At 61.3% G+C, this 115,343-nt stretch carries 94 protein-coding genes, 4 pseudogenes and 1 riboswitch (2 of these 99 running past the window's edge); of the genes and pseudogenes, 59 read left to right on the forward strand and 39 right to left on the reverse strand.

Translation table 11 applies throughout. The features are described from left to right. On the forward strand, positions 1 to 26 hold the final stretch of the coding sequence (locus V5B59_RS15555; RefSeq protein WP_169069918.1) for an NUDIX hydrolase. It extends 643 nt beyond the left edge of the window; the window shows 26 of its 669 coding nt (coding positions 644-669); its start codon lies beyond the left edge, outside the window; it ends in the stop codon at positions 24 to 26. A gap of 21 nt (positions 27 to 47) precedes the next feature. Here the strand turns inward: V5B59_RS15555 and V5B59_RS15560 are convergent, their stop codons facing one another. Further along, complete coding sequence (locus V5B59_RS15560) at positions 48 to 3,068, reverse strand: ankyrin repeat domain-containing protein (protein WP_169069917.1); 3,021 nt, start codon at positions 3,066 to 3,068, stop codon at positions 48 to 50. Positions 3,069 to 3,324: 256 nt separating this feature from the next. Between V5B59_RS15560 and V5B59_RS15565 the strand changes: the two genes are divergently transcribed. The 4 genes and pseudogenes from V5B59_RS15565 (at position 3,325) to V5B59_RS15575 (ending at position 6,500) form a co-directional block, all read left to right on the forward strand. Next, on the forward strand, positions 3,325 to 4,284 hold the full coding sequence (locus V5B59_RS15565) for an exopolyphosphatase (RefSeq protein ID WP_169069916.1): 960 nt from the start codon (positions 3,325 to 3,327) through the stop codon (positions 4,282 to 4,284). Next, a pseudogene (locus tag V5B59_RS26260) lies at positions 4,212 to 4,679 on the forward strand (hypothetical protein); the annotation flags it as partial. The gene V5B59_RS15565 and the pseudogene V5B59_RS26260, both read left to right, overlap by 73 nt. 25 nt (positions 4,680 to 4,704) lie before the next feature. Continuing rightward, complete coding sequence (locus V5B59_RS26265; RefSeq protein ID WP_169069915.1) at positions 4,705 to 5,055, forward strand: formylglycine-generating enzyme family protein; 351 nt, start codon at positions 4,705 to 4,707, stop codon at positions 5,053 to 5,055. A 188-nt stretch (positions 5,056 to 5,243) separates the two neighbouring features. Then, a complete protein-coding gene (locus V5B59_RS15575) occupies positions 5,244 to 6,500 on the forward strand; it encodes an IS4 family transposase (protein ID WP_332352021.1) in 1,257 nt (418 codons plus the stop codon). 190 nt (positions 6,501 to 6,690) lie between these two features. On the opposite strand, the gene V5B59_RS15580 is transcribed toward V5B59_RS15575, so the two are convergent. From V5B59_RS15580 to V5B59_RS15595, 4 genes are all read right to left on the reverse strand, one after another. Then, on the reverse strand, positions 6,691 to 7,065 hold the full coding sequence (locus V5B59_RS15580; protein WP_169070768.1) for a toll/interleukin-1 receptor domain-containing protein: 375 nt from the start codon (positions 7,063 to 7,065) through the stop codon (positions 6,691 to 6,693). 10 nt (positions 7,066 to 7,075) lie between these two features. Continuing rightward, on the reverse strand, positions 7,076 to 7,402 hold the full coding sequence (locus V5B59_RS15585) for a hypothetical protein (RefSeq protein ID WP_034917904.1): 327 nt from the start codon (positions 7,400 to 7,402) through the stop codon (positions 7,076 to 7,078). Between the two features lie 43 nt (positions 7,403 to 7,445). Then, a complete protein-coding gene (locus V5B59_RS26270; RefSeq protein ID WP_169070767.1) occupies positions 7,446 to 7,616 on the reverse strand; it encodes a hypothetical protein in 171 nt (56 codons plus the stop codon). Positions 7,617 to 7,768: 152 nt separating this feature from the next. Further along, the gene (locus tag V5B59_RS15595) at positions 7,769 to 8,323 is read right to left on the reverse strand and encodes an NADPH-dependent FMN reductase (protein ID WP_034917897.1); all 555 of its coding nucleotides are present in this window, start codon (positions 8,321 to 8,323) and stop codon (positions 7,769 to 7,771) included. 256 nt (positions 8,324 to 8,579) lie between these two features. On the opposite strand from V5B59_RS15595, the gene V5B59_RS15600 reads away from it, so the two are divergent. Next, positions 8,580 to 8,705: a hypothetical protein gene (locus V5B59_RS15600; protein WP_256435991.1), complete on the forward strand. Its 126-nt coding sequence runs from the start codon at positions 8,580 to 8,582 to the stop codon at positions 8,703 to 8,705. 33 nt (positions 8,706 to 8,738) lie between these two features. Here V5B59_RS15600 and V5B59_RS15605 read toward each other — a convergent pair whose 3' ends face one another. Then, entirely contained in the window at positions 8,739 to 8,879 is a 141-nt protein-coding gene (locus V5B59_RS15605; RefSeq protein ID WP_169070766.1) for a hypothetical protein, read from the reverse strand. 62 nt (positions 8,880 to 8,941) lie between these two features. Further along, positions 8,942 to 9,214: a hypothetical protein gene (locus V5B59_RS15610; protein ID WP_169070765.1), complete on the reverse strand. Its 273-nt coding sequence runs from the start codon at positions 9,212 to 9,214 to the stop codon at positions 8,942 to 8,944. A gap of 302 nt (positions 9,215 to 9,516) precedes the next feature. Between V5B59_RS15610 and V5B59_RS15615 the strand changes: the two genes are divergently transcribed. From V5B59_RS15615 to V5B59_RS15625, 3 genes are read left to right on the forward strand one after another with little or no spacing between them, the layout of a single operon-like run. Then, on the forward strand, positions 9,517 to 11,133 hold the full coding sequence (locus V5B59_RS15615) for an IS1634 family transposase (RefSeq protein ID WP_332351692.1): 1,617 nt from the start codon (positions 9,517 to 9,519) through the stop codon (positions 11,131 to 11,133). A gap of 57 nt (positions 11,134 to 11,190) precedes the next feature. After that, positions 11,191 to 12,258: an alkene reductase gene (locus V5B59_RS15620; protein WP_308240106.1), complete on the forward strand. Its 1,068-nt coding sequence runs from the start codon at positions 11,191 to 11,193 to the stop codon at positions 12,256 to 12,258. Positions 12,259 to 12,269: 11 nt separating this feature from the next. After that, positions 12,270 to 12,590, forward strand: coding sequence for a cupin domain-containing protein (locus V5B59_RS15625; protein ID WP_034917892.1), 321 nt, complete (start codon positions 12,270 to 12,272; stop codon positions 12,588 to 12,590). Between the two features lie 43 nt (positions 12,591 to 12,633). Here the strand turns inward: V5B59_RS15625 and V5B59_RS15630 are convergent, their stop codons facing one another. Together V5B59_RS15630 and V5B59_RS15635 are read right to left on the reverse strand one after the other, a co-directional pair. Beyond that, complete coding sequence (locus V5B59_RS15630; protein ID WP_332352023.1) at positions 12,634 to 14,196, reverse strand: NAD(P)-binding protein; 1,563 nt, start codon at positions 14,194 to 14,196, stop codon at positions 12,634 to 12,636. An 81-nt stretch (positions 14,197 to 14,277) separates the two neighbouring features. Continuing rightward, a pseudogene (locus V5B59_RS15635) lies at positions 14,278 to 15,775 on the reverse strand (polyamine aminopropyltransferase). Between the two features lie 268 nt (positions 15,776 to 16,043). Between V5B59_RS15635 and ydiK the strand changes: the two are divergent. The 3 genes from ydiK (at position 16,044) to V5B59_RS15650 (ending at position 18,465) form a co-directional block, all read left to right on the forward strand. Beyond that, on the forward strand, positions 16,044 to 17,117 hold the full coding sequence (gene ydiK, locus V5B59_RS15640; protein ID WP_169070371.1) for an AI-2E family transporter YdiK: 1,074 nt from the start codon (positions 16,044 to 16,046) through the stop codon (positions 17,115 to 17,117). A 107-nt stretch (positions 17,118 to 17,224) separates the two neighbouring features. Next, on the forward strand, positions 17,225 to 17,833 hold the full coding sequence (locus V5B59_RS15645; RefSeq protein ID WP_169070370.1) for a riboflavin synthase: 609 nt from the start codon (positions 17,225 to 17,227) through the stop codon (positions 17,831 to 17,833). 137 nt (positions 17,834 to 17,970) lie between these two features. Next, positions 17,971 to 18,465 carry a DUF6398 domain-containing protein gene (locus V5B59_RS15650; protein WP_169070369.1) on the forward strand — a complete coding sequence of 165 codons (495 nt, stop codon included), beginning with the start codon at positions 17,971 to 17,973 and terminating at the stop codon, positions 18,463 to 18,465. A gap of 59 nt (positions 18,466 to 18,524) precedes the next feature. Here the strand turns inward: V5B59_RS15650 and tsaD are convergent, their stop codons facing one another. Further along, complete coding sequence (tsaD, locus tag V5B59_RS15655) at positions 18,525 to 19,544, reverse strand: tRNA (adenosine(37)-N6)-threonylcarbamoyltransferase complex transferase subunit TsaD (protein ID WP_034908344.1); 1,020 nt, start codon at positions 19,542 to 19,544, stop codon at positions 18,525 to 18,527. Positions 19,545 to 19,609: 65 nt separating this feature from the next. Here tsaD and V5B59_RS15660 point away from each other — a divergent pair, with 65 nt between their 5' ends. Together V5B59_RS15660 and V5B59_RS15665 are read left to right on the forward strand one after the other, a co-directional pair. Next, positions 19,610 to 21,691 (forward strand): molybdopterin-containing oxidoreductase family protein, encoded by a 2,082-nt coding sequence (locus V5B59_RS15660; RefSeq protein WP_169070368.1) that lies wholly within the window; start codon positions 19,610 to 19,612, stop codon positions 21,689 to 21,691. A gap of 157 nt (positions 21,692 to 21,848) precedes the next feature. Continuing rightward, complete coding sequence (locus tag V5B59_RS15665; RefSeq protein ID WP_169070367.1) at positions 21,849 to 22,862, forward strand: zinc-dependent alcohol dehydrogenase family protein; 1,014 nt, start codon at positions 21,849 to 21,851, stop codon at positions 22,860 to 22,862. 39 nt (positions 22,863 to 22,901) lie between these two features. On the opposite strand, the gene arsJ is transcribed toward V5B59_RS15665, so the two are convergent. Together arsJ and V5B59_RS15675 are read right to left on the reverse strand one after the other, a co-directional pair. Then, positions 22,902 to 24,200 (reverse strand): organoarsenical effux MFS transporter ArsJ, encoded by a 1,299-nt coding sequence (gene arsJ, locus V5B59_RS15670; protein WP_169070366.1) that lies wholly within the window; start codon positions 24,198 to 24,200, stop codon positions 22,902 to 22,904. A gap of 90 nt (positions 24,201 to 24,290) precedes the next feature. Beyond that, on the reverse strand, positions 24,291 to 25,301 hold the full coding sequence (locus tag V5B59_RS15675; protein WP_169070365.1) for an ArsJ-associated glyceraldehyde-3-phosphate dehydrogenase: 1,011 nt from the start codon (positions 25,299 to 25,301) through the stop codon (positions 24,291 to 24,293). Positions 25,302 to 25,323: 22 nt separating this feature from the next. Here V5B59_RS15675 and V5B59_RS15680 point away from each other — a divergent pair, with 22 nt between their 5' ends. Beyond that, positions 25,324 to 26,049, forward strand: coding sequence for a phosphatase domain-containing putative toxin (locus tag V5B59_RS15680; protein WP_248594828.1), 726 nt, complete (start codon positions 25,324 to 25,326; stop codon positions 26,047 to 26,049). 15 nt (positions 26,050 to 26,064) lie between these two features. Here V5B59_RS15680 and V5B59_RS15685 read toward each other — a convergent pair whose 3' ends face one another. From V5B59_RS15685 to V5B59_RS15695, 3 genes are all read right to left on the reverse strand, one after another. Further along, entirely contained in the window at positions 26,065 to 27,297 is a 1,233-nt protein-coding gene (locus V5B59_RS15685; protein ID WP_169070364.1) for a glycosyltransferase family 4 protein, read from the reverse strand. Positions 27,298 to 27,363: 66 nt separating this feature from the next. Further along, positions 27,364 to 28,152, reverse strand: a complete 789-nt coding sequence (locus V5B59_RS15690) for a SapC family protein (RefSeq protein WP_169070363.1) — start codon at positions 28,150 to 28,152, stop codon at positions 27,364 to 27,366. Positions 28,153 to 28,272: 120 nt separating this feature from the next. Then, positions 28,273 to 29,379, reverse strand: a complete 1,107-nt coding sequence (locus V5B59_RS15695) for an EAL domain-containing protein (protein WP_169070362.1) — start codon at positions 29,377 to 29,379, stop codon at positions 28,273 to 28,275. A gap of 261 nt (positions 29,380 to 29,640) precedes the next feature. Next, a riboswitch (cyclic di-GMP riboswitch) is annotated at positions 29,641 to 29,727 on the forward strand. A gap of 153 nt (positions 29,728 to 29,880) precedes the next feature. On the opposite strand from V5B59_RS15695, the gene V5B59_RS15700 reads away from it, so the two are divergent. From V5B59_RS15700 to V5B59_RS15740, 9 genes are all read left to right on the forward strand, one after another. Then, a complete protein-coding gene (locus V5B59_RS15700) occupies positions 29,881 to 31,062 on the forward strand; it encodes a methyl-accepting chemotaxis protein (RefSeq protein WP_169070361.1) in 1,182 nt (393 codons plus the stop codon). Between the two features lie 21 nt (positions 31,063 to 31,083). Further along, a complete protein-coding gene (locus tag V5B59_RS15705) occupies positions 31,084 to 31,452 on the forward strand; it encodes a response regulator (RefSeq protein ID WP_034951132.1) in 369 nt (122 codons plus the stop codon). A gap of 7 nt (positions 31,453 to 31,459) precedes the next feature. After that, positions 31,460 to 31,789, forward strand: coding sequence for an STAS domain-containing protein (locus tag V5B59_RS15710; RefSeq protein WP_034914195.1), 330 nt, complete (start codon positions 31,460 to 31,462; stop codon positions 31,787 to 31,789). 41 nt (positions 31,790 to 31,830) lie between these two features. Further along, entirely contained in the window at positions 31,831 to 33,951 is a 2,121-nt protein-coding gene (locus V5B59_RS15715; RefSeq protein ID WP_169070377.1) for a chemotaxis protein CheA, read from the forward strand. A gap of 90 nt (positions 33,952 to 34,041) precedes the next feature. Further along, positions 34,042 to 35,922 carry a methyl-accepting chemotaxis protein gene (locus tag V5B59_RS15720; RefSeq protein ID WP_169070360.1) on the forward strand — a complete coding sequence of 627 codons (1,881 nt, stop codon included), beginning with the start codon at positions 34,042 to 34,044 and terminating at the stop codon, positions 35,920 to 35,922. 10 nt (positions 35,923 to 35,932) lie between these two features. Beyond that, positions 35,933 to 36,469 (forward strand): chemotaxis protein CheW, encoded by a 537-nt coding sequence (locus V5B59_RS15725; RefSeq protein ID WP_169070359.1) that lies wholly within the window; start codon positions 35,933 to 35,935, stop codon positions 36,467 to 36,469. 25 nt (positions 36,470 to 36,494) lie between these two features. Beyond that, positions 36,495 to 37,568 (forward strand): protein-glutamate methylesterase/protein-glutamine glutaminase, encoded by a 1,074-nt coding sequence (locus tag V5B59_RS15730; protein ID WP_034914200.1) that lies wholly within the window; start codon positions 36,495 to 36,497, stop codon positions 37,566 to 37,568. 55 nt (positions 37,569 to 37,623) lie between these two features. Further along, positions 37,624 to 38,901: a pseudouridine synthase gene (locus V5B59_RS15735; protein WP_169070358.1), complete on the forward strand. Its 1,278-nt coding sequence runs from the start codon at positions 37,624 to 37,626 to the stop codon at positions 38,899 to 38,901. Positions 38,902 to 38,916: 15 nt separating this feature from the next. After that, entirely contained in the window at positions 38,917 to 39,819 is a 903-nt protein-coding gene (locus V5B59_RS15740; RefSeq protein WP_169070357.1) for an HDOD domain-containing protein, read from the forward strand. A gap of 25 nt (positions 39,820 to 39,844) precedes the next feature. Here V5B59_RS15740 and V5B59_RS15745 read toward each other — a convergent pair whose 3' ends face one another. Further along, on the reverse strand, positions 39,845 to 40,156 hold the full coding sequence (locus V5B59_RS15745; RefSeq protein WP_034914206.1) for a DUF3579 domain-containing protein: 312 nt from the start codon (positions 40,154 to 40,156) through the stop codon (positions 39,845 to 39,847). Positions 40,157 to 40,426: 270 nt separating this feature from the next. On the opposite strand from V5B59_RS15745, the gene V5B59_RS15750 reads away from it, so the two are divergent. Then, complete coding sequence (locus V5B59_RS15750) at positions 40,427 to 42,628, forward strand: discoidin domain-containing protein (protein ID WP_169070356.1); 2,202 nt, start codon at positions 40,427 to 40,429, stop codon at positions 42,626 to 42,628. 81 nt (positions 42,629 to 42,709) lie between these two features. Continuing rightward, positions 42,710 to 46,138 (forward strand): glycosyltransferase, encoded by a 3,429-nt coding sequence (locus V5B59_RS15755; protein WP_308240104.1) that lies wholly within the window; start codon positions 42,710 to 42,712, stop codon positions 46,136 to 46,138. A gap of 12 nt (positions 46,139 to 46,150) precedes the next feature. On the opposite strand, the gene V5B59_RS15760 is transcribed toward V5B59_RS15755, so the two are convergent. Beyond that, on the reverse strand, positions 46,151 to 47,008 hold the full coding sequence (locus V5B59_RS15760) for a DMT family transporter (protein WP_169070354.1): 858 nt from the start codon (positions 47,006 to 47,008) through the stop codon (positions 46,151 to 46,153). Positions 47,009 to 47,190: 182 nt separating this feature from the next. On the opposite strand from V5B59_RS15760, the gene V5B59_RS15765 reads away from it, so the two are divergent. Together V5B59_RS15765 and V5B59_RS15770 are read left to right on the forward strand one after the other, a co-directional pair. After that, positions 47,191 to 48,384: an ABC transporter substrate-binding protein gene (locus V5B59_RS15765; protein WP_308240103.1), complete on the forward strand. Its 1,194-nt coding sequence runs from the start codon at positions 47,191 to 47,193 to the stop codon at positions 48,382 to 48,384. An 18-nt stretch (positions 48,385 to 48,402) separates the two neighbouring features. Then, the gene (locus V5B59_RS15770) at positions 48,403 to 52,002 is read left to right on the forward strand and encodes a PAS domain S-box protein (protein ID WP_332352024.1); all 3,600 of its coding nucleotides are present in this window, start codon (positions 48,403 to 48,405) and stop codon (positions 52,000 to 52,002) included. 18 nt (positions 52,003 to 52,020) lie between these two features. Here V5B59_RS15770 and V5B59_RS15775 read toward each other — a convergent pair whose 3' ends face one another. After that, positions 52,021 to 53,172, reverse strand: a complete 1,152-nt coding sequence (locus V5B59_RS15775) for an HlyD family secretion protein (protein ID WP_169070350.1) — start codon at positions 53,170 to 53,172, stop codon at positions 52,021 to 52,023. A 242-nt stretch (positions 53,173 to 53,414) separates the two neighbouring features. Between V5B59_RS15775 and V5B59_RS15780 the strand changes: the two are divergent. From V5B59_RS15780 to V5B59_RS15810, 7 genes and pseudogenes are all read left to right on the forward strand, one after another. Next, positions 53,415 to 54,572: pseudogene (locus V5B59_RS15780) on the forward strand (FAD-dependent oxidoreductase); the annotation flags it as partial. Between the two features lie 141 nt (positions 54,573 to 54,713). Then, positions 54,714 to 57,317, forward strand: coding sequence for an ATP-binding protein (locus tag V5B59_RS15785; protein ID WP_169070348.1), 2,604 nt, complete (start codon positions 54,714 to 54,716; stop codon positions 57,315 to 57,317). Beyond that, complete coding sequence (locus V5B59_RS15790; protein ID WP_169070347.1) at positions 57,318 to 58,748, forward strand: sigma-54-dependent transcriptional regulator; 1,431 nt, start codon at positions 57,318 to 57,320, stop codon at positions 58,746 to 58,748. Between the two features lie 583 nt (positions 58,749 to 59,331). Next, on the forward strand, positions 59,332 to 60,372 hold the full coding sequence (locus V5B59_RS15795) for an inorganic phosphate transporter (RefSeq protein WP_169070346.1): 1,041 nt from the start codon (positions 59,332 to 59,334) through the stop codon (positions 60,370 to 60,372). A gap of 2 nt (positions 60,373 to 60,374) precedes the next feature. After that, on the forward strand, positions 60,375 to 61,031 hold the full coding sequence (locus V5B59_RS15800; RefSeq protein ID WP_169070345.1) for a DUF47 domain-containing protein: 657 nt from the start codon (positions 60,375 to 60,377) through the stop codon (positions 61,029 to 61,031). 289 nt (positions 61,032 to 61,320) lie between these two features. Beyond that, a complete protein-coding gene (locus V5B59_RS15805; protein ID WP_169070344.1) occupies positions 61,321 to 62,367 on the forward strand; it encodes an inorganic phosphate transporter in 1,047 nt (348 codons plus the stop codon). A gap of 11 nt (positions 62,368 to 62,378) precedes the next feature. Continuing rightward, positions 62,379 to 63,038: a DUF47 domain-containing protein gene (locus tag V5B59_RS15810; protein WP_332352025.1), complete on the forward strand. Its 660-nt coding sequence runs from the start codon at positions 62,379 to 62,381 to the stop codon at positions 63,036 to 63,038. Between the two features lie 174 nt (positions 63,039 to 63,212). Here V5B59_RS15810 and V5B59_RS15815 read toward each other — a convergent pair whose 3' ends face one another. After that, positions 63,213 to 64,703 carry a CHAD domain-containing protein gene (locus V5B59_RS15815; RefSeq protein WP_169070342.1) on the reverse strand — a complete coding sequence of 497 codons (1,491 nt, stop codon included), beginning with the start codon at positions 64,701 to 64,703 and terminating at the stop codon, positions 63,213 to 63,215. A gap of 810 nt (positions 64,704 to 65,513) precedes the next feature. Here V5B59_RS15815 and V5B59_RS15820 point away from each other — a divergent pair. The 7 genes from V5B59_RS15820 to tilS all read left to right on the forward strand — a co-directional run bounded on the left by V5B59_RS15820 (position 65,514) and on the right by tilS (position 73,406). Further along, positions 65,514 to 66,230: a hypothetical protein gene (locus V5B59_RS15820; protein ID WP_169070341.1), complete on the forward strand. Its 717-nt coding sequence runs from the start codon at positions 65,514 to 65,516 to the stop codon at positions 66,228 to 66,230. A 103-nt stretch (positions 66,231 to 66,333) separates the two neighbouring features. Continuing rightward, positions 66,334 to 67,050, forward strand: coding sequence for a hypothetical protein (locus V5B59_RS15825; RefSeq protein WP_308240102.1), 717 nt, complete (start codon positions 66,334 to 66,336; stop codon positions 67,048 to 67,050). 254 nt (positions 67,051 to 67,304) lie between these two features. Continuing rightward, positions 67,305 to 69,521 (forward strand): SulP family inorganic anion transporter, encoded by a 2,217-nt coding sequence (locus V5B59_RS15830; RefSeq protein WP_211203379.1) that lies wholly within the window; start codon positions 67,305 to 67,307, stop codon positions 69,519 to 69,521. Between the two features lie 192 nt (positions 69,522 to 69,713). Then, positions 69,714 to 70,223: a universal stress protein gene (locus V5B59_RS15835; RefSeq protein ID WP_169070340.1), complete on the forward strand. Its 510-nt coding sequence runs from the start codon at positions 69,714 to 69,716 to the stop codon at positions 70,221 to 70,223. Between the two features lie 132 nt (positions 70,224 to 70,355). After that, positions 70,356 to 70,973, forward strand: a complete 618-nt coding sequence (locus tag V5B59_RS15840) for a DNA-3-methyladenine glycosylase family protein (RefSeq protein WP_169070339.1) — start codon at positions 70,356 to 70,358, stop codon at positions 70,971 to 70,973. A gap of 89 nt (positions 70,974 to 71,062) precedes the next feature. Further along, positions 71,063 to 72,031 carry an acetyl-CoA carboxylase carboxyltransferase subunit alpha gene (locus V5B59_RS15845; RefSeq protein ID WP_169070338.1) on the forward strand — a complete coding sequence of 323 codons (969 nt, stop codon included), beginning with the start codon at positions 71,063 to 71,065 and terminating at the stop codon, positions 72,029 to 72,031. A gap of 67 nt (positions 72,032 to 72,098) precedes the next feature. Continuing rightward, positions 72,099 to 73,406, forward strand: a complete 1,308-nt coding sequence (gene tilS, locus V5B59_RS15850; protein ID WP_332352026.1) for a tRNA lysidine(34) synthetase TilS — start codon at positions 72,099 to 72,101, stop codon at positions 73,404 to 73,406. Positions 73,407 to 73,430: 24 nt separating this feature from the next. Here tilS and V5B59_RS15855 read toward each other — a convergent pair whose 3' ends face one another. From V5B59_RS15855 to V5B59_RS15870, 4 genes are all read right to left on the reverse strand, one after another. Further along, positions 73,431 to 74,030, reverse strand: coding sequence for a response regulator transcription factor (locus V5B59_RS15855; protein WP_169070336.1), 600 nt, complete (start codon positions 74,028 to 74,030; stop codon positions 73,431 to 73,433). Further along, on the reverse strand, positions 74,027 to 74,932 hold the full coding sequence (locus V5B59_RS15860) for a PAS domain-containing sensor histidine kinase (RefSeq protein WP_332352027.1): 906 nt from the start codon (positions 74,930 to 74,932) through the stop codon (positions 74,027 to 74,029). Before V5B59_RS15860 ends, V5B59_RS15855 begins: the two co-directional genes overlap by 4 nt. After that, positions 74,933 to 76,468 carry a DUF6399 domain-containing protein gene (locus V5B59_RS15865; RefSeq protein ID WP_332351228.1) on the reverse strand — a complete coding sequence of 512 codons (1,536 nt, stop codon included), beginning with the start codon at positions 76,466 to 76,468 and terminating at the stop codon, positions 74,933 to 74,935. 160 nt (positions 76,469 to 76,628) lie between these two features. Next, positions 76,629 to 77,771 carry a PAS domain S-box protein gene (locus tag V5B59_RS15870; protein WP_332352028.1) on the reverse strand — a complete coding sequence of 381 codons (1,143 nt, stop codon included), beginning with the start codon at positions 77,769 to 77,771 and terminating at the stop codon, positions 76,629 to 76,631. Between the two features lie 91 nt (positions 77,772 to 77,862). Between V5B59_RS15870 and rplU the strand changes: the two genes are divergently transcribed. The 6 genes from rplU (at position 77,863) to V5B59_RS15900 (ending at position 82,387) form a co-directional block, all read left to right on the forward strand. Next, entirely contained in the window at positions 77,863 to 78,198 is a 336-nt protein-coding gene (gene rplU, locus V5B59_RS15875) for a 50S ribosomal protein L21 (RefSeq protein WP_288131809.1), read from the forward strand. Positions 78,199 to 78,217: 19 nt separating this feature from the next. Further along, the gene (gene rpmA / locus V5B59_RS15880; RefSeq protein WP_169070334.1) at positions 78,218 to 78,481 is read left to right on the forward strand and encodes a 50S ribosomal protein L27; all 264 of its coding nucleotides are present in this window, start codon (positions 78,218 to 78,220) and stop codon (positions 78,479 to 78,481) included. Positions 78,482 to 78,575: 94 nt separating this feature from the next. Then, positions 78,576 to 79,676, forward strand: coding sequence for an Obg family GTPase CgtA (cgtA, locus tag V5B59_RS15885; RefSeq protein ID WP_034909231.1), 1,101 nt, complete (start codon positions 78,576 to 78,578; stop codon positions 79,674 to 79,676). A 1-nt stretch (position 79,677) separates the two neighbouring features. Then, positions 79,678 to 80,796: a glutamate 5-kinase gene (gene proB / locus V5B59_RS15890; RefSeq protein WP_169070333.1), complete on the forward strand. Its 1,119-nt coding sequence runs from the start codon at positions 79,678 to 79,680 to the stop codon at positions 80,794 to 80,796. A gap of 118 nt (positions 80,797 to 80,914) precedes the next feature. Next, positions 80,915 to 81,598 (forward strand): class I SAM-dependent methyltransferase, encoded by a 684-nt coding sequence (locus tag V5B59_RS15895; RefSeq protein ID WP_169070374.1) that lies wholly within the window; start codon positions 80,915 to 80,917, stop codon positions 81,596 to 81,598. 39 nt (positions 81,599 to 81,637) lie between these two features. Beyond that, complete coding sequence (locus V5B59_RS15900; protein WP_169070332.1) at positions 81,638 to 82,387, forward strand: lipopolysaccharide kinase InaA family protein; 750 nt, start codon at positions 81,638 to 81,640, stop codon at positions 82,385 to 82,387. Between the two features lie 15 nt (positions 82,388 to 82,402). Here V5B59_RS15900 and V5B59_RS15905 read toward each other — a convergent pair. The 5 genes and pseudogenes from V5B59_RS15905 to V5B59_RS15925 all read right to left on the reverse strand — a co-directional run bounded on the left by V5B59_RS15905 (position 82,403) and on the right by V5B59_RS15925 (position 86,197). After that, positions 82,403 to 83,223 (reverse strand): annotated as a pseudogene (locus V5B59_RS15905) (MFS transporter). 16 nt (positions 83,224 to 83,239) lie between these two features. Next, the gene (locus V5B59_RS15910) at positions 83,240 to 83,593 is read right to left on the reverse strand and encodes a DUF190 domain-containing protein (RefSeq protein WP_034919762.1); all 354 of its coding nucleotides are present in this window, start codon (positions 83,591 to 83,593) and stop codon (positions 83,240 to 83,242) included. 261 nt (positions 83,594 to 83,854) lie between these two features. Continuing rightward, complete coding sequence (gene crcB, locus V5B59_RS15915; protein ID WP_169070331.1) at positions 83,855 to 84,241, reverse strand: fluoride efflux transporter CrcB; 387 nt, start codon at positions 84,239 to 84,241, stop codon at positions 83,855 to 83,857. A 46-nt stretch (positions 84,242 to 84,287) separates the two neighbouring features. Continuing rightward, positions 84,288 to 85,157 (reverse strand): PEP-CTERM sorting domain-containing protein, encoded by an 870-nt coding sequence (locus V5B59_RS15920; RefSeq protein WP_169070330.1) that lies wholly within the window; start codon positions 85,155 to 85,157, stop codon positions 84,288 to 84,290. Positions 85,158 to 85,492: 335 nt separating this feature from the next. Next, complete coding sequence (locus tag V5B59_RS15925; protein WP_332352199.1) at positions 85,493 to 86,197, reverse strand: 3',5'-cyclic-nucleotide phosphodiesterase; 705 nt, start codon at positions 86,195 to 86,197, stop codon at positions 85,493 to 85,495. Here V5B59_RS15925 and V5B59_RS15930 point away from each other — a divergent pair. Beyond that, on the forward strand, positions 86,114 to 86,365 hold the full coding sequence (locus V5B59_RS15930) for a hypothetical protein (protein WP_332352212.1): 252 nt from the start codon (positions 86,114 to 86,116) through the stop codon (positions 86,363 to 86,365). The genes V5B59_RS15925 and V5B59_RS15930 overlap by 84 nt on opposite strands. Here V5B59_RS15930 and V5B59_RS15935 read toward each other — a convergent pair. The 9 genes from V5B59_RS15935 to glnE all read right to left on the reverse strand — a co-directional run bounded on the left by V5B59_RS15935 (position 86,355) and on the right by glnE (position 99,000). Continuing rightward, complete coding sequence (locus V5B59_RS15935) at positions 86,355 to 87,038, reverse strand: FHA domain-containing protein (RefSeq protein WP_034915265.1); 684 nt, start codon at positions 87,036 to 87,038, stop codon at positions 86,355 to 86,357. The two genes, V5B59_RS15930 and V5B59_RS15935, sit on opposite strands and share 11 nt — an antisense overlap. A gap of 14 nt (positions 87,039 to 87,052) precedes the next feature. After that, positions 87,053 to 87,895, reverse strand: coding sequence for a Stp1/IreP family PP2C-type Ser/Thr phosphatase (locus V5B59_RS15940; protein ID WP_288131820.1), 843 nt, complete (start codon positions 87,893 to 87,895; stop codon positions 87,053 to 87,055). A 64-nt stretch (positions 87,896 to 87,959) separates the two neighbouring features. Then, complete coding sequence (locus V5B59_RS15945) at positions 87,960 to 88,937, reverse strand: ornithine cyclodeaminase family protein (RefSeq protein ID WP_332352029.1); 978 nt, start codon at positions 88,935 to 88,937, stop codon at positions 87,960 to 87,962. Beyond that, positions 88,924 to 90,459, reverse strand: a complete 1,536-nt coding sequence (locus V5B59_RS15950) for a DUF6399 domain-containing protein (protein ID WP_332351228.1) — start codon at positions 90,457 to 90,459, stop codon at positions 88,924 to 88,926. The genes V5B59_RS15945 and V5B59_RS15950 overlap by 14 nt, the downstream gene beginning before the upstream one ends. Before the next feature lie 387 nt (positions 90,460 to 90,846). Further along, a complete protein-coding gene (gene sucD / locus V5B59_RS15955) occupies positions 90,847 to 91,740 on the reverse strand; it encodes a succinate--CoA ligase subunit alpha (protein ID WP_169070328.1) in 894 nt (297 codons plus the stop codon). Between the two features lie 9 nt (positions 91,741 to 91,749). After that, positions 91,750 to 92,910: an ADP-forming succinate--CoA ligase subunit beta gene (sucC, locus tag V5B59_RS15960; RefSeq protein WP_169070327.1), complete on the reverse strand. Its 1,161-nt coding sequence runs from the start codon at positions 92,908 to 92,910 to the stop codon at positions 91,750 to 91,752. A gap of 57 nt (positions 92,911 to 92,967) precedes the next feature. Then, positions 92,968 to 93,519, reverse strand: coding sequence for a DUF2889 domain-containing protein (locus tag V5B59_RS15965; RefSeq protein ID WP_169070326.1), 552 nt, complete (start codon positions 93,517 to 93,519; stop codon positions 92,968 to 92,970). A 530-nt stretch (positions 93,520 to 94,049) separates the two neighbouring features. Beyond that, positions 94,050 to 95,987 (reverse strand): flagellar assembly protein A, encoded by a 1,938-nt coding sequence (locus tag V5B59_RS15970; protein ID WP_332352030.1) that lies wholly within the window; start codon positions 95,985 to 95,987, stop codon positions 94,050 to 94,052. Between the two features lie 271 nt (positions 95,988 to 96,258). Then, complete coding sequence (glnE, locus tag V5B59_RS15975; RefSeq protein ID WP_169070323.1) at positions 96,259 to 99,000, reverse strand: bifunctional [glutamate--ammonia ligase]-adenylyl-L-tyrosine phosphorylase/[glutamate--ammonia-ligase] adenylyltransferase; 2,742 nt, start codon at positions 98,998 to 99,000, stop codon at positions 96,259 to 96,261. Between glnE and V5B59_RS15980 the strand changes: the two genes are divergently transcribed. From V5B59_RS15980 to V5B59_RS16020, 9 genes are all read left to right on the forward strand, one after another. After that, a complete protein-coding gene (locus tag V5B59_RS15980; protein ID WP_169070322.1) occupies positions 98,990 to 103,105 on the forward strand; it encodes a YhdP family protein in 4,116 nt (1,371 codons plus the stop codon). The two genes, glnE and V5B59_RS15980, sit on opposite strands and share 11 nt — an antisense overlap. Then, positions 103,102 to 103,947, forward strand: coding sequence for a carbon-nitrogen hydrolase family protein (locus V5B59_RS15985; RefSeq protein ID WP_211203378.1), 846 nt, complete (start codon positions 103,102 to 103,104; stop codon positions 103,945 to 103,947). Before V5B59_RS15980 ends, V5B59_RS15985 begins: the two co-directional genes overlap by 4 nt. Positions 103,948 to 103,981: 34 nt before the next feature. Then, positions 103,982 to 105,430, forward strand: a complete 1,449-nt coding sequence (gene tldD, locus V5B59_RS15990; protein ID WP_169070321.1) for a metalloprotease TldD — start codon at positions 103,982 to 103,984, stop codon at positions 105,428 to 105,430. Between the two features lie 148 nt (positions 105,431 to 105,578). Next, positions 105,579 to 106,220 (forward strand): hypothetical protein, encoded by a 642-nt coding sequence (locus tag V5B59_RS15995; RefSeq protein WP_169070320.1) that lies wholly within the window; start codon positions 105,579 to 105,581, stop codon positions 106,218 to 106,220. A gap of 192 nt (positions 106,221 to 106,412) precedes the next feature. Further along, positions 106,413 to 108,152: a type I secretion system permease/ATPase gene (locus tag V5B59_RS16000; protein ID WP_332352031.1), complete on the forward strand. Its 1,740-nt coding sequence runs from the start codon at positions 106,413 to 106,415 to the stop codon at positions 108,150 to 108,152. Between the two features lie 46 nt (positions 108,153 to 108,198). Then, entirely contained in the window at positions 108,199 to 109,926 is a 1,728-nt protein-coding gene (locus V5B59_RS16005) for a type I secretion system permease/ATPase (protein ID WP_034919930.1), read from the forward strand. A 37-nt stretch (positions 109,927 to 109,963) separates the two neighbouring features. Then, on the forward strand, positions 109,964 to 111,313 hold the full coding sequence (locus V5B59_RS16010; protein ID WP_034919932.1) for an HlyD family type I secretion periplasmic adaptor subunit: 1,350 nt from the start codon (positions 109,964 to 109,966) through the stop codon (positions 111,311 to 111,313). Positions 111,314 to 111,315: 2 nt separating this feature from the next. Next, positions 111,316 to 112,641, forward strand: a complete 1,326-nt coding sequence (locus V5B59_RS16015) for a TolC family outer membrane protein (RefSeq protein WP_169070318.1) — start codon at positions 111,316 to 111,318, stop codon at positions 112,639 to 112,641. Between the two features lie 10 nt (positions 112,642 to 112,651). Further along, positions 112,652 to 113,623, forward strand: coding sequence for a glycosyltransferase family 2 protein (locus V5B59_RS16020; RefSeq protein ID WP_332352032.1), 972 nt, complete (start codon positions 112,652 to 112,654; stop codon positions 113,621 to 113,623). A 3-nt stretch (positions 113,624 to 113,626) separates the two neighbouring features. Here the strand turns inward: V5B59_RS16020 and V5B59_RS16025 are convergent, their stop codons facing one another. Next, positions 113,627 to 114,268, reverse strand: coding sequence for a toluene tolerance protein (locus tag V5B59_RS16025; protein ID WP_332352033.1), 642 nt, complete (start codon positions 114,266 to 114,268; stop codon positions 113,627 to 113,629). Positions 114,269 to 114,481: 213 nt separating this feature from the next. Here V5B59_RS16025 and pyrF point away from each other — a divergent pair, with 213 nt between their 5' ends. Further along, positions 114,482 to 115,291 carry an orotidine-5'-phosphate decarboxylase gene (gene pyrF / locus V5B59_RS16030; protein WP_034919915.1) on the forward strand — a complete coding sequence of 270 codons (810 nt, stop codon included), beginning with the start codon at positions 114,482 to 114,484 and terminating at the stop codon, positions 115,289 to 115,291. On the opposite strand, the gene gyrB is transcribed toward pyrF, so the two are convergent. Continuing rightward, a protein-coding gene (gene gyrB, locus V5B59_RS16035; RefSeq protein WP_034919917.1) for a DNA topoisomerase (ATP-hydrolyzing) subunit B crosses the window boundary here: on the reverse strand, positions 115,292 to 115,343 show its 3' portion. Its footprint extends 2,417 nt past the window's final position; 52 of the gene's 2,469 nt are visible here — the last part of the coding sequence; the start codon falls outside the window, past its right edge; the stop codon is at positions 115,292 to 115,294.

The raw sequence follows: 115,343 nt of genomic DNA on the forward strand, positions 1-115,343 counted from the left end.
GGAAAGCTGCGCGGAGTGGCCAGTGAAGCGCCCGTTCGCCGGCGAAATCAACGTTTCTTGCGTTCCTCCATCTCCCGCAGCAGACGTTCGACTTCAAGACGCCTGCTCTCTTTCGTTCCCCAACTCAAATTCGGTTGCGCAGCGCCGGCCCGAGCTGCCTGCAGGCGTTCCCTGAACGCCTTTAATTCAGCCTGGCGAGCCTGCTCCAAAGCCACGGCGCGCTCGGTGGCGATGGGTACGCTGCGTTTTTGCAGGCCGCCCAGAGTGAGATAGTGGTCGATGGCCTCCGGGAGCTGCTCCCATCCAGAAAACTTCCGGCTCTCCGTCCGGGAAAACTCGCTGATCAGCGGCAAATTGAGCGCCGTATAGATCGGCGTCCACCGCTCTTCGTCCCCCTGCCTCTGCCGTACCGCGAGTTTGGGATTGAACTGATACCAGCCCTGCGCGACGCGCATGAACAAGGCCCGGTTGTAGGCGTAATCGCGCTGGATTTCGTTGCGGGCAAGCACTCCGGAAAGATGCTGGCGTTTGTTCCGTTCGGGACGCACGATGTTGGCCGGCAGGTGCTGCCAGGCGCCGAGAATCGCCTGCGTATCGAAAGCACCGTTGGCGCGACGCTGCCAGTGGGTAAAGCGTGACTTGAACAGCACCCACAGCGTCTGAAAAATGAAGTATTCGGACAGATGCCGGTCGATGCGCACCAGTCGATCACCGGTATTGACGTCGATGCTCGCCGGCGCCAGCAGTTCGTAGAGTGCGGCCAGCGGACCGCTGGCAAACTTGGCATCGCGGAAAGCTTCGCGCAAGGCCCAATGCAGGGCATTGTAGCCATAGTGATCGACGGTCTCGCGGTTGGCGCCGCGTTCGAGCAGGGCTTCCGCCAAGGCGACGTTGCCGGCGACGGCCGCAGCCATCAATGGCGTCTGGTTCATCGGCAGGCGATGGTCGATGCCGTACTGCTCGCATTGCCTGAGAATGTCCTTGAAATGGTTGGCGAAGTAAGGGACGTAGGTCTTGCGGCCGAAGGTCGCGCGTTGCTGCGCAAAATTTTTCGCCGGCTCGAATCTGGCCTCGCTGACCAGCCATTCGGCCAGTTGCGGCTCATCATGACAAGTCGCGTATTCGTAGAGTTGCTGCTTCATCTTCGAGCCAGGCGTCTGTTCGCGAAACACCTTGACCAACAGTTCGATGACCTTGGTTTCGTTGAATACCGGCCAGGGTACCGGCGTCTGCTTCAGAATCGTGCGACGGATCGCTTCGGCCTGTTCCTGCTTGCCTTGCAGTTCCAGCTTGCGCGCTTCCTTCTGCCAGTCTTCGAGGGTCGATTGTCTGGCCTCGACCTTGACCTGGCCGGGGCTCAGGTCGAGCAGTGCGAAGAGCGGATGTGCGGTGTCCGACTCGATGACGTAGATGTTCCGGATGGCGCGCGTCAGCGCCACATAGAGAGCATTGACAAAGAATTTGTAGACTTCCAGCGACTTGTCGCTCTTGTCCTTTGCCCGCCGGTAGTCCAGGGTCTCAACGGCCAGATCGGCCCGGGCAACGCCCTCGACGATCTCGCTGAACTCGGCGCGATGATCGGAAATGAAACGGTAGAGGATGATGTTCTCGTATTCGAGGCCCTTGGCTTCATGAATCGAGAACAGCAGCGGCGTCGCGAAGTGCCTTCTCGCTTCCACCTTGTCTTCGTCGCGCATCACCAGCACGGCGAACTGGGTAGACTGGCGAATTTTCTGGTCGAGTTCGCGCTTTGTGACGTCCTTGTCGGGCATCAGCGCAACCTGTCCGGTGTCGCCGCCCACCGCCTGAACCAGGAAGTTGCTCTCGCGGTCAATCGAGCCAAAGCGCCTTTGCTTGATTTTCAGCAACTGGTTGGCGACCCGCGTGGCCTCCAGACCGTTGCGGAAATTGGCCGTGAGCACGTGCAGCTCCTGCCGCTCGGCCAGCTTGGGGTCTTTCCAGAACAGGCTCTTGACCTGACTCCAGGAAAAGAAGTTGGGATGGACGATCTGGTTGGAATCGCCGCAGAGCAGAAAATTGCCAGGCTTCCGCAAGGTCTTGAGGACCAGCGCCAGTTGCACGGTGGTGATGTCCTGCACCTCGTCGATGACCACGAAGTCGTAGCGTGGCGCGGCCAGCCGTTGCCAGTCCTGGGCGACAAGATTCAGGTCGTAGAGTTTCGCCTCGGCGAGCCAGTCGCGATATTTCTCGAACAGATCGTAGAGTTTGTCGCGCAACTCGACGGGGAAGATCGACTGACGTATGCCGAGCGCCAGGTAGTCGTCGCGTGCGAGAACGCCGCTGGCACCGGCTGCCAGCACGCCGCGAATTTCTTCAAAGACCTGATGGCCGTCGAATTCCTTGAAGGCCTGCCGCAGCCGCCCGAACCAGCCGGCAAAGTCGCGCCAGCCGGCTTCCCGGCCCGGCGGAACCCGGATCGATTCGACAAACTCGCGGTACGAGAGGAACACCGCTTCCTGACCGGCGTGCTCGAAGCCGTTTGCGTAATAGAGATCGCGGGCGCTCTGCGCGAGGTAGGCGGAGTGGGTGACGTAGAGCACCTCGCCTTCTGCGTGCTTGAGCTTTTCCAGGGTCAGCGCGGTCTTGCCGCTACCGGCGCAGCCGACGACGATCAGCGGCGCTGGCCGGCGGTAGATGGCCTCCTGCGTGTCATCGAAGGAGATCGGCTTGTCGAGCAGGTGAATCGTCGTACGCTCCGGGTGCAGGTAACGTACCGGCTGTGCTTCCCTGATCGCTTCATCAACGCCAATCTCCGGAATCTTTTCGTCGTCGATCGCCGCGCCGCGCAGAAAGCGCGACTTGTCGTAATCATGATTACTGATCACTTCCAGCATCAGTGCGCAGGTTTCGTCAGCGTGGCGAATCAGGGTGAACAACAGCCGGTCGGCGTCATCGAGCCTGGCCCGGTAAAACTTGCCATGGCTGAGATTGGCCAGCTTCTTGACCTGTGCGGCACGAAAGTCGTTGCGTGTGATGGCCTCCACCACCTTGCGATAGCTGGCCTTGACGCGAGACGTGTCGAGGCCGGTGTATTCGAGAATTTTCACTGTGATTTGCCCGGATGATCTGGATCGGTCTTGCTTGGTGGGAAGGCTGGAGGCCGGGTAAACGCCTGACGGGCCCTGCAGAGTATCCCGCAGCAGCGATTTTAACCGTTCCTGCATGGCGAGTGCGGCCGAACTGCCTGCCGCAAGATGGTGGATACGATTGACCGCGGTCGATGAGGAAACATATACTCTTGATGCTGCAGTTGCATATTCCATCCTTGATAGCAAATTCCCAAGAACGAAATGAGGCGCTTTCATGCATCCGAATGTCCAGAAGCTTGCCGGCAAGAAATACCGTCTGATCACCCGCAGTGACTTTGATGGTCTCGTATGCGGAATGCTCCTGACCGACCTCGAGTTGATCGATGAGATCAAGTTCGTTCATCCCAAAGACATGCAGGATGGACTGATCGAGGTCAATGAGCGGGATATCACCACCAACCTGCCGTATGTGAAGACTTGTGCGCTTGCTTTCGATCATCATGAAAGCGAGTTGATTCGCAACCAGGAAGCCATGGATGCCAGGAATTACATCATCGATGGCCATGCTCCATCGGCTGCGCGCGTGGTCTATGACTGGCTGGGCGGTTCCGGGACCTTTCCGGAAATCGACCACGGGATGATGCTTGCGGTAGACAAGGCGGATTCAGCCCAGTTTACCCAGGACGATGTACTCCATCCGGACGGCTGGGAACTGCTATCCTTTCTGATGGATGCGCGCACGGGACTCGGACGCTTCCGGGATTTTCGCATCAGCAATTATCAGTTGATGATGCTGTTGATCGATTATTGCAAGACGCATCCCATTGATGAAATCCTCGAGCAAGCCGATGTGCAGGAGCGCGTGACGCTTTTTCGCGAGCAGGAGGGACTCTTCAAGGATCAGATCAGTCGCTGTACGACGGTACACCAGAACCTGGCGATCCTGGATTTGCGAAACGAAGAGACGATTTACGCAGGCAACCGCTTCGTCATTTATGCCATGTACCCGCAGACCAACATCAGCATCCATGTGCTCTGGGGCCTTAAAAAGCAGAATGTGGTTTTTGCCACCGGAAAATCCATTTTTGACCGTAGCTCCAGAACCGACATTGGCGCACTGATGTTGCAGTACGGCGGAGGCGGGCACAGCGCTGCCGGGACATGCCAGATTCCCGTGGAAAAGGCCGACGAGGTTCAGCAGGAACTGATTGCCCGAATCAATGCGGATGGTTGAAGTGGCCGAGGTCAGCGGCTGCACCACTCCGGATCAGGGCGCCATGTAGCCACCCAGTCCGGTCATGCCGCCGTTTGCTGGTCAGCATCGGGGCAGGCAGCGCACGCTGCTGCACAGCCGGTGCGTCCTCGTCGGCGAACCCTCACCCCGGCGAAGAACCGGGCGTCGCCGACTCGCCGGGTTGCGGCAAGTCCACCCTGCTGCGGCGCTTGCAGCTTGATGATACCCGCCAATGTTTTGCTGAGGGAAGCGACAGGGTTTCGCTCTTCGTATCGCTCGGCGAGTATCCGCTCGACAGGGATCCGGCCAGGAATGCGCCGCGCCCGCTCGACTGGCTGCAGGCGCAGTGGCATCGGCAGACGCCGTGTCTGCCCGACCTGGAAGTGCTGCTGGGCGAGCGCCGCGTCCTGTTGCTGCTCGATGCGCTCAACGAAATGCCGCACCGCGACGTGGACGACTTTCGCGAGCGGATCGAGCAATGGCACCGCTTCCTGCGCGACGACTTCCCGCCCGGCAAGCGAGGTCGAGTGGGAGGCGGCCGCGCGTGGCCGGGCCGGGCGGTGCTACGCCTGGGAAGGCGACTTCGACCCTGCTCATTTCAACAGTTTCGAAAGCCACGTGCGCGGCACGACGCCGGTGGGTGTGTTTCCCGTTGGAGACACCCCGCAAGGTATCGCGGACATGAGCGGCAATGTGTGGGAGTGGACCGGCAGCCTCTACCGGCCCTATCCCTATCACGCCGAAGACGGCCGAGAATCCGGAGGATGGTGATGGCCCGCGCGTGGTGCGCGGCGGCGCGTGGGACTACGACCGTATCAACGCGCGTTGTGCTTGCCGCGACCCCTCCCATCCCAATCCTCCCAACTTAGGACGAAAGCATAATTCATCGAAGATCTCTTTGTCCGCGTAGTTCATATACCATAGCGTCTCTCCAACAAGCTGATCAGAAGAGAGAACTGATGCCATCACTGACCCTGAAGTATTCAAATGTAATTAATGCACTCGCCCGCTATCTGTCCTCCCAGGACCTGATGGAGAAATCCCGTCTCGATCCCCGGCATTTCACCCGCGACCGCAAGCTCACCTTCCCCGTGATCCTGAGCTTTCTGCTCTCGGGTGTACAGGGCGCCGTCCAGTCGGAGTTGAATACGTTCTTTGCCGACCTCCGGAATCGGGCGGAGTCGATCCGGAAAGTGAGCGCACAAGCGTTTTCCGCCGCGCGCTACAAGATCAGTTCGCGGGTCTTCGACGAGGTGAACCGGGAGTTGATCGCCCACGTGGAGAAGGAGATATCGATTCCTCGATGGCAGGGGCTGCGGGTGGTTGCCGGCGATGGCACGACGGTTCAGCTGACGATGCGGAAGAAGGGGATACGTTCGATCGTCAGTGGCGTGGCGTTCGGCCTTTACTTGCCGGGAATCGAACGGTTTCTCAGCTTCAAGTTGCAGATGGGCAGTGGTAACGAACGACAGATGCTCTTCGAATCGATTGATGAGCTGTGCCCGCAGGATCTGCTGCTCCTTGACCGGGGCTTTCCCTGCCGGTGGCTGCCCGCAGTCCTCATCGCGCGCCCCATTCATTTCTGTATCCGTTGCGATCTTTCCCGTGGATTCAAGGTGGTGCGTGAATTCCTGCGCTCCGGCGAAAGCGAACGGGTGGTCACGCTGCGCGCACCGAACCGGCGTGATGCCGAAGACTACGACTGCCCGTGGACGTCCACGACGGTTCGCCTGGTGCGGGTAGTGACCCCAAATGGGCGGATTCATGGGGTGATGACCTCTCTATTGGATGCGATCGCTTTTCCCACTGCCGCTTTCGCGGGGCTCTATCATTCTCGCTGGAGAATTGAGGAGGCTTTCAAACGGATCAAGCATCGCCTCGGCCTCGAGCACACTTCCGGCCTGTCCTGGCACGCCGCCAATCAGGACTTTGGGGCCAAGGTGAGCTTCGACAACCTCAATGCCCTGGCCGCCTATGTCGCGACTGATGCCCACCTCGACCCCGACTCCCCCTACAGAATCAACCGTACCCAGGCGATCCAAAAGATCAAGGAAAAAGTCGGCCGCTGGCTGCTGGCCGGCGCGGCTACTACCCGCCAACTCAAATCCCTGATGAAAGAGATCGCCAGGGACCTGCAGAAGCTCGTCCCCGAGCGAACGAATCCCCATCACCCTCAACCCAAACCTCATCTCTCTCATGCGTACAAACCCGCATGACTATGTGCTAAGTTGCGAGGATTGCCTCCCATCCCGGCGTCCGCTACTGCCTTCTCGGCTTTCGGGTGTGGTGTGTCTCCCCCATCATTTGAACCGTTGGCCACCGGCACACTGCTCTCTGTTCTGGTTTGCTGGTTCTCTGAAGCGCCGCGCAGCGGCGCCCTGCTCTACGTGAACGACTTTGCCCTGTTCAGCGACAGCAAGCGCGAGAGATAGGCTTGCCGCGCTTCCTTGCCTGCAGGTACTCCAACCGCACCCAGTCGTTGGCATTGGCGTTGGCGGCCGTCGATACCAGGTTGACGAAGGCATGGGCGCGCTCGATGCCGTCGGCAATCGCCGCCAGCCATATCTCGCCGCCGGGGATGTCGCTGGTATCGAGCCAGCAGGCGTGGCCGGCGTGCTGCAGGTCGGCGACCAGACGATCGGCGATCTGCCGGTCGCTACGCGAGTAGCTGATGAAGACCACCGGATCACGCGCACTGGCCTGGCGGACGAGCAGGGGCGGGACACCGGGAGGGGATGCGGCTGCAGAGGCAGGGGCGGTGGCTCGTTCGATGATGGTCATTCGCGCCTCATCAACCGAGGATCCGGATTTTCAGGCGTTCGATGAAACCGAGGCTCTTCCACCAGGTCTCGCCGTCCTTGCGAACGCGGTCCCCGGATTCGGTCAGCGCGAGCCTGCGGACACCTAAGCCGGTGGCCCCCGCGTCGGCAACCAGACCCGCTTCCATGAGGTACTTGGCGATTCCTGGCAGCACCTCCTGGCCGTCCAGCAGCCAGCGCGTGCCATAGCCATCGTCATCGCCAAGGAGCATCAGCAGGGGGCGATGCCGGCCCATCAGCCGCAATATCTCGAGCGTCTGAGCGCGGTTGGGAATCAGGCCTGCCGGTGAGAAGTTCAAGGCTTTGCGAATGCCGGCTGTCGATCCTGCGAACCATTTCCGGTCAACCCGCGTCCGGAAAGTCGGCACCGAGCGAGAGGTCTCGCCACGTCGCCATCTCCGCCGAAAACTCCTTCAGCTTGACGGTGGCCAGTTTGAGCGCGGGCCGGCCTGCGGCAATGGCGCGCGGTACGGCGCTGGAGCCCGGCGGCCAGTTCGCGCGCGGGCCGGCCAAGCAGCAAATGCAGCGGCGCCTGCGGCGCTTCGACCGCTTGAATGATCGCTTCTGCAGCGCGCACCGGATCGCCCTGCCGGCTGCCGCTCCGGATGGCGGCCCGGCGGGCGCCCGCGGATGGCGCATAGTTGGCGGTGGAGGTCATGGTCAACTCATCGGTCGTTGTGCTGCTTCACCCAGGCCACGTAGCGGTCCACCCAGTTCTGCAGGAACTGCCGGCTACCTTCGCCAATGTTGCCGGCCTCGTCGAACAAACCCTCCTTGACATGAACGAAGGCTTCCGGTTGGCCAAGCGTCGGCACATCGAGGTAGGCGAGGATGTTGCGTAGATGCTGTTGCGCCATCGCCGTGCCGATCGCTCCGATGGACGCGCCGAGGACGCCGGCGGGCTTGCCCGCCCAGGCATTCTGGCCATATGGGCGCGAGGCGTGGTCGATCGCGTTCTTGAGCACCCCTGGGAGCGAACGGTTGTATTCGGGAGTGACGAACAGCAGGCCCTGTGCGGCCGAGATTTCGGACTTCAAGCGGCTGACCGAATCGGCGGGACGGCTATCGTCGTCCTGGTTGTAGAGCGGCAAATCGCCGATCTGTACCTGGGAAAACAGGAAGTTGGACGGCGCCAGCCGGCTGACGGCGGTCGCCAGGCGGCAGTTGTACGAATCGCGCCGCAGGCTGCCGACGACAACGGCGATCTGGTATTGGCTCATGGTGATCTCCAGTGAAGTTGAAGGAAGTGAAAGCGATGGCACCCGGAAGGCCTAACGACGCAGACGATCGCCGCAGCCGGCTTCTCGGGCAGTCAAGCGTCACAGACAGACCATCGTACCGGCGGAGAGGTTCCGCCCGCAGACAGACGGGCTCCCAGCTGCCGTCAACTTATTTTCCGAGCGGCGGTTTCTGCTCGCTGATCGGCCTATACTCGATAAACACCTGCGTTCGCGGGTGCTCACGAGGAGTACGATCATGGGCAAGATAAGGCAGGGCAACAAGGAACAGAAGAAGCAGCCGCTGTTGACTCCCAAGGAAAAGAGGTCCGCCAAACAGGCCGAGAAGCGTGCGACGGATATCGTGCCCCTGGTCAGCCGCTGAACCGCTGCACGGGTGACGGGCCGGCACTGCGGTTCAACTGCCGGGCAGACTCAGGCAGTCGAGCCGCAGCGGGATGTCGTTCAACATGACGACAAAGTCATCCGCGTAACGCACCAGATGTGCGGACACCTTGCCCTTCAGGTGCTGAGAGAGATCACCCGATTTGATGTTCAATCGACTTCATCGGCTCAGGCCGTACACACTCGACCATCGCCTGGATCAGCGCCCGCGGCGTTTCAGCAATGCTTTCGGATCGGGAGTCCCTCCGCGATTCCCTCCGACGAAGGCAAACCGAGTGCCTCATCGCTGAGCGTGGTACCAAACACACTGCGCAGGGCATCGCCATCGACGATGGCACACGCTTCCGTCTCGCGCACCGGAATGACGGCGACCCCGCGACGCGCGTCCGCGTGTTCCTGGTACAGTCTATCGATTGCCGGCTGAGCCTGCTCCTTCCGCTTGCGTTCAGGGTCGCCCGCACCGTCAGCATGAATGTGCCTGGAAGGCAAGTTGATCGTCAATCCTCGAAAAGCTTTCTTCGAGGATCTCAATCAATGCCAGCTGCTCAGCAGAAGTGATCCAGTCACTGCGCAAGGTTAGGTTAGTATTCGTCACCCCATATCTCAGGAGACTTGCAACCATGACCACGCTTTTCAGCCCGCTCAAGCTTGGCGCCCTGACGGACCTTCCCGGAGCCCTTGAGGTAAGTCGTTGATTCATGGCAAGAAACCAGAAAATCGGCAAAAATGTAGGCATGTAAATATAATAATAGCTATTTACAAACAATGTGCTATTGGCTATTATTGTCGGCATGTACATCGCCCGCGTCCCCAACCGAAAGTCCAGGCCGGCCATCCTGCTTCGCGAGTCCTATCGCGAGGGAGGCAAAGTCTGCACACGAACCATCGCCAATCTGACGAACTGGGCACCGGAACGAATCGTCGCCATGGAACGTCTGGTGAAGGGCGAATTCGACGACTGGTCGGGAGAGATGACCAGCGGCGAGATTTTTGGGGTGCTGTTTGCCCTCAAGCAGTTGGCCGACCAGGTGGGCCTCACGCGGGTGCTGGGCAGCGCTGCGGAAAGCAAGCTCAACCTGTTCCTGATTCTCGCGCGTATCGCGCATGGTGGCTCGCGGTTGTCGGCGGTACGCTGGGCGAAACAGCACACGGTGGCCGATGTGTTGGCGGTGGAGGCGTTCGATGAGGACGACCTCTATGCCGCGCTGGACTGGCTGGCGAGCCAGCAGGAACGCATCGAGCGGGAGCTTTACCAGGCCTATGTCAAGGCGCAGGGCCAACCGCCCGTGCTGGTGCTTTACGACGTCACTTCGAGCTACTTTGAAGGGGAATGCAACGAGCTGGGGCAATATGGTTACAACCGCGACGGCAAGCGCGGCAAGCCGCAAATCGTCATCGGTTTGTTGACCGCGGAGGACGGGGAGCCTCTGGCCGTGCGGGTCTTCGAAGGGAATACCGCGGACCCGACGACGGTGGCCAGCCAGATCACGATCCTGAAGGAACAATTCGGCATTGCCGAGGTGGTGATGGTCGGCGATCGGGGAATGATCAAGGCCAAGGGGAAAGCCGCGCTGTCGGTACAGGGCTTCCGTTATATCACGGCGTTGACGGACGCGCAGATACGCACCTTCCTCAAGGAGGGGGTGCTGCAGACGGATCTCTTCGATGCGCATCTGTGCGAGGTGGAGCACAACGATAAACGCCTGATCGTGCGCCGCAACGAGACTGTGCGGGTGCGCGAGGAGCGTCGGCGGGAGGACAAGCTGGCGCAGTTGCAAGCGAAGGTCGCCGAACGTAATGCCTTCGTCAAGGACTCCAAGCGCGCCAGCGCGGCAGCAGGCCTGGCCGCCTTGCAGCGCTGGACCAAGAGCCACAAGCTCAGCGCGTTTGTCACCCTGACGCTGAAAGAACGCGTCATTGTCTGTACCATCGACGAGGAGGCCAAAGAGCAAGACGCTCTGCTCGACGGCTGCTATCTGCTGGAAACCAATGTGCCGCTCACCTTGATGGACGCGAAGACGGTCGATGCGCGTTATCGCGATCTGCAAAAAGTCGAGCGCAACTTCCGCACCGTGAAAACCACCTTTCTGGAAATTCGCCCGATCTTCCTGCGCAAGGCCGAGCGGACCAAGGCGCATGTCTTCGTGGCGATGCTGGCCTTAAAAATCACGCGGCGGTTTGAAGCGGCTCTGCGGCAGACCTTCGGCAGCACCGAAGACGACCCCGCCGCCATCACCCCGGACGACGCCCTGGTGGCCCTCGGACGATTGACCTATCTCTACACCACCGACCGCAACGGTCAGCGTCACACGCATCTGCCACGCCCGGACGATCAACAGGCCAAAATCCTCAGCGCCATCGGTCTGTCCTTCCCGCTCAAGGCCAAAGCCGACAAGCTCGCCGCGTAGGCAGGCGCCGCTTTTGCGGCATCGGCTATTTTTTTAACAAAAACCGATAGTTACAGCATAACTGCGCTTGCTGGCTGGGGGAAGATCCGCCTGACTGTGCCGAACCGGATTTTCATGGCCCCCCTGACCCGCTGCCGGGCCGACGCCGAGCACGTGCCAACTGCATTGATGAGCGAATACTATGCCCAGCGAGCGACTGCCGGGTTGATCATTGCCGAAGCCACCATGGCGATGGAGAACAACTCCGCATTCTGGAGGGAGCCCGGAATACACTCCCCCGCCCAGGTGGCCGGCTGGAAGCGGACCACCGATGCAGTGCACGCCGCCGGCGGCCGAATCTTCCTGCAGATCTGGCACGGCGGCCGCGCGTGCCATCCGCTGCTGAACGGTGGCGCCCAGCCGGTGGCCCCGAGCGCGATTGCGATCACAGGTGACGAGGTGCTGACACCGCAGGGCAAGCAGCCCTACGTCATCCCGCGCGAACTGCGCGACGACGAACTGCCGGGCATTGTCACCGGCTTTCGGAAAGCGGCCGAAAATGCCCGGGCAGCGGGCTTCGATGGCGTCGAAGTCCACGGCGCCAACGGCTACCTGCTCGACGAGTTCCTGCGCGACGGCGCCAACAAGCGCTCGGGTCCATACGGTGGCTCGCTCGAAAACCGGGCTCGCCTGCTGTTCGAAGTGATCGCAGCCGTCAGTGGCGTCTGGGGCAGCGACCGGGTCGGCCTGCGCCTTTCGCCGCTCAACAGCTACAACAGCATGATCGACAGCGACCCGATCGGACTCGCCACCTGGCTTGCCGAACGGCTCAACGATTTCGCCCTCGCCTACCTGCACGTGATGCGCGCCGACTTCTTCCGGCAGCAGAGCGGTGACGTACTGACGCCGGTGCGGGCGAACTACCAGGGGGCGCTGATCGGCAACATGGGCTACACCGCCAGCGAAGCGGCGCAGGCCATTGGCGAAGGAAGGCTCGACGCGGTTGCCTTTGGCACCGGCTTCCTCGCCAATCCCGATCTGCCGGCACGAATCCAGGCCGGCGCAGCGCTGAACAAGCCCAATCCGGGGACGTTCTATACGCCGGGACCGGAAGGCTACACCGACTATCCGGCGATGACCGCCTGATCCCTGGCACCATGAACAACCTCTTCGCCAACATCCCTCGCGACCTCCCCGAAGAACTCTGCGAAACCCTGGCCCGGAGTGACGCCGTCCACATCGAACGTATCGTCTCCCGAGGCCATGTCTCGCCGGAACAATTCTGGTATGACCAGGAGCGCAACGAATGGGTGCTGCTTGTGCAAGGTGCCGCTCGCCTGGCTTTCGCCGACGGTCATGAAGTCCGCCTGGGCCCGGGCGACTGGCTGCTGATCCCGGCACACCAGAAGCACCGGGTGGCGTGGACGGATCCGCAGGCGGAGACGGTCTGGCTGGCAGTGCATTACGCTCGCCAGTGACATGCTGCCCGGACAATCGCCGAGTTCCTGAACCGTCACCACATCACCCCAGTGAAGAACGAAAGCGTACCCCGAGCCGGCGCAGCGTTCTTTCTGCGGCCAGCACGCCGCGGTACTGTGCCTCCTCAAACAGCGAAAAGCCGCTGACGTCGGCGTGTGCGAAGCGCAGGCGTTCGCCGTCGATGGCGAATTGCTGGCGCGCCGCACCAGTGATCAGACCGGGCAAGGGGCGGGCCATGGCATGACCATTGCGAAAGACATCCAGGCGAGTCGTCAGTTGCCGGATGTCAGGATGCGGCTGTTCGAGTTCGGCGAGGATCTGTTCGGCCCAGATCTCGCGTGGCGTGTCGCGCAGCGCTTCTCGGCCCTGTTGCGGGCTCATGTCGTCGAAGGCCCGGTAGCAGGTGAACACCGTTGCCCCCGGTCGCAGGCGCATCTGCTGGTGCGTCGCCACCACATAACCCAGGCTGGCAGCGCCGTAGAGGACGTTGTCCCAGGCCGGTGCTGCGCCGGCACGGTCGTCGGGGAAGCGCGACAAGGTCAGGTTGGCGACCAGCCAGGGCGCGTAGCTGTAGCTGCGAGCGGCGGCCTGCAACGCGGGCTGTCCGGCGAAGACCTGGGGAACGAGAAACAAGGGCGCGGCCCAGATCAGTTGTTCGGCGAGCAGGCGCAGCGTTTGGTCTTCGCCTGGCAAGTACAGATCGACGGCGATCGGGCGGCCGCGCGCAGCGGTAGCGACATGGAAGACCAGCGCACGCGTCAGCAAGCGCTCGCCAACGCGCGCCCGGATCGAGCGCAGCATGCCGGCCACCAGCCAGGCGTTGCCTGCCGGTGCGGTGAGCACGGTTTCGCTGCCTGCGTTCTGCGCCTCGCCGTCGCGACAGGCAAAATAGTGGATGCCGGCCCAGGCCGAAACCGCCGCGCTGCCGGTTCCATAGTCATCGCGGCAGGCGTAGTTGACGTACCAGTGCAGATGCGGTGAATCGAAACCCTGCGCGAGCAGCCAGTCGCGCATGCTGATCCGGTCGAGCGCCAGCAGCTCGGGAGCGCGGCTCGACAGCGCCATCGGCAAGGCGAAGGCACGTCGCCCGAGGCCATCGCGGCGGAGTCTGAAATCCTCCATCAATTCGCCGAACTGCTGATACTGGTGGCGCTCGGCGGCACTGACCCCGGTCTGTGGCAGCAGGCCTTCCTGCCAGCGGCCGTGACGATAGAGTCGCTCCTGCGGCGTCGCACACAGGTAGCGCTCGTCATAGACCGGCTGCACGGCGCGCGGATCGCCCTGCAGCACACCCAGCTCGGCGAGCAACTCGCGCACCGCTGTCGCCTCGCGTGTCGGCAGTGGCAGGTAATGCGCGCCCCAGGGATAGGCGCTGACGGCGTTGCTCCCGGCGCGCGAATTGCCGCCAGCTTCGCTCTCGAGTTCAACGATCAGGAAATCGGCGAAGCCCGATTGGGCAAGTTTCCAGCCGGCGGCGAGTCCGCCGATACCGGCGCCGACGATCAGCACCGGTACCTGCCTGGTCTCGCCGGGCGGAGCGAAGTTCCGCTCACGCAGCCGATGGCCGAGGTCGAGCGAAGCCCCGAGCAGATCGCCAGGCGGCAAGGGAACTGGTGCGCTGCTGCAGCCGGCGAGCGAAACTGCACGGCAGTTGCGGCAACTGAGTGAGGAAATCGCGTCGATCCATCAGCGGATCACCTGCCGCCACTCGTGCTCGAAGTAGCGGACCAGCACCTGGTTGTTGAGCCGGTTCACCTCGGCCTCGACGCGCGCCATGTCCTTGGGAAAGAGAACAGTGCCGGCGTCGTCTCGGGGCTCAGGAAGCGGGTGTCGACGGCATAGGACTGCGGCGGCCGATAGTCGCGGCGACCGGCGAGCACGAAACCCCATTCGCCGAACGACGGCACCAGGGCGTGGTAGGGGGTGGCGATCAGGCCGACGCTCTCCAGCGTCGTGACGACGCACCAGAAGGATTGTCGGGCGTAGAGCGGCGAGGTGGACTGGACAACTGCCAGCCCCCTCCCGCCAGGTGCTTTTCGAGCAGGCGGTAGAAAGCGGCGCTGTAGAGTTTGCCGATCGCAAAGTTCGACGGATCGGGAAAATCGACGACGACGAAATCGAATAGATCGTCGTTTTCCTCGAGCCACTGCAGGGCGTCGGCATTGACTACCTGCACCTTCGGCCGAGTGCAGCGCGTCCTGATTGAGTTTGCGCAGGGGCGGCGCGCTGGCGAAGAGGCGCGTCATCGCCGGGTCGAGGTCGACCAGCGTCACCGACTCGATCTGCGGGTACTTGAGGATCTCGCGCAGGGCCAGCCCGTCGCCGCCGCCGAGCACCAGCACGCGCCTGCTGCCGGCAGCGTGGCCAGCCCCGGATGGACCAGCGCCTCGTGATAGCGGTACTCGTCGCGCGAACTGAACTGCAGGTTGTTGTTGAGATGGAGGCGCAAATCATCCTTCCAGCGGGTGACGACGATGCGCTGATACGGCGTGTTCTCGGCATGCACGATTTCGTCGGCGTAGAGATGCGCTTCAGCCAGCGAAGTCAGTTCGCCGGCCGCGGCAAATGCCGCGAGCAGCGCCAGCAGCGACACACCGCCCTGCACGCGCAGCCAGCCGGCGTTCTGCAGTTGCTGGCGAAACAGCCAGCACGCCCAGAGCGCCACCGCGACGTTGAGCAGGCCGAACAACAGGCCGCTGCGCATCAACCCGAGATGCGGCACCAGCAGCACGGGAAAGAGAATCGAAACGGCAAGCGCGCCGAGGTAATCGAAGGTCAGCACCTGCGAGACGAGATCCTTGAATACCAGGTCGCGCTTGAGGATGCGCATGATCAGCGGAATTTCCAGCCCGACCAGCACGCCGATGGCGACCACCACCAGATACAGCGCCAGCTTGAACGGCGCCGACGACCAGGCGAAGATGAAGAACAGCGCCGCCGCCGAGAAGCCGCCGAGAATGCCGACCAGCAACTCGACCTGAATGAAGCGCGCCACCAGATGTTTTTCGATGTAGCGCGACAGCCACGAACCGATTCCCATGGCGAACAGGTAGGTGCCGATGACCGTCGAGAACTGGGTGATCGAGTCGCCGAGCAGATAGCTCGCCAGCGCCCCGGCGATCAACTCGTAAGCCAGCCCACAGGAAGCGACTATGAAAACGGAAAAGAGCAGCGCATGGTTCATCATCGGGACGGGTCAGCGATTCACAGGCAATCGGGCAAGGCGCCCGCGGGCCATTCTATTCCGAAAAGCGCAGCCTGCCGCCAGGCACAGGAGGTCTGCCGACTGGCGAGCAGGCAGCCACTTGCCTGGCCAAGCCGCAGCGTAGCTCGCCAGCCCCGAATTGCGCTACCATGCGCTCGACAGGCAAGCCAGAGAAGTCCTTGCCGGGCGAATCATGGATCACGCTTGCAGCCCCCCCGGAAAACCCTGGATTTGGATGACCATATTGATGAACCCCAACGAACCCGAAATGGCCCGTCCTGTACTGGCGGTGCTTTTCCTCTGTGCGCTGATCGCCGCTTCGGTCTGGATCCTGCGCCCGTTTCTGCCGGCACTGATCTGGGCAACAATGGTCGTCATCGCCACCTGGCCCCTGCTGCTGCGGGTGCAGCAACGTCTTGGCAATCGCCGCGCCCCGGCAGTGATCGCCATGACCCTCCTGGTCCTGCTGGTTCTGGTCGTTCCTCTGTCACTGGCGATTGCCACCCTCGTCGACAATGCCGACCGGATCGTGGAATGGGGAAAAGACCTGACCGAGTTCAAACTTCCGTTGCTACCCGCATGGGTCAGTGATCTGCCGCTGGTCGGCGCACGTGCCGAGGAGGCCTGGGCGCAGCTTGCGGCCGTCGGAACGGCAGAACTCACCGCCAAGGCGGCACCCTACGCGGGCAACCTGACCAAGTGGTTCGTCAGCGAGGTGGGCAACTTCGGACTGGTTTTCGTGCAGTTTCTGCTCACCGTCGCGCTGTCTGCGATCCTCTATGCCTCTGGCGAGAGCTTCGCTGCCGGCGTACGGCGTTTCGGCCACCGTCTCGGCGGTGCGCGCGGCGAGAGCGCGGTGGTGCTAGCCGGTCAGGCGATTCGCGCCGTGGCCCTCGGAGTCGGCATTACCGCATTCGTACAGTCGATCCTTGGCGGCATCGGCCTGGCCATCGCCGGCCTGCCGTTCGTCCCCGTCCTGACCGCACTGATGTTCATGTGCTGCATCGCGCAGCTTGGACCGGGGCTGGTTCTCGCACCCGCCGTTTTCTGGTTGTACTGGAGTGACAGCAGCGGCTGGGGCACTTTTCTTCTCGTCTGGGCGATTTTCGTCGGCACCATGGACAACTTCCTGCGTCCGCTCCTGATCCGGCAAGGCGCCGACCTCCCCTTGCTGCTGATCCTCGCCGGCGTCATCGGCGGCATGCTGGCCTTTGGACTGGTCGGCATCTTCGTCGGCCCGGTCGTTCTGGCCGTCGCCTATACCCTGCTGGAAGCGTGGATCAACGAGCTGCCGACCGAAACGGGAGTGGAAGAGGATTAGAGACTGACCGGTGCCCGCGCAGCGCCCGCCCGCATGCCGGCGCAGGAACGGGGGCAGTGCGACATGTTAAGATCTCCCATCTCTTTTCGGTCCGATCGGTATTTGCCATGTTTTCTGGAATCATTGCCGCTGTTGGCCAGATCACCCACATCACCCCGCGTGATGACGGCGCCGCAACCGTCCGGCTGACGGTCGACGCCGGCCCGCTCGGACTGGATGATGTCGGGATCGGCGATTCGATCGCCTGCAGCGGCGTCTGCCTGACGGTGGTCGACAAACAGGACAACTGTTTTTTTGTCGATGTCTCGCCCGAATCGCTGGCGTGTACCGTTGGTCTCGCGGCACCTGGACCGGTCAACCTGGAAAAGGCGCTGCGTCTGGCTGATCGCCTGGGTGGGCATCTCGTCTCCGGCCACGTCGACGGCGTTGGCGAGGTGCTGCGTTTCGATCCGGTCGGCGACAATCGCCTGCTTGAAATCCGTGCGCCGGAAAATCTCGCCAGATACATTGCACGCAAGGGCTCGATCAGCGTCGATGGGGTCAGCCTGACGACCAACTCGGTCGACGGTGCGGCCTTCAGCATCAACCTGATCCCGCACACGCTTGCATCGACCACCCTTGGATGCCTGCAAACCGGCAGCCGGGTCAATCTCGAAATCGACCTGATCGCGCGCTATTGTGAACGCCTCATTGGCGTGTCCGATACTGTCAAATAGGTGTGCAGTGATTTTAATCTGTATATCGTACAATTGACGGTAAAGTAAAAATCACATAGCAGAGACGTTGTTTTACATAAAAATAATATTTATCTATTGTCATTATGTCATCATCGCCTGAAAAAATTCCCAAACTCATGGCCGATAAATTCGCTGCCATCACGGCACTCACCGATGAGTTCTGCGCTAGGCAGCTTAACGAAGAATATCGGCAAGTGATCCATCACGTCGTCGGCGCTCTGGCCAGGAAGCGACCCTCGCCATTGTCAAGAGGCACGGAGAATGTCTGGGCGGCCGCTGCGGTCCTGGCGGTCGGGCGCATCAATTTTCTCGATGACTCATCTCAAACGCCGCATTGCAAGTCAAGAGCCATCTGTGAGTTTTTCGGCGTAGCCGGAAGCACCGGGCAGAACAAATCAAAGGAAATCCGGGATCTGCTGAAGATGAGTCCGATGTCTCCTGAATGGAACTTGCCCAGCCGACTCGCTGACAACCCCTTGGTCTGGTTGCTGCAGGTCAACGGGTTCACGGTCGATATACGCGAAATGCCTCTCGAAGTACAGCAGATGGCTTTCGAGAAAGGTCTGATTCCATTTATCCCACCCAGGCGAGAGTCTTCAGGCGAGAAATGACCGAACTTGAGCAAACCCCACACCCATCACCGCTCGCGCAATCAATAACAAGGGATGGATCAAGCGCCAGTCAGTGGCCAGCGCGGTCGCACCGCGAAAGCGCCGGGCGGTTTGCTGGAGATTCCCGCCTGGAGCCGCAAGGCTCCGGCCAGCGCGATCATCGCGCCGTTGTCGGTACAGAATTCCAGTTCCGGGTAGAAAACGGCGATCCTCGCCTTCGCTGCATGGGCGTCGAGCTGGCGCCGCAGTTCGCGGTTGGCACCGACGCCACCAGCGACCACCAGTTGCTGCAGACCGCTGACAGTTACCGCGCGCAGCGCCTTGCTGACCAGGACTTCGACAATCGCATCCTGGAATCCCCGCGCAATATCCGCCCGCTGCTGATCACTGATCGTCGCCAACTCGCGCACCTTCACCAGCACTGCGGTTTTCAGACCGCTGAAACTGAAGTCGAGGTCAGGGGAGTGCAGCATCGGGCGTGGCAGCTTGACCTGACCGGGCCGACCCGTATCGGCCAGTGCAGCCAGTGCCGGGCCGCCAGGGTAGCCGAGACCGAGCAGTTTGGCGGTCTTGTCGAAAGCTTCGCCGGCGGCGTCATCGAGGGTTTCACCCAGCAACTCGTATTCCCCGACGCCGGTCACCCGCATCAACTGGCTATGGCCACCCGAAACGAGCAGGGCAACAAAGGGAAAACGCGGCGGCTTGCTCGACAACAAGGGCGACAGTAGATGGCCTTCGAGGTGATGCACCGGCACGGTCGGGACTCCGAGCGCTGTCGCCAGCGCTTCGGCAAAAGCCGCCCCAACCAGCAGGGCTCCCGCCAGGCCTGGCCCCTGCGTGTAGGCAACGGCGTCGAGCCCCGCCAGCGAACAGCCGCTGTCGGCCAGCACCTGGCGCAGCAGTGGTACGAGTCGTCGGATATGATCGCGCGACGCGAGTTCCGGCACCACCCCGCCGTAGTCGGCGTGCATGCACACCTGCGAGTGCAGGGCGTGCGCAAGCAGAGCGCCGCCAGCATCGGTGCTGTACAGCGCCATACCCGTTTCATCGCAGGAGGATTCGATGCCAAGAACCAGCATTGGCAGCATTCTACTCCAGTCGGTGTGCTATCTTCTCGCCATCGACACCCGCAGGGAAACACCCCATGGCCAACCCCGCTTCTGCGCCAACTGCCACCCACACGGTACGCGGCGCCTGCCCACACGATTGCCCGGATACCTGCGCGCTCGACGTCACGGTCAGCGAGGGCCGCGTGCTCAAGGTCGCCGGTGCTGCCGATCACCCACCGACGGCCGGCGTGTTGTGTACCAAGGTCGCTTTCTACCCCGAACGTATCTACCATCCCGAGCGCCTGCTGCACCCGGCGCGCCGGATCGGTGCCAAGGGTCCGGGAGCAAGATTCGAGCGCATCTCCTGGGATGAGGCGCTGGCCACGATTGCCGATCGCTTCCGCCGCATCGCCGCCGCAGACGGCGCCGAGGCAATCGTTCCCTACAGCTATGCCGGCAACTCCGGCATGCTCGGCTATGCTTCGATGGACCGCCGCTTCTTCCACCGTCTCGGTGCCTCGCAACTCGACCGAACGATCTGCGCCAGCGCCGGCGCGATGGGTTACCGGGCAACGATCGGCGCCAGCGTCGGTTTCGACGCCGAAAACGTTGTCGATGCGCGCCTGATCATTCTTTGGGGAACCAACAGTGTCGTCTCCAACCTGCACTTCTGGCGCCTGGCGCAGGAGGCAAAGCGGCGCGGTGCGCGCCTGATTGCCATCGACCCCTGCCGCACCACCACCGCCGACAAGTGCGACCAGCACATCGCGTTGCTGCCGGGAACCGACAGCGCCCTGGCGCTCGGACTGATGCACGTACTGATTCGCGACGATCTGCTCGACCACGATTACCTTGCTCGCTATACGCTCGGCTTCGAAGCGCTCAAGCAACGCGTGCTGGAATACCCGCCGCAGCGGGTCGCGGCGATCTGCGGCATCAGCACTCAGGAGATTGAAAACCTCGCGCATGCTTACGGCAGCACCCGACCAGCAGCGATTCGGACCAATTACGGCATCAACCGCAGCGCCGGCGGCGGCATGGCGCTGCGCAGCGTCGCCTGCCTGCCGGCGCTCACCGGTGCCTGGCGAGACGCAGCGGGTGGCGTGCTGCTGTCCAGTTCCGGCAATTACCCGGTCGATACCGCCGCCCTCGAACGACCGGACCTGATGCCGACGCCGGCACCGCGAACGGTCAACATGAGCACCATTGGCCATGAGCTGCTGCGCGCGCAACCGCCGATCAAGGCGCTGTTCGTGTACAACAGCAATCCGCTCGCGGTTGCTCCACAGTCGGCCGAGGTGGAACGTGGCCTGGCCCGCAACGACCTGTTCACCGTCGTTCATGACCTTTTCCAGACCGATACCGCCGACTACGCCGACCTCCTGCTGCCGGCCACCAGCCACATGGAACAGCTCGACATCCACAAGTCTTACGGGCACCTGCACCTGCAGGTCAACCTGCCGGCGATCGTGCCGCTCGCTGAAGCGCTGCCGAACACCGAACTGTTCCGCCGCCTGGCCCGGCAAATGGGCTTCAGCGAAGCCTGTTTTGCCGACAGCGACGAAGACCTGTGCCGCCAGGCTTTCGACTGGAGCGATCCGCGCCTTGCCGGGCTTTCCTGGGAAAGGCTGAAGGCCGAAGGTCACGCCCGCCTCAATCTGCCACTTGGCGAAGCTCCGTTCGCAGCGGGCGGGTTCCCGACACCTTCCGGAAAATGCGAATTTTTCAGCGAGATGCTCGCCAGTGCAGGGCTCGACCCGCTGCCGACTTTCATCGAACCGCACGAATGGCGGCAAAGTCCGCTGGCAGCGCAATTTCCGCTGGCGCTGATCACACCGCCGGCGCGCAACTTTCTCAATACCAGCTTTGCCAACTCGCCACGCTTTCTGGCGCAGGAAAAGTCGCCCGCGCTCCACATCCATCCGGTCGACGCCGCGGCACGCGGCATTGCCAACGACAACCCGCTGCGCATCCATAACCAGCGTGGCGAATTCCGCGCCCGCGCCGTCGTCAGCGACCGCATCCGTCCGGGCGTCGCCATGGCCACCTCGATCTGGTGGCGCAAGCTCTCGCCAGACGGACGCAACTGCAACGAAGTCACCAGCCAGGCGCTGACCGAGATGGGCGGCGGGGCGACGTTCTACGACTGCCTGGTCGAAGTCGAACGGGTGGTGTAGCCGCGTGACCGGGAATGATTGACGGCCACCGCTCTGCTCGGAGAAACTCTCGGAAGTGCCCTTCCATCCTCCCGCCGAAACGCGTCGTCGAGGTCATGGAGATCAAGGAAATGGGCAAAACCCTGGCGCTGCGGCGCTGGATACTTGGAGGTGCAACATGCGCGTTTTTCAGATTCAGGATGATTGGGGGATGGCCAACCTCAAACTCGCCGATCGCCCGCAACCCCAGCCCGGAGCGGGACAGGTGCTGCTGCGGATGCTCGCCTCGTCGCTGAATTTCCGCGACCTGGTCGTTCCCGAGCGCGGATATGGCAGCTTTACCGGGACACTGCCGCTGATCCCGCTGTCCGACGGCGTCGGCGAGGTCGTTGCGGTGGGCCCCGGAGTCACCCGCGTGGCGGTCGGCGACCGCGTCTGCCCGACCTTTTTCCAGGGCTGGATCGCCGGCGAACCGGATCTTCCCCGCATGACCGGGTCTCTCGGTGGCCCGATCGATGGCACCATGGCGGAGTTCATGTGCCTGTCCGAGCAGGGTGTGGTCAAGGTGCCCGCATACCTCAGCGACGTCGAAGCCGCGACGCTACCCTGCGCGGCCTTGACTGCCTGGAGTGCGCTGGCCACGCATGGCACGGTCAAGCCCGGCGAACAGGTACTGATCCAGGGCTCCGGCGGTGTGGCGCTGTTCGCTCTGGCGTTTGCCAGGATTGCCGGCGCACGGGTCACCGTGATCTCGTCGAGCGACGAGAAGATCGAGCGGCTCAAGGCGCTCGGTGCCGACGCGACGATCAACTACCGGACGACTCCCGAATGGTCGAAACCGGCGCGTGCGCTCACCGATGGTCGCGGCTTCGACCACATCGTCGAGCTTGGCGGCGAGAAAACCCTACCACAGTCGCTGCGCTGCATTCGTCCCGGCGGCACCCTGTCGATGATCGGTGTGCTCTCGGGCTCCTCATTGGCGACACCGCTCGGCCTGATCATCACCCGGCAGGTGCGGCTGCAGGGCATCACCGTCGGCCATCGCGACGGTTTCGAGGCGATGCTGCGGGCGCTCGAGCAGCACCGCGTGCCGGTGATCGTCGACCGGGTTTTCGAATTTCCGGCGCTCAAGGAAGCGCTGGCGTACCTGAAGAGCGGCGCACAGTTCGGCAAGATCTGCATCCGCCATTGAGCGATCCTCCTACAGCGCGCTCGTTCGCTAGCGGCTACGCTACTCGCCCAGATCATCGAGCTTGATCGGCTTGCTGCGTGGACCGATGTGGCGTGGCAGCAGCAGCGACAACAGGCCGGCAAGCACCACAAAGACTGTCGACGCCCACAGACAGGCAATCAAGCCCTTGCTTGGCCCGCTCTGCAGCCCCCACTGATAGAGCGCGCCTGAAAGAACCGTTCCCGCCAGGCGGCCGGATGCGTTGGCCATGTAGTAGAAACCGACGCTCATCGCCACCTTGTCGCTATCGGTGTACGCCAGAATCAGATAGGAATGCACCGCCGAGTTCAGCGCAAAAACGGCGCCAAAGAGAATCAGGCCGGCAACCACGACGGTGCTCGGCGCCAGCCCGGCGCTCAGTCCCAGAGCGATGCCCGCCGGCAGCGTCGCGAGGACGAAAGCGAGAATGGTTGCCGTCCGTCCATCGGGTTCGTGCTGCTCCTCGACGCGGCTGCGCAGCAGGCCGGGAGTCGCCGCCTGGACGATGCCATAACCGATCACCCAGACCGCAAGAAAGCCGCCGGACTGCCAGAAGGTCCAGCCGAGCACGCTCGACAGAAAGACCGGCAGACCGACAACGAACCAGACGTCGCGCGCGCCGAAGAGGAAGATGCGTGCTGCGGCCAGCTTGTTGACTGCGCTGTTGCGCGAGAACATCTGCCCGAACTTTGCTTTCTTGTTGGCCTGACCGAGGCCACCGCGCATCAGCAACGCGGCCAGGATCAGCGTGCTTCCCACCAGTGCGACGAGCAGCTTGAGTGCGGTCTGGAAATCGAGCAGGGTCAGCAGCAGACCCCCAAGAAAAAAGCCGACCCCTTTCAACGCGTTCTTCGACCCGGTCAGAATCGAGACCCAACGGTAGAGCGTTGCCGATGCACCTTCGGGAACGATCAGCTTGACCGCGCTCTTCGAACTCATCTTGGTCATGTCCTTGGCGATTCCGCTCAAAGCCTGCGAGACCATGACGTATACGACCACCAGCCAGCCCTGTGGCGCGAAGGCGAGCATCGACAGCGCCACGAGTTGCGTGCCCAGCCCGATGAACAAGGTCGTCTTGAGGCCGAAGCGGGCGCCGATGTAGCCACCAAAGAGATTGGTCAGGATGCCGAAGACTTCATAGAAGATGAACAGCGACGCGACGGCAAAAGGCGTGTAACCAAGGCTGTAGAAGTAGAACAGCACCAGCATGCGGGTGGCGCCATCGGTGACGGTGTCGGACCAGTAGGCTGCGGTCACCAGGATGTAGTTGCGCAGGCCGGCACGTGCAGCGGGACTTCTGGCTGCGGATGGATCGTTCATCGTTGTCCTCGAGAGGGGTGACCGTGCTTCGAGACCATCTCCTGCCAGGCGGTGACGGCCCCGATCGGCACGGAATCCATGGGCATGTGCTTACAGCGAAGCGGCCAGCTTGCGTGCCAGCTCGACGTAACGATTGGCGTAGCCCCACTCGTTGTCGTACCAGGCGTAGATCTTGACCATCGTGCCGTTGATCACCAGGGTGTGCGCCGCATCGACAATCGACGAGCGCGGATCGCCGCGGTAGTCCATGGAAACCAGTGGCCTTTCCTCATAGCCGAGAATTCCCTTCAATGCTCCCTCGGCCGCCGCCTTGAGCAGACCATTGACCTCCTCGACGCTCGTCGGGCGTTGCATCTCGAAAACGCAGTCGGTGATCGACGCATTGAGCAGTGGCACGCGCACCGCGTGGCCGTCGAGCTTGCCCTTCAGTTCCGGGAAGATCAGCGCGATCGCGGTCGCCGAGCCGGTCGTCGTCGGCACCAGCGACAGGCTCGAAGCCCGCGCGCGCCGCAGATCCTTGTGCATCTGGTCGTGCACGCTCTGGGTGTTGGTCGAACTGTGAATGGTCGTGATCATGCCGTGCGCAATGCCGATCGCTTCATGCACGACCTTGACCACTGGCGCCAGACAGTTGGTGGTGCACGAGGCCGCGGTAACGATGTGGTCGCGGGCCGGGTCGTAGCGCTGGTCATTGACGCCCATGACGATGTTCAGCGTGTCCCCACCCTTGACCGGTGCGGCGACGATCACTTTCTTCACGCCGGCCGCCAGATAGGGCGACAGTTCCTCGACCGTACGCCACTTGCCGCTGGCTTCGAGAACGATGTCCACCCCGGCGTCGCGCCATGATCCGCCGGCGACATCTCTGGCGGTGCTGTAGGGGATCGATTTTCCATCGATCAGCATCCGCCCGTTGCTGCTCCCGACATCGTGCCGCCAGCGGCCATGGACCGAATCGAATTCAAGAAGGTGCGCTGCCGACTCCACCGGCCCGTTCGCTTCATTGATATGCACGAACTCCAGTTCCGGGTAGTCCCACGCCGCGCGCAGCGCCAACCTGCCGATACGACCGAAACCATTGATGCCGACCTTGACAGTCATTTCTCGTTCCTCCGAAGGGTGAATGGTGCCCGGCTGGAAACCAGCGAGCCGACGATTTGGGCACCGCAAGCGATACCGGCTTGCGAAACATTTTTATATTGATAGAATGCTCGAAATAAGTAAACCCCTTCCCGGTTCTCCCATGCGTGTTGCCACGAAAAAACCCTCTGTTCTTGATCTCTACTATAGCCATGAGCCCCAACCATCCATGACCAATCCCACCATGAACGCCCATCCCCATGATTTCCTGCCGCTGAACTCGCAAGGCGCAGGCCTGATTCTGACCCCTTGCCCAGGAAGCAAGGGGGTGGAGCCAGGCGCTGCGCTCGTGCAGCTGAAAGCGGCCGGAGCGGACGCAGTGATCACACTGATGCCGGACGCCGAAATGACGAGCAATGCGGTGTCGAACATGGCCGACCTCTGTTCACGAATCGGCCTGCAATGGTTTCATCTTCCGATCGAAGATGAGCACGCGCCAGAGGAAGAATTTGCCGTCGCCTGGTCGGCGCTGCGACAGGCCGTGCATCAACTGCTGGACGCCGACAAGAGAGTCGTGATCCATTGCAAGGGAGGTTCCGGTCGTACTGGCCTGATGGCAGCTCAAATCCTGGTCGAACGCGGCTGGTCGGTAGATGAAGCCACGGCGGTTGTCAAAGGAATGCGGCCGAATGCCCTGAGCCTGGTGGTGCATCAGGATTATCTGGCCCGCTTACCGGCCTGCTTGCCAGGCGATTCAGACGCGGTTTGAGCAAGGCGACATGGATCAATCCTTAAGTGACCGTCCAGCCAGTTCGTCGATGTAGGCCAGATGTTGTGGCAGGCAGATTCGCTGGAGGTCATAGCGGTCGATGATCGTCTGCCGGGCGCGTTGCCTTAGCCGAGCAAAATCACCGGGGAACTCAAGAGCCTGGGCCACTTGCTCGGCAATTTGCTGCGGTGAGAAAAAATCGACCAGCAGTCCATTGTCCCCATGCGTGATCACTTCTTCCACCGGTGGCGTCCTGGACCCCAGCACCAGGCAACCGGCGCTCATGGCTTCGAGCATCGACCAGGAGAGAACAAAGGGGTAGGTCAGGTAGACGTGAACCGCCGAGATTTGCAGCAAGCCGATGAACACCGGGTAAGGAATCGTACCGACGAAATCAAGACGCCGGAAGTCTATGTCGCCCCTCACTTCCTCGATAAACTGCTCACGGTAGGTCGTTCCCTGGACTGGCCGACTGCCGTAACTGACTCCATCACCACCGACGATCAGGATATGGGCTTTCGGACGCCGGCGCTGGATTTCAGGGATGGCGCGGATGAAACTGTGACATCCTCGGTAGGGTTCGAGGTTGCGATTGACGAAGGTGATGACTTCATCGTCAGAACGCAGAGTGCGGGCCTTTTCCTGAAGAGTGATCTGGGTGTCGGTCTTTGGGGCGATCGCTGCCGTATCCAGGCCTTCATGGATGACGCGGATTTTGTGTTGAAAGCTCGCGGGGTGGGTGGATTTCTGCCATGCCGTCGGTGAAACTCCGGCATCGCATTGTTCGAGGTTCATCAGGTTGGCGAAGTTCTTTGCCAGCAAGCGTGGCGCCTCGTCCGGATTGTCGGGAAACTCCGGGTCAAAGCCGACATCGGCGCCATGGACGTGGTAGTAGAACTCGAAGTAATTCAGCAGCGGGATCTGCGGCCAGACTTCCTTGATGAACAGCGCTTCTCCCCAGCCCGGGTGGGCACAGATGAGGTCCGGGTGATAGCCTTGCTCGCGCAATCGTTTCGCCGCCTTGAAGCAGGCTTCGCCGCGAATCACCTTGGTTTCCGTTTCCTGCACCCACGCATGAATGTTGGGTGTATTGCCTCGCTTTGGACCGTAACGGATCACACGAACACCGGCGGGAACCGGGTTGGTCTCGATGCACAGCGCCGTAACTTCATCTCCCCTTGCCACCAGAGCTGCGGCAATGTGTTTGTACTGACCCGGAAAGTTCTGATGGATGAGGAGAATCTTCATGGCTTGTACTGATGGGACTGGCCAGCATGGGTATGCAGCGAGCGAATGGTCGATTAGTCGATTGGTTTAGCCGAGTCCACCAAAATTGAGCGTTTCGTGCTTGTTCAAGTAGTCCAGGGTAAGTTCTTTGCCGGCGGAAGGAATTCGGGCGGCAGCGCTGGCATGGGCTTCGGCCAGCTCGCCGAGAACAGGCAACTGCTGCATCGACAGCAACTGGCAATAGGCGATGACCAGGGCACCGGCTTTGGCGACTTCATGAAGGGCTTCGGCGGGCAACTGATTCAGAATGGCCTCGTCAATCTGAAAGAGTCCGCCAATCGGCTGGTCACCAGCCCCTGTCTTGACAGTAATTGGCCAGGCTTTGATCAGGTGGTGTTTCTTCAGTACCGTACAGGCCCTGACGGTGATCTGCCGATTGTTCTCGATCTGGGTCAGAAAGTTGAGGACGCCTTGAATCGCTGGCGAGGGTTTGCCTTCATCATCGAAAAAGGGTTCGCCTTCACTGCCGTCGCCAAGGAGTCCCGAATCTTCATCGATGCACAGTACCTGCTGACCGTCATCCCTGCTGGCGAGGCAGAAGGGATAGCTACGCAAGATGGCCGGGATATATTTTCCTGCCCAACGGCCGTCGGGTGCGGCAAATAGATTCTTGCCTGTTGCCAAACCCAGAACGGCGACAGGAACGAAGGTTTCATTCTGCTCGACAAAGGCAATCGGCAGACTCAACAGCGCACGCGGCAGTTCGCCTGCAGTCAGTGGAACAATTGCCTCATGGGCAGCGAAAGCATAACTCGAAATGCGCTGCCAGCGCTTGCTGGCGTGGCGTTCGGTGGAAATGACGTGGAAGTTGGGCATGGGCATCCTTCGGGTGGCATTTTCTGACCAATGGTATTCTGAAGCAGGGATACTCGCCGACCGCCTGGAGGCTGCGGAAACAGCGGGTCTGAATACGGGAGAACATCAAGAGACCCCCCGCTACAACTGGTCGGCGGCAATCGGTCTGCCGGTCAGATAGCCCTGGATCAGCTGGAAACCCATGTCGCGGCAGACCTGCGCTTCCGCCTCGAGCTCGATGCCTTCGGCCAGCGGCACTGAGCCCAGGTTCAGCACCAGTTTGACGAGATCGCTGATCACCCGGCGTTTGCGTTCGCTGGCCAGGTGAATGTCGTGCAGCAGACCCATGTCGAATTTCACGAAGTGCGCAGGCGCTTCGCCCAGTTCGTTCAGGCGGGCCTGTCCTGCCCCGAAATCGTCGTAGGCAAAACGCACACCGATGTCGCGCAGAAAAGCGCCTAATTCACGTAAACGCAGCGGGTCGGTGACTGCGGTTTCATGGATTTCGACAACCAGTTGCAGTTCCGGCATCTGCTGGCGCAGGACAGTTAGCGAAGCAAAAAACGGCTTGCTGAAAGTCTCCTTGGGGTGGGTGTTGATAAACAGGGGGAATTTGCGCAGGCGCGGAGCCATCGAGGTGATCGCGAATTTGCGAAAGGCCACGCTGAGATCAAGCTCGCGGTTCAGCGCTGTTGCCAATTGGAACAGGCGGATGGGGCTACCGGACAGTTGCGGATGATTTGCTCGCCCGAGCAACTCGTAGGCGAAGATTTTCCCACTGTTCGCATCGACGATGGGCTGGGCGGCGCCGGAAATGCCCTGGCCGTTGAGCAGGTCGAGAAACTCGCCCTCATTGGCGACGAAGAGTTCCGACAGGTTCGTGCCCATCGGCATCAACAGGGTTCGCGAGTCGGTCGAGGGCATGAAGCGCGACTGATCAGGCTGATGCCGGCCGAGACGAAACTCTGCCGTAAAGAAATGAATGATGTCGTTTTCCCGCAGCAGGCACGAGCCATCGATGCGCTGTCGATTGACGAAGGTGCCGTTGGTGCTGTTCAGATCGGTCAGGCGCAGTTGCGCGCTGATGTCGTCGTCGAACATGGCGTGTTTCCGGCTGAGGCCCGGTGTCGCCAGTACCAGATCGTTCTCCTGGCCACGACCGATCCGGAAAGGCAGGTCAACGATGTCGTATTTCAAACGGGATCCATCGGCAGCGATGGATTCCAGAAACCAATGACTGCTCTTCACAGGAAGCTCCAGAGACGATCCGCTTGCAGGCCATGGCCTCTTGCCATGATTCTTGCCATGATATGTGGTCAGTGCGCCGAACTTCTCCCGCAGTTCTCTGGCGGGTAGCGCGCAAGTCGCTGGCCTGCCGCCTGCAGGGGGGACACTTGGATGGCGCACGTACGAGTATGCCCAGCCATCTCAGCTGCTGTCAATCTCGCTGCATCCGGCTATGTGCCGGAAGTCGCACATTGCTGCTCTATTCAGTTATGATGTGTGGACGAGTAAGAATGGCAAACGGGACGAAAGCCCCGGACGCAAAGCTGCAGGCCCTAACCCGAAGTCCGGGAGGGTGGCTGGGTTGCCTGATACCGGGATCTTCGTCTCGGCATGCGATATCCGCAGCCGTCCAAGTCTTGCATCCGAGAGTAACCGCATGCCTGGCCCTTTCGATTCGAGGCCGTGTTTCTCTGCGCCCGATCGACCGCAGCCTGGCGCTGAAGTAGCACGCAGGAGGAACTCATGCAAGACCGATCATCAAGAATACTTCCCCTGGGCACTGGCCCACTGTTTCTTGCCGCCGTCGCCGCTGGCCTGCTGTTCTGGAAGAGTGAGGCATCGCTGGCCGTCGACCTGATCCTGACACTGGCTCTGCTGGTGCTCGCCACTGGCGTCTCTTATTGGGAGCGCCGTTCGATCCGGGCTGCTGTCGATCGCCTGCTTGCCGAGCGCGCAGAGACCGGCGCGGCGCCGCCGGCCATCGCCCCCTATACCACCAGCCTGCATCAGGTAGCCGCCGCTTCACTGACCCGCTGGGCCACGCATGTCGCCATCGCACGCCAACAAACCGAGAATGCGGGCAACGCATTGACCAGTGACTTCGCGGCCATTCTGAACCAGTTGGGCGTTATGCTCGATACCCGCGACCGTGAAGCAGCGGAAGGTGTGGTCGCGGTGATCGAACGTTCGCGCAGTGAACTGGCAGCGATGCTGGGCTACCTCAAGGACGCTTTCGACGCCCAGAAACCAATGCTCCGTGAATTCGAGAGCCTGGCGGAAGTGAGCGCCGATCTCAAGCGCATGGCCGGCGGGGTCGCCGAGATCGCCAAACAGACCAATCTGCTGGCACTCAACGCGGCGATCGAAGCGGCGCGGGCCGGCGAGACCGGGCGGGGTTTTGCCGTCGTTGCCGATGAAGTACGCAAGCTCTCGGACCAGTCGGGATCGCTTGCCAAGCAGATCCGGGACAAAGTCGAGACGGTCAACGTGGCGACCGGGTCAGCGCTGCTTTCCGCCGGTCAAATGTCACGCCAGAACGAATCGCTGATGGCCAGTTCGGAAGTGACCATGGCCGCCGTACTGGAACGTTTCAGCAGCGTCGTGCAAGGACTCAGCGATTCGTCGCAGCACATGGCCGAAGGCAGCCAGAGCGTCCGCGAGAAGGTCGAAGCGGTACTCGTGCATCTGCAATTCCAGGATCGCATGAGCCAGATTCTGAGCGCGGTCTGCCAGGATATCGAGCGTCTTCTGGCGCGCACACGTGCAGAAGAGGCGCGCATCGCAGGCGGCGAGACGCCGGAACCTTTCGACGTGCAGAAGTGGATTGCTCAACTCGAACAAACTTACACCACGCTCGAACAGCACGATGCGCAGCACCCGGCTGCACAGGGGCAGGTGGCGGCGAGCGAAATCACCTTTTTCTAACCTGGACAATGGGAGATTGACATGGGCAAGACCATCCTGGTCGTCGACGATTCCGCTTCGATGCGGCAGGTCGTCAGCATGGCGCTCAAGGGCGGCGGCTTTGAGGTGATCGAGGCCTGCGACGGCAAGGACGCGCTGGCCAAACTGATGGGGCAGAAAGTGCATCTGGTGATCAGCGATGTCAATATGCCCAACATGGATGGCATCACCTTTGTCCGGGAAATGAAAAAGAACGCCGCCTACCGCTTCGTTCCGGTGATCATGCTGACCACCGAAGGCAATGAGGAAAAGAAGAAGGCCGGCCAGGAGGCCGGCGCCAAGGCCTGGGTGGTCAAGCCTTTCCAGCCCCAGCAGATGCTGGCGGCGGTTTCCAGACTGTTGATGATGTGAGGCGACGATGAGCATCGTCATCGAGAGCAGCGGGCAGACGGCGCGGCTGACTCTGGACGGGGAGTTGACCATCTATGAGGTCGCCGAAATCAAGGCCGGGCTGGCGGACGTCATGCGCGCTGCCGACGAAATCGAGATCGACCTGGGCGGCATCGCCGAGATCGATACGGCCGGTCTGCAACTGATGCTGATCGCCAAACGCAATCCGGGCAAGCGTGTGCGCTTCGTCAATCATCCGCCGTGCGTTCTGCGCCTGATCGATCTGGCCAATCTCGGTGGCCTGCTGGGAGATCCCTTGTTCATTTCGGCGACGGAATCGGCAAGGAAGGTGCCGTGAACGACGCCGCCCAGGACCTTGCGCAGGCACTCGGAACCTTCATGGAAGAGGCCAGGGAACTCCTCGCCGAAATGGAGGCGATCCTGCTGCGTGCAGAGGACGGCAGCGGCCAGGAAGACGACATGAACGCCCTTTTTCGCTGCGCACATACCATCAAGGGTTCCGGCGGCCTGTTCGGTCTTGACGAGGTGGTGCGTTTCGCGCACGTCGTCGAGAACGTCCTCGATCGCCTGCGCAACGGCAAACTGCAATTCGACAGCGATCTGATCAGTCTGCTGCTCGCATGCCAGGACCACATCGCCAACCTGATTGCCGCGATCGCCGAGAACACCGAGGTTCCGGTCGCGCGTAGCGACCAATTGCTGTCACGCCTGCAGGCCGTTCTCGGAACTGGCGGCGGCGCTGTCGTGGCGCCGCCCGCGGCCGAACCGCATTCCTCCGAAGCCGGGATCGGTGCCGGCGACGGTGGCGCGATGGGCTCTGACCACTGGCATATCTCGCTGCGCCCGGGCAGACAGGTGTTGCAGGACGGCATGGATCCGCTGGCCTTCATCAATTACCTCTCCCAGTACGGCAAGCTGCTGCATGTTGAAACGATCGTCGACGCCGTACCGGAGTTTGCCGCCGCAGACCCCGAGATCTGCTATCTGGGCTTCGAAGTGGCCCTGGCGAGCCGTGCCAGCAAGGCAGAGATCGAAGGCGTCTTCGATTTCATCCGGGAGGGCTCGCAGATCGTCATCGTGCCGCCGCAGAGCCAGATTTCTGCCTACCTCGCGCTGATCGAATCCCACCATCAGGATGCCGAGCGCATCGGCGAGATGCTCGTGGCCTGTGGTTCGGTGACCGCCAACGAACTGGCAGAGGCGCTGGCGGTGCAGAAACAGCAGGAGCCACATGCCCGTATCGGCGAGATCCTGGTCGAACAGGGAGCGGTGCCGCCGCAGGTCGTCGAGGCCGCCGCGGACCAGCAGAAGCGCGTCGAGGAAAAGCGCAGCGGCGAAGCCCGGATCGTCAAGGTTCCTTCCGATCGGCTCGACGCACTGATCGACCGGGTCGGCGAATTGGTCATCGCCGGCGTCGGGACACATCTGCAGATCAGCCGTATCCAGCGGCCCGATATTCAGGAATCGGCGGAAGTGCTGCTATCTCTCGTCCAGGACATTCGTGACATGACCCTGCGCTTGCGCATGGTCGCCATCGGCGAGGTTTTCTCCCGCTTTCCGCGTGTCGTTCGCGACGTTTCCAGGGAACTGGGCAAGGATATCGAGTTGCGTGTCCGGGGTGCCGAATCCGAACTCGACAAGTCGATGGTCGACAAGATCGGCGACCCCTTGATGCATCTGGTGCGCAACTCGATCGACCATGGCATCGAGCCGGCCGAAACGCGCATGGCGCGTGGCAAGCCCGCACGCGGCACGGTCGAACTGCGTGCCTATCACGAGTCCGGCAGCATCAATATCGAAGTCAGTGACGATGGCGGCGGCCTCGATCGTGATCGCATCCTGAGGAAGGCGATCGAGAATGGCATGGTCGCTCCGGACGCCCATCTTTCCGATCAGGAGGTCTATCGGCTGATTCTCGCACCCGGGTTTTCGACGGCAGCAAAAGTGACCAGCCTCTCCGGCCGCGGGGTCGGGATGGATGTCGTGCGCAGCAATATCGAGGCCTTGCGCGGCACGCTCGACATCGAATCGGTGCCAGGACAAGGCACGACCATGCGCCTTTGTCTGCCGCTGACGCTGGCGATCATCGACGGCTTTCACGTCGGCGTCGGCAGTTCGCACTTCATCATCCCGCTCGACATGGTCGTCGAGTGCATCGAACTACCGCCGGATGTCGGCGATCGGGGATACCTCGAACTGCGTGAGCAGGCGCTGCCCTTCGTTCGCCTGCGCGAGCTTTTCGATGAACAGGGGCCACGGCACCCTCGACCGCGCGTCATTGTCGTCCGTTACGGCAGCCGACAGGCGGGTCTGGTCGTCGATCGCATCCATGGCAAGTGCCAGACGGTGATCAAGCCGCTCGGTCCCTTGTTTGCCGAAACACCGGCGGTGTCGGGCTGCACGATCATCGGCAACGGCGAGGTCGGCATGATCCTCGACGTGCAGGCACTGGTACGGCTTTGCGCAGGCGCTGGCCACGGCAAGCATGCGAAGAATTGATCGACGGCACCGGCACGGCTCGTTTCCGGCGGCAGCAAACGCCTGCGGGCATCATTTCTTGTCCAATTATTCAGAATGTCGAGGTGAAAGATGAACTGGTTACGGTCGATGAAGGTGAGCACACGCAACCTGCTCTGGGGAGGTCTCACGGCGATTGGCCTGTTGCTCTTCTGCACGGTGTCGCTGGTTTCGATTCGCGACAACATGCTCGAAGACCGCAAGCAGCGAATCAAGAGCCTGATCGAGGCTGGGAGCGGGGTTCTCGAGCACTATCATCAACTGTCGGCTACCGGCAAGCTCACCGACAAGGAGGCCAGGGACACCGCACTTGATGCCCTGCGCTACATGCGCTACGAAGGAGGTAACTATCTGTTCGTCTTCGATCCTGAAGGACTCTTCTACCTGATGCCGGCCACCCGCGACTTCGAGGGAACCAACAAGATCGATCTCAAGGATGCCAATGGCAAATACCTGATCCGGGAACTGATCAGCGTCGCCAAGGCTGGAGGCGGTTATGTCGCATACGACTTCCCCAAACCGGGCACGCAGGCCGCTTCGCCCAAGATCGGTCATGCGGTGCTGTTTGCGCCATGGAATCTGGTGATCGGCACCGGCATCTACATTGACGATGTCGATGTCGTCTTCCGCCGCGTCCTGATCCAGTTGGTATCGATTTCACTGGCCTTGCTGGCGCTATTGACGGCCATGGGTTGGGCGATCTCGCGTTCGATTTCGGGCCCGCTGAATACGGTCGTCGAAGTATCCGGCCGCATGGCAGCAGGCGATTTCGACTTCAAGCTCGACACCACCGGGCGAGATGAAGCCGGGGCCGTGTTTCGTGCCGTGATGATGGTCAAGGATGCAGTGCACGCGATGATCGGCGATGCCGGCGCGCTGTCGACCGCAGCGGCGAAAGGCCGGCTGGAGACGCGTGTCGATGCAGCCAGGCACCAGGGCGAATATCGCAACATCATCGAAGGACTCAACCGCACGATGGACGCAGTGGTGGATCCGATCAACGACGTCAAGCGGGTCATGGCGGCGGTTGAACGGGGCGATCTCGGCCAGAGCATCGACGCCGAATATCAGGGTGACTTTGGCGCCCTGCAGGCCAGCGTGAATAACACGCTGGCCAAACTGTCGGCGACGATCGCGCAGGTGAACACCTCGGCTGGCGAACTCTCGAACGCCTCGACGCAGGTATCGGCCACCTCGCAGCTTCTTTCGCAAGCCACCTCGGAGCAGGCGGCAAGCCTCGAACAGACGACCTCGGCGATGGAGCAGATGTCGGCGTCGATTGCGCAGAACACCGACAACGCCAAGACCACCGACGCGATCGCGCGCCAATCGGCGGCAGACGCGCTGGCTGGCGGCGAAGCCGTTCGTTCGACGGTCGCGGCGATGAAATCGATCGCCGGCAAGATCTCGATCATCGACGACATTGCCTACCGCACCGATCTGCTGGCGCTGAATGCGGCGATCGAAGCGGCACGAGCCGGCGAACATGGCAAGGGTTTTGCCGTCGTCGCGGCCGAGGTCAGGAAACTGGCCGAACGCAGCCAGATCGCCGCGCAGGAGATTGGCGAACTGGCAAGCAGCAGCGTCGAAACCGCCGAACGTGCCGGCAGCCTGTTCGAGACCATGCTGCCGTCGATTCGCAAGACGGCTGATCTGGTGGGCGAGATCACCGCCGCATCGGAAGAACAGACGACCGGCGCCGACCAGATCAGTCAGGCGATGGCGCAGTTGAACACCGTCACGCAGCAGAACGCCGCGACCGCCGAAGAACTCTCGGCCACGGCCGAAGAGATGAACGCCCAGGCCGAAAACCTCAACGAGTTGATGGCGCAGTTCACGCTTGCCGGCAACGACCAGGCCATGCCGGCGCGCCCCGGCCGGACCGCCAAACCGGGCAAGGCGAAACGCGAGTCTGCGGCAAATCACCCGCTGAAAGACTACGAACGATTCTGAGGGATGCGCCATGAGCACAGAACTGTTGGCAGCCAGCCGGCACGTGGCCGGCAGAGCGGCCGGTCCGGATGTCGGCGACACCTCGCTGTATCTCGCCTTCCGCCTGGCTGATGACGTATATGCCATCGATATCCTGCGCATCCGGGAAATCATTGAGTACAGCGTGCCCACCGGCGTGCCGATGATGCCGCGCTCGGTCCGTGGCGTCATCAACCTGCGCGGCGCGGTGGTGCCGGTGATCGACCTCGCGGTTCGCTTCGGTCGCACGGCCACCGGCGTGGGTAAACGCACTTGCATCGTCATCGTCGAAACGGAACATGCGGGAGCGCTGTACACCCTGGGATTGATCGTCGATGGCGTCAACGCGGTGATGGAGATTGCTGCCGGGAGCATCGAACCCGCCCCGGCTTTCGGTACACGCGTCAACGCCGACTTCATCGCCGGAATGGCACGCGTCAATGGCCGCTTCGTGATCATTCTCGACATCGCGCGTGTCCTGTCGATCGACGAAATGGTGTCGATCACCCCGCCGATGATTGAAACTTAATGTCTATCTGAAACGTGAGGCGCTGATGGCACGAGAAATCAAGGTCATGGTCGTCGACGACTCGGCCGTGGTACGCCGGGTCATGAGCACCATCCTCGACCGCGATCCCGGGATCCGCGTCATCGCCACGGCCCACGATCCGATCTTCGCGATCGAAAAAATGCGCCGCGACTGGCCTGACGTGCTGACGCTCGACATCGAAATGCCGCGCATGGACGGCATCACCTTTCTCGGCCAACTGATGGCGGAACGACCGACGCCGGTGCTGATCTGCTCATCGCTGACCACCGTCGGGGCGGAAACGACCCTGCAGGCCCTGGCAGCCGGGGCCGTTGCGATCATCAGCAAGCCCGGCCTCGGCGTCGGGAGTTTTCTTGAGGATTCGAGCGACAACCTGATCGCTGCCGTCAAAGCTGCCGCGCGTGCCAATATGGGAGCCGTGCAGCGTGGCGTCCGCACGGCGGTACGCAGTCCGGCAAGGCCGCGTCTGGCGATGGCACAGACAACCGAGCGCCTGGTCGCCATCGGCACGTCCACCGGCGGAACGGTCGCCCTGGAAGCCCTGCTGACCGAACTGCCGCGCGTCTCGCCGGGAATCGTCATCGTTCAGCACATGCCGGAGATGTTTACCGCCGCTTTTGCCGCACGCCTTGATGGCCTCTGTGAAATCTCGGTGCAGGAAGCGAGGAATGGGCAGCGAGTCCTGCCCGGTCTGGCACTGATTGCACCCGGCGGCAAGCACATGCAACTGACGCGCAGCGGCGCGCAATACCTGGTCGAGGTGAAGGATGGACCACCGGTCAATCGCCATCGCCCGTCGGTCGATGTGCTGTTTCGATCGGTTGCCAAGTATGCCGGCAACAATGCCATGGGTGTGATCATGACCGGCATGGGCGATGACGGCGCGCGCGGACTCAAGGAGATGCACGATGCCGGCGCTTATACGCTGGCACAGGACGAGGCGACTTGTATCGTTTACGGCATGCCGAGGGAAGCGGTCAAACGGGGCGCGGTCGATCGCAGCTTGCCGCTTGCTGCGCTGGCAACGGCGATCATGAGCGGTCCTCCCGCTTCGCGATCTGGAATGGCTGGGTTGTAGGAGGTGATCCACTTCTGACGTAAACTAAGCGGTCGAACCAACGGAAAGCCACGCCATGCCCCGCACCACTCTGAAGCTGCCCAACAAAAAGCCTGCTGCTGCCGTCGGCGACACCCGGGCAGCCACCCGCAAACCGATTCGCGGTAGCTCCCAGACAGCAAAGCACACCAGCGCGCGGCGTGCCGACAGCCAATCGCCAGTACCGGCTGCGCCAAGCGGCAAGCCCGGTCAGAGAAACACCAGCCCGGCACGTTTCCGCAACGAACTCCCGAGGGAAGCGGCCAGCCCGGTCGAGCAATTCACAGCCGCGTTTCCGACGAGGCAGGAAAGCACAGTGCCAGCCCCGGAACCTCGCGGCACAACCACCGATAGCCAGGCAGCCAGCCCGGCCCGGCCCAGCCAACAGGCGAAGAAGACCTATCCGCAACGCGGCATAGCCCGCAGCACTGGCGCGCGCGCCTTTCCCCCGGCGCCGCAGCGCGCCAGCCGTGACGCACCGGCACTCGGCGAGAGAGTCTCCCCGGCAGTCGCAGCAGAAGCGCAGGTGCAACGACCGGCAGAAGCGCCGGCTGCCACGCCGGCAGTGACCTCCAGCACGCCACGCGGCTTGGCAAAGGAATCGCCGCGGCTGGCAAAACTGGTCAGCGAAATCGCCGCGTGCTCCCGCCGCGAAGCTGACGAATGGATCGAGAACGGCTGGGTCAGCGTAGACGGCGAGGTCATCACCCGCCTCGGCGCACGCGTCAACCCGAAGGCAAAGATCAGGATCCAGGACGCAGCGAAAAAGCACCCCAGCGAAAGTGTCACGATCCTGTTCAACAAGCCGTGCCACCCGGTCGCTGCCGAGGACGATCATGCCGTCGCACTGATCCGTCCCGACAAGCACTGGGCAGAAGACAGCAGCACCTTCCGTTTCCAGGCCACGCATCTGCGCGGCCTGGCGCTGGCCGGCAAACTCGATGCCGACGAGGGCGGCATGCTGGTGTTCACTCAGGAAGGCAGTGTCGCACGCCGCCTGACAGGAGGTGATGCAAGACTCGAGAAGGAATACCACGTCCGCGTCGAGGGCGAGTTGTCGGCGGATGGTCTGGAGCGGCTCAGACATGGCCTGTCGCTGGACAAGGTCAAACTGCTGCGCGCACAGGTCTCGTGGCTGAGCGAGCAACAACTGCGTTTCGTTCTGCACGAAAACAGAAAGCGGCAGATTCAGGGCATGTGCGAACAGGTCGGTTTGCGCGTCACCGAAATCAAACGCGTGCGTATCGGCAGCGTCTCACTCGGCAAGCTGGCTGCCGGACAATGGCGTTATCTGCGCGCCGACGAGCGTTTCTGAAAAAAGGCCCAGCCCATGCTTGAGCCCTTGCCACAAGACCTTGCAGGCTGGCTGGCCTTTGTCAGCAGAACGGAATTGCCGATTCTGCGCCAGACGGCGCGCCGTCTCGACCAGGCACGGCAACAGATCGACCAGGTCAGCGGTCGCGACATCACCAACATCGTTTTGCAGGATCCGCTGTTGGCCATCCGTGTGCTGGCCTATATTCAGGACGTTGGTCACGGCCACCTGCACAGTGACATCACGAACATTGCCAGCGCAGTGATGATGCTTGGCGTCGACCCTTTCTTCCGGATGTTCGAGCAAGCACTCACCCTCGAAACGATGTTGCAAGGTCAGCGGCAAGCCCTGCTGGGCGTCCTGCAGGTGATCCTGCGGATGCAGCGTGCAGCGCACTATGCACACGACTGGGCATTCGCGCGGCACGACATGAACGTCGAGGAAGTCGCTCTCGCCGCGCTGCTGCACGACCTGGCGGAGATTCTGCTGTGGTGTTTTGCTCCGGATCTGGCGATCGAGATTCGCTCCCGACTGCAGGCCGACCGCAGGCTGCACAGCGCCAATGTCCAACAGGAAGTGCTCGGAGTCAAGCTGGCCGATCTGCAGCTGGCCCTCTGCCGCGCCTGGCACCTGCCCGTGCTGCTGACCACCCTGATGGGCGGCGACAGCGCCCATCTGCCAAGGGTCCAGAACGTGCAGCTGGCGGTCAAGCTTGCCCGCCACTCGACTGATGGCTGGAATAATCCAGCGATCCCGGATGACCTCACTGCCATCCAGAGTCTGCTGCACATCAGCCGCGACACCTTGCTCGACCGCCTGCAGCTACCGCCGGAAGTCCTGCCCAGGTTTCTCCTTGCAGGTGGTGAGCGGGAAGATCACCAAACTAACGGTCATGACTTCTCCAGGCACCCCCGATGATGAAAATCATGATTCCGACGAGCTACTAGGAGGGGTTGTTCTGGCCGACAGCCGTCGCGGCGACGTCCTGGATCAGTTGCAGATCGTTGTCTTGTGCGAAGTGCAGGACGAAGCGATAGGCCATGGGCTCCACTTCGTACAATCGGCCATTTACGAAAACGGCTTTCTCGCCTTTGTAGTTTATTGGAGAAACGTAGGGCGAATAGCGCATCTTCTTTTCGGCGCCAAAAGCCGAGAGAACACCGCAAAGTCTTTCGGCCCAGTCGCTGGGGCGGAACCGCTTGCCTGCGATGGTAAGACCGACGATGATGAAAGAGGAGTGTGACGAAGTGGTCATATCTCGATGGTAGGGTGGCGAGGTGAACCGCGAATTACTCTCTTGGATGGTCGTTTTGCGCCTGCCGACAGAGTCGACGCCACGATTCTAACAGAAAGACGCTAGCCTTGCCGGGTCTTGCCGGCCGTTCAACCGGCAAACCGCTGATTTCTTGCGGCGGACGGGGCAAAATGCGTATCATCGCGCACCGGTGAAAACGACCGGTTTTGATCCCCGATTCTCCAGCCTGAACTCACGGCGGTTTTCTACGCTCACTGGTCCGAGTAAGCAATGATTGCTGATTTTCCCTTCCGCCTGCTCGCCATACTGGTTCTTGCCGTTCTCTCCGCCGGTTCGACGCCGGCAGGGGCAGTGGCGTCGGCTCAAGTGACCATTGACCTCGGGGCCGGCCCCGTCAACACCTTCACTCCGGCTGTCGCTCTCGGCGCCGGTGTGGACGGGCACGCGCGCGGCGACGCGAGCGCCATTTATCGCCCCGCCACCTTGCGCGCCATGCGCTCGGTCGGTCTGCGTCCGCTGACTTACCGCCTGCGCACCGAACTCGGTATCGAGGCCTGGCACTGGAATCCGCGCGGCCACTGGAGTGACCGCAAGAACGCCCAAGGTTACTGGACCTCCAACGATCACCCTGGCGCTCCGATCCTGACCTCCTTTGGTTACCGGCTGCCACGGCGAGGAAATACCATCGACCAGGCCGAAGACAATGGTTATTCGCGACTGGCTGACGGCGACCCCGATACCTTCTGGAAGAGCAACCCCTATCTGGATCGCCGCTACACGGGAGAGGACCGGCACCCGCAATGGCTGATCGCTGATCTGGGACAGAAAATACCGGTGAATGCGATCCGTATCTCCTGGGGGATACCGTATGCCGTGCGCTATTCGGTGCAGTACTGGGATGGCGAAGACCAGGACCTTCCGGATGGGTATCCCGAGGGTCAATGGCGAACCTTTCCCGAAGGTATGGTGACCGCAGGTGGTGGCGGTGACGGAATTCTGCGCCTGGCACCCGATGCACGGCCGGCACGTTACCTGCGGGTGTTGCTCGAAGCATCATCGGCGTCGGCCCCACCGGGAGCCAGCGACCCGCGCGATGCTCTCGGCTACGCGGTCCGCGAGGTGTCCATCGGCACCTTGGGTGCCGATGGCGAGTTGCGGGATGCCGTCCGCCATGCCGCCAGCCGCAAGCAGCAGACCCACTTTTTCGTTTCATCCACCGACCCATGGCACCGTGCGACCGACCTGGACCCCGACGTCGAGCAGGCCGGCATTGACCGGGTGTTCGCCAGCGGGCTGACGCATGGCTTGCCGATGCTGGTTCCCGTCGGGGTGCTCTACGATACGCCGGACAACGCCGCCGCCCTGCTGCGCTATCTGAAGCGGCGCGGCTATCCGCTGCGCGGCATCGAACTCGGCGAGGAACCGGATGGCCAGTACATTGCTCCGGAGGACTATGGGGCCTTGTATCTGCAAGCGGTGGACGCGCTGCGTGCGGTCGATGCGGCAGTACCGCTCGGTGGGCCATCCTTCCAGTCCTTGTGGGATGAGCCAATGATGGCCTGGGCCGGCACTTCGGTTGCTCCCGACCGGCCGTGGCTGGCCCGCTTGCTGAGCTATCTGCAGGCGCGTGGGCGAGCGGACGATCTGGGATTCCTGTCGTTCGAGTGGTACCCGTTCGACGACGTCTGCGCGCCGGTGGCGCCGTACTTGCAGCAGGCGCCGGCGCGGCTCGCCGAGGCCATGGCGAACCTCTACCAGCAGGGTCTGCCGCGCTCGACGCCGCTGTTGATCACCGAGTACGGCTACTCGGCCTTTGCCACGCAGGCGGAAGTCGACCTGGCCGGCGCCCTGTTCAACGCCGACGTGGTCGGCACCTTCCTGACCCAGGGTGGCAGTGCTGCCTATCTGTACGGTTACGAACCCAGCCCCCTCGATCGGGAACCGCAGGTTGATTGTGAGACCTGGGGCAACAATACCCTGTTCGTCTCCGACCAGAAGCGAAACATCCTGGCGCGTACCGCCACCTATCACGGTGCCAGGCTGCTGGCACGGCAATGGGCCGGGAACCCGACCCAGGCGCACTGGCTCTATCCCGCACGAGTGGATGGCGAAAGCACCGATACGCCACCCTTGAGCGCTTATGCACTGCAGCGCCCCGACGGGCTCTGGGCGGTGCTGCTGGTCAACAAGGACCCGACGCAACCGTGGTCGGTCGCGCTGCGCTTCGCCGGACCGGAGCCGGATGCGGTCGCGTGGCTGCAAGGCCCGGCCGACCTGTTCCAGTTTTCCGCTGCCCAGTACCAATGGCGGGCGCAAGGCAAGCACGGTCGCCCGCGCCGCAGTCGGCCTCCCGAGCACCGCGTGCTGCGCGCGCATGCCCCACTAGAACTGCAATTGCCGCCCTGGTCCCTGACGGTGATCCGCAGTGGGGGGCCGCCCGCCCGGCCAGATACGCCCGTGCGCGTGCGTTGATGTGAAACCAGGCCAACCTTTCCAGAAAGCGACCATTCCAGAATGTCTCTGCCATTACCCGGTGATTCTCCAGCAACTGCAGTGACCAACGGCGTGTCCGGCAAGCCGGTCTTCTTCGATCCCGCCCACAAGCGCTGGCCGCGTTTGCGGGCGGGAGTGACGCTGCTCGGCCTGACGCTGTCTTTGTTGCTGGTCATGCTCGTCCTGAGCATTCTCGCCAGTCCGGTACTGCCGTCGCTGCATCTGCCAAGCGTCAGTTTTCTGCCGCAAGGCGCCCACGCCCTGCCGGCCGTACCCACGCTCTCCCCCGAGCGTCCCTTGACCCGCCGTGAGCGCACCTTGCGTAGTGAGCAGATCAGGCTGGAGCGCGCGCGCGCGGCCAGCCTGCAACAATGGCTGGTGCAGCCCCACAAGCCGGGCCTGCTGCCGAACCGGCAAACGCTGGCCATCGGCTTTTTCGTCAACTGGGACGACGCCAGCATGAGTTCGCTCAAGCAGAACCTCGACAGCCTGGACACGGTGATCGCCGAATGGCTGCACCTGGCGGACGAGGACGGTTCGCTGCGCGAAAATGATCCGACGCGCACGGCGCAAGTGGCTGCGTACATCCGCAGCCGTCGTCCCGAGGCGTCGATCGTGCCGCTGGTCAACAACTGGAACGGTCATGAATGGGAGGGCGTCAAACTGGCGCGGATGCTGGCCAAACCGGCGGCACGGGCGCGCACCATCGCACAACTGACCGCCTATGTCGAGAGTCATCACTTTGACGGGATCAGCATCGACTTCGAGAATATTCCGCCCAGGGCGCAGCCCGATTTTCAGCGCTTCATGGCCGAACTGTACGCCGCAATGCACCCAAGAAACCTGTCGGTTTCGGTGAATGTGCCGGCCAACGACGCCGCTTTCGATTACCGCAGATTGGTGCCGCACGCGGACCACCTGATTCTCATGGCCTACGACGAGCACTGGAATGACAGTGGGCCGGGTCCGATTTCCAGCCTGCCCTGGTTCGCCTCGGTGCTGCGTCAGCGACAGCGCGACATTCCCCTCGACAAGATGATCGTGGCCATCGGCAATTACGCTTACGACTGGCAGAAGGGTCGCCCCACCGAGGAACGGACCTTCGAGGAGGCGGTCCTGGTCGCCAAGGAATCCGAAGGCAGGATCCGGCTCGATCCGGTCTCGCTCAACCCGACCTTCGAGTACGCCGACGACAACGACCGCATTCACCAGGTGTGGATGCTCGATGCAGTAACCGCGTTCAACCAGTTGGTCGTCATCCGTTCGGTACAGCCGCGCGGCGTCGCCCTGTGGCGGCTGGGCAGCGAAGACCCGGCGCTGTGGCAGGTGTTCGGCAAACCGGGCGCACTGGATGCGGCGCACGCCGCCCAACTGGGCGACATTCGCTTTCCCTACGGGGTGGACTACGAGGGCAAGGGCGAGGTGCTCGAAATCACCGCCCAACCACAGGCGGGCAGTCGGGAAATCGTCTTCGACCCGAAACGCGGACTGATCAGCGCCGAGCACTTCACGGCCTTTCCTTCCCCCTACGTCATCACCCGCCATGGCGGTGCCGAACGCAAGGTCGCGCTGACCTTCGACGATGGCCCCGACCCCCTGTACACGCCGCAAATCCTCGATGCCCTGCGGCAGGCGGGGGTACCGGGGACCTTCTTCATCATCGGCATCAATGGTCAGATGCATCCGGAATTGCTGCGCCGGGAAGTCGATGAAGGCCACGAAATTGGCAATCACACCTTCACCCATCCCAATATCTCGGCCATCTCTGCCACCCAGTTTCAGCTTGAACTGTCGGCAACCAAGCATCTGCTGGCCAGCACGGTGGGCCGGCATTCGCTGTTGTTTCGCCCCCCTTATGCGGTCGACGCCGAGCCGGAAACCATCGAGCAGGTGCGCCCGATCGAACTTGCGGCTGCCCAGGGTTATCTCGTGGTGGGCATGCAGATCGATCCGGACGACTGGAAGCGGCCAGGGGTGGACGAGATCGTCCGGAGAACGGTCGAGGAAGCCGAGCGTGGCGAAGGCAACATGATCCTGCTGCACGATTCCGGCGGCGACCGCAGCCAGACGATCCAGGCCATCCCCCGAATCGTCGAGGAATTGCAGAAACGGGGTTTCCGCTTTGTCAGCGTCTCCGAACTGCTCGGACGCAGCCGCGACGAAGTGATGCCGCTGCTACCACCCGACAGCGAGTGGCGGACCTGGTTGGACGGATTAGCCTTCGGTGTACTCAACTGGTCCGCGGCGACCATCCACTGGCTGTTCCTGCTGGGTATCGTGCTGGGTATCGCGCGCTTGCTGTTCGTTGGCGCGCTCGCCCTGTATCAGCGCTGGCAGCAGCGCCACGAAGTCTTCGATCCGGCGTATTCGCCGACGGTCGCGGTGGTGATCCCGGCGTACAACGAGGAAAGGGTGATCGTGCAGACGATCGCCTCATTGCTGGCTTGCGATCATTCCCGGCAATTCGAGGTCATCGTCGTCGATGACGGTTCCAGCGACGCCACTTATCCTGTGGCGCGCGCGGCTTTTGCCGACGATCCGCGCGTACGGGTGATCACCAAAGCCAATGGTGGCAAGCCGGCGGCGCTTACCCTGGGCATGGCGCAGACCGATGCGGAGATCGTGGTGGCCCTCGATGCCGACACCTTGTTCACCCGCGACACGATTGCCAAACTGGTCCGCCATTTCGTCGATCCAGCAGTCGGTGCAGTCGCCGGTAACACCAAGGTCGGCAACCGGATCAATCTGCTGACCCGCTGGCAGGCGCTGGAGTACATCACCAGCCAGAATCTCGACCGGCGCGCCTTCGATGTCCTCAACTGCATCACCGTAGTGCCTGGCGCGGTAGGGGCCTGGCGGCGCGAACTGGTCGAACGGGTGGGTGGCTTTACCGATGTGACCCTGGCGGAAGACGCCGACCTGACGCTGGCGATTCGCAAGCTCGGTTATGCCATCGTTTATGAGGACGAGGCGGTAGCGCTGACCGAGGCCCCCGATACGGTGCGCGGCTTCATCCGCCAGCGCTACCGCTGGATGTACGGCACCATGCAGGCGACATGGAAACACCGCGATGTGTTGTTCCGTCGGCGCTACGGCGCGCTGGGTTTTATCGCCCTGCCGAATGTGATCCTCTTTCAGGTCCTCTTCCCGCTGATCTCGCCGATCATGGACCTGCAGTTGATCGGCTCGCTCGGGGTGGCAACGTTCAATCACTGGCAGCACCCGGATGAGTATTCTCCCGACGCCTTGTGGCGGGTACTGTTCTACTACGCGCTGTTCGTGACGGTAGATTATCTGGCGGCGATTCTGGCTTTCGCGATGGAGCGCAAAGAGAGCTGGTGGCTGCTGATCTGGCTGTTCTGGCAGCGATTTTTTTACCGTCAGTTGATGTACTACGTGGCCATCAAGAGCACCCTGACCTCACTGCGCGGCGTACTCGTGGGCTGGGGCAAGATCGACCGCAAGGCGACGGTGCAGGCGGCGACTTGATCGGCTGCATGTTCAGGGTGCAGGCGAACGTTCCGGCCTGGCGGGCAAGAGACGCGTGGCCGCGAGACCGGACAATACGATCAAGCCGATCGCCAGCCAGGACCATGCATCGTGCGCCTCATGCCAGAGGAGCATGCCGAACAGACTGGCAAAAATGACCGTACTATAAGCCAGGGTGGCTGCCAGCAATGGCTTCGCGCCAGCATAGGCGCGGGTCATCGCCAACTGGGCAGCAGTGGCGAAAGCCGCCACGCCGAACAGCAGCGATCCGCTTTGCAGCTCGATCGGATGAATCTCGGAAAATAGCAGCCCGAAACTGCTGCACACCGACGAGACCAATGAAAAATAGAACACCGTGCGGCTCTCCGGCTCGCCACGCGCACCGAGTTCGCGGACACTGAAATAGGCCATGCCGGCGAGCCCCCCTGAGCCCAGGCCAATCAGGCCGCCGAGCAGTTGGTCGGCGTGCAGGCTGGGTTTGAGCAGCAGGCCGACACCCACCAGCCCGAGTAGCAGGGCGCCGAAGATGCCGGCGCTCAGGCGCTGGCCGGCGAGCGCCAGGTAGATGGCGAGAAAGATCGCCGAAGTGTAGTTGAGCGTCACCGCGGTCGCCAGTGGTAGCAGAGTGATCGCCCAGAAGTAGGCGAGCAGCGCCGAGAAGCCGACGAGGCCGCGGCTGATCTGCCAGCGCCAGTGCGGCGTCGCCAGCGACACACCGCGCAGACGAACCAGCGCATACATCAGGATCAGCGAGAGGAGGCTGCGGTAGAAAACGATCTCCACGGCAGAATGGGTGGCCGCAGCCAGCTTGACGCATACTCCCATGCAGGCGAAGAAAAGGCTGGCCAGGATCATCCAGAGGGATTGCATGCCAAGGCTTCGCAAGACAGGAAGCCACGGATTCTACCCCAAGCTTGCCGCAGCGGGCGTTTTCGCCAGAATGGAGCACGCTTTCGATCTTGACCACGCTTGACTGGACTGCATATACTGCCTGTCGGCGGCATCGGATTTCCCATTGGTTCCAGGGGGTAATGGTGGTCAAGACGATCTTGGTGCGTTGGGCACTGCTCTCGTTGCTGTGGACGCTGATCCTGACGTCGCTTCCTGCGGGCGTCGCGGCGACAAAAGGGCCGGTCCTGATTGGTCTCGATGCAGAGTTTTCCTGGCCAGGAAGTACCTCGGCGCAGGCGATCGAACAGGGCATCCTGATCGCCATCGACGAAATCAACCGCAGCGGCGGCGTTCTCGGGGGGCGACCGCTCGAGCTGATCAAGAAGGATAACGGGACAGTCCCCGCGCGCAGTATCCGCAACCTCAGGGAACTCGCCCAGGTATCGGACCTGGTGGCCGTGTTCTGTGGTCGATTCAGCCCGACCGTGATCGAGGCGCTGGAGACCGTGCACGCCTTGCCGCTGCTTCTTCTGGACCCCTGGGCCGCCGCCGACCTCATCACCGACAACGGCTTTTCGCCCAACTATGTTTTCCGGCTGTCCCTTCGCGACAGCCATGCCATGCCCGCCTTGCTCCAGTACGGCAGCAGCAAGGGGATCAAAACTTTCGGAATGATGGCCCTCAACACGACCTGGGGGCGAAGCAATCTGGCTGCGGCGGAACATTATGCGGCGAAGGCTCGACCACAGCTCAAACTGGTCGGCGTCCGTTGGTTCAACTGGCAGGATCAGAGCCTGCTGGACAAGTACCTCGACCTCAAGCGCCTGGGAGCCAAGGCCATCCTGCTGGTGGCGAACGACCGCGAAGCGACGATCCTGCTGAAGGAAATGGCGAGCCTGCCGAAAGCCGATCGGCTTCCCGTCTTGTCCCATTGGGGGGTGTCGGGTGGGCAGATGTCCGAGACTGCGGGCTCGGTGTTGCCCGAGGTGGACTTCGTCATGGTTCAGACCTACAGTTTCATCGGCGATGAGCGGCCGCGCACGCGCCAGGTTCTGGCTGCTGCAAACCGTCTTTTCGGCTTTGCCGATGCGCGTGCCATTGCTTCACCGACGGGGCTCGCCCATGCCTACGATCTGACCCACATTCTGGCTCGAGCGATCAACCAGGCCGGGACGACCGATCGGCTGGCGGTAAGGCAGGCGCTCGAAGAGGTGCGCGACTACGATGGACTGATCAAGCCTTATCGTCGCCCCTTTGCTGCCGGGCGCCACGATGCGCTGAGCGAATCCGACGTGATCATGACCCGTTATGCACCGGATGGTGCCATCGTCCCGGTTGCGCGCGGGCGTCGTTAGCCGGCGAATGCGGCAACCGTGAACTTCCTGTCGAGGCTGCGCGAACGCGCCCAGGCAAGCCTCGCTGTGCGCCTGGCGCTGTTGATGGGGGCGCTGGCATCGGCGGCTGCGATCTTTCTGGCCGCACTGTCCTTCCTGGTTTCCCAGCGCCTGATCGCCGAAAACGCCCGGATTGCCTTTGACTTCCAGACTGAAGTCGTCGCGCGGCAGATTGAATCCGAGGTGCGCGCGCTCGATCGAATGCTCAAGGCGATGGCCGCCAACGCGTTCATCAGCAACGGCCTGGTCGATTCTCTGGGCCGCGATCAATACCTGATTCCTTACTTGCGCGATCAGACCGTTCCAGGCGCTTGGGATGGCGAGCTGTGGCTCGTTGATTTCGAGGGCAAGCCGATCGCCGCCAATGCCCCTGACTTGCACTTCGATCATCAGGACTCTGGCGCCCTGGGGGCCGCGCTGGCGGGGGGGCATGCCCAGGTAGAGCTGGCTCATCAGGAGCAGCTGTTGTATGTCGCGCCCGTCGTGTTTCCGCCGACGGGAAGCATCGAAGGCGCCGTGGTCGCCGTACTCAAGTACGGATCGCTCCTCAGCGATGCCGGCGTGCTCATGGGACAAGGGGGCTGCCTGATGCTGCGGATGGGGGAACGCGAGATACCGATTCCCGCGGGATGTCGCAGTGGTACGGACTCGCCCATGCCCTCCAGGCGTCTGGATCTCCCCGAGAGTTTTCGGCCTCTGCATGCCGAACTGCAGCTCTACACCGATTCCGCGACGGTTTCTGTCGCCACGCGTTACCTGATTGCCGGCTACTTGCTGGTCGGCGGAGCCGTCGTGCTACTGGTTCTACTGGTCAGCAAGCGGGTGTCGGGACGCATCGTCGAGCCGCTGGCAAGCCTGAGCGAAACGGCGGACAGCATCGTCAGTCTGCAGCGGCTCGATCTGCGGGCGCCGGAGGTTGGCGCTGACGAGCCCGCACGCCTGGCCAAGTCGTTCAACAAGATGCTCGATAGTCTCCAGCTCGCGCAGGCGCACCTGATCGACGATATCGCTCGTCGAGAACAGATCGAAGAAGCGCTGCGCCGGAGCAACCGGCAATTGCGGATGATCAGCGACTGCAATCAGGTACTGATCCGCAGCTCTGACGAAAGCGAATTGGTCAACACGGTCTGCCGGATCATCGTTGAAGTCGGCGGCTACCATATGGCCCATGTGGTTTACTCCGAGGGTGACAAGGCCCGTACGCTTCCTCCGGTGGTAGCACACTCCAGTCGCAAAGAGGGTCTTCTCGACGAGTGGAACATCGATTCGGCGGACAGTGAGCGTGCGGGCGGAGTTCATGAGAAAGTCATTTACAGCGGCCAACCCTGCGTGATCCAGGATATTGGCAGTGATCCGAGCTTCGCGCCCGGATCTGTGGCCGTTGGCGAACGCGGCTATGCCGCGCTGTGTGCGTTACCGCTGCTGGCCCAATCCAGAACACTCGGCGCCTTGAGCATCTACTCGGCAACAGCGCATGCCTTCGATCGCGATGAAGTCGTTCTGTTGAGTGAACTGGCCGGCGATCTGGCTTTTGGCATCGCGGTGCTGCGCGTGCGGGTCGAGCGTGACCAGGCCGACAAGGCACTTCGCGAGAGCGAGTTTGTTCTCAGACGATCGCAGGAAGTCGGTGGCCTGGGTTCCTATTATTTCGACGTACACACAGGTACCTGGATCAGTTCGGAGAAGCTCGACCAGATCTTCGGCATTGACGGTTCCTTCCCGAAGACCGTCGCAGGCTGGATCGACCTGGTACACCCGGAAGACAGAAAGGAGATGCTCGAGCATCTCGGCGACCACGTCCTCGCCAAGGGCAATCGCTTCGACCGGCAATACCGTATCCTCCGCCACAGCGACGGCCAGGAGCGCTGGATGCATGGGCTCGGGGAACTCGAATTCGATGAGCACGGTGTGGCGATCAAGATGATCGGTACGATCCAGGACATTACCGCGAGCAAGCAGGTGGATCAGGCACTGCTGGAGAGCGAGCACAAATACCGCGAACTCGTCGAGAACGCCAACATCATCATCGTGCGCCTGAATGCGCAGGGGGTGATCACCTTCATCAACGAGTTCGGCCTGAAGTTCTTTGGCTACCCGGAGGAAGAACTGCTGGGCCAGCATGTGGTCGGGACGATCGTCCCGCCGTGCACCGAAGACGGGACCGATCTGCGGGCGATCGTCCAGGAACTCGTTCGTGACCCTGGGCAGTTCGCACATCACAGCAACCAGAACATGTGCCGCAACGGCGAGCGGGTGTGGATTGCCTGGACCAACAAGGCGATCTGCGATGCTCAAGGCCAGGTGCAGGAAATCTTCAGTGTCGGATTGGACATCACCGAGCGTAGACGCGCCGAGGCTGCATTGCGGGAAAGCGAAGAACGCTTTGCCAAGGCCTTCCACCTGAGTCCGGCGCCGATGTGCATTTCGGAAATCGGAAGCAGCCGCTTCATCGACGTCAACGTGAAATTCGAGCGCATGCTGGACTATGGTCGCGAAGAATTGATCGGGCATACTGCCAAGGAACTCGGGGTCTGGGTCGATCCGGGAGCGCGCGAACGGATGATCGAGAAACTTCGCAGGGATGGCTTTTTCCCGGAAACACCCATGCGTTTCCGGAACAGGACGGGTGATATCCGAGAGGCACTCTATGCAGCGGAAACCTTGCGTCTTGGCGAGGAAAAGGTATTGTTGTCACTGATCTTCGATGTCACCGAGCGCAAGCGTGCCGAGGAGGAGTTGCAGCGGCACCGTGATCATCTCGAGGAACTGGTCGCAGAGCGAACGGCCGAGTTGCGACGGGCGATGATGCAACTCGTCCAGTCGGAAAAGCTGGCAGCACTCGGCCATCTGGTCGCCGGCGTTGCGCACGAACTGAACACTCCCCTGGGCAACACGCGCCTCATCGCCAGTCTGCTCGCCACGCAATTGCGCGAATTCGCCGCCGCTTTCGCCACCAGCACGCTGCGCCGATCGCAAATGGACGAGTTTCTATCCCGGGGTCGCGAAGCCGTCGACCTCCTGGAGCGCAACAGCGCTCGTGCCGCTGATCTGATCGGGCACTTCAAGCAGGTTGCAGTAGACCAGAGCAGCACCCGTCGGCGCTCGTTCGATCTGCACCAGATCATCGAGGAGATGCTGGTCACCCTGCGGTTGACCTTCAAGCACACACAGCACCGGATCGAAGTGGACATCCCGGACGGGCTGGCAATGGACAGTTACCCTGGGCCACTCGAGCAAGTCATTGCCAACCTGGTTGCCAACTCGCTGACACACGGCTTTGTGGGCATCGATCAGGGGCGTATCGAACTGCATGCACAGGCCCTGGGCGAGAAGCAGGTGCTCTTTCGCTATCTCGACAATGGCGTGGGGATCACCACCGACACGCTCAACCGCATCTTCGAACCGTTTTTTACCACTCGCCTGGGGCAGGGTGGCAGCGGCCTGGGCTTATATATCGTCTACAACCTGGTGACCGGCGTTCTCGGCGGGACGATCGAGGTCGCCAGTTCGCCCGCTTGCGGGGCAAGCTTTACGCTGACCCTGCCCCTGACCGCCCCGGAGCGTACGACGCCTGCGTGACCGGCGATGGCGCTACGCTCATTGCGGCAACTTCACCTGCAAATCCTGTGGCCAGGGTAGCGTGGCTTCGAGACGAACGTAGGCCACTCCAGGGAGCCCGGTCTTGACCTGCGTCCGGTATTTCCGGAGCAGTTCGGGATCAATCTGCGCCTTGCTCCGGAACACCAACTTCCGACGCTCGCTCGTGGTCTCGACCGCCTTGGGGGTGAATTGCGCCGTGCTGTCGACAAACGACACCTTCGCGGGGATCACATATTGCGGCACGGCATCGAGAACCAGTCTGACCTCGGAGCCAATCGCCAGCTTGCCGGCGACGCTCTCGGGCAGGAAGAAAGTCATACCGACATCGCTCAAGTCGACGATGGTCAGCAGTTTTCCGCCAGCAGGCAGCACTTCTCCCGGCTCTGCCGTTCGGTACTGGACCCGGCCAGCGCGTGGCGACCTGAGGGTGGCATCGGCCATGTCGGCCTTGATTTTCTCTGTGGCCGCGATGGCCGCTTCGATCGATGACTCGGACTCGCTCACCTGCGATTCGTAAGCTGCAATCGCCGGCTGTGTCTCCAGCGCTGGCGATTGAGCGGCGGCGATCGCTGCCTGTGCTTCGGCCACTTTCGATCGGGCTGCGTCCAGGCTGGCCCTGGCGATCTCCAGTTTGGTCTTGTCGCCTTGCAGCCGCTGGGCGGTAATGAAACCCTTGGCCACCAGTTCTTCGGAGCGCTGCAACTCGCTCTCGGCAAAGGCGACTTCACTCTCGGACTGGGCAACTGCAGCCAGAGCAGTGGTTTTTGCCTGACGTCTTTGTTCGACCAGCGCGATCGCACCGGCCTTGGCATCGAGCTTTTGCGAGGCGATTGATGCGGAACTTGCACTCTCTGCCTGCTTCACCTTCGCCTGCAACTGATGGAGTTCAGCTTCCAGCGTCTGCGTGTCCATGCGGGCGACGATCTGCCCTGCCTCGACAAAGTCGCCTTCCCTGCACAGGATCTCCTTGACACGCCCGGCAGACCTGGTCGCGATGTCGATTTCGGTGGACTCGATGCGCCCGTTTCCGGCCACGAAACCTGCGGGCAACGCCGCCGGCCTGGATTGCTGCCAGGCATAGAGTCCCGAGAGAATGGCGAGAACAGCAATGACAAGGAAAAAAACGATGCGACGTGTATTGGTACTCATGACCCGATATTCCTGATACGGTCGAGGCTTGCACCCTGGCATGGCGGTCGGAACAAGCGCCATTGTAACTCGCTGGCGATCGACGACCCCGGCCGTCCGCCTGTCGAGCCCAGCAGACGAGAGGCTGGTTCCAGAGATTCTCGGCGCCGGCGGGATACAATTCGTGCGTCGCTGACGCGACCTGCGCTGTGAACGAGCGGGCTGCGTTTGTACGGTGGATTGATCGAGGACGGATTTTCGGCATGCAGAGCAGCGGACAGGCGGATCTCGGAGACATGGTGCTGGTCGGCGGCGGGCATAGCCATGTCGGGGTGCTCAAGCGATTCGGCATGCAGGGGCTGCCCGGCTTGCGCCTGACGGTGATCTGTACCGATACGCACACGCCCTATTCCGGAATGTTGCCGGGCTATGTCGCCGGCCACTACCGCTACGAAGAGGTGCATATCGACCTGCGTCGTCTGGCCGCGTTTGCCGGCGCCCGCTATTACCAAGACGAGGTGATCGGCATCGATCGGGAAAACCGCCGGGTGTTGTGCCGCAATCACCCACCGCTTGGCTATGACCGCCTGTCGATCAACATCGGCTCCGCGCCAGCCATGGACCGTGTCGCCGGCGCCGACGAGTACGCCATCCCGGTCAAGCCGATCCGGCGTTTCAACGAGCGCTGGCTGGCCATGCTGGAGCGGGTTTGCCGACAACCGGGGCCAAGCACCATCGCTGTCGTCGGCGCTGGCGCCGGCGGCGTCGAACTGACCCTGGCGATGCAGTATCGCCTGCGCCGTGAACTCCAGCTGCGCGGGCGCGACCCCGACGATCTGCACTTTCATCTCCTGTCCGCCGATCACGACATCCTGCGCACCCACAATGCCCGCGTGCGGCAGCGTTTCGAGGCAGTCCTGGCCGAGCGGGGCGTTGTCGTGCATCGCGCGGCCGAAGTCGGTTCGGTGTCGCGCGGGCAGATCAGCACCCGCAGCGGCGAGACGCTGGCGACCGACGAAGTGTTCTGGGTGACGCAAGCCGGCGCCGCCGCCTGGCTGCGGGACACCGGGCTGGCGCTCGACAGCGGCGGTTTCATCCAGGTTGCCGACACCTTGCAGACGCTCAGCGATCCGCTGATCTTTGCGGCCGGCGATTGCGCGGCGATGATCGATCACCCGCTCGAGAAGGCCGGCGTCTTCGCGGTTCGCCAGGGTCGGCCGCTCGCCGAGAATCTGCGCCGTTCGCTTCTGCAGCAGCCCTTGCTCGCCTACCGACCGCAACGCCACTGGCTTGCACTGATCAGCACCGGGGACCGCTACGCGATCGCCTCGCGCGGCGCGGCGTCTGCGCAAGGTGCCTGGGTATGGCGCTGGAAAGACTGGATCGACCGTCGCTTCATGGCCAGTTTTGCCGATCTGCCGGCGAAGACCTGGCCAGCTTGATGCGCGCGCCTGGACTCTTTGTTCTTGTCGGCGGTGCTTTCTGCTAAGCTCGCGAGCCTCGTGGCGAAGCGGAGGCTTGCTCCCGCACCGCCCTCTACAGTGACCCGTTGATCGCCGCCGATGTTCGACAACTTGCGAAGATATGCCGCTACCTATGCCGTGGCGATTGGTGGCATCCTGATGACCTGCCTGTCATCGTGGAATGTCCGCCAGGAGTTGCAGACCAGCCATCTCAAGGAATTCCAGTGGGCGGCCGGCGACCGCATTCAGGCCGTGCGCTCGGTGGTCGACCAGGGGCTGGACGCGTTGCTGGAGATTCGCGGACTGTTCTATGCTGCGCAGGGAATCGACGAGCAGGAGTTCCTGGTATTCACCGATTCCATCCTTAAACGCCGCCCCTATATCCATAGCCTGCTGTGGGCACCGCTGCTGCACTCGCCACAGCAGGCGCTGCCAGGATCAGCACCAGGCACGCCGCCGGCAAGCTCCGCCACGGCGAATGCCGATGATCTGGCGATCGCCGGGCCGCAGCGCGTGCCAGTGCTTCTTGCCGCTGCCCGTAGCGAACCTGCGGCTGCCCAGGGGGTCGATCTGAACACGACGCCTGAACTTGCGGCATTGCTGCAGCGGGCAAGGGAAAGCGGCAACATCGCGGTCAGCGGTCGCATCGACCTCGTGCGGCCGGGCAGGGAAACGGTACGGGTGATCTACGCTGCCCTGCCGGTCTATGCGCCAGGCCACTCCCGTCATCCTGGTGCCCTACCCTTTGCTCGCAAGCAGGCCGATCCGCTCGGATTCGTGGTGGGCGTCTACGACATCGAGGAACTCGTGCATGTCGCGATCAACCTCCTCGAGCCGCGTGGTGTCGAGGTGCTGGTACGTGACGACTCGGCTGGTGGAGACGCGCAGTTCCTGCATTTTTATGCCAGCCGCCTGGAGCCGCGTGCGGCAGTCAAGGCGAGTGGTCTGATGCCGGCGTACGACGAGGACCAGCCAAGCATGGTGGTCGGGATTCCCGTCGGCGACCGTAGCTGGTCGATCATCTGCGTCGCCACCCATACCTTTCGTAGTGCCGAGGCATTCACCGAGGCGCACTGGTCGGTTCTCGTCGGTGGCTTCCTGTTCACCGCGCTACTCGCTTTCTACCTGGTGCGCAGCCGTCGTGAACTGGAGAATCGCATCCAGTTGACGCTGACCATCTACGAACGCGAGGAGCTGTTTCGCCAGTTGGCCGAAACCGTCGATGTTGTATTCTGGGCGACCAATGCCGATGTGACGCGGCTCGAGTATATCGGCCCGGCTTTCAGACAGCTCGCGGGTCGTGAGGCGATGCTCGATAGCCTCGATGGTGCGGCGCCATCGCTGCTGCTCGACGTCTTCGAAGCCGACGCTCGGCGCACGCTGGTCGAGGCGATCGGCCAGTTGCAGGCCGAAGGTGGGCGTTTTACCGTCGTTCTGCCCGTCTTGCGTGGAGAGCGGGACCTGCGCTGGTTGCGGGTCTGTGGCTTCCCGGTACGCGAAGCGGGCAGCCCGCTGAGCCGCATCGTCGGCTTTCTCGAAGACATTACCGAGCACAAGCTGGCCGAGGATGCGCTACGTGACTCGGAAGCGAAGTTGCGCACGTTGTTCAATCATTCGCCCGACCTGATCTTTACGGTCGATGGCGAGGCCAGGATCCTGCTCACCAATCGGCCATTGCCGTATCCGGTCGGCGGTGCCGGCGAGAAACGATCGGAGCTGATCCTGCCGCCGGAGGTCCGGGAGGGCTACCTGCAGAAACTGCAGCAGGTTTTTGCGAGCGGACGCATCGAGCATTTCCAGTACAACTCCAGTGACGCCACCTGGTGGGAAATCCGCATGGTGCCGATCAGCTCGGCGACTGTAGCGACTACGGTGATGGCGGCAATGGTGGTGATTACCGACATTACCGAGAACCGCAAGCTGCAGTGGCAGGCCATCCGCAGCGCGCGTCTGGCTTCCCTCGGAGTGCTCTCGGCAGGTATCGCCCATGAAATCAACAATCCCAATCATGCCATTCTGGCGAATGCTCCGCTATTGGCCCGCATCTGGCAGGATGCCTTGCCGATCCTCAACGAGTATGAACAGGAGCAGGGCAGCTTCCTGCTCGCCGGCTTGAGTTTCGAGCAGGCGCGACAGACCATCTCGCGCGGTATGCGCGACATTGGCGAGAACGCCAAACGGATTCAGAAGATCGTCGACAACCTGAAGCACCTCGGCAAACAGGATCGCGGGCACATGAACGAACTCGCCGACATCGGGAAAATCCTCCCTGCCGTGGTGACCCTGCTCGATACCCGTATCCGCAAGCATACCGATGCCTTTACGCTGGACTTGCCGGCAGCGCTGCCGACGGTCAGAGGCAATGTGCAGCAACTCGAGCAGGTGTTCATCAATGTGATCGTCAACGCCCTTGAATCCTTGCCCGATCGCAGCCGCTCGGTCAAGGTTTCGGCACGGGCGGATCATGCCGGAAATCGGGTGATCATCCAGGTCGAGGATCAGGGAAAAGGCATCGCCGAAGAGGTGATGGCGCAGATCGGCGAGCCCTTCTTCACCACCAAGGCCGAAAGCGGCGGTACCGGACTGGGCCTGTCGATTTCGTCGTCGATCGTCGAAAAACACGGCGGCATACTGCGTTTCGAAGCCAACCACAATCCTGGCACCACGGTCAGCATCGACCTGCCGGTCAGCACGGAGGAGTGAATGAAGGAAAAGTCATTTGCCAGTCTGCCCGTTTTTCTCGTCGATGACGAGGAGTCGGTTCTGCACGCCAGCGCAGCCGTGCTGCACAGCGCCGGCGTCGCCAACATCCAGATGGTCAGCGACAGCCGGGAACTGCTGTCGATGCTCGGGCAGCAGCCGGCAAGCGCCGTGCTGCTCGACCTGATGATGCCGCATATCAGTGGTACCAAGCTGCTGCCGGACATCGTCCACCTCTACCCGGAAGTGCCGGTGATCGTCATGACCGCTGCTCAGGATGTCGAAACCGCCGTGCGCAGCATGAAGGAAGGGGCGTTCGACTACCTCGTCAAACCGGTCGAGGAAAGTCGTCTGGTGGCGAGCGTCCGCCATGCCCTCGAAGTGCACTCGCTGCGGCGGCAGATGGGGGTGCTGAAGCGTTACCTCCTGTCGGACTGCCTGCAGAACAACGAGGCCTTTGCCGGCATCATCACCAACAGCCGCAAGATGCGGTCGCTCTTTCAGTACCTCGAAGCAGTTGCCGTTTCTGCCGAGCCGGTGCTGATCTCCGGCGAGACGGGTGCCGGCAAGGAGATGTTCGCGCAGGCCTTGCACAAACTCAGCGGCCTGAGCGGGCAGTTCGTGCAGGTCAATGTCGCCGGCCTCGACGACACGCTCTTTTCGGATACCCTGTTCGGTCACAAGAAAGGCGCTTTCACCGGCGCCGACCAGTCACGTGCCGGGCTGATCGCCCAGGCTGCCGGTGGCACGCTGTTCCTCGACGAGATCGGCGATCTGTCGATGGCTTCGCAGGTCAAACTGTTGCGTCTGTTGCAGGAGCACATGTACTTCCCGCTGGGATCGGATGTGGCCCGCCCCAGTGACGCACGCGTCGTCTGTGCGACCAACTGCAAACTGGCGCAGATGATGCGCCAGAATCACTTTCGTTCGGATCTCTATTTCCGCCTGTCGGTGCACCAGGTCGAGGTGCCGCCGCTGCGCCAGCACAAGGAAGACATCCCGCTGTTGCTGCAGCACTTTCTCGACGAGGCTGCGGCGGCCATCCACAAGCCAGCCCCGGAGCCATCGAACGAACTCCTGACCCTGCTTGCCAACTATCACTTTCCCGGCAACGTGCGCGAATTACGGGCGATGGTATTCAATGCCATGGCCTTGCATCGTGGTGGTGCGGTGCTGGCCATGGACAGCTTCCGACAGGCGATCCAGAAACAGCAGAAGACGGGCGCCGACGATGCCGTGGCGGATCCGTCCGATGGCCTGCCGATCCTGATTCCGGGACGCTTTCCCACCCTCGACGAAGTGGAAGAGGCGATGGTCCGGGAAGCGCTCAAACGCGCCAAGGGCAATCAGGGCGTCGCCGCGACGCTACTCGGGCTATCCCGACCGGCGCTCAACCGACGCCTGGCACGGCGAGCACTGCCACCCGAATCCTGAAGCGGCGAAAGCTGTTCCTTTCCCCCGGCGCTCTTCCGCTTGCGAGAGAGGAAGCCCTTCGACAAGGCTCAGGGCAGGATTCGTGAGTCGCTGACGCGATTTTCACATGGACTCCAGCAGCCTGCGGCTGACTCGGCCGGGTGTCGTTTCGTTCTTCCTTCCTGGGTGTTACGTCTCGACATTTTGACAATGCCTGTTGAAGTGTAATTAATCGATTGTAATCAATCGTTTAATGTTCCTAAAAAGAACCTTCACGGAATTCTCGGTGCGTTTTGTTACACCCCCAAGAGATCCCGGGACAGGACCGAAAGCATCCAGCAAGCCTCTGTTTTTCTGGATTCTGGTCAGAACAGGTCCGTTTTGGCATGAATAATGCTTACGACAGCAGGATGAGCGCTCACTGGGCGCGACCACGGCTGCTTCTCGGTGATCACAGAAGCACTTCATTCATGCAAGGGGAATCAATCGCACGCGAACACGCATACAGACACCTCACCAGTCGGATCCCACTACAGCGCACGTTGCACACCCGGATGTCTGACCGCCGCGCATCAACCCACGACCACCACCACAGGGCCGCTTCATGAGCACATTACTGATTCTGACGATTCTGACTGTAGCCATCGTCCTCTTTTTCGACTATACCAACGGCTTTCATGACGCTGCCAACATCGTGGCGACGATCATCGCGTCGCGCGCGATGACCCCCGTGCAGGCAGTGATCATCGTCGGCACTTTCGAGTTCCTCGGGCCTCTGCTGGGTGGAACGGCGGTCGCCAACACCATCGGCAAGTTCGTCACCCTCGGTGACGTGCAGGCCGTTCTTTCGCTGGCCATCCTGATCAGCGGTCTGGTTGGCGCCATCGTCTGGAATCTCGCCACCTGGTATTTCGGCATCCCGTCGTCCTCTTCGCACGCACTGGTCGGCGGGCTGATCGGCGCGGTCGTCGTTTCCGCCGGCGTGGACAATGTCGTCTGGGGTTTCTCGCAATTGATGCACGGGCAGGTGACCGGCATCGTCAAGGTGCTGGCCAGCCTGATCGTGTCACCGCTGCTCGGTTTCTGGGTCGGTTTCCTGATCCTGCGACTGATGAACATCCTCCTGTTCGCCGCCAAGCCTTCAGCCAATACCGGCCTGCGTTATGCACAGTTCGTCACCGCCGCCGGTCTCGCTTTTTCGCACGGCGCCAACGACGCGCAGAAAAGCATGGGCATGCTGACGCTGGCGTTGCTGCTGGGAGGTTTCATTCCAACCTTTGAAGTACCCTTCTGGGTCATGCTGGCCTGCGCCATCGCGATTACCCTGGGGATTCTCTCTGGCGGCTGGCGGATCGTCCGCACCCTTGGTTTCGCGATTTACCGCGTTCGCCCGATCCACGCGCTCAGCTCACAACTGACCTCGGCCCTGGTGATCCTGACCGCGTCGGCGATCGGTGCGCCGGTCTCGACCACCCACGTCGTCGGCACCTCGATCATGGGCATCGGTTCCTCGGAGCGGCCGAAAGCCGTGCGCTGGAAGAAGGCCAAGGACATCGCCATTACCTGGGTCATCACCATCCCCGGCTCGGCACTGGTTGCCATTCAGACATTCGCTCTTGTCAATCTCTTTCTCGGAAAGGTCTAATCATGTCGAACGCAAGTACTGCATCACCCTCCTTCACTCGCCGCATCCTGCATCGGGTCTTTCCCAGAGTACCGAATTTCTTCGCCCTGCTGGCCGAGCAAAGCGCGCAGGTCGGCCTTAGCGCCGGTCTGCTGGTCGAATACATGGGCTCCGGCACGCCGGAAGTCGCCAAAAGGGTGATCGATGCCGAACACGAGGGAGATCGCCTCAAGATTCGCAATCTGACGCTGCTCAACGAAGCGTTCTCGACACCGATCGACCGCGAGGACCTGCACCGGGCGATCATCAACCTCGATGAAATCATCAATAGCTGCAAGACCGTCGTTGCCGAGATGGACACGAATGTCCTGGCCTTGAAGGCCGACAAATACTGCCTGGAAATGGCCGTGTACCTCAAGGAAGGGGCCGAGGCGGTGGCTGCAGGCTATGGCCGTCTGGGCAGCGATCCCAAACTGGGCCGCGCCGACGCGGACAAATCCGACCAGGCGGTCCGGAAATTGACCCGCACCCACCGGCGCGCCCTCGCCGAGTTGTTCAACGACAACGATTTTCACCACATCTTCCGCCGCAAGGAAATCTACAATCAACTGCTGGGTGCAGCAGACCGCCTGAACGTCTGCAACAGCACACTGCTGGACATCGTCGTCAAGCTCTGCTGAAACTTCCTTCCCGCGCAGTCGGGTAAGCAAGCACGGGGAATCGGCCGCAAGGCCCTTTCCCCGTCTGTATCTCCGGCTACGCATTCCACTCGGGCGCTTTGCCCGCCGCGCAGCATGCCGCGGCCACTTGCGATTTGCCGCCGATCCTCCTGACGCACGATTCATCCCCAAGGCACCCTGGCTACGCTGCCGACGCCAACAGAATGTGTACAATTTCTGATTTTCGTGCATAATCCGCGCACTTTTTACAAGAAGAGGGCCGCGAGGGCCTTTACCAGAAAGGGGGCGTATGGAATCTCTATATTGGCTGGCCGTGGCGACCGTGGCAATCGTGTTGTTCTTCGATTACACCAACGGCTTTCATGATGCTGCGAACATCGTCGCGACGATCATCGCATCGCGGGCAATGACGCCGGCGCAGGCGGTCGTCGTCGTCGGGGTTTTCGAGTTTCTCGGACCCCTGCTCGGTGGAACGGCGGTGGCCAACACTATCGGCAAGTTCGTCGACTTGTCGACCGTGGACGCCCATCTGGCGGTATTGATTCTGTTCTGCGGTCTGCTTGGCGCCATCGTCTGGAATCTCGCGACCTGGTGGTTCGGCATTCCCTCATCGTCGTCGCATGCGCTGGTCGGTGGACTCGCCGGCGCGGTGGTCGCCGCCGTCGGCTCGGAATACGTGATCTGGGGCTGGTCGCCGCTGATGCACGAAGGCAAGCTGCTCGGCGTGATGAAGGTGCTGGTCTCGTTGTTCCTCTCGCCGGTGCTGGGTTTCTGCGTAGGTTTTCTGATTTTCCGCCTCGGCCGGAAGGTCATGGCCAGCGCCAGGCCGACCGCCAATCAGACCCTGAGGAAGCTGCAGTTCGTCACTGCTGCGTGTCTCGCGTTCTCGCACGGTGCCAACGACGCGCAGAAGAGCATGGGCATGCTGACGCTGGTGCTGCTGCTCGGGGGCTTCATCCCGAAGTTCGAGGTGCCTTTCTGGGTGATCCTGGCCTGCGCCACGGCGATCACCCTCGGCATCCTGTCCGGCGGCTGGCGCATCGTGCGCACGCTCGGTTTTGCGATTTATCGGGTCCGCCCACTGCACGCGTTTTCGTCGCAACTCACCTCGGGCTTCCTGATTCTGACCGCTTCGTATCTGGGTGCACCGGTATCGACCACGCACGTGGTCGCCACCTCGATCATGGGTATCGGCTATTCCGAGCACCCGCGTGCCGTGCGCTGGAAAAAGGCGGTTGACATCGCCAAGACCTGGGTGATCACCATCCCTGCTTCGGCACTCACTTCCATTGTCTGCTACGCCATTGCCAGGATCATTCTTGGCCACACTAACTGAGGAGATGAACCATGGACGAAAATCAAAGCCAAACCGAAGAGAACAAGCCCATTTTCCGCCGTCTGTATGAGCGGGTATTCCCGACCGTTGCCGATTTCTTTGGCATCCTTGCCGAGCAAAGCGCGAACGCTGCCGAAACGACTCGCCTGCTCGTCGAATTCATGGAAACCGGCGATACGGCCATCAGCCAGAAGGTCCGTGACGACGAGCACGAAGCCGACCGCATCAAGGCCGTCAACCTCAGCGTCTTGAGCGATGCTTTCTCGACGCCGGTCGATCGCGAAGACCTGTTCCGCGCGATCACGACGCTCGACGACATCGTCAACTACTGCAAATCGACGGTCGTCGAAATGGACATGCTGGGTCTGCAACCCGACAAGCACAGCCTCGAAATGGCGCTGCACATCCGCGAAGGTGCCGACGCGCTGGCCAAAGGTTTTGGGCGTCTGGCGACTGATCCGGCCGGTGCCGGCGTCGATGCCAACGCCGCCAGGAAAGCCGAACGCACGGTTGAAAAATCGTATCGGCGAGCGATTACCGCGCTCTTCCAGGGTGATGACTATCTGAATATGTTCAAGCGCCGCGAAACCTATCGCCACCTCTCCAATGCCGCTGACCGCGTCTCTGATGCAGCGCGCGCGCTGAACAACATCGTCGTCAAGCTGGTCTGAACGCTGCCGCAGCACAAGATTCCGCGGCTCCTTACGGATAGCGTCCGGAGGAGCCCGGAATCCTCGAATCTTCTCCGGTGGGCAAATCCGTCTTCAACCGATGCCCCCTCTCCTGCTTGCAGGTGAGGGGCGATTCGTGAGTCATTGACGCGATCCACAAAAGTTGCACGGGATTCAAGCAGCCGGCGTCCTCCACGGTGCCGCCTGCTGGTGAAAATCGTCCAGCAGGCGGCCCAGTTCGGGCAATAGCTGTTCAGTTTGCCCTTCGAGCCAGCAGCGTATGCCCTCCCCCTGCTCACCGGGCAGCGCTTCATGGATCAGTTCGCTGGCCACAGCCAGATCGTTGAGTCGGCCGAGCATTTCCTGCAGGCCGCTGGCCGACAGGTGGTAGTTGCGCAGCCGTTCGCCGGGGAAGAGTGACGCGAAAAATTCGATCGCGTAGCGCAGTCGCTTGTAGGCCACACGCAGACGATGGCGGGCCGTCGCGTCGCCGCACAGTGCCTGTGCCGCGAGTTGCCTGACCTGTTTGGCGCGCTTGTCGAGGCAGCGCGGCACAAAGGCTTCGAGTGGGCGCGCTTCGCCCTCGGGAAGCGCCAGAATGGCGGCAGTGAATTCGAGCAACAGCCGCGAGTAATCATCCGTTTTGAGTGCGCTGCGCGCTGCCTGGCGATTGATGGCGCAGCGACGCTGCGCGTAGTTCGACAGGCGAGCGATCGCGACGCCTTCCGGGAGAGGGAAAGCAGCAACGATCGATGGCAAGGTCTCGGCAAGAAACACATCCCAGTTTCGCGTTTCGCCGAGTTGCCTGGCCAGAGCCTGCCAGAGCGGGTCGAAGCTGCTCACGAAGTCCTGCGGGAGCAGTGGCTTCCAGACCCGAATCGCCGAACGCAGACGGCGGATCGCGACGCGAGCCTGATGGACAAACTCGGGATTGTCGCTTTCCCGCAGTCCCTGCTCATTGCTCTGCAGGTGTTTGAGGCAGGCCAGCCCGATCGTCCGGAATGCGGCAATCGCCGACATCCCGGTGTTGATCTCGATGGGAAGCGCCTTGACCACCGGCCATTGTTCCGCTGCCAGAATCCGGTAGCCACGCAGGAGCTTGCTGGCGGCTTCCGGGTGCAGGGAAAGATCGGCCTGCAGTTCGCTGGCGGTGGAAAACAGGTCAGCGACACCTCCCGACAACAACTCTAGCCGGATCTCGCAGATTGCCTGGCGCCGTCCTTCGGCCTCGATCCAGCCGCGATCGAGTGCCAGTTCGATGCGTACGTCTTCGCGCGGTGCCAGCAGCCAGGCGCTGCGCGTGAAACTGGCGATAAATGCCGGCCGCAGTTCTGCGCGCACGGATTCGAGCAGATGACGCAGCGTACCGTCCTTGACCTGCGAGAAATCGATTTCTCCGGGCGCACCCACCAATTCCCACTCGTCATGTCCCGCCTGCCTGTCCTGCGGCGGGGCCTCCCGCCGAATCGACGACAGTGAGGTCGCCCCCTGTCTGCCATGGCGAACGATCACCCGCTCGCGCCGCAAGCGTTGGTCTGCGGTGTCGTAATAGGTATTGACGACGCGTTGGCGAATCGGTTTGGCGGCGGTCAGCAGCGGATGCTTGGCCAGCCTGCTGGCCACTCCGGGCGTTAGGGAGAGATTCAGTTCGGTTTCAATAGCCATATGACAAGCTCCTGAGAATTGGGGTGACCTGGCCAGGAGCATCCAATTCCCACTGAGCAAGCCACTTGCATATGAAAACGGTGATCGGAATATCCGTTACCGCAGTTCAAGCACAAGCCATGCCAGCCCTCTGCCGCCATCAATATTCACCAAAGATCAAGTCGCTAGGCGCGCAGCCAGAGGCGCCACTAAAACTTTTACGGGTGCAACAAATCGGACGATGCGCCGCCATCCGATCTGCTGACAATTGGTATTACCCATACATAACAGCCAGTTACGGTCGGCCAGCGGAATCTGTCGCAATGCAGGAACGTTACACCTGTGACCAGTGAGCGATCGGCTTTCGACCGGTTCAGCACGAACGGGATTTTTCCATCATTCATCGGGTGCCCCCCTTCGCCCTCAGCGGCCCGCATGGCTGCGGTGTCGAATGGCTCGCTCATCTTGTATCGGGTACGGTGTTTAGCTGGGGTCATGGTGTAACACCGCATTCTCCGGCAGCCTCCTGCATTTTCCATCAAGTATCTGAATTAAAGTGGAGATGACTGTCTTGCCAGCCCGGCAGCGGGTTTCTGATGGCGTTTTGTTGCACCCCCAAGGGTTTCGCGCAGACCCGGTCGATCGATTGCATGGCGCTGATTTTACGCGAGAATGAAATTTCTGTTTAAGCTGGTACGATATATGCTTTATCCAACTCTATGAGAGCAGAGCGACCGCGATCGTTCTTGCCGAGCAAGCAAATCAACATTTCAACATTCCACTGATGACCATTTCTCCAGCCGCCATTGCCGCAGAACACAGGTGAACGCCATGACCCCCATCGCCGTTTCACAAGTTGTGCGTAGAGTCCGTCCGCTCGTGAGTGCTGCCGAAGCGCCGGATTTCTTCGTCATGATCGACCAACAGGCCAGGATGGTGGTGAATCTGGCAAGGGTGCTTGCCGAGGTGCTGCAGGGGAAAGAGTCGGCACATTCGCTGCGCCTGCTCGAAATGGAGCAGCGTCGTGAAGAACTGCAGCGGCGAAATCAGGCAGTGGTTGATTCGCTCCCGCAAGCCGGGATGGGCGAGATGCACTCGACGATGGACGCTCTGGATCGGGCCGCAGTGCTTCTGATCCGGGCCGCTCGCGACTGCCATCCGGGGTGGTCGGCCCCGGATGCCGCCGCTTTCCAGATGTTGGCGGTGATCCAGAAAGCGATCGAGAGCCTGCAGAATGGCTATGCCCGGCTGGCAAATGGCTCACCAGCAGCCGAGTACGATGCCGACGCCGCCATCGTCAGCCAGAGTGCGCTGGCTAGCGGGAAAACCCTCGTGCGGGGAGTACCGGCTACTGAGGAGCGATTCCTCGCACCGTCGCAGGGGATGTCTCCAGCGCACGCGTGCTGGCCGTACGGTCTGCATGAAAATCTGAACAAAATCGCTCATGAACTTTCTGGTGCCGGTGTCATTCTCAAAAGTTGGTCCCGGCAACTGTCTGCCGGAAGCCGCGGCTTTGCCCTCTTCCCCCAACAGTTCGTGGCCAGCTGACATGCAAGCCATTTCCAGTATTTCAAGAAGCACTGGCAGCCAGAGGCAGCTTGCCCCAGGCGGGTCAGTCTCCAGTTTTTTACTTCCAGCAGGAGAAATCATTGTGGAAACTCAAGTGCAAGCGGCACCAAGGTCCGCCATTTCGCGGTCGATCGAAAGCGATCTCGACAGCTATCTGGATGCCATAGCTGATGCTACGGCGATCTTCAGGGAAGCGGTAGACGCTTATCTGCAAGGTGGGTCTGAAGGGTCATGCTGGCGGCAAGCCGGAAAAATCTCGGAGCACCTGCGCACGCTCGACGACATGCAACAGAGACTCGAGACCGGCGTGCGTCCGCAGTCGGCATTGGGGGATCTGGTTGCCGAAATGATCGACCCGCTGACCGGTGTGAGCCGGCTGCTCAAGGACATGAAACGGCAGATCACCGGTTTTGCCATCGAATCGGGTTTTTCGAGCCCTCGCCGCTGCGTTCCTGCGTACCTGGTTCCGGACTTGCAGGAACTGAGTGACGAGGTCTGCGCCGCGGTCGACGCGCTGGTCGAGAGCTATCGCCCATCGCTGCTGTGGTGGGAACAGCCGTTTTCGGGCGAGGCAGAGCATGGCGTCAGTTGGTATGAAAACCAGGCAGACCGTCTCTCGATGCAGATTCTCAAGAAAATCTTTGCCGACGACAGCATCGACCTCGAAGTGAAACTGCCGCTGGCGCAACTCGTGGAAGAGATCGACCGCGTGGCTGACCAGGCCGAAGGAATCGACAGAGAACTCCGGGCCCGCCGCATGGCTGGCCTGCCCACTGCCGCCGGCAGGGATTCGCACTGAGTCTTCTGCATCCGCTTCCAATGGCGCAGCCGGTCTTGCCCGATAGTGTTCGGGCAAGACCGTTTTGCGTTCACTGCTTGCCCGGCGACCAGCAGCCGGTCTTTTCACCTTCCGCTAAAAAAGAACCAATCGTGTTAACATCGCACGCGGCCCAGGCTGGGTAGCCTGGGCCGCATTGCTTTGCGTCGCTTGGGCTCAAGCGGGCCGTCTGGTCTGCAGCGGCATTTTTCATGAGGGATTGAAGGGAGCCTGAGATGGAACTGGCAATCAAGTTCAAGAACGACAAGCTGGTCGGCGATTTCTGGGGCGGTCTTGCGGCAATGCTGGTCGCCCTGCCGTCGGCGATCGCTTTTGGCGTGACCATCTATGCGGCCATCGGGCCGTCGTATGCCGGCCTGGGCGCTCTGGCCGGGATTCTCGGTGCCACCGCTCTCGGACTCGTGGCCCCGGCGCTGGGCGGTACCAATCGTCTGATTACCGCTCCCTGCGCGCCGGCCGCAGCGGTTCTCTCGGCCTTTGCGATTGAACTCGTGCAGCACGGGGTAGCCGCGCCGTCGATCGTGCTGATGTTGACGGCCCTTGGCCTGGTGTCCGGGCTGGTGCAGATCCTCCTGGGTTTCATGGGGATCGGCAGCCTGATCAAATACATTCCGTTTCCGGTGGTCAGCGGCTATCTGACCGGTGTCGGCCTGATCATCATCGGCAGTCAGATCCCGAAATTCCTGGGTGTTCCCGGCGGTACGGCGTGGTGGCGGGCACTGATCTCACCGGAACTGTGGCAGTGGCAGAGCGCGCTCATCGGTGCCGTCACGGCCGGCGTGATGATCACCGCACCGATGCTCACGCGCGTTGTGCCGGCGGCCATTCTCGGCCTGCTGGCCGGGGTGCTGAGCTATTTCGGACTCGCCACGGTCGATGAGTCGCTGTGGGTCATTGCCGATAACAAGCTGATCATCGGTCCGCTTGGGGGAACGGCGTCCAGCATGTTCGAGGCGATCACCGGTCGCTGGCAGGAAATCGGCGAACTGAAGCTGAGCCAGATCGGCAGTCTGCTCGGAACGGCCTTCACGCTCGCCGTTCTGCTGTCGATCGACACGCTGAAGACCGCCGTCGTTCTCGATGCCCTGACCCGCAGTCGCCACGATTCCAACCGCGAGCTGATCGCGCAGGGCCTCGGCAATGTCGCTTCCGCATGTGCCGGTGGCATGCCAGGCGCCGGCCAGATGGGGGCGACGCTGGTCAATCTGGCGAGTGGTGGCCAGACCCGCGTCTCCGGGGTCGTCGAAGGCGTGCTGTCGCTGATCGCTTTTCTGGCTCTGGGAGCATTCATCGCCTGGATTCCGGTCGGCGCGCTGGCCGGCATCCTGATCGTCGTCGGCATCCGCATGATCGACCGGCACAGCCTGCATCTGCTCGAGTCGCCGTGGACCCTGATGGATTTCATCGTCATCGTGGTGGTGGTCGCCGTGGCGGTCGGTTACAGCCTGATCGCAGCCTCCGGCGTCGGTGTCGCGCTGGCGATGTTCCTGTTCATTCGCGAACAACTGAGCAGCACGGTGATCCGTCGCAAAATGGACGGTGGCAGCCGTTTTTCGAAGCGTGTCCGCCTGCGCAAGGACATGGCCATCCTCGAGAAGGAGGGTTACCAGTCGGTCATTCTCGAGCTGCAGGGCGGCCTCTTTTTCGGGACCAAGGATCAGTTGTACACGGCACTGGAACCGGAACTCGGCAAACGCAAGTACATCGTTCTCGATATGCGCCGCGTGCAGTCGGTCGATGTCACGGCAGTGCATCTGCTGAGCCAGATCCGCGATTCGCTGATCGAACGCGATGCTTTCCTGATCTTCAGCAGCCTCTCGCATACCCTGCCAAATGGCCGGAATATTGCCGAGTTCTTCGACCAGATGGAACTGACCAGCATGACCGACCATGTCAAGGTCTTCGGTCAACTCGATGATGCCGTCGAGTGGGTTGAAGACCAGATCCTGGACCAGGGCCAGGGTATGGCACCGACGGCCGAGATCACGGCACTGGAACTGAAGGATCTCGAACTTTTCAAGGATCACAAGGAGGAGACACTGATCGACCTGGAAGCGGCCTTGCAACGACGCTCGCTGGTCAAGGACGAGAAGGTCTACTCTTTTGGCGATCCCGGCAACGAGCTCTACCTGATTCGCAAGGGCGCGGTCCGCATCACTCTGCCGAGCCCGGTCGAAGAGGGCGGCCACCACTCGCTGACCTACGGGCGCGGCGACTTCTTCGGCGGCATGGCATTTCTGTCGCAGATGACCCGCCTCAACGATGCGACGGCGCTCGAAGACACCGAACTCTTCGTGCTGCAGCGCGAGCAGTTCGAAGTACTCCGGGAAGAGCACAAACGCCTGGCGTGCACCCTGGTCGAGGAGCTTGCCAAGGTCTTGGCCTTGCGCCTGCGCTACGCCGACAAGGAGCTCATGGCCATGCAGGAATAGGGTAGTAGGGCCAGCCCACATGCAGCAGGCAGCCTGTAGGCCGGACTCCGCCATATTCCTCGCGAAGTGCCGGCTCGGCGCATTCGCTGCGGACTACTTTTTTCAGACGGATTTGTAGTTGTTGGGTGGAATTGGGCTATCATCACGCGCGTCGATGGCTACTGAATGGCGCTAACCCGAGGGAGAACGAGGATGTTTCAGCATATCTTGCTGCCGACCGATGGCAGCCAACTATCCCGAGATACCGCACAACGCGCGGTTGACTTTGCCAAGGCAGCCAATGCCACCATCACCGCCCTGTACGCAAAGCCGACCGAGCAGGAATCGGAGAGTTATGGCAATATGGTGGAGCCTGCCGTGCTCGCGCAGATGGTTTCGGGTTGCGAAGGGAAAGCCAAGGAGTACCTCGGTTTCATCAAGAAACTGTGCAAGGATGCCGGGGTCGCGTGCACGGCGCTCGCGGTGGTGAGTGAGAGCCCGTGGGAGGCGATCGTGAACGCCGCCGAGGACCACAACTGCGATCTCATCTTCATGTCCAAACATGGCCGCGGTGGTCTGTCCTCGCTACTGCTCGGCAGTGAAACCTACCGGGTACTGACCCACTCCAGCGTCCCGGTTCTCGTCTATCGCCCGCCCGAGGTCGATGCGAACCGTCGCAAGGCCAAAGAAAGAGCCCGCGAAAAAGACCGGAAAAGAGCCTGACCCAGACCCGCTCAGCGGCACTCCACGTTTAATGTGGAAGTCGCATCAGCGACTCACGAATTTACCCTGAGCCTTGTCGATGGGCTCCCCTCTCTACCCGCGGGAGGAGGCTTGGGGAGAGGGGAAACGGTCATGACTCCCAGCTACTGGCAGCAGGCTTCTGCCGATCTCGCGCAGCTTGACCCGGTGCTGTCCGCTCTCGTGAAGCGTTTTGCCGGTAAGACGCTGGTTTCGCGTGGCGACCCCTTCGTGACCCTGCTGCGGTCGATCATCGGACAACAGATTTCCGTGAAAGCCGCCGACAGTGTCTGGGCGCGCTTCCTGGCAGCCCTGCCGGCGGTGACTCCGGTCGCGCTGCTCGCGATGGAAGCCGAGACGCTGCGTGGCTGCGGGCTGTCGGTGCGTAAAGTCGAGTATGTGGTGGATCTGGCTCGGCATTTCGTCAGCGGGCAGATTCACACCAATCGCTGGTCGACGATGAGTGACGCCGAGATCACTGCCGAGTTGACCGCGGTGCGCGGCATCGGTGTGTGGACTGCCGAGATGTTCCTGATCTTCAATCAGTTGCGTCCCGATGTTTTCCCCCTCGACGACCTCGGCCTGCAGAAAGCCGTGGCCATTCACTATTATGCCGGAGAGCGTCCGGGGCGGCGTCTGCTTGCCGAGCATGGCGAGCGCTGGCGGCCGTGGCGTTCGGTGGCGACCTGGTATCTCTGGCGCAGCCTCGATCCGGTCCCCGTTGAATACTGAACCGAGCTGGCGCGCTGGGCAGGCGAGCGGCAGGCCTTTCAGGTTAGAATAGGGCGCTTTCAGATCCGTACGCTTGCAGACTGCCCTTGATGAAAACCAGTTTTCTCGACTTTGAACAACCGGTCGCCGAGATCGAAGGCAAGATTGAAATGCTGCGTTCTGCGCAGGATGTTTCTGCCGTCGATATTTCCGACGCCATCACGCGTCTCGAGCAGAAAGGCCAGACCCTAACCCGTGAGATCTATGCAAGGCTCTCGGCCTGGCAGATCTGCCAGGTGGCACGACATCCACAACGACCTTCCACGCTCGATTACCTGCGTCTGATTTTCACCGACTTCGAGGAACTGCACGGCGACCGGGCTTTTGCCGACGATCACGCGATTGTCGGTGGCCTGGCGCGCCTGAACGGCGATCCGGTGATGGTGATCGGCCACCAGAAGGGGCGCGACACCAGGGAGAAGATCTTCCGCAATTTCGGCATGCCGCGCCCGGAGGGTTACCGGAAGGCGATGCGCCTGATGCACTTGGCCGAGAAGTTCGGCATTCCGGTGCTGACCTTCATCGACACCCCGGGCGCTTATCCCGGCATCGACGCCGAAGAGCGTGGCCAGTCCGAGGCGATTGGGCGCAATCTCTATGTGATGGCGGAATTGCAGGTGCCGATCATCGTTACCATCATTGGTGAGGGGGGATCGGGAGGGGCGCTGGCGATCGGCGTCGGCGACCTGGTGCAGATGCTGCAGTACTCGACCTATGCGGTGATTTCCCCCGAAGGCTGTGCCTCGATTCTCTGGAAGAGTGCCGAAAAAGCGAGCGAAGCTGCCGAAATCATGGGCATCACCGCGCCCCGCCTGCAATCACTGGGTTTGATCGACCGCATCGTCAATGAACCGACCGGTGGCGCCCATCGGGATCATCAGGCGATGGCGCAGAACCTCAAGCAGGCGCTGCAGGAAGCGCTGCAGAAACTGGCTGCACTACCCGCTGCCGATCTGCTCAAGGCACGCCTGGACCGCCTGATGGCCTATGGTCGGGTCAAAGCGCCGGCACTGCGCTGAGTATTCCGCGTCGGCAGCAGTCCGGCAGATCCAGCAGACGCTCTCGGCATTCCTCGCAGTGCGCGTGGTGCCCGCTGCCCGCCTGTGTGTCGCTCTTTCCGGTGGTCGCGACTCGCTGGTCCTGCTGCACGCGCTTGCTGAGCTGCGCTCGTCGAACCCGGCTTTCGAGCTGTCGGCAGTGCATGTCCATCATGGTCTGAGTACCAACGCCGACGCCTGGGCTGGATTCTGTACCGACTTCTGCGCGCGTTGCGGCGTTCCTCTCGAAATCGTTCGCATCGAGGTGCCGCGCGCTGGCGTCGAGGGGCTGGAAGCCGCGGCACGGCGCCTGCGCCATGCGGTGTTTGCGAACTGTTCTGCAGACTGGCTGGCGCTGGCACATCATCGCGACGATCAGGTCGAGACGGTACTGTTCCGGATGTTGCGCGGTGCCGGCGTCAGCGGAGCTGCCGGGATGCCTGCGGAACGGCATCAGCGCGACGGTCCGCGTCTGATTCGTCCGTTGCTCGAGGTGCCGTCTGCGGTGATCGCGCTTTACGCACAAGAGCACTCGCTGACCTGGGTGGAAGACGAGAGCAACAGCGATTTGCGCTACCGCCGGAACTACTTGCGGCACGAGCTGATGCCGCGCATCGAGGGGCAGTTTCCCGGTGCTGCCAATGCGCTGGCACGTGCCGGGCACCATTTCGCCGAAGCCGCACTGCTGCTCGAAGAACTGGCGCAGGCCGATCGGGCGGCCGCAGCAATGCCATCAGGGCGCATTGATCTTGCCTATTTCAATTCGCTGAGCACGCCAAGAGCGCGCAACCTGTTGCGCTTCGAGTTGCTGTCGGCGGGCTTTCGCGGCCCCGATGCACGCTGGCTCGACGAGGCATTACGCCAGTTGTCTACGGTCGATACGGCTTCGGAAACCTGCATCCGCTCAGCCGATGGAGAAATCCATGCCTACCGGGGAGAATTGCATGTCCTTCGCCAGTGTCCAGCCGTTCCCGCAGGCGACGTGCCCTGGTGTGGTGAAGAGGAACTGCCGTGGGGTGCTGACCGCGTCACATTTACGCCGACCACTGGCGCCGGCATCAACCGCCACAGGCTGGCCGGCGCGCCGCTCCGGCTGACTTCCCGGCAAGGCGGTGAACGTCTGCAACCGGACCCGCAGCGACCCTTGAGAACCCTCAAGAAACTGCTGCAGGAGGCCGCCGTGCCACCCTGGGAACGGCTCCGCCTGCCGCTGCTGTGGTGTGGTGAGCGCCTGGTCTGGGTGGCCGGGATCGGCGCCGATGCGGCCTTTGCCTGTCCTCCGGGTGAGCCTGGACTGCTGCTCGCCTGGCAGAGGGCAGTGCCGCCGCCCGCCGGTCATCTGTTCTCGCAGCGCTGAGCGCAGGGTGCCCGCGCAGCCTGGTCAACGCTTTCCGGCCAGGAGTTGTGCCAGTTCGACAGCAGTCCTGACGCCCATTTTTTCGAAGAGATTGGCACGGTGTACTTCAACGGTACGCATGCTGATCTGCAGTTCGTCGGCAATCACCTTGTTGAGCTTGCCGGCGAGAATCCTTTCCATGACCTGTCGCTCGCGTGTCGTCAGGCGGCTGCAGAGGGTGTTGACCGAATCGGCACCCGATGCCGCGGCGCGCTGGTTCTTGTCGAGCTGCAGGGCTTCGATGACGCGATTGACCAGTTCGTTGTCGTTGCAGGGCTTTTCGACAAAATCGAAAGCGCCTTTCTTGAGCGCCGAGACGGCCATCGGCACATCTCCGTGACCGGTCAGGAAGATCACCGGCAGGCGGTTGCCGCGCTCGTTCAACAGGTCAAACAGTTCCGGACCGCTCATCCCCTCCATACGGATGTCGAGCAGCAGGCAACCGGCAAGCGAAGGCTGCCAAATCTCCAGGAAGTCTTCGGCCGATGGATAGCTCAGGCAGGCGACGCCGCGTGACTCGAGCAGCCAACCGAGGGAGTCACGGATGGCTTCGTCGTCGTCGACGAGATAGGCGTGCGAGCTCATTGCCGGCCAATCGGAAGCGTCATCACAAAAATCGAGCCGCCCTCGGGATTGCTCTCGACCCAGAGGCGGCCGTGGTGAAACTCGATGATCGAACGACAGATGTTCAGTCCCATGCCCATGCCGTCCGCCTTGGTCGAGAACAGGGGAGTAAACAGTTTTTCTTCCATCTCCGGCGGGATGCCGGGGCCACGATCGATAACCCGGATTTCCATATGATTTTCCAGCTGGCCAAGCTTGATCGTCAGGCGCCGTCGATGGGCCGGGGTTTCAGCCATTGCCTCGATACCGTTGCGCATCAGGTTGAGCAGAACCTGCTCGATCATCACCTGATCGGCCAGCAATTCCGGGCGCATGCCCTGGATCTCGCGGACGATACGCACGCCGCGGCTCTTGGCTGCCCCCTCGATGAAGCCGATGCTGTCATCAATTGCTTCGGCGAGATCGCAGGCGGCGAGCTTGGGTTCGCTCTTGCGCACGAAGTCGTGCACGCGGCGGATGATGTGGCCTGCCCGCTGCGCCTGCACAGCCAGTTTTCCGAGCGCCTCCTTGAGCTGTGCGGTAGTGAAATTGCCGGACTCGAGCTTGTTCAGACAGCCCGCATTGTAGCTGGTGATCGCCGCCAGGGGCTGGTTCAGCTCGTGCGCCAGCGTCGACGCCATCTCACCCATGGTCACCAGGCGTGCGGTGACCTGCAGCTTTTCCTGTTGCTGGCGGGCAAGCTCCTCGGCGTGCTTGCGCTCGGTAACGTCGATGATCGATCCCATCCAGCCCGTCTGCCGGCCATCCGCGTCGATCAGCGGAGCTTCGTAGATGAGGGCGTCGAAACGGCTGCCGTCCTTGTGCATCAGACGAATCTCGAAGCCCTCGTGCGGCGCCTTGCCTTGCAGTACGCGGCTTCCCACTTAAGCCGGGACAATCTCTAACTTCAATGGGTTATGCACAACCCGGTGGCGGGACTTCCTCGGTAAGGGAAGTTCCCCCATCTGGTTGAGCAGCCAATCGAAAAGATCAGGGAAAGAGGTGCTAAACAGACGTTCGGCTGCGATAGTGCCGTCACTACGTCTCACCCCATAGTTGTGGATAACCGTTAGCGCAGCCAGGCGGCATTTCGTCAGACCTCGCCCGTTATGATACAACTGGGACAAGCGGCCATTGCGCCCTTCGACGGCGGAGGAGCTGCGATGGAACTGTCGCACCATCCATTCCCCCCATTCTAGCCAGCGCTGCAACTCACTCTCGGAGAATCCCGAATGGAACGGGTCTGCTTTCCAGGCCTCTAATGCTCGCTGCCAAGCCTCCTGATACCGTTTCCGGTGAACCCTGTTTTGCGTTTTCCGCATTTGGTAGTGCCAATAGAGTACGGGCAACAGCTTGCTCGTCAGCCATTGCCGAGTCGCTTCATCCAGAGACCAGCCCAGCAGGATTTCTTCTACCCAAAGCCACCAAAAGCTGACGTGACTCGATAAGGCGCCGATCTGGGCACGGAACTTCTTCAGGGCGGAACGGGTATCCTGGATCCCTTGTTGCGCCGCCAGAGTTTCCAGGGCCTGTGCTCGCGTTTCCAGTCCTGCCACTACGCTCTCCGCCGTCGTGCGAGTATTCTCCTCCAGGGAGAAGGGATGGATTTCCTCGGCGATTCCCAGCAACTGCTTCTGGTACTCTTGCTGCGCCTGTTCCACTTGCGCGCGGGCTTCCCAGGCACAGGCCTGTTGTGCCGCCAAAGCCGCCTTTTCCTCGGTACTGGCTCCGCGCGACGGCTGATCAAGGGCCTTCTGGGCCAGTTCGCAGCACTGATCCGCCTTGGCTTTTCGACGTCCCAAGGCCGGTGACAACCAGCGACTGAGGCCATATTGCTCGTGGAACGTATCCGCGCCCGAGGTACACTCAAAGCCTGTGACCGCTAATTTGATCAGGGCCTTCGCCCGGTCACTGATGGCGTGGTTGACTTCGATACCCAGTGCTTCCAGGCGCGGGGTCACCTGGGCAAACCAGGTATCGAAACCCCGGTCCTTCTGAATCGACTCCAGCAATAGGTAGCCCGAGGACAAATCCATCAGCACCAAGATCAGAATCTCCCCAAAGAACGTCTCATCCGCGGCCACCACCGCTTGGCGTGTCCGCGTCGGTACCGAGGCTTCACACTGTTGCTGAAACAGGGGCAACAGCGCTTCCATCCGGCTGAGTTGGGTCTGCAAGGCGCTGGGAGACACCCCCACATGGGTATGAAGGCGGATCAATTGGAAGAAATCCGACAAGGCACCCGCCCCCACATGATGTTGCAGCCCGAACGTGTACAGCACAGCAAATACCAGCAATCTCAGCCATGCCTCCCCCTCTTCGGTTTCCCAAAACCCCGATTCAGGATGTCGGTTCCTACGGGCTTGCGCTTGCAGGTGGCGATGAACACTGCTTTTCGGGCGATGAATTAATTCCCCCACTGCACGCAGGCTTCGTTTTCCCTGGTCTGTAAGTGCGGCAAAAATGACGCGGCTGGTTGTCCGTATGGCTTGAGTCGTAGAGTTTTTTTGTCATAAAACTGATGATACAGGAGATGCGGCAACCAGTTCCCATCTCCTCAGCTCCCTTCATCCTCAGACTCTATCGGTAGCATGACTGTCCCGCTTTAAGTGGGAAGCCCAGTACGCGGTTGTTGAGCAGCAGGGTCCGCTCCATTTCCTCCGGCGCCCAATAGGGCATCGGCGGCTCCCTGCCGATCAGTTCTTCGGCGCTGAAGCCGACCATCTGCAGGAAAGCGGGATTGGCGTAGGTCACCCGGCCGTCGAGGTCGCGCGCGCGCATGCCGATCACCAGAGAATCTTCCATCGCCTTGCGGAAAGCGTATTCCGAGCGCAGCGCCTGTTCGGCGAACAGGCGCCTCTGGATCAGCCCGCGTACCGCCCACAGGCTCCAGAAAACCGCTGCGGCGAGAATGATGATCAGCGTCGCAATCAGGGTTTGCGCCAGGTTGTCTGCACCACGATAGGCCGTCACCTGGAGCACCATGCCATAGCCGGGTGGATCAAGGCTGACCGGGTAGCTGAGCGTTGTCGACGAGGCGTCGATCTTTGACTTGCTGGCCAGCAGACTGCCGTTGCCGTCGACGATGCGCACCTGGTATTTCTCGGCGAACCACCAGGGAACCTGCTGCTTGAGCATGCCATTGAGCGAATAGACACCGAGCAGGGTACCGTGGTAGTGGCCATCATCAAAGATCGGCACATACACCTCGAACTGGCTGGCCTCGGCCGTCCGGTAGGCATCGCTGTAGATCGGTTTGCCTAGGCGGGCCAGTTCGATCGATCGTTTGAGGGGGTCTTCGCCAGGCGCTTCCTGCCTCGCCCGCGGCAGGCCTTGCGTCGGCATCCCGTGAATGGCTCTGGCGGCTGCGTCGAGCCACAGCAACTGCCGAAGTTCGGGGTTGTTCTTGAGGATGTGGCGAGCCCGCAGAGCGAAGATTTCCCCTTGATTTCTTGCCCGTGCCAGGTCGAGTGCGAGTTGCTGCAGCTGTTCGGAATTGCCCTCGAGGTGAAAACGCATGCTTTGCTCAAGCCAGAGCACATCGGCAATCAACGTCGAGCGCTGCTCATCGATTTCATTGCGGTGCAGCAGCCACAGCAGTGCGATCAACAGTACCAGCAGCAGACCCACCGCCAGCTTGAGGATCGATAAATACCAGTTCGACCACTTCAGGGAAGAGGAGCGCCGGCGTTCATACTGGTAGGTGAGAGAGAGTTCTTTCATGGCAGTTCATCTTACACCGCCAAACCCTTTGACGATAAAGTGAACAACACGTAAAATATGCGGTTCTTCGCTTCGTTATTTGGAGTCCAACATGTACGCGGTCATAAAAACCGGTGGCAAGCAGTATCGAGTTGTCAGCGGCGAAAAATTGAAAATAGAACAGATACCGGCAGAAGTTGGCGCAGAACTCACCCTTGATCAGGTTCTCATGGTTGGCGAAGGCGAAACCGTGCAGGTCGGCACGCCGACCGTCAGCGGCGCCACGGTCAGGGTCACTGTGCTTTCGCATGGTCGTCACGACAAGATCCGGATTTTCAAGATGCGCCGTCGCAAGCATTCGATGAAGCATCAGGGGCATCGCCAGAATTACACCGAAATTCGCGTTGACGCCATTGCCAATGGCTCTGCGCCCGAAGCTTCGGCCTGACTTGAGAGGAATCTGACTCATGGCACACAAGAAAGCAGGCGGCAGCGTACGTAACGGCCGCGACTCGGAAGCAAAACGTCTGGGCGTCAAGCGCTACGGCGGTCAACTGGTACGCGCCGGCAACATCATCGTTCGCCAGCGTGGCACTGCCTACCACCCTGGAGAAAACATGGGCATTGGCAAGGATCACACCCTCTTCGCGCTGATAGACGGCCACGTGCAGTTCGCGATCAAGGGAGCGCTGAACCGGCGCACGGTCAGCATCATCCCGGTGACCGTCTGAAGAGCGCTAGCGGTCAAGGCCAGGCAGCCCTGCACGAAGCCCTATCCTTGCCGGTAGGGCTTTTTGCTTTGCAATCTCGCGATAGGGAGCGCGCATGAAATTCATCGACGAGGCGAAAATTCTGGTTGGTGCCGGCGACGGAGGCAACGGCATTGCCTCGTTCCGGCGCGAGAAATACGAACCCGAAGGTGGCCCGGATGGCGGCGATGGCGGACACGGCGGCAATGTGCACGTGCTTGCCGACCGCAACGTCAATACCCTGATCGAGTACCGCTATGCCCGCAGGTTTCGTGCCAAGCGCGGCGAGAACGGCGGTTCCAGCGACTGCTACGGCAAACGCGGCCAGGACCTGACCTTGCGGGTGCCGGTCGGCACGCTCATCGCCGATGTCAATACCAACGAAATACTTGCCGACCTCGACGAGGACGGCAAGAAAGTGCTGCTGGCCAAAGGTGGCCGTGGCGGCCTCGGCAACATCCACTTCAAGTCGAGCGTCAATCGCACACCGCGCGAATGCACGCGCGGCGAGCCCGGCGAACAGCGTGACCTGCGGCTCGAGCTGCGCCTGCTGGCCGATGTCGGCCTGCTGGGCCTGCCCAACGCCGGCAAAAGCACCTTCCTGCGGGCCGTTTCGGCAGCCCGTCCAAAGGTGGCAGATTACCCGTTCACGACCATCGAACCGCATCTTGGCGTGGTACGCGTGGACCAGGACAAGAGCTTCGTGATCGCCGACATTCCCGGCTTGATCGACGGCGCCGCTGCCGGCGCCGGCCTGGGCATCCGCTTTCTCAAACACCTGATGCGCACGCGCTTGCTGCTGCACATTGTCGATCTGGCGCCGCTCGACCCGGAGGCTGACCCCGTCCGAGATGCAATGACCATTGTTCGTGAACTGGAAAAATACGACCCGGAGCTTGCCAGCAAGCCGCGCTGGCTGGTTCTCAACAAGCTTGACCTGATTCCGGAGGACGAGCGCGAGCAGCGTATTGCCGAATTTCTGCAGGCCTTACAGGCCGACATGACCGCCACCCCGAGCTTCCGCATCAGCGCCATCAGCGGCGACGGTTGTCGCCTGCTGACGCAAAAACTCCAGGAGGCGCTGGACCGATTGCCACGCGTTTCCCCCGCAGCCGTCCCGACAGCTGCCGCCGCGCAGTTTCCGGACGATCTCTTCGAAGACCGGCAAACCTCCTGAAATGGCCACCACCCGTACCGCCTCTGCCCGCCGAATGGTCATCAAGGTCGGCTCGGCGCTGGTCACCAACAACGGAGAAGGCCTCGATCTGGCTGCCATCGACGAGTGGGCCAGGCAGATCGCCGAGCTATGCCAAACCGGCAGGCAGGTCATTCTCGTCTCTTCCGGAGCGATTGCCTGCGGCCTGCAACGTCTGGGCTGGAACAGACGCCCGCGCGCCGTGCATGAACTGCAGGCGGCGGCGGCTGTCGGCCAGATGGGACTGGCACAGGTGTATGAACGCGCCTTTGCCCGCTACGACCTGCATACCGCGCAGATCCTGCTCACCCATGACGACCTCGCCGACCGCAAGCGCTACCTCAATGCCCGTTCAACGCTGAGCACCCTCCTGCAGTTCGGCGTCGTGCCCATCATCAACGAGAACGACACTGTCGTTACCGACGAAATCAAGTTCGGTGATAACGACACGCTCGGCGCGCTGGTGGCCAACCTCGTTGAAGCCGATTGCCTGATCATCCTCACGGATCAGCAAGGCCTGTTCACCGCCGATCCCCGCAAGGACGCAAGCGCCACGCTGATCAGGGAAGGACTTGCCGGAACTCCCGCCCTGGAAGCGATGGCCGGCGGCGTCGGCAGCGAACTCGGCAAGGGCGGTATGATCACCAAGGTGATCGCCGCCAAACGCGCAGCACGCAGTGGCGCGCACACCGTCATCGCCAGCGGGCGAGAGACTGACGTGATTGTTCGACTGGCACGTGGAGAGCCGCTCGGAACGTTGCTGGTCTCGGAAACCCAGCCGCTCACGGCACGCAAGCAATGGCTCGCGGACCATCTGCAGCTCAATGGCAAACTGGTTCTCGACTGCGGCGCCATCGATGCGCTCCGGGACGGGAAAAGTCTCCTGCCGATTGGCGTGCTTACGGTCCAGGGCGATTTTGAACGTGGTGCAGCGGTTGCCTGTGTCTCCAGCGAAGGCCAAGAGGTGGCACGCGGCCTGGTCAACTACGGCAGCAGCGATGGCCGGCGTATCGCGCGCCGTGCCAGCCAGGAGATCGAAGACATTCTCGGCTACATCGACGAGCCCGAGATCATCCATCGCGACAACCTGATTCTCACCTGACCGCAGCCCTCTGAAGGCGTCAGCGCGAGGAGTCGGCGGTGCCGACGGCCAGCTCTATGGTATGCTTGATACCCCACCGCACACCAGCCGCACCACGGCGCCCACTCCAAGCGAAGACATGAGCGACCAGCAGAAACCGGCCATTCACCTGTCCTTTTCGGACAAGTATACCGACACCCATTCGCAGGAGTACTTTCAGAAGCACAACGAGAAAAAGCTCTCTGACCGCATGGAGCACCGCATGGCCGCCCGCGCCCTGGCCCTGGCCGGCAACCCGGCGTCGGTGCTTGACCTGCCCTGTGGCACGGGACGCTTCTGGTCGATGCTGGCCGAAAACCCGCAACGCGAGCTGCTGGCTGCCGATTACAGCGAAGCCATGCTCGAAGTCGCCAGAAAAGTGCGCGACCCGGCCGTAGTGCGGCGTTTTCGCCTGCTGCAGTGTTCCGCCTTCGAGATCACACTGCCCGATGACAGTGTCGACTGCATCTTCTCGATTCGCCTCATGCACCACATTGGCGAATCGGCCAACCGCCTTGCGATGCTGCAGGAATTCCGTCGTGTGACCCGCGATACGGTGGTGCTGTCGCTGTGGGTCGACGGCAACTACAAGGCCTGGCGCCGCCGCAGACTCGAACAGAAGCGCCAGCAAAATGGCGAGAAGAGCGACAACCGTTTCATCGTGCAGCGTGCCCAGTTCGAACGTGAGTGCCGTGATGCCGGCTTCGAGATCGTCGGCCACCTTGATTTCCTGCCGCGCCTGTTCATGTGGCGCACCTATGTTCTGCGCAAGAAAGCCGTCTAGCCTGCGCATGGCACGGCATTCTCGGTAAAATCGTGCCCGGTGAAAGCTCGTGATCTATTTCCGGACCAGTTGGCGCGCGAGCAACTGGGCGCCAGCCAGCTCGCTGACTTCGAAGCTTTGTGGTCACTCAGCACGGACTGGCATGAAGCGCCGAATGAACGCCGTGGCGGCTGGAGTGGTGTCAGCCGGCATGTGCTCGATGATGGCAGCGCCATTTTCCTGAAACGACAGGAAAACCACCTGTGCCGAACGTTGCGTCACCCCTGGCGCGGCATCCCGACTTTCTACCGCGAGTACCGGAACATCCTGCGCCTCAGCGCGCACCAAGTCGGCGCGGTCGAGGCGCTCTATTACGGCGACCGGCTGGAGCCCGGCCGCTGGCGCGCGATTCTGGTGACGCGCGCGCTCGACAGCTTCATCAGCCTCGATGAGTGGAATGCCGTGGCTGCATATGACGAGCAGTCGCAGCGCCAATCCCTGATCACGGCCACTGCCCTTGCCTGCGCTCGCCTCCATCATCATCGCCTGCAACACAGTTGCCTGTACGGCAAGCATGTATTCGTCCGGCGCACACCGGCGATGGGCAACACCTATCAGGAAAGTGACGTGCGTTTCATCGATCTGGAAAAGCTGCGCAAGGGCATCCGCCGTGAGCGCGTGAGCAAGCATGATCTCGATCAGTTGCTGCGCCATACCGACGGCTGGAATGATGGCGACTGGAACATTTTTCATGCCGTTTACCGGCAACAGCGTGCGGCCTTGCAGGACCATCAGGTCACGCTTCGCTGAAAATGCGTATCCTCATCAACTCCGCAGTGCCCACAGGTGCAGCAGAAGCGCCGCCAACGAAGCACAGGCCGCAGAGAAGGCAAAAGCCACGAGCGGACAAACGGATTGCCACAACCAGCCGAAGATTACCGAGGCAGGCAGCAGCAGAAGACCCACAGTCAGGTTGAACCAGCCGTAAGCGGTGCCCAGCATTTCCTTGCCGACCAGGTCGGCGACCAGGGCTTTCTCTGCCCCTTCGGTCGCCGCCAGGAACAGGCCGTAGAATGCGAACAGTGGCCACAGTAGCAGCGGCTGCGGATTCACCCCCAGCAACAAATAGAACACGCAAGGATGTTCGCCAATGGCACTCGTTCGGCGAGCAGCCAGGCTGCCAGCAGTGGCCCGACGACGGCCCCGGCGTTGTCCAGGCTACGATGAAAACCGAAAGCCAGTCCGCGCCTGGCCGGATCCACCGTCAGCGCCAGCAGCGCATCGCGCGGCGAAGTTCGCAGGCCTTTGCCGACCCGGTCGGCAAAGCGCAGCAACAGGAGCATCGGCCAGGAAGTGGCGAAGGCCAGCAGCGGGCGCGCGATCGCAGCCAACGCATAGCCGCCGACCACCCAGGGCTTGGCCGAACGTCGACGATCCGAGAGCACTCCGGAAAAGAGTTTGAGCAGACTACCCGTTGCTTCAGCAATTCCCTCGATGATGCCCAGCGCCTTCGGGCCGGCCATCAGTGCCGAGGCGAGGTAGATCGGCAGCAGCGGGTAGATCAGTTCGCTGGTGGAATCGTTGAAAAAACTCACCAGGCCGAGCAGCCAGACGGTTCGTGGCAATTCGCGCAAGCTTCCGAACATGTTCAGGGCCGCCGCGTCAATCGTCAGTCGTCATCCCAGGCGGGTCTTTGGCGTCCGGATTGATGATGGCGAAGTGGGCCGGGATGCGTGTGTAAAAGATACGGAATTTTTCCTGGCGAATCAGATCGAGCAGACGTTGCCCTTCTTCCTCGGTGACCACGAACTCGACCTCGATACCGCCGCTTCCCGCCAATTCGAAGAAATGATCTTCATGCAGGGCATGGCGTCGTCCGAAACCGCCAATCGACCGAAACGCCGAACCGCCCCGGATTCCGAGTTGATTGCCTCGCTCGAGCAGCCACTCCCAGAGCCGAACGCCGTGAAGTTCCTCCCTTTCGCTGACATAGAATCTCAGAAATGAGCCTTCCATCCTTGTCTCCTTCTCCTTGAATCCTCTTCGTCACGCCATTTCCACTGCGGACTGGCAGCATTCATGTGAAAGTCGCATCAGCGACTCACGAATCCTGCCCTCGCCCGCAAGCAGAAGAGGGGTCGGGGGCGAGATGGGGAATTCGCGGAGCCTGCCCCGTGCCCATCAAGCGATTCCGGCGTGCAAACCGGAATGCGCCCTGCAAGGGAGGAAAACGGTCATGACTTTCATGATCGGGGGTGCCTGGAGAAGTCATGACCGTTAGGCCGAATTCCTCGCCCAGACGATGGTGGCAATGCCGGCAAAAGTCATCAGCACTGAGCCCACGACGTGCGCCGCGACAATACCGAGGGCCCACAACACACGCCCCTGCTGCAACAGCGTCGCCAGTTCGGCGGAAAAAGTCGAAAATGTGGTCAACCCGCCGCAGAAACCGGTAATCACCAACAAGCGCCATTCCGGGGAAAGCGCCGAGAACGAGGCGAAGAAGGCGATCGCCAGGCCGATCACGTAGGCACCGATCAGATTCGCAGCCAGCGTTCCGGGTGGAATGGTCGGAAAAAGAGCATTGAGCTTGATCCCGAGTTGCCAGCGCAATAATGCGCCGAGCGCAGATCCAACGGCGATGGCGAGGATTGATTTCCACATACAACGGCCCTGGTAACAGTCATGGCCGTCAGGGTATCGAACCGCCCTACGCCGAGCGGCGCCGCCGCAAAGCGATCAGCCCTGCAATACCTGCACCGACCAGGGCGCTCGTCAGTGGCTCAGGCACCGCCTGCGGCTCTGCATAGATGAAGTCATCCATGACCACCGCATCATCGAGGCCAACATAGTTGCCGTCAATGCCGTGCGCACCCGAGACTATGCGCACACGCGCGACTCTCTCGCCTGCGTCGAACGAGACGCCCAGGAACGAGAATGAGCCCTGGCTGTTGCGCCCGTCTGCAGTCGGGAAGACACCTTCCACCGGGAATAGCCCGAGCGACACGTCGCTGGTGTCAAAGAACTCCAGCGACGCGCTTCCCGTGTAATCCACGTCGGAGAAGACGACGCCCATGCCGCGCACCGTCGCTGCCAGCCCCGGACTTCCCGGTACGGAGAAGGTCACATCGGTGATATTGCTCCCCATGCTGGCGAACATCCTCGCCGGGCTGAATGCATCGAACTCGGCAGGGCCGAAGCTCGCTTCGTCGGAGAACTCGGTGGCGCTCACACGAAAGCCGGTCCCTGGCGTGGAGAATGTAGCCCCGCGAATCCGGCCAGCTGGCTGGACACCGGTCGTACCATTGAAGAAATTACCCGGAAACGCATTCGGCGAACTAGCCCCCGCTGGTACCGCATCCCAGTTGATCTCCCGTCTGCCTGTCGTACAGGGCCCTGGCGCACAGGCTCCGGGGGGATTGAGCACACCGCCCAGATCGCTCCGGAATGAGCTGATGAGCGCGTTGAAGGTGGGATCTGCGGCGCCACCGGTGGTCACTGCCGAGCGAATGACCACCGCTTCGGCGAGAGGCGCCATTGAAAGCGCCATCCCGGCCAGCAATATTCCTGTTTTAGTCATCTGTAACCTCCGTGTACGTGTACCGCAATTTCGACGGGTTCCCCCCAATCGGGATGAGAATTACGTGAACGTGATACCCCTGGTTTCGCCGGCACCAATGCAGCAATGGTCGGACGGTGAAAAAGCAAGCACATAGTGTGCCAAAAAAATTTTTCACATAAAACCAATGACTTGAAGTCCACAAGCCCGCATCTATTGTGTGCAGTGTAAAAATTCCCGACAGTTTTACTACACAATGAACGAGTTCGCGGCCCTTCGCATCGGAGCATCCAGTCCAAGTGTGGATGTTTGCCATCAAACGCTGATGTATAGGTGCATACTTTTTCGTGATTTCATCAGAACTCGAAAACCTGATTGTTCTGCAACATCCTCGGTTTGAAGTCACCGGCGCAGGCCTGGATTTCAGCCATTGTCAGCTCGATCTGACTGGGTTTCAAATGACTGATATAGATTTCTGCAGGGATTGACAGCTTCTTCAGTTCATTCGCCAGCATCTTCGGACAGAGGTGCTTGGAGATTTCGGCAAGCATCTGATCGCGGTTCGGAAAAGCCGTTTCAATCAGCAAATAGCGCAGGTTGGCAATACGATTGACCACCGGCCAGAAGGCATCATTGGCGGTCGTATCGCCGGTAAAGACCAGGCTGCCCAGCCCCGAGTCGAGCTGATAGCCCACTGCGGGAACCGTGTGCTCTGCAGGAAGCGCCGTAATCGTTCTCTCACCAAGCCGCACCGACTGCCCGAGGCAGATGGACTGGAAGCGCATAATGGCTTTCTCGCGGCTCGGGATCACGCTGAAATCTGGCCAGATTGCCCAGTTGAAGATATGCCTGCCGATGATGTCGAGTGTCGCAGCCGTCGCGTAGACCGTTAGCGGCTTGTCGCGCAAGTCGCTGACCGAATCGATCAGCAGCGGCAGCGAGGCGATGTGATCGAGGTGCGAGTGAGTCAGGAAAACATGGTCGATGAGCGCCAGTTCAGCAAGCGACAAATCAGCGACGCCCGTCCCTGCATCGATGAGCAGATCATTGTCGACGAGCATCGCCGTGGTGCGCCGAAGATGTCCGCCAATGCCTCCGCTACAGCCGAGAACCCTGACTCTCATGGTGGAGTCACCGGATTCATCTGCTTACCGAATCTGCCCGTTATGGTAGGAAAGAAAGCCGTGCTGCTTGGCCCGAAGAGAACACGATTGCCCATCACTGCTTGAGGAAGAATTCCATCTTCACCCCGGCAATCTCGATCAGGTCATGGTCCTTCAGATGACGAGCCTGGGCGTCAACAGCACGGCCGTTCAACATCGGGAATGCCCCCTCGACGTGGGTCAGGAAGTAGCCGTTCGGTCGTCTGGCAATCACCGCCACCTGACCAGGTTTGCCGAGAGTCGTCAAAGTCTTGGTCAGTTGCAATTGATGGCCGGCATTCGAACCACTGAGCAACTGAATGACCGCCGAGGCGGCGGCGGGTGCCGACGGAGCAGGCTGCGATGCACTGGCAGAAGTCGTCGCATCAGCGACCCTCGAAACATTTTGCACAGGTGCCGACCGCGGCGGCTGTGTGGTCTGGTCATAGGGTGAAACCTCGTTCGGTGCGAGCGGATCGACGATGTACTTCATCTTGTACTTGCCAAGCTCGATGACATCGTTATCCTTCAGGAAATGCTTCTTGACCGGCTGACCGTTGACCAACGTTCCGTTGGTGCTGTTGAGATCCTCAAGAAAAGAATCGTTGAGAATGGTCACCACCGCCGCATGTTCACCGCTGATCGCCATATTGTCGATCTGAATGTCATTATGTGCCTTGCGGCCGATGCTCACCCGCTCCTTGAGCAGCGGGATTTCCTTCAGAACCAGACCATCCATGCTGAGTATGAGCTTTGCCATCGCCTTCATCGTCCTTAATTGCGCCATGACCAGAGTCTGGACCAACCCCTTTTGGCGGCCGGAAACGCATGCAAAACCTTGATCACAACCACCGAGATATTGTCGCTCCCACCATTGTCGTTGGCCATCTGGATCAGTTGCGCGGCAGAAAGATCAAGATTGACGGAGAACATCTCCAGGGCATAATGAATTTCCACATCTTCGACCAGGTCGTAGAGACCATCGGAACATAACAGGTACACATCCCCTGGCCGCACCGGGTGAACATGGATCTCGGCTTCGACCTCTGAATCGACGCCGACAGCACGCGTCACCAGGTTCCGTTGCAACGAATAACGTGCGTCTGCAGCCGAAATCAGGCCACTATCAATTTGCTCCTGCAGGACGGAGTGGTCATGGGTCATGGCCATGAATTCTTCGCCCCGCAGACGATACAGTCGCGAGTCGCCAATATGTGCGACGACCACCTGATCATCGCAAAATACGGCAGCGACAAGCGTGGTGCCCATCCCGCCGAACTTCGACTGACTTTCCGACGCCTGATAGATCGCAAAGTTCACCGCCTCGATCTGTTCCTTGAGGCAACGATGTGCAAACATCTGTCCGCTGCGGCTGTCAGTCTGGTACGCGGCAGTCGCCTTGAAAGCCGCTGCCAGCCTGGCCGACAGGAGCTTCGTCGCCATGCTGCTGGCGACTTCTCCGGCATTGTACCCCCCCATCCCATCGGCCAGGATCACCAACCCTTGATCGGCATCGGCAAACACTGAATCTTCATTTGTCCCCCTGACCAATCCGGGGTCGGTACGGAAGGCGATTTCCAGCGCCCCCAAAAGAGTGTTTGTCACATCCTCTCCCATCACTGATCAGCAAGCCCGGAGGCAATCTGCAGGCCATCCTCAAGCATGGCGACAGGGGTCCATACTACCCGCCATAAGGCAATTCGACACCGAGACCGCGCTCACGTGCCAGCGCCTCAAGGCGTACGGCAAGCGCCAGATCCTGGACAGCCATGCCCTGCGACTCGAACAGGGTAATTTCTTCAGGCGTCGAACGCCCTGTCTGCCGACCGCAAATGACGTCGCCGAGTTCGATGAGCTGACGAGCCTGCAGGCGCCCTTTTTCCAGCAGTGGCAGTAGATCACCCGCCTCACACAGCGCCGTTGCAAGGCTATCGACGACGATCGGCGAGCAACGTTTGAGGACGTCCTCGCCAAGCTCCCGGCGGATCAGTGAATTCGATCCGGCAGCATTGATGTGCGTTCCCGGCGCAAGCCATTCGCCATTGAACAACGGTGTCGCCGAAGTGGTCACCGTGCTCACGATATCACTGCCACGCACCACCTCTTCCGGTGAAGCCGCCGCGATCACCTCGAGCGCAAGACGTTCGGACATCTTGGTACAAAAGGCCGCCAGGCGTCCGGCATGGCGTGCATAGACCTTCACCCGTTGCAGCGGACGCACCGCCGCGATCGCCTCGATCTGCCCTTCCGCCTGCCAGCCGGCACCAAACACGCCCGCCACACGGGCATCGGGTCTGGCCAGCCAGCGCGTCGCGACGCCGGATGCCGCGCCAGTACGCATCATGCCCAGACGATCGGCTTCCAGTACAGCCCGCAGGCTGCCGTCTGACGCACGATACAGGTGGACCAGGAAGCGCACACCTGAGCGGTTGCTGGTGTAGGCCTTGTACCCGATGGCGTCGAGCTGCGGCAATGCCCCTTGCAGGATATGCAGCGTCGTCTGTGGCAGACGCGTTCGCTGCCGGGGCACATCGCAGGCCTGCATCGACGCGAGATCCAGGTGTGCAGCCTCGACTGCCGCAAGCGCCAGCGGCATGGTCAGCAGTTTTTCAACATCTTCTTCACTCAGAAACAGGGCTTCCCACTTAAGCCGGGACAATCTCTAACTTCAATGGGTTATGCACAACCCGGTGGCGGGACTTCCTCGGTAAGGGAAGTTCCCCCATCTGGTTGAGCAGCCAATCGAAAAGATCAGGGAAAGAGGTGCTAAACAGACGTTCGGCTGCGATAGTGCCGTCACTACGTCTCACCCCATAGTTGTGGATAACCGTTAGCGCAGCCAGGCGGCATTTCGTCAGACCTCGCCCGTTATGATACAACTGGGACAAGCGGCCATTGCGCCCTTCGACGGCGGAGGAGCTGCGATGGAACTGTCGCACCATCCATTCCCCCCATTCTAGCCAGCGCTGCAACTCACTCTCGGAGAATCCCGAATGGAACGGGTCTGCTTTCCAGGCCTCTAATGCTCGCTGCCAAGCCTCCTGATACCGTTTCCGGTGAACCCTGTTTTGCGTTTTCCGCATTTGGTAGTGCCAATAGAGTACGGGCAACAGCTTGCTCGTCAGCCATTGCCGAGTCGCTTCATCCAGAGACCAGCCCAGCAGGATTTCTTCTACCCAAAGCCACCAAAAGCTGACGTGACTCGATAAGGCGCCGATCTGGGCACGGAACTTCTTCAGGGCGGAACGGGTATCCTGGATCCCTTGTTGCGCCGCCAGAGTTTCCAGGGCCTGTGCTCGCGTTTCCAGTCCTGCCACTACGCTCTCCGCCGTCGTGCGAGTATTCTCCTCCAGGGAGAAGGGATGGATTTCCTCGGCGATTCCCAGCAACTGCTTCTGGTACTCTTGCTGCGCCTGTTCCACTTGCGCGCGGGCTTCCCAGGCACAGGCCTGTTGTGCCGCCAAAGCCGCCTTTTCCTCGGTACTGGCTCCGCGCGACGGCTGATCAAGGGCCTTCTGGGCCAGTTCGCAGCACTGATCCGCCTTGGCTTTTCGACGTCCCAAGGCCGGTGACAACCAGCGACTGAGGCCATATTGCTCGTGGAACGTATCCGCGCCCGAGGTACACTCAAAGCCTGTGACCGCTAATTTGATCAGGGCCTTCGCCCGGTCACTGATGGCGTGGTTGACTTCGATACCCAGTGCTTCCAGGCGCGGGGTCACCTGGGCAAACCAGGTATCGAAACCCCGGTCCTTCTGAATCGACTCCAGCAATAGGTAGCCCGAGGACAAATCCATCAGCACCAAGATCAGAATCTCCCCAAAGAACGTCTCATCCGCGGCCACCACCGCTTGGCGTGTCCGCGTCGGTACCGAGGCTTCACACTGTTGCTGAAACAGGGGCAACAGCGCTTCCATCCGGCTGAGTTGGGTCTGCAAGGCGCTGGGAGACACCCCCACATGGGTATGAAGGCGGATCAATTGGAAGAAATCCGACAAGGCACCCGCCCCCACATGATGTTGCAGCCCGAACGTGTACAGCACAGCAAATACCAGCAATCTCAGCCATGCCTCCCCCTCTTCGGTTTCCCAAAACCCCGATTCAGGATGTCGGTTCCTACGGGCTTGCGCTTGCAGGTGGCGATGAACACTGCTTTTCGGGCGATGAATTAATTCCCCCACTGCACGCAGGCTTCGTTTTCCCTGGTCTGTAAGTGCGGCAAAAATGACGCGGCTGGTTGTCCGTATGGCTTGAGTCGTAGAGTTTTTTTGTCATAAAACTGATGATACAGGAGATGCGGCAACCAGTTCCCATCTCCTCAGCTCCCTTCATCCTCAGACTCTATCGGTAGCATGACTGTCCCGCTTTAAGTGGGAAGCCAGAAACAGTGGCATCGTTGCCTCCAATCCGGAACCTCGGATCAAACGATCAGTGCGGGCTCTCCGCCGCAAGCAGCTTACAGCTTGCAGTGGCGATTTTACCGACAAATATCACAGTCCCAGTACAAACAAAAAAAGGCAGACCGGAGTCTGCCCTTTTTGCCGGAACTTCAGGCAAGCACAGGCGCCCTAAATCAGCGACTGGATCAGTTTGCCCATTACCGATGGATCACGCGTCACCTTGAAGCCACACTCTTCCATGATCGCGAGTTTGGCATCAGCGGTATCCGCACCGCCCGAAATCAGCGCACCTGCGTGGCCCATGCGCTTGCCCGCCGGAGCGGTCACGCCGGCAATGAAGCCGACGATCGGTTTCTTCATGTTCGCCTTACACCATACGGCGGCGTCGGCTTCATCAGGACCGCCGATTTCACCGATCATGATCACCGCGTCGGTATCCGGATCGTCGTTGAACAGGCGCATGATGTCGATGTGCTTGAGGCCATTGATCGGGTCACCACCGGTACCCACCGCGGACGACTGGCCGAGACCGATTTCGGTCAACTGCCCAACCGCTTCGTAGGTCAGCGTGCCTGAGCGTGAAACCACGCCGATGCGCCCCTTGCGATGAATGTGACCAGGCATGATGCCGATCTTGACTTCATCCGGAGTGATCAGTCCGGGGCAGTTCGGCCCGAGCAGCAGCGTCTTCTTGCCGCCGGCGGCTTCCTTTTTGAGCATCTTGTTGCGCACGATCAGCATGTCGCGCACCGGGATACCTTCGGTAATACAGACGACCAGATCGAGGTCCGCTTCGACCGCTTCCCAGATCGCTGCGGCAGCGCCTGGCGGCGGCACGTAGATTACCGAGACGGTCGCGCCGGTCTGGGCAGCAGCTTCCTTGACCGAGCCATAGATCGGAATGCCGAAAATACTCTCGCCGGCTTTCTTGGGGTTCACGCCGGCGACGAAGCAGTTCTTGCCGTTGGCGTATTCCTGGCACTTCTCGGTATGGAACTGCCCGGTCTTGCCGGTAATGCCCTGGGTGATGATCTTGGTATCTTTGTTAATCAGAATCGACATGGTGGCTCCTTAACTGACCGCAGCAACGATCTTGGTGGCGGCATCAGCCATTGAATCCGCAGTGATGATCGGCAGACCCGAATCGCTGAGGATCTTCTTGCCGATGTCCTCGTTGGTCCCCTTCATGCGGACCACCAGCGGCACCGAGAGATGCGTTTCCCTGGCTGCTGCCACGACGCCGGTGGCGATCGTGTCGCAGCGCATGATGCCGCCGAAGATGTTCACCAGAATTCCCTTGACCTTGGGATTTCGGAGCATGATCTGGAAGGCTTCGGTCACTTTCTCGGTGGTTGCACCGCCGCCGACGTCGAGGAAGTTGGCCGGCTCGGCGCCGAACAGCTTGATGGTATCCATGGTCGCCATGGCGAGGCCAGCGCCATTGACCAGGCAGCCGATATTGCCGTCGAGCGAGATATACGAGAGGTCGAACTTGGATGCTTCGACTTCGTCGGGATCCTCTTCGTCCAGGTCGCGGTAAGCGACGATCTCGGCTTGTCGATAGAGGGCGTTGGAGTCGAAGTTGAACTTGGCGTCAAGGGCCTTTATGTCGCCGTTACCTTCGAGGATCAGCGGGTTGATTTCGGCCAGCGAGGCGTCGGTTTCCATGTAGCACTGGTAGAGGCCCTTGAGCGTCGCCACCGCCTTGCCAACGGACTCGGCCGGAACGCCAATGCCGGTGGCCAGTTCGGTCGCCTGCGCGTCGGTCAGCCCGTCCGCCGGGTCAATGAAGACCTTGAGGATTTTTTCGGGCGTCTTGTGGGCCACTTCCTCGATATCCATGCCCCCTTCCGAGGATGCCATCATCGCCACCTTCTGCGACGCACGGTCGGTCAGCGCAGCGACGTAATACTCCTTACGGATATCTGCGCCTTCTTCGATCAGCAGCCTGCGCACTTTCTGGCCTTCCGGACCGGTCTGGTGCGTGACGAGCTGCATGCCCAGGATCTGGCTGGCATACTGGCGAACCTCGTCCAGCGACTTGGCCACCTTGACGCCACCGCCCTTGCCACGACCACCCGCATGGATCTGGGCCTTCACCACCCAGACCTTGCCCCCCAGGGTTTCGGCTGCCTTGACCGCATCATCGACGGACGGACAGAACACCCCGCGCGGAACCACGACGCCGAATTTCTTCAGGAGTTCCTTGCCCTGATATTCGTGAATTTTCATGCGCTTTCCTTGCTTGAGTTAAGGTTGCGAAACGTAACGAACCACAGGCAGGACGTCCTACCCGGGCTTCTGGCCACGGTACCAGCGCGGGTAATAGCGCCGTACTGCGTCCGAATGCGATTCCAGTGCGTGGCAACGGTCGAGTTGATAGGGCTTGTGCGCGCTATCGTCGTTATCGAGTACGTCACTGGCAAAAGTCTGCAGCGCTGCGGTCGGCAGGAACATCAACAGCTCGCTGAGATGCGAGCAACCGCGCGTGCCACGGAACAGATTCTTGACTGCCGTGCGAAAACCATGAAAGAGATTGAGACCGACCAGTTGCGCGTAATCCGGGGTGATCCGATCACAGTAGCCCATGTAAGGCATGGCATCGGTGCAGGCCACGGCGTCGAGAACATTCATCTGATGGTCGATGGTCACCCGCACCCACATGTCGTGCACCGCTTCGCCACGCTGCCGCAAACCCGACGAGAGCGGATAGTCGTGGTCCTTGGTGTCGATCAGTCGCGCCTCGATATCCCAGCGAGCATCATCCCGCTTGTAACCATCGAGTTGAATGTTGCGGACATGCATGCGGGTGCGTTGGGCAGAGGATGGAGGCAGCGGCATCAATGGTCCTGGGGGGATTTGCGAGCATGGCAAGGCTTCGTAGCTGGCAAGGAATTCTACACCAGAACGCCTTGGCTTTTTTGGCGAAATACATAATTATGAGTGCTGGCTACCCGGGACCGGACGCCGGTCACGTTCCCGAACTCACCGGTCTGCCCGCTCAACAATGCAGACCGTCGATTCCGACGTTAATGTGAAAATCGCGTCAGCGACTCGCGAACCTCCCCCCCCACCTCGCGTAGGAGGGGTCGGGGGGTGAGATGGGGAATTCGCAGAGCATGCTCTGCGCCCATCGAACGATTCCGGCGGGCAAGCCGGAATGCGCCCTGCAAGGGAGGGAAACGGTCATGACTTTCATGATCAGGGGTGTCTGGAAAAGTCATGACCGTTAGCCCGGCCAGTCTCGACTACGGAAAGTACGAGCAGAACTTCAGGAAGAACGGACCAAAGTCCTCGTCCACACAGTAAAAGTAGTAGTCACGGAGCAAGAACCGACGCCTCAGGCAGACCACATCATCGTTCGTTGGTGATCAACTGTAAACCCAGGAAAAGCGCCCGGTCGAGCCGCTGAAAAGCCGTTTGGTCGCCGCATCGGTTTTCCGCAGGCGCGCTTTCAAATCCTTGTGTGGCAGATCGGTGAGCGGCGGATCAGCCAATCGGACCAACATGGCACGGATGCGCGTCTCCCCTTCGATACGCTCGACGGTACAGGCCAGACCGTTGCAGGACTGATCTCGGGCAGCGACGACCTCGTTGATTTGTGCTTCCAGCGCATGCCACTCCGCATCCTTTTCCTTGACCAGATCAGACAGTTGCGAGAGTGTCCGCAGGGCCGGTGCGACCAGTTCCGAGAGTCGGCGCCAGCTCAACTGCTGTTCCGCGTTCAGCGTCAGTTCATGGCGACGCAACTTGCCGCCGACCAGCAGGTATCTGGCCACATCTTTCTCGCCACGCAAGGCATCGATCCTGGTACGAGATTCGGTAATCACCTTCTCGAGCAAGGCACGCTGCAGTTGCAGGGCGGCGATCCTTGCCTCATAAGACGACAGGTCGGGCAGTAACACCAGCAATACGTTTTCAAGTTCCCGGCGCGAACGGGCGACGCCGAGGTGCATGCTCCTGCCGGCAAGGGCACAGGCTTCCGCAACCTCGACAGTCAATTCTTCGGCAACGATATCGCAGTTGGTCGCCTGCCCGACGACCACCTTGCGACCCAGGATCAAGCAGTTGTCTGCGCGTTGCACATTGATGCAGCCGTGTTGCGCAATCAGCGTCGATCCGGAAGCCCGTCCTTCGACGAAGATGTCCCCTTGATCGTTGCTGGCGCTCCCGCCGACCAGATTGTGTTTCAGGCAGACGAGCCCACCGCTGGAAAGGATGTTGCCGAAAACATCGGCGTAAGCGGTAATGCTGCGGCAGCGGACGATGCGCTTCTCCTGGATCTCGCCGTACTGCTCATACTCCTCGCCGGTCAACAGGAGGTCGCCGGTCGTGCGTACGCTCACCCCTTCATGACTGACGATTTTATCGGTCACGGAGAACTGATTGCTGCGCAGATCGATATTGAGAAAGCCGCATACCGACGCCAGCAGGAATTCGCCATCCTTTTCCCGGCTGACATGGGTGCCGGGGCCAGCCAGCTTCTGCAGATCGAAATCCTTGGGTTGCGATGCCGGCAGCGCAATGCCGGAAATGTCACGCCCGTCCACGCCGGCCTGGCGCGGGATTTTTTTTATCAGACGGAGACCGGCGGCGACCTGAGGGTAACGCGTCTCGAACTGACACAGATCGACCCGGTCGCCAAGCAGCCGCCGCGGTGCGTTATTGCGGTGCAACCCGGGAGCCAGCTCGACGATTTCGGCATCCTTGCCGGGGACGTATGGCCGGTCACGAGCGACCACCCGCAGTTCCGGCTTTTCGAGCTCGATGCCTTCGCGCACCGCCGCGACGTCGATCCCGAAACGCACTCCCTTCGCCCACGCAGCGGCGATGAATTCGTCGATGTCGAGGAAAATGCGTGTCTCGAAGCGCTGCTGCCCCTTGGCAGAACGCGCAGGATGGTCGCCCTGATCGAGCAGTTCCGGATCACTCTGCGCTTCGCAATACAGCGGTTCGAACAGATAGGCCGCCTCGCCAGGCGTGATCCGGCAAGCCTTGTAGAGCGCCTGACGTTCCGGTCGGAAACTCGTGATGTCGGCAGCCAGAAAAACTTCCTTGCCAGCATCGTCGCGACTACCGATGGGATTGTCGAAAAGCAGGGCAAGGAACTGCGGGTAATCAAGCCCCCGGAAGTACAGGCCTGTCGCGATCACGCGATTGACGAAGTCGGCAAAAGCCGTCGCCGATTCGAGTCGCGAGAGCCGAACATACAAGCCTTTGTCATGTTGAACGACAAAACCCGAGAGCGCGATCTGCCCTTCCTCCAGTTCGGCCAGGTTGCCAATGGCGCTTCGTGGAAATTGTGGCATGATCGCACCCTGATTCAGGTTGGTTATTGACGCCTCCGGTTCTTTCGCCAGAAGCGTACCAGAAACTGCCGGCGGCAACACAGTGTCTGATGTCGATCCTGTCCCACAGTTCCCAGTCATTCGTGGCGCGTGAGCCTTTGAACGGTGGGTGCGCCAATCGACACCGCCACCGCTTGGCACTCCGCCGCCCCCACCGCTGCGTTGATCTGCCCTGCGCCTTGATACCCATCAGTTTTCTTGCAACCACGGATCAGGATGCCAAGCGCGCTGTTCACGGCGTGGCGAATACCCGCTCCCAGAGTGCGCGAACGGCTTCGATGCGGCGACTGACCGAACTGCGTTCGACGCGCGCCCGACGCTTGGCATTGAGCCGCAAGGCGTGCTGCATGCGGCGAAACTCGCGGTAAGCACTCTGCACCGGTGCGGCGAGTTCGACCGGGATCAGCTCGAGTTCGGCGGCAATTCCGAGCAGTGCGATGTTGCCCAGGTTGCCGCAAAGTCGGGCGTGCTTGTGCGCATGGCCGAGAACCAGATACTGGACGACGAACTCCACATCGATCAGACCGCCGCGATCATGTTTGATGTCGAAGTCTTCTTCACTGCGCGAGGCGTGTTGATCGAGCATGCGCTTGCGCATGCCCAGGACTTCGTCACGCAGGGTGGCGAGATCGCGCGGCTGCCGCAGGATCTCTATCCGGATGGCTTCGAACTGTGCGCCGACCGCCGGGTCACCGGCGCAGAAGCGGGCGCGCGTCAGTGCCTGGTGTTCCCAGGGCCAGGCATGCTGCAACTGATAGTCGCGAAAGGCTTCGATCGGACAGACGAGCATTCCCGAATCGCCGTTGGGGCGCAGACGCAGATCAACTTCGAAGAGCATGCCGGCCGGCGTCTGGGTTGACATCCACGTACTCATGCGCTGCCCCAGACGCGCGTAAAGTTCGCCGATGTCGGGTTCCGGATCGTCGTGCAGATAGACCAGGTCGAGATCCGAAGCGAAGCCAAGTTCCTTGCCACCGAGCTTGCCGTAGGCGATGACCGCGAAGCGCGGTCGCCGCTCGGGATGCGGATGTCGCTGCCGCAGCGTTTGCCAGCAGAGCTCCAGCGTCGTCTGTACCATGATGTCGGCAAGCTCGCTGAGCCGGTCGGCGAGGTGTTCGACGCTGTGCAGACCAGCGATGTCCTGGGCCAGGAAGTGAAAGACCTGTGCGTGATGGGCTTCGCGCAGGATGTCCATTTCGCGCTCGACGTCGCCGACGTGCTGCGTTAGGCGCGCCTGCAGATCCTGCCGGAAGCGCTGCCAGTCGGTGCTGACATCGAAAATGCGCGAATCGAGCAGTTCGTCGAGCAGGATCGGGTGACGGGTCAGGTAATCGGCAGCCCATGCTGAACTGCCGATCAGTTCGGCGAGTTTCCTCAGCGCCTGTGGATACTGCTGCAGGAGAGCCAGGTAAGCGCCGCGACGGCTGATCGTATCCAGGAAATCGAGGCCGCGCTGCCAGGTGGCGTCAGGCGTCGTCGTCGCTGCAGCGGCATCGAGCAAGCGTGGGCCGAGGGCGTCGAGGCGATCGCGATTGCTCGCCGGCAGTTGCAGGTAGCGGCCGCTCTGACGAAAGCTCTGCAGACGTTGCAGCAGCGCCTGCGGCGCGCGAAACCCCAGATTTGACAGACATTCGATGGACTCGTCGCCAGCCATTGCCTCCTCCCAGATTCCGGCCAGCGGGTGTCGGCCCTCTTCAGGTTCCGAAAAGACCAGCTCGAAGTGCCGGCCAACGGTTGCGCGATGGGCGTCGAGAGTCGCCATGAAGGCCGGCCAGTCGGCAAACCCCATCGACTCGGCGATCTGCAGGCGATCTGCTTCGGTACTCGGCAGCCGGTGCGTCTGGGCGTCACGCACATACTGCAGACGGTGCTCGAGACGGCGCAGAAACATGTAGGCAGCCGCCAGTTCCCGCTCGGTCTCGACCGGTAATAACTGACGTTCGGCGAGCAGCGCGAGGACCTGCAAGGTCGGCCGGATCTGCAGGGCCGGCTCGCGGCCGCCGCGAATCAGTTGAAAGACCTGCGCCATGAATTCGATCTCGCGGATGCCGCCAGGACCCAGTTTGATGTGCTCGGCCATGTCCTTTCTGGCCACCTCGCGACGAATCTGTGCGTGCAGATCGCGCATCGCGTTGATGGCGCCGAAATCGAGGTACTTGCGAAAGACGAAGGGGCGTACGCTGTCCTGCAACGCCTGGCGCCATTCTTGCTGCAGATTGACGCCTTCATTCATGACCCTGGCCTTGATCCAGGCGTAGCGTTCCCATTCGCGGCCTTGCGTAATGAAATAGTTTTCGAGCGAACCGAGCGAGCCGACCAGCGGCCCGGAGTCGCCGTTGGGGCGCAGGCGCATGTCGACGCGGAATACCTGACCGTCTCCGGTGAGATCTCCGAGGGTGCCGATCAGTCGCTTGCCGAGGCGCAGGAAAAAATCGTAGTTGTCAATGCGTCGCTGACCGCCCGCGGTCTGTCCTTCCTCGGGGTAGACGAAGATGTAATCGACGTCGGACGAGACGTTGAGTTCACGTCCGCCGAGTTTCCCCATGCCGACAACCAGCAGCCGCTGAGCCTCACCATGGCTGTCGAGCGGTTCGCCGAACAGCTCGCACAATTGCCGATGCACGAAGCCGAGCGCGAAGTTGGTGGTGACATCGGCGAGCTGGGTCATGCTTTCGACGACTTCGCTCAAGGGTGCCACACCGCCGATGTCGCGGACGATCAGCGTCGCCATCACGCGCTGGCGCAACTGGCGCAGGGCGCGTTTGAGGCTCTCGTCGCTGTTCGGTGCGGCGGAGGCAAGAAAGTCGGTCATTTGCCGGGCGGTGAGTGGCGAGGTGGCGTGTTCCTTGAGCCAGTTGGCGATCTCCGGGCGGACGGCGAGCAGATCGCGCAGGTAGCGGCTGTGCGTCTGCGCCGCCTGCCAGGGTGGTGCCAGTACGCTGGCGCCGGTGGGATGATTGCTGATGGTGTCCATTCTTCTCTCGCAGGGGGTTGCCGGCCGGTCCGGCACTACCGGCACTGATCAGGCACGGCAAAGCCGTTACAATCACGGGTTGTCTGACCAGGTACCCCGACATTCTAGTGACGCCCACCGACTGTATGCAAAAGTCTCGCTGCGCCGGCTGCATCTGATGCATCAGGACGAACTGCGCCCGGCGGTCTACCATCGCCTGCATTTTCTGCTGCCAGTGATCTCGCACCCGAAGCTGCGTTTGCTGGGGCGTATCACGGTGCGTGCCTTGTGGCTGCTGTATTTTGCTTTTGTGCTGCTGGTTCTGGCGCTGCGCTATCTGATCCTGCCGAACATCGAGAGTTATCGGCCGGCAATCGAGCGCCAGCTCAGCCAGGTGCTTGGCCTGTCGGTCGGCATTGGACGCATCGAGGCCAGCTGGCAGGGAATCAACCCCGACCTGATCCTCTCCGATGTGCGCATTGCCGATGCGCTGGGACAACCGGCACTGAGCTTTACTCGCGTCGAGAGCATTCTCTCGTGGTCGTCGCTGCCACGTCGGCAGTTGCGGCTGCGCCTGTTGCGGATCACCGAGCCGAAGCTGCATCTGCGGCGCGATGGCGACGGGCGTTTGTTTGTCGCGGGAATTGCGATCGCCGAACCGGACAGCGACAGCGGTTTCGCAGACTGGGTGCTGGCCCAGAAGCGAATTCGCATCAACGGCGCAACAGTGCTCTGGGAGGACGCGCAGCGCGATGCGCCACCGCTGATTCTCGAAGACGTGAACCTCTCTCTCGACAACAATGGGCGCCAGCACCGCTTCGGCCTGACTGCCCTGCCAGCAGCCGAACTGGCGTCAAGGATCGACCTGCGCGGCGATTTTCAAGGCAAGGATAGCGCGCACCTGGCTTCCTGGAAAGGTCAGCTCTTCGCCCAGATCGACTATGCTGATCTGGCCGTCTGGCGAACCTGGATCGATTATCCACTGGCCTTGCCATATGGCCGCGGCGCCGTGCGCGCCTGGGCAGGCTTTGCTGCGGGTAGTCTGCAGGAACTGACGGCGGACCTTTCGCTCGACGCGGTCAATCTGCGCCTGGCAACGGATCTGCCGGCACTCGAACTCGAGCACATGTCCGGTCGCATTGGCGCGCGCTTTGCAGCGACCGGGATCAGCTTGGATGGGCGTCGCATCGAACTGCTGACGCGCGCTATCGAAGGCGATTCCCCGGCAGCGGCCATTCATATCGAACCGACCGATTTTCACGTCGAGTGGCAGCGCCCAGCCGCCACCGGCAGCGCGCTGCGTGGTAGTGCCACGGCCGGCACACTGGAACTGGGTCCGCTCGCCAAACTGGCGGCCTATCTGCCGCTCGACGCAGGGTCAAGGAAGTTGCTGAACGATTTCGCACCACGCGGCCGCCTCAGTGATCTGCGTGCCAGTTGGCAGGGTGACGCCGAGGGCCTGCGGACTTATTCGCTGAAAAGCCGTTTTGATGGTCTGGCACTCAAACCCGCTGGCCATTTCCTCGGCGTCACAGGCTTGTCCGGCTCGTTCGAGGCCAGCGAGCAGGGTGGTGCCGTGCAGTTGCGTTCGCAGCAGGTGAGCATCGAACTGCCCGATGTTTTTCCCGAATCATCGATCGCACTCGACACCTTGAATGCACAGGCCAAATGGAAAATCAGCAAGGGCAGGCTCGATGCCGAGTTGGCGCGCGCCGAGTTTGCCGGACCCGACGCAGCCGGTATTGCACAGGGGAGCTACCGCAAGCACGCTGAAGGGCCCGGCAGCATCGACCTGACGGCAACACTCAGCCGCGCCGACGCGCGCGCCGTCTGGCGCTACCTGCCAGCGGCGATCAATGTCGATGCACGTCACTGGCTGCGTGATGCCCTCAAGGCCGGGGCAGCAAGCGAAGCCAAGCTCATCCTGAAGGGCGATCTGGCGAATTTTCCGTTTCTCGACCGCAAGCAGGGCCAGTTTCTGGTCACCGTCAAGGCGCAGGGAGTGACGCTGGATTACGGTACCGGCTGGCCGGTGATCAGCGGAATCGATGCTGATCTTCGCTTCGAGGGGACCGGAATGCTGGTGATGGCGCGGCGCGGCACGATTCTCGGTGCCCGATTGACCGAGACACGTGCCGAGATTCCCGACTTCGATGCGCCGGTATCGACCCTCAAGGTGAAGGGGCGCGCCGACGGAGAGACTTCGGAATTTCTCAAGTTCATCAGGCAGAGTCCGGTGGCGAACCAGATCGACCACTTCACCGACTCCATGAGTGCCAGTGGCAAGGGTCACCTGAATATTGCGCTGGAGATTCCTCTGGCGGAGGCACGGCTCGCGGAATCCCGGATCGACGGGACCTACACCCTGCTGGCCAACGAGGTGAATGTCGACCCGGCGCTGCCACCTCTGCGGCAGGTAAATGGTAGCCTGCAGTTCTCCGAAAAAACCCTGCGCGTACCGGAGATCAACGCCCAGCTGTTCGGTGGCCAGGTCAGGATTACCGGAGGATCGCAGGACGGCAAGGTGCTGGTAATTGCCGAAGGCACGCTGGCCGTGGACGACTTGCGGCGACGCGCGGAATTAGCGATGCTCGACAAGCTGTCCGGAAGCACCACCTACCGTGCCGAACTGCGGGTCCGCAAGCGCGAAGTCGAGCTGCTGCTGGACTCAAATCTGGTCGGCGTCGCATCCACGCTGCCAGCGCCACTCGGCAAGAGCGCCGGCGAAAATCTGGCCCTGCATTTCGAGACGACACCGCTGCCGACAGGCACCATGCGTGCTACCGAAGCGATACGCCGCGAGCAGTTGCGCGCAAGCATCGGCAATGTGTTCGGTATGCAAATGGTCCGCCGCAAGCAGGGCGACGAGGCTATTCCGGAACGAGCGGCGATCATGATTGGGCGGCCATTGGCGTCTTTGCCGGAACGTGGATTCAACGTCGGGATCAGCGTCCCGACGCTCGATGTCGGCTACTGGCAAGAGCTGCTGCAGAGCAGCGGCAAGGAGCCGGGTTCCGCTTCCGGCTTGCCGGTCTCGGTCGATCTCAAGGCGGACGAAGTGATCCTGCTCGGCGCCTCCTACACCCGGGTCAGCGTGGGGGTGTCGGGAGCGACTTCACAATGGCGGGGTACGGTACAGTCGGATCAGGCAGTGGGCAGTTTTGTCTGGGACGGATCGGGCACCGGCAAGTTGAAGGCGCAGTTCAAGAAATGGCGCCGTCCGGAGAAGGTGAGCAAGGACGCAGAACCCGGCGAGGCGCTCAAGAATCTGCCCGCCCTAGACATCGTGGTCGATGACTTCACCGTCGGCGATCATCGCTTCGGGCGCCTCGATGTGCAGGCACACAATGATGGCGGGATCTGGCGGCTCGACAAGATCGAATTACTCAACCCCCATGCCAGGCTGTCCGGCAGCGGACAGTGGCAGATCAGCGCGGCCAACCGCACGCAACTCGATTTCACACTGGAGTGCAGCGATGTCGGCAAGTTGCTCGACCGGCTGGGCTACGCCGGTGCCGTGCGTGCCGGTAGCGCGACCATGCAGGGAAAAATCGGCTGGAACGGTGCCCCGGATCGACTGGACTACGCGACGCTGAGCGGCGACATGCAGCTCGATGCCAGCAAGGGTCAGTTTCTGAAGCTCGACCCCGGCGCCGGCAAGCTGCTCGGCCTGATCAGTCTGCAAGGCCTGCCGCGTCGTCTGAGCTTTGATTTTGGTGATATCTTCAGCGACGGTTTCGCTTTCGACAGCATTCACGGCAAAATGACGGTCAGCAGCGGGCTGATGCACACCCAGCGCCTGCAAATCGATGGCCCGGCGGCGCACGTGGTGATGCGTGGCGATGCCGACCTGAAAAATGAAACGCAACATCTCAAGGTAACCGTCCAGCCCGAACTTGGCAGCAGCGCCGCCCTGGGGGTTGCGGTGATCAATCCGCTGGCCGGCATTGCCACGCTGCTGGCAGATAAAATCCTGCAGGGGCCTCTCAACAAGGTCTTTGCTTTCGACTATCTGGTAACCGGCAAATGGGACGACCCCAAGGTGCAGAAGATCTCCCGTTCGGCGACCCCGGTGCCTACCCCTGATCTGCCATTCCCCGCCAACCCCGACCGGAGTACGCAATGAACCCACGCATCAGTGATCTGCCAGCCGACCCAGCAGCGGTCCCGACACTGCGGGCCGCTGCGCTGCAAATGGTTTCGACGCCGCGCGTCGACGAGAACCTGCGCACTGCCACTGGCCTCATCGACGAGGCCGTTGCGCAGGGCGCCGAATTGCTCGCGCTGCCCGAGTACTTCGCGATCATGGGCATGCGTGACGACGACAAAGTCAGGCTGCGGGAAGTCGATGGGCATGGGCCAATCCAGGACTTTCTTGCGGCAAAAGCCCGCGAACACGGGGTCTGGTTGATCGGCGGCTCGCTGCCGCTGTGGACCGAGCATCCCGACAAGGTCCTCAATTCGAGTCTGGTCTACAATCCGCGAGGCCAGCGCGCCGCGCGCTACGACAAGATCCACCTGTTCGGCTTTCGGCAGGGTACCGAGCACTACGACGAACGGGCGACGATCGAAGCCGGTCGTCAGCCGGTGTCCTTCAGCATACCTTTTGGTCGGGTCGGCCTGTCGATCTGCTACGACCTCAGATTTCCGGAGCTTTATCGTGCTTTTGGTGTCACAGAATTGCTGGTGATTCCGGCAGCCTTTACCGAGACCACCGGGCGAGCGCATTGGGAGATTCTGCTACGGGCGCGGGCGATCGAGAATCAGTGTTATGTGCTGGCCGTGGCACAGGGTGGTCGTCATGAGAACGGGCGCGAGACGCACGGCAACAGCATGCTCATCGATCCCTGGGGGAATATCCTCGACCGCAAGCTGAAAGGACCAGGAATCGTCATCGCGGACCTTGAACGAGCCCGCCTCGCCGAAGTCCGCACCAGTCTGCCGGCGCTCGGGCACCGTGTCATGTAAGCGGCACCCAAACGGCAGCAACCATGGAAAATCAATGAACGAAAACGCTCAAACCCTGCTCGCGCAGGCCAAAAAAACCCTGCTCACACCCTATGGTCTTGACGTCGCAGACCTGACAAGGGTATTCGGCAAAATCATGGCGCACCGGGTCGATTATGCCGACCTCTATTTCCAGTACAGCCGCTCCGAGGCCTGGAGCCTCGAGGAAGGAATCGTCAAGGCCGGCAGTTTCAGCATCGACGAGGGCGTCGGCGTACGCGCCCTGTCGGGTGAGAAAACGGCTTTTGCCTACTCGGACGATATCAGCGTCCAGGCCCTCGGCGATGCGGCTGCGGCGGTTCGGGCGATTGCCACGGCCGGGCAGGAACGGCGAGTACCAGCGCTCAAGAGGAGCAGCGGGCATCGCCTGTACGTGCCGCAGGATCCGCTCGCTTCGCTCGACGCGGCCAGCAAGGTCAAGTTGCTCGAACGCCTGGAGGCACTGGCGCGCGCCGAGGACCCGCGAGTGACGCAGGTGATGGCGCATCTCGCCGGCGAATACGAGGTGGTCCTGGTTGCCGGTAGCGACGGCCGGCTGGCGGCCGACATTCGACCGCTGGTACGGGTCTCGCTGACGGTCATCGTCGAAGCAGCCGGCCAGCGCGAACAGGGATCGGCGGGTGGCGGCGGACGCACCGATTACGGCTTTTTCAGTGATGCCCTATTGCAGGGTTATGCACGCGAAGCCGTGCATCAGGCGGTGACCAATCTCGTCGCTCGCCCGGCGCCGGCGGGTACGATGACCGTTGTCCTGGGCTCCGGCTGGCCTGGCATCCTCCTGCACGAGGCAGTGGGGCATGGTCTGGAGGGTGATTTCAACCGCAAGGGCAGTTCGACCTTTGCCGGCCGCATCGGCAGCCGCGTTGCCTCTCCGGGAGTCACCGTCATCGATGACGGCACGATTGCCGAACGGCGTGGTTCGCTGAACATCGACGACGAAGGCAATCCAACGCAGCGTACGGTATTGATCGAAGACGGCATCCTCAAGGGCTACATGCAGGATAGTCTCAACGCCCGGCTGATGGGAGTTTCCCCGACGGGCAATGGTCGCCGCGAGTCGTTTGCGCACCTGCCACTGCCACGCATGACCAACACCACGATGTTGAATGGCGACAAGAGCGTCGAAGAAATCATCCAATCGGTCAAGAAGGGCATTTATGCGGTCAATTTCGGTGGTGGGCAGGTGGATATCACCAACGGCAAGTTTGTTTTCTCGATGTCCGAGGCCTACCTGATCGAAGACGGCAAGTTGGGCTCGCCGATCAAAGGGGCGACCCTGATCGGCAGCGGTCCGGAAGCGATGCATCAGGTGTCGATGATCGGCAACGACATGCGTCTCGATCCCGGCGTCGGAACTTGCGGCAAGGATGGGCAGAGCGTACCGGTGGGCGTCGGCCAGCCGACCCTGCGCATCGACGGCTTGACGGTCGGCGGGACAGCCTAGCCGAGGTTTAACCTGCCTAACCTTGCGCAGTGACCGGATCACTTCTGCTGCGCGAAAAAGGGTCAGGTTTCGTGAGCGTCAAGGGACTTTCACATTATTTTTTCCAGAGACATGTTTTCATATAGGAGATTGTGATAACATCTCCTATATGAATTCCCCGCTGCATATTCTCCTCACCACCACGCCCGAGCAAACGGCACGCCTGCAGGCTTTGCAGGTGGCGTTCGCCGAACTGTGCAATGCGCTGGCGCCGGTGGTGCAGCAGACCCGATGCTGGAACCGGGTGGCCCTGCACCACATCACCTACCACGACCTGCGTCAGCGTTTTCCTCAGGTGGGGTCGCAGATGGTCTGCAACGCGATCTATTCGGTCTCGCGTACATGCCGTCTGATCCTGCAACATCCCAATAGCCCGTTCAACGCCGCCGCTCATCCGGATCGCCCCTTGCCTCTACTGCAGTTTCTGCCGAGTGCCCCCGTCTATTTCGACCGGCATACCCTCAGCCTCAAGGATGGCCTGCTCTCCATGTACACCCTCGATGGTCGCATGCGTTTCCAGCTGACGCTGCAAGCGGAGGATGAGTTGCGTTTCCAGCGCGAGAAGCTGCGGGAGATCGTCCTGGCACGCACCCCGCAGGGATATCAGCTTTCCTTCTGGTTGGCGGCGCTTGACGCCGACGCGGAAAGACCGCTCGGCCTCGAAGCCGAGATGCCGGAATATGTGGTGGTGCACGCAAGCCAGTCGGAAGAAACTCCGGCGATCCAGCAAGCCACGGCGGTACTGCCGTGAGCACCGTTTCCTACCCAACAGTCATGACTTTTCCAGACCCCCCCGAACATGAAAGTCATGACCGTTTCCCTCACCCCCGGCCCCTCTCCCGCTTGCGGGAGAGGGGAGATTCGAGGGTCGCCAAGGCGACTTTTTCATTCACTGCTGATGAACCGGCCATTCGGCAGTTCCTGGCACTCCGAGAGAATCCTCATGACCCCTGCTGAAAGCCGCTCTGAACTCCGTGCAGCGATCCTCGAACTGCAGCCCTTTTTCAAGAAGGCTGCTTTTTTCAGCGTCTTCTGCACCTTGCTGATTCTGGCGCCCACTGGCTACATGCTCGAGGTGTACGACCGCGTCATCAACAGCCGCAATTCCAGTACCTTGCTGATGTTGACCCTGCTCGTGCTGTGGTTCTATGTGGTCATGGAGTTGCTCGAATGGGCGCGCGGCGGGGTCATGCATCAGGCCGGCCAGGCTCTCGACCGTAAGCTCCGGGAACGGGTGTTCAGCGCGATTTTCGAAGCCAACCTGCGCCGGATTCCCGGTGGCACCAGTCAGGCCTTGAACGACCTGCGCAGCATCCGCGAGTTCCTGACGACGCCAGCGCTCACGGCTCTCATGGACGCACCGGTTTCCCTGCTGTTCCTGATTCTGATCTATATGATCAGTCCGCTGCTCGGTTGGATCTCGGTGCTTGCTGCCCTCCTCCAGGTCTTTCTGACCTATCTCACCGAAAAAAACACCCAGCCTCCCCTGGTCGCAGCCCAAAAGGACGCCATCGCCGCCCAGAACTATGCAAATGGCACGCTGCGCAACGCGCAGGTGATCGAGGCGATGGGAATGCTGCGCAGCATCCATCAGCGCTGGATGAGCAAGCAGCGCAGCTTCCTGTGCCTGCAGGCAGAAGCCTCCGATCATGCGGGCGCCAATGCCGCGCTCTCCAAGATGCTGCAGACCACCCTTTCGGCCGCACTCCTCGGTCTTGGTGCCTGGCTGTCGGTCAGGGGAGAGCTGGCGGGTGGCAGCGGCATGATGATCGTCGCCTGGGTGCTGGGGCCGCGGGTACTGGCACCGCTGGTGCAGGTGGTCATGCTCTGGAAGAGCGTCGTCACTGCGCGGGACGCCTATCAACGGCTGGACAAGCTCCTGCAGGCCTTGCCCGAGCGCCAGAAAGGCATGCCCCTGCCAGCACCCAAGGGCCAGCTCGCGGTGGAAGGTTTGATCGCCTCGGCCCCTGGTGGTCAGGTGGCGATCATCCGCGGGGTTTCCTTCAGCGTCCCTGCTGGACAGATTCTGGCCATCGTCGGCCCTTCGGCGTCCGGAAAATCGACTCTGGCACGCCTGATGGTGGGCATCTGGCCGGCAGCGAACGGCAAGGTACGGCTCGATGGCGTCGATGTCCATCCCTGGAACAAGGAGGAGTTGGGGCCTCACATCGGTTACCTGCCGCAGGGCATCGAGCTTTTCGGTGGCTCTCTTGCCGAGAACATCGCGCGCTTCGGGGAGGTGGACATGGATCAGGTAGTGGCCGCAGCGCGAGCAGTGGGACTGCACGAGGCGATTCTGGCGCTGCCGGACGCTTACGAAACGCTCATCGGCGACGATGGTTGTTTTCTTTCCGGCGGCCAGCGTCAGCGCGTGGGGCTGGCACGCGCCATTTATGGCAACCCCAAATTCGTCGTGCTCGATGAACCGAATTCCAGCCTCGACGAGGCCGGCGAAGCGGCCCTGGTGAATACCTTGCTGGGGCTCAAGGCACAAGGCACCACCCTGATCGTCATCACCCATCGCACCAGTGTCCTGGCTGCTGCAGACCTGATGCTGGTGTTGCGCGATGGACAGGTACAGATCGCCGGGCCGCGTGACGAGGTGCTGGCGGCTCTGCACAAGGCGGCAGCGGCGCCGGCTGCCACACCTTCGGCTGGTCTTGCTGCCGCCCCCGCCGCGTAACGGTCCGCAAGCGACTTCCAGATTCATCTACGATCTACGGCTCACCATGAAAACACCTTCCTTTTTTCAGCGAAGCGAACTGACGGCCACCCTCTGGTCGTTCCGGCGAGAATTCCTGGTCGTCGGGATCTTCAGCCTGGTGATCAATCTGCTGATGCTGACTCCGACCATCTACATGCTGCAGGTCTATGACCGGTTCATGACCGGCCGCAACGAATCGACCTTGATTGTGGTCTCCCTGATTGTCCTGTTTCTGTTCGCCGTGATCGCCTTTGCCGAATGGTCGCGTTCTCGCCTGCTGGTTCGCCTGGGCGTGCGCCTGGACGAACGACTCAACAGCCGGGTGTTCAATGCCTGCTTCGAATCGCATCTCAATCAGAGTCGGGACAACCCGGTAGAGGCTTTTTCCAATCTCACCAACGTTCGCCAGTTCATTACCGGTAATGGCATCTTCGCCTTCTTCGACGCACCCTGGAGTCCGATTTACCTGCTGGTGCTGTTCCTGCTGCACCCCTCACTGGGCTTCCTTGCCCTGGTATTTGCCGGCATCCTGACCGGGGTGGCGGTCTTCAGCCACCGGGTGACCCAGGGCCCGACGCAGAAGACCTCGGAAGCCGGGGTCAAGGTGGCGGTGTATCTGCACAGCAAGTTGCGCAACGCCGAGGTCATCGAATCTCTGGGCATGCTGGGCAACCTGCGGCAACGCTGGCTGGGCCACCATCAACGGCATATGTCTCTGTATTCGGCATCACAGGATCGGCAGCGGCGCATCCAGGCCTTGAGCAAGTTCATCCGCTACAGCCAGCAATCCTTGATGCTGGGCGCTGGTGCCCTGCTGGTGATCAAGGGCGAACTGACCACCGGCGGCATGATTGCGGCGAATGTACTGATGAGCCGCTGCCTGCAACCGATCGATGGCATTGTCGGTAGCTGGACAGGCTGGCAATCGGCCCGCAAGGCCTTCGAAGCGCTGGAGTCCTTGCTGCGCGATCATCCCGAGCGGCCGGCCGGCCTGATCCACGAGGCGCTACGCGGCTCAGTGCGCATCGAGAACCTCGTGGCGACAGCGTCGAATCGTGCACAACCCATCCTCGCGGGGCTCACTGCCGAGTTTCCCGCGGGGGAAGTGATTGCCATCGTCGGCCCGTCCGGCTCCGGAAAATCCACCCTGGCACGTTGCCTGGTGGGTATCTGGCCGGAACTCCAGGGCCGGGTTCTGCTCGATGACAAAAACATCGAAAGCCTCGACCGGGAAGAACTGGGACCATTCCTTGGCTACCTTCCACAGGACGTCGAGCTTTTCGAAGGCAGCGTTGCGGAAAACATCGCCCGCTTCGGCGATATTGACTCGACCAAGGTCATCGAAGCCGCGCAAAGAACCGGCATTCATGACATGATCCTGCGCTTCCCGCGGGGCTACGACACGCCAATGGGTGAGGCCGGCAGCTTCCTTTCCGGAGGGCAGCGGCAACGCATCGGTCTGGCACGAGCGCTGTATGGCAATCCCAGCCTGATCGTACTCGACGAACCGAACGCCAATCTGGACGACGTAGGTGAAGCGGCGCTGATCCACGCGATACTGGATCTGAAGGCCCAGGGCAAGACGGTGATCTTCATTTCCCATCGCATGAACATTCTCGCCGTCGCCGACCGGATACTGGTTCTGGACAATGGTGTGATCCAGACGTATGGCACACGCCAGCAGGTGATGGCTGCTACGCAGCCGCGGACAGCCGTCCAGAGTGCTGGCGTTCTCACTCCTCAACCCGCTTAATTACTGATTCAGGACCATCGTTATGGCTATTCGCAATATGTTGAATCGTCTCCAGGGGCCCAAGGCCTTGCCCATGACCCTTGAAGGGGGAGCTGATCTGCCGATGGATACCGGCCATCCGATGCGTGTCGGTCTGTGGGTGCTCGGACTGGGCTTCGGTGGCTTCCTGCTGTGGGCTGCCCTGGCACCGCTGGACCAGGGTGTGCCGACCAGCGGGCAGGTGGTGGTGACCGGCAATCGCAAGACGGTGCAAAACCTCGCTCCAGGAATGGTCGACGCCATCCTGATCAAGGACGGTGACGAGGTCAAAGAGGGCGACGTTCTGCTTCGACTTGACCCGACACAGGCACGCTCGCAGTATGAGGTGGCGCGCGCCCAATGGTTGGTGGCGAAAGCCGTCGAAGCGCGACTGCTGGCCGATGTTCAGGGCCGTTCGGAGATCACTTTCCCCGAAGATCTGTTGAAGTACAAGGACGATCCGCGAGCGGCCAGTGCGATGGCCATTCAGACGCAGTTGCTGCGTTCCCGCCGCGCTGCCCTGCAGGCTGAACTTGGCGCCATGGAGAATACGCTGGCGGGCCTGCAGTCCTCTGCCACCGGCCTGGAGGCCACCCGGCGTGCCAAGGAACAGCAATCGAAGCTGCTGCTCGAGGAACTGAAGGGCCTGCGGGAGATGGCGGCAGAGGGCTACCTGCCACGCAACCGCCTGTCCGAGCAGGAACGGCTGCTGGCACAACTCGGTGGTGCGATCTCCGAGGATCTGGGAAATCTGGGGCGTACCCAGCGGAGTATCGGCGAAATCCGGATGCGCATGCTGGCGCGCCAGCAGGATTACCACAAGGAGGTCGAAAACGGACTGGCCGAGATCCAGAAAGAGGTCAGCGCGCTCGACAGCCGCCTCAAGGGACTTGCCTTCGACCTGGCCAATACGGAGGTCCGCGCCCCCAAGGAAGGCGTCATCGTTGGTCTGAAAGTGCATACCATCGGCGGTGTGCTGGCCTCGGGCACCCCTTTGATGGATGTAGTGCCAAAAAACGAACCATTGCGTATCGATGTCATGATTCCCACCACCTTGATCGACAAGGTCAAGCCGGGTTTACCGGTGGACATCATTTTCCCGGCTTTCAATCAGAAGGTGACGCCCAATATTCCGGGCAAGCTTGACCAGGTGGCCGCCGATGCGACGAACGATCCGCAGGGCAGAATGCCACCATACTACCTCGGGCAGGTGGTGGTGACCCCGGAAGGGATGAAGAAGCTGACGACGCACGAGATCAAGGCGGGAATGCCTGCCGAGGTGATCATCAAGACTGGTGAGAGGACACTGCTCAACTATATCGTCAAGCCGCTGCTGGATCGGGCGAAGCCCGCATTGACCGAGGAATGAGCATGAAAAAATGGACTGTCACGCTGACCGGCTGCGCGCTGGCGATGATGACTTCGGGGGTACTCGGCGCAGGCCTGCTGGACGCGTATCAGGCGGCTCGGCAAAACGATCCGACCTTCCGGGCGGCCCGCTACGAGCGGGACGCCGGCCAGTACAATTATGACATAGGTCTGGCAGGCCTGTTGCCGAATGTTTCGATTGCAGGCTCTTACTCGAAGACCACCGGAGATCGGTCGTCGACAGTGGTCAATGTGACCCAGCAGCTGGATTACCACTACACGTATACCACCATCGCTCTGCGGCAGCCACTGTTCAATTATGAGAGCTTCGTACGCTACCAGCAGGGCAGTGTCCAGGTCGCCTACAGCGATGCGGTGTTTGACCGGAAAGCGGCGGAAATGGCCGTCAAGGTCTCGGCCGCCTATTTTGATGCTTTGCTGGCCCTCGACAAACTGGCACTGGCTGATGCGGAAATCACGGCTTATGGTGCGCAGCGCCAGCTTGCCGAGCGCCGTCGGAAGGGTGGCGAAGGTACCGTGACCGAGGTTGCCGAAGCGGATGCCAGGCTTCAGCTTGCGCGCGCGAATCGCGCCGACGCACTCGATGGGGTCGCGGTGACGATGCGTAAACTCGAAGGCATGACCGGTACGCCAATGGGAGAACTCTGGATTCTGCGGCCGGATTTCATGCCGAATGGCGTACAGCCGAGCCAGCTTGACGAATGGAACGTGCTGGCACAGGAAAACAATCCGGAGATTCGCGCTCAGCGCAAGGCGTACGAGATGGCCAGCCTGGAAGTGAATCGCAATCGCGCCGGCCATCTACCGCAGGTCGACTTCGTTGCGCGTAACGTACGAACGGAGAATCAGACGGTCGACACGCTCAATCAGAAAATCAACACTAATTCTTTTGGCATAGAGCTCAATATTCCGCTGTTTGCGGGAGGCCGGGTCAATGCCCTGACCGGGCAGGCGGTGGCCAACCGCGAGCGTGCCCTGGCTGAACTGGATGCTACCGTGGACAATGTTCTGGTCGAGGTCAAGCGCCAGTTCATGGCGGTCGAGACGGGTGCCAGCAAGGTCAGAGCCTATCAGGAGGCGGTCAATTCCAGCGTGGTGGCAGCCGAGGGAACGAAGCGTGGAATGGCGGCCGGCATTCGGACCAATACCGATGTTCTCGACGCCGAACGTCAGATGTTCGTTGCCAAACGGGATCTCGCACAGGCCAGGTACCAGCTCCTGGTCAGTACGCTACAGTTGAAAACGTCAGCGGGTGTCCTGTCGGAAAAGGATATCGTCGAGATTGCGGGCTTGCTCCTGCCGCGCTAGCGACAGACCGATGCGCGCCGAACCTCTTGCCTCGGGGCCTGTGTCCGCTCCGACAGAGGGCGAATATTGCGCCGATGTCGTCGCTGTCGTGGTCACCCATAATCCGACGCAAAATACCCTGCTGACTGCGCTCGAGTCCGTGGCACGCCAGGTTTCCACCGTTGTCGTCGTCGACAACGCCTCGAAACCATCCCCCCAGGACTGGATCGGCAAGGCCAGTGTGAACTTCCGGGCCGATGTCGAAGTGCTGGTCCAGGCGGACAATCTCGGTTTGGGTGCTGGCTACAATGTCGGCCTGGATAAGGCACGCTCGCTTGGAGCAGCATTTGTGCTCCTGCTCGACCAGGACAGTGAGCTGGAATTCGGGACGGTCATGAAGCTTCGCGCCGCTCATTTCGACCTTGCCCAACGTGGCCTGATGGCGGCTGCGGTCGGGCCACGCTATCGCGACGCCAGCGATGCTTCGCTATCGCAATTTGTCCGAGCCCGTTGCTTCCGGTTCCAGCGCGTCGACTGCGGAGAGGACGGGGGGACTGTGGAAACGGATTTTCTGATTTCATCCGGCTCCCTGCTGCCCTTGGTAGCCGTCGAAGCCGTCGGGAAAATGGACGAGGAACTGTATATCGACCACGTCGATACCGAATGGTGTTTCCGAGCCCGCTCCCTGGGCTTCGGGATTTTCGGGGTGTGTGACGCCATCATGCGGCACTCGCTCGGCGAGCGAAGAGTGGCGATCTGGTTCCTGCGCTGGCGCAAGGTTCCGCTACATTCTCCGTTCCGCTATTACTATATCATTCGCAACAGCATTCTGCTTCGTCGTAGACCCTACATGCCGAAAAGATGGAGGCAAGCGGATCTGTCGCGATTATTCCAGATGCTCTTCTTCTTCGGCCTCTTGGCACCCAACCGCCTGGCAAATCTGCGCATGATGTGGTGCGGGCTGCGAGACGGCATGAAAGGTGTGGCGGGCAAGCTGAACTAACGGTCATGACTTTTCCACGCATCCCCGATCATGAAAGTCATGACCTTGTTCCACAACGCCTCTGGCGTTGATCACCATGAAGAAGTCCACCCACTCGCTTTCGCCGGCAATGCCCTGCAAGCGACGGAGGTTGCGCACGCGCTGGTGCTTGCCCAGGCGACTGCTGCCGATCCGCGCATCTGCAATGTCGATCAGGCCAAAACGCCGATCAGGCATGCACACCACGTTACCCAGGTGTAGCGAACGAAAATACACACCACTCTCATGCAAGCGAATCACGAAACGGGTGAAGGCGGTCTTCAGCTCTTGTTCGGTATCCGGATCCAGCCCTTCACGGCACATCTCACGCAGCGTCTTCCCGGGCAATGGTTGGTAGTGCACGGCATCGCGAGCAATCGAGGGGATTCGCAAGACATCGATGATCTCCGGCACGGGTACGTCCCGTTTGCGGAGCGCGGCGGCGTTGTCAGCAAAACGCTGGGCATACGGATACCAGGCCGCAGAGGACAACCACCGCTTTCGCCGAAAGAGCTTGAGCATCGTTCCGTCGGCCAGTCGCAGGACCTTTTCGCCAAATCCATCGGCTTCAATGACCGATGCCCCTGCACGCATTGCCAGATAGTCTTGCTGCTCGATTATTTTCAAGGCGCTGTCCTCATTCATGACTTTCATGATCGGGGGTGTCTGGAAAAGTCATGACCGTTAATGTGAAAGTCGCGTATGCGACTCACGAATCTCCCCTCCCCCCGCGCGGGGGAGGGGTCGGGGGAGAGGGAAACGGTCATGACTTTCATGATCGGGGGTGTCTGGAAAAGTCATGACCGTTAGAATGACGGCTTTGCGACAAGTGATCAGCCCATGAACTTCATCAAAGCCCTCAACTCGGCATGGCACGAAAACAATAGCCTGCTTTGCGTCGGTCTCGATCCCGACCCGGCGAGGTTCCCTGCACATTTGCAAAACCGGCCGGATGCCATTTTCGAGTTTTGTCGAGCCATCGTCGACGCTACCGCAGACCTGGTCTGCAGCTTCAAACCGCAGATCGCTTACTTTGCCGCGCGCCGGGCAGAAGAGCAACTCGAAGCACTGATCGATCACATTCATGTTCGGCATCCGAAGACCCCCGTGATCCTTGATGCTAAACGTGGCGATATCGGCAGCACCGCCGAGCAATACGCCATCGAGGCTTTCGAGCGCTTTCGGGCCGATGCCGTTACCATCAATCCGTACCTGGGGCGTGATTCGGTTGATCCTTATCTGGCGTATTGCGACAAGGGCATCATTCTCCTGTGTCGCACGTCCAATCCCGGCGGCAGTGATCTCCAGTTCCTCGATGTCGGCGGTGAAAAACTCTACGAAAGGGTTGCCCGTCTGGTCAGCAAGGAATGGAATACAAACGGCCAGTGCGCTCTGGTGGTCGGCGCCACCTTTCCCGGCGAAATCGCTCGGGTGCGAACCCTGACCGGTGACATGCCGCTGCTTGTTCCTGGCATTGGCGCGCAAGGCGGTGATATCGAAGCCACCGTACGCGCCGGCTGTACTGCCAGCGGCGGCCTGATCATCAATTCCTCGCGTGCCATCCTCTACGCCGGAAAAGGGGAAGACTACGCCAACGCAGCCCGCAGTGTCGCCGTGGCGACCCGCGACGCCATCAACCTTCACCGCTGATTACACGTCGATGTTTCGTGCGGCCAAGGCATTGGTTTCAATGAAGCTGCGG

Source organism: Candidatus Accumulibacter contiguus, from assembly GCF_036625285.1.
Taxonomy (GTDB): domain Bacteria; phylum Pseudomonadota; class Gammaproteobacteria; order Burkholderiales; family Rhodocyclaceae; genus Accumulibacter; species Accumulibacter contiguus.

Excerpts from the sequence above, each read along its gene's own strand:
- sucC (WP_169070327.1), bottom strand. The coding sequence starts at position 92,910 with ATGAAAATTCACGAATATCAGGGCAAGGAACTCCTGAAGAAATTCGGC.
- V5B59_RS15760 (WP_169070354.1), bottom strand. The coding sequence starts at position 47,008 with ATGCAATCCCTCTGGATGATCCTGGCCAGCCTTTTCTTCGCCTGCATG.
- V5B59_RS15740 (WP_169070357.1), top strand. The coding sequence starts at position 38,917 with ATGCTTGAGCCCTTGCCACAAGACCTTGCAGGCTGGCTGGCCTTTGTC.
- V5B59_RS15985 (WP_211203378.1), top strand. The coding sequence starts at position 103,102 with ATGAACCCACGCATCAGTGATCTGCCAGCCGACCCAGCAGCGGTCCCG.
- V5B59_RS15575 (WP_332352021.1), top strand. The coding sequence starts at position 5,244 with ATGCCATCACTGACCCTGAAGTATTCAAATGTAATTAATGCACTCGCC.
- V5B59_RS15935 (WP_034915265.1), bottom strand. The coding sequence starts at position 87,038 with ATGGCAAAGCTCATACTCAGCATGGATGGTCTGGTTCTGAAGGAAATC.
- V5B59_RS15565 (WP_169069916.1), top strand. The coding sequence starts at position 3,325 with ATGCATCCGAATGTCCAGAAGCTTGCCGGCAAGAAATACCGTCTGATC.
- V5B59_RS15625 (WP_034917892.1), top strand. The coding sequence starts at position 12,270 with ATGAACAACCTCTTCGCCAACATCCCTCGCGACCTCCCCGAAGAACTC.
- V5B59_RS15995 (WP_169070320.1), top strand. The coding sequence starts at position 105,579 with ATGAATTCCCCGCTGCATATTCTCCTCACCACCACGCCCGAGCAAACG.
- V5B59_RS15940 (WP_288131820.1), bottom strand. The coding sequence starts at position 87,895 with ATGGGAGAGGATGTGACAAACACTCTTTTGGGGGCGCTGGAAATCGCC.
- V5B59_RS16005 (WP_034919930.1), top strand. The coding sequence starts at position 108,199 with ATGAAAACACCTTCCTTTTTTCAGCGAAGCGAACTGACGGCCACCCTC.
- V5B59_RS15665 (WP_169070367.1), top strand. The coding sequence starts at position 21,849 with ATGCGCGTTTTTCAGATTCAGGATGATTGGGGGATGGCCAACCTCAAA.
- pyrF (WP_034919915.1), top strand. The coding sequence starts at position 114,482 with ATGAACTTCATCAAAGCCCTCAACTCGGCATGGCACGAAAACAATAGC.
- V5B59_RS15930 (WP_332352212.1), top strand. The coding sequence starts at position 86,114 with ATGGTCGATGAGCGCCAGTTCAGCAAGCGACAAATCAGCGACGCCCGT.
- V5B59_RS15895 (WP_169070374.1), top strand. The coding sequence starts at position 80,915 with ATGAGCGACCAGCAGAAACCGGCCATTCACCTGTCCTTTTCGGACAAG.
- V5B59_RS15965 (WP_169070326.1), bottom strand. The coding sequence starts at position 93,519 with ATGCCGCTGCCTCCATCCTCTGCCCAACGCACCCGCATGCATGTCCGC.
- V5B59_RS15750 (WP_169070356.1), top strand. The coding sequence starts at position 40,427 with ATGATTGCTGATTTTCCCTTCCGCCTGCTCGCCATACTGGTTCTTGCC.
- V5B59_RS15840 (WP_169070339.1), top strand. The coding sequence starts at position 70,356 with ATGACTCCCAGCTACTGGCAGCAGGCTTCTGCCGATCTCGCGCAGCTT.
- cgtA (WP_034909231.1), top strand. The coding sequence starts at position 78,576 with ATGAAATTCATCGACGAGGCGAAAATTCTGGTTGGTGCCGGCGACGGA.
- tldD (WP_169070321.1), top strand. The coding sequence starts at position 103,982 with ATGAACGAAAACGCTCAAACCCTGCTCGCGCAGGCCAAAAAAACCCTG.
- V5B59_RS15845 (WP_169070338.1), top strand. The coding sequence starts at position 71,063 with ATGAAAACCAGTTTTCTCGACTTTGAACAACCGGTCGCCGAGATCGAA.
- V5B59_RS15660 (WP_169070368.1), top strand. The coding sequence starts at position 19,610 with ATGGCCAACCCCGCTTCTGCGCCAACTGCCACCCACACGGTACGCGGC.
- V5B59_RS15725 (WP_169070359.1), top strand. The coding sequence starts at position 35,933 with ATGAGCACAGAACTGTTGGCAGCCAGCCGGCACGTGGCCGGCAGAGCG.
- crcB (WP_169070331.1), bottom strand. The coding sequence starts at position 84,241 with ATGTGGAAATCAATCCTCGCCATCGCCGTTGGATCTGCGCTCGGCGCA.
- V5B59_RS15745 (WP_034914206.1), bottom strand. The coding sequence starts at position 40,156 with ATGACCACTTCGTCACACTCCTCTTTCATCATCGTCGGTCTTACCATC.
- V5B59_RS15710 (WP_034914195.1), top strand. The coding sequence starts at position 31,460 with ATGAGCATCGTCATCGAGAGCAGCGGGCAGACGGCGCGGCTGACTCTG.
- rpmA (WP_169070334.1), top strand. The coding sequence starts at position 78,218 with ATGGCACACAAGAAAGCAGGCGGCAGCGTACGTAACGGCCGCGACTCG.
- V5B59_RS15580 (WP_169070768.1), bottom strand. The coding sequence starts at position 7,065 with ATGACCATCATCGAACGAGCCACCGCCCCTGCCTCTGCAGCCGCATCC.
- V5B59_RS15870 (WP_332352028.1), bottom strand. The coding sequence starts at position 77,771 with ATGAAAGAACTCTCTCTCACCTACCAGTATGAACGCCGGCGCTCCTCT.
- proB (WP_169070333.1), top strand. The coding sequence starts at position 79,678 with ATGGCCACCACCCGTACCGCCTCTGCCCGCCGAATGGTCATCAAGGTC.
- V5B59_RS15910 (WP_034919762.1), bottom strand. The coding sequence starts at position 83,593 with ATGGAAGGCTCATTTCTGAGATTCTATGTCAGCGAAAGGGAGGAACTT.
- V5B59_RS15790 (WP_169070347.1), top strand. The coding sequence starts at position 57,318 with ATGAAGGAAAAGTCATTTGCCAGTCTGCCCGTTTTTCTCGTCGATGAC.
- V5B59_RS15700 (WP_169070361.1), top strand. The coding sequence starts at position 29,881 with ATGCAAGACCGATCATCAAGAATACTTCCCCTGGGCACTGGCCCACTG.
- V5B59_RS15720 (WP_169070360.1), top strand. The coding sequence starts at position 34,042 with ATGAACTGGTTACGGTCGATGAAGGTGAGCACACGCAACCTGCTCTGG.
- V5B59_RS15980 (WP_169070322.1), top strand. The coding sequence starts at position 98,990 with ATGGTGTCCATTCTTCTCTCGCAGGGGGTTGCCGGCCGGTCCGGCACT.
- V5B59_RS15705 (WP_034951132.1), top strand. The coding sequence starts at position 31,084 with ATGGGCAAGACCATCCTGGTCGTCGACGATTCCGCTTCGATGCGGCAG.
- V5B59_RS15680 (WP_248594828.1), top strand. The coding sequence starts at position 25,324 with ATGGTGCCCGGCTGGAAACCAGCGAGCCGACGATTTGGGCACCGCAAG.
- glnE (WP_169070323.1), bottom strand. The coding sequence starts at position 99,000 with ATGGACACCATCAGCAATCATCCCACCGGCGCCAGCGTACTGGCACCA.
- V5B59_RS15920 (WP_169070330.1), bottom strand. The coding sequence starts at position 85,157 with ATGACTAAAACAGGAATATTGCTGGCCGGGATGGCGCTTTCAATGGCG.
- ydiK (WP_169070371.1), top strand. The coding sequence starts at position 16,044 with ATGAACCCCAACGAACCCGAAATGGCCCGTCCTGTACTGGCGGTGCTT.
- V5B59_RS15615 (WP_332351692.1), top strand. The coding sequence starts at position 9,517 with ATGTACATCGCCCGCGTCCCCAACCGAAAGTCCAGGCCGGCCATCCTG.
- V5B59_RS15810 (WP_332352025.1), top strand. The coding sequence starts at position 62,379 with ATGGACGAAAATCAAAGCCAAACCGAAGAGAACAAGCCCATTTTCCGC.
- V5B59_RS15775 (WP_169070350.1), bottom strand. The coding sequence starts at position 53,172 with ATGAGTACCAATACACGTCGCATCGTTTTTTTCCTTGTCATTGCTGTT.
- V5B59_RS15675 (WP_169070365.1), bottom strand. The coding sequence starts at position 25,301 with ATGACTGTCAAGGTCGGCATCAATGGTTTCGGTCGTATCGGCAGGTTG.
- V5B59_RS15970 (WP_332352030.1), bottom strand. The coding sequence starts at position 95,987 with ATGCCACAATTTCCACGAAGCGCCATTGGCAACCTGGCCGAACTGGAG.
- V5B59_RS16010 (WP_034919932.1), top strand. The coding sequence starts at position 109,964 with ATGTTGAATCGTCTCCAGGGGCCCAAGGCCTTGCCCATGACCCTTGAA.
- tsaD (WP_034908344.1), bottom strand. The coding sequence starts at position 19,544 with ATGCTGGTTCTTGGCATCGAATCCTCCTGCGATGAAACGGGTATGGCG.
- V5B59_RS15685 (WP_169070364.1), bottom strand. The coding sequence starts at position 27,297 with ATGAAGATTCTCCTCATCCATCAGAACTTTCCGGGTCAGTACAAACAC.
- V5B59_RS15795 (WP_169070346.1), top strand. The coding sequence starts at position 59,332 with ATGAGCACATTACTGATTCTGACGATTCTGACTGTAGCCATCGTCCTC.
- V5B59_RS15925 (WP_332352199.1), bottom strand. The coding sequence starts at position 86,197 with ATGCTCGTCGACAATGATCTGCTCATCGATGCAGGGACGGGCGTCGCT.
- V5B59_RS26265 (WP_169069915.1), top strand. The coding sequence starts at position 4,705 with ATGCGCTCAACGAAATGCCGCACCGCGACGTGGACGACTTTCGCGAGC.
- V5B59_RS15690 (WP_169070363.1), bottom strand. The coding sequence starts at position 28,152 with ATGCCCAACTTCCACGTCATTTCCACCGAACGCCACGCCAGCAAGCGC.
- V5B59_RS15645 (WP_169070370.1), top strand. The coding sequence starts at position 17,225 with ATGTTTTCTGGAATCATTGCCGCTGTTGGCCAGATCACCCACATCACC.
- V5B59_RS16020 (WP_332352032.1), top strand. The coding sequence starts at position 112,652 with ATGCGCGCCGAACCTCTTGCCTCGGGGCCTGTGTCCGCTCCGACAGAG.
- V5B59_RS15735 (WP_169070358.1), top strand. The coding sequence starts at position 37,624 with ATGCCCCGCACCACTCTGAAGCTGCCCAACAAAAAGCCTGCTGCTGCC.
- V5B59_RS15855 (WP_169070336.1), bottom strand. The coding sequence starts at position 74,030 with ATGAGCTCGCACGCCTATCTCGTCGACGACGACGAAGCCATCCGTGAC.
- V5B59_RS15595 (WP_034917897.1), bottom strand. The coding sequence starts at position 8,323 with ATGAGCCAATACCAGATCGCCGTTGTCGTCGGCAGCCTGCGGCGCGAT.
- sucD (WP_169070328.1), bottom strand. The coding sequence starts at position 91,740 with ATGTCGATTCTGATTAACAAAGATACCAAGATCATCACCCAGGGCATT.
- V5B59_RS15800 (WP_169070345.1), top strand. The coding sequence starts at position 60,375 with ATGTCGAACGCAAGTACTGCATCACCCTCCTTCACTCGCCGCATCCTG.
- V5B59_RS15715 (WP_169070377.1), top strand. The coding sequence starts at position 31,831 with ATGGAAGAGGCCAGGGAACTCCTCGCCGAAATGGAGGCGATCCTGCTG.
- arsJ (WP_169070366.1), bottom strand. The coding sequence starts at position 24,200 with ATGAACGATCCATCCGCAGCCAGAAGTCCCGCTGCACGTGCCGGCCTG.
- V5B59_RS15785 (WP_169070348.1), top strand. The coding sequence starts at position 54,714 with ATGTTCGACAACTTGCGAAGATATGCCGCTACCTATGCCGTGGCGATT.
- V5B59_RS16000 (WP_332352031.1), top strand. The coding sequence starts at position 106,413 with ATGACCCCTGCTGAAAGCCGCTCTGAACTCCGTGCAGCGATCCTCGAA.
- rplU (WP_288131809.1), top strand. The coding sequence starts at position 77,863 with ATGTACGCGGTCATAAAAACCGGTGGCAAGCAGTATCGAGTTGTCAGC.
- V5B59_RS16015 (WP_169070318.1), top strand. The coding sequence starts at position 111,316 with ATGAAAAAATGGACTGTCACGCTGACCGGCTGCGCGCTGGCGATGATG.
- V5B59_RS15830 (WP_211203379.1), top strand. The coding sequence starts at position 67,305 with ATGGAACTGGCAATCAAGTTCAAGAACGACAAGCTGGTCGGCGATTTC.
- V5B59_RS15835 (WP_169070340.1), top strand. The coding sequence starts at position 69,714 with ATGTTTCAGCATATCTTGCTGCCGACCGATGGCAGCCAACTATCCCGA.
- V5B59_RS15600 (WP_256435991.1), top strand. The coding sequence starts at position 8,580 with ATGGGCAAGATAAGGCAGGGCAACAAGGAACAGAAGAAGCAGCCGCTG.
- V5B59_RS15805 (WP_169070344.1), top strand. The coding sequence starts at position 61,321 with ATGGAATCTCTATATTGGCTGGCCGTGGCGACCGTGGCAATCGTGTTG.
- V5B59_RS15820 (WP_169070341.1), top strand. The coding sequence starts at position 65,514 with ATGACCCCCATCGCCGTTTCACAAGTTGTGCGTAGAGTCCGTCCGCTC.
- V5B59_RS15815 (WP_169070342.1), bottom strand. The coding sequence starts at position 64,703 with ATGGCTATTGAAACCGAACTGAATCTCTCCCTAACGCCCGGAGTGGCC.
- V5B59_RS15730 (WP_034914200.1), top strand. The coding sequence starts at position 36,495 with ATGGCACGAGAAATCAAGGTCATGGTCGTCGACGACTCGGCCGTGGTA.
- V5B59_RS15650 (WP_169070369.1), top strand. The coding sequence starts at position 17,971 with ATGGCCGATAAATTCGCTGCCATCACGGCACTCACCGATGAGTTCTGC.